This window comes from Hymenobacter negativus, assembly GCF_017571495.1.
Classification (GTDB): Bacteria; Bacteroidota; Bacteroidia; order Cytophagales; family Hymenobacteraceae; genus Hymenobacter; species Hymenobacter negativus.
This window is the reverse complement of record NZ_JAGETZ010000006.1, coordinates 171,568-286,910: the sequence shown is the minus strand read 5'-3', so window position 1 is coordinate 286,910 and position 115,343 is coordinate 171,568. Positions and strand designations below refer to the sequence as shown.

The 115,343-nt window shown below is 59.8% G+C and carries 89 protein-coding genes, 1 tRNA gene and 1 pseudogene (1 of these 91 running past the window's edge); 51 read left to right on the top strand and 40 right to left on the bottom strand.

Going from position 1 to position 115,343, the window contains the following annotated elements; all coding sequences use genetic code 11:
• The first annotated feature begins 188 nt into the window (after window positions 1-188).
• Window positions 189-1,118 (top strand): hydrogen peroxide-inducible genes activator, encoded by a 930-nt coding sequence (locus J4E00_RS15240; RefSeq protein WP_208176031.1) that lies wholly within the window; start codon window positions 189-191, stop codon window positions 1,116-1,118.
• Window positions 1,119-1,184: 66 nt separating this feature from the next.
• Here J4E00_RS15240 and prmC read toward each other — a convergent pair whose 3' ends face one another.
• Window positions 1,185-2,099 carry a peptide chain release factor N(5)-glutamine methyltransferase gene (prmC, locus tag J4E00_RS15235; RefSeq protein ID WP_208176030.1) on the bottom strand — a complete coding sequence of 305 codons (915 nt, stop codon included), beginning with the start codon at window positions 2,097-2,099 and terminating at the stop codon, window positions 1,185-1,187.
• A gap of 55 nt (window positions 2,100-2,154) precedes the next feature.
• On the opposite strand from prmC, the gene ribD reads away from it, so the two are divergent.
• The 7 genes from ribD to J4E00_RS15200 all read left to right on the top strand — a co-directional run bounded on the left by ribD (window position 2,155) and on the right by J4E00_RS15200 (window position 8,769).
• Window positions 2,155-3,189, top strand: coding sequence for a bifunctional diaminohydroxyphosphoribosylaminopyrimidine deaminase/5-amino-6-(5-phosphoribosylamino)uracil reductase RibD (ribD, locus tag J4E00_RS15230; RefSeq protein ID WP_208176029.1), 1,035 nt, complete (start codon window positions 2,155-2,157; stop codon window positions 3,187-3,189).
• 50 nt (window positions 3,190-3,239) lie between these two features.
• On the top strand, window positions 3,240-4,118 hold the full coding sequence (locus J4E00_RS15225; protein ID WP_208176028.1) for a hypothetical protein: 879 nt from the start codon (window positions 3,240-3,242) through the stop codon (window positions 4,116-4,118).
• 4 nt (window positions 4,119-4,122) lie between these two features.
• The gene (locus J4E00_RS15220) at window positions 4,123-5,061 is read left to right on the top strand and encodes a hypothetical protein (RefSeq protein ID WP_208176027.1); all 939 of its coding nucleotides are present in this window, start codon (window positions 4,123-4,125) and stop codon (window positions 5,059-5,061) included.
• 2 nt (window positions 5,062-5,063) lie between these two features.
• Window positions 5,064-6,278 carry an adenylosuccinate synthetase gene (locus tag J4E00_RS15215; RefSeq protein ID WP_208176026.1) on the top strand — a complete coding sequence of 405 codons (1,215 nt, stop codon included), beginning with the start codon at window positions 5,064-5,066 and terminating at the stop codon, window positions 6,276-6,278.
• 68 nt (window positions 6,279-6,346) lie between these two features.
• Window positions 6,347-6,829 (top strand): GAF domain-containing protein, encoded by a 483-nt coding sequence (locus J4E00_RS15210; RefSeq protein WP_208176025.1) that lies wholly within the window; start codon window positions 6,347-6,349, stop codon window positions 6,827-6,829.
• A 35-nt stretch (window positions 6,830-6,864) separates the two neighbouring features.
• Complete coding sequence (locus J4E00_RS15205) at window positions 6,865-7,545, top strand: hypothetical protein (RefSeq protein WP_208176024.1); 681 nt, start codon at window positions 6,865-6,867, stop codon at window positions 7,543-7,545.
• Between the two features lie 45 nt (window positions 7,546-7,590).
• Window positions 7,591-8,769: a glutathionylspermidine synthase family protein gene (locus tag J4E00_RS15200; protein WP_208176023.1), complete on the top strand. Its 1,179-nt coding sequence runs from the start codon at window positions 7,591-7,593 to the stop codon at window positions 8,767-8,769.
• 167 nt (window positions 8,770-8,936) lie between these two features.
• Here the strand turns inward: J4E00_RS15200 and J4E00_RS15195 are convergent, their stop codons facing one another.
• From J4E00_RS15195 to J4E00_RS15180, 4 genes are all read right to left on the bottom strand, one after another.
• Window positions 8,937-9,599 carry a phosphatidylserine decarboxylase family protein gene (locus J4E00_RS15195; RefSeq protein ID WP_201982683.1) on the bottom strand — a complete coding sequence of 221 codons (663 nt, stop codon included), beginning with the start codon at window positions 9,597-9,599 and terminating at the stop codon, window positions 8,937-8,939.
• A gap of 235 nt (window positions 9,600-9,834) precedes the next feature.
• Window positions 9,835-11,124: a Glu/Leu/Phe/Val family dehydrogenase gene (locus J4E00_RS15190; RefSeq protein ID WP_208176022.1), complete on the bottom strand. Its 1,290-nt coding sequence runs from the start codon at window positions 11,122-11,124 to the stop codon at window positions 9,835-9,837.
• Window positions 11,125-11,533: 409 nt separating this feature from the next.
• On the bottom strand, window positions 11,534-12,511 hold the full coding sequence (locus tag J4E00_RS15185; protein WP_208176021.1) for a phosphatidate cytidylyltransferase: 978 nt from the start codon (window positions 12,509-12,511) through the stop codon (window positions 11,534-11,536).
• A 113-nt stretch (window positions 12,512-12,624) separates the two neighbouring features.
• Window positions 12,625-13,596, bottom strand: coding sequence for a CPBP family intramembrane glutamic endopeptidase (locus tag J4E00_RS15180; RefSeq protein WP_208176020.1), 972 nt, complete (start codon window positions 13,594-13,596; stop codon window positions 12,625-12,627).
• A gap of 135 nt (window positions 13,597-13,731) precedes the next feature.
• Between J4E00_RS15180 and dusB the strand changes: the two genes are divergently transcribed.
• Together dusB and J4E00_RS15170 are read left to right on the top strand one after the other, a co-directional pair.
• A complete protein-coding gene (gene dusB / locus J4E00_RS15175) occupies window positions 13,732-14,724 on the top strand; it encodes a tRNA dihydrouridine synthase DusB (RefSeq protein ID WP_208176019.1) in 993 nt (330 codons plus the stop codon).
• A gap of 111 nt (window positions 14,725-14,835) precedes the next feature.
• Window positions 14,836-16,041: an ATP-binding protein gene (locus J4E00_RS15170; RefSeq protein ID WP_208176018.1), complete on the top strand. Its 1,206-nt coding sequence runs from the start codon at window positions 14,836-14,838 to the stop codon at window positions 16,039-16,041.
• A 91-nt stretch (window positions 16,042-16,132) separates the two neighbouring features.
• On the opposite strand, the gene J4E00_RS15165 is transcribed toward J4E00_RS15170, so the two are convergent.
• From J4E00_RS15165 to J4E00_RS15145, 5 genes are read right to left on the bottom strand one after another with little or no spacing between them, the layout of a single operon-like run.
• Window positions 16,133-17,194 (bottom strand): lipocalin family protein, encoded by a 1,062-nt coding sequence (locus J4E00_RS15165; RefSeq protein ID WP_208176017.1) that lies wholly within the window; start codon window positions 17,192-17,194, stop codon window positions 16,133-16,135.
• A gap of 54 nt (window positions 17,195-17,248) precedes the next feature.
• Window positions 17,249-17,953: a carboxypeptidase-like regulatory domain-containing protein gene (locus J4E00_RS15160; protein ID WP_208176016.1), complete on the bottom strand. Its 705-nt coding sequence runs from the start codon at window positions 17,951-17,953 to the stop codon at window positions 17,249-17,251.
• A gap of 25 nt (window positions 17,954-17,978) precedes the next feature.
• Window positions 17,979-18,863 carry a carboxypeptidase-like regulatory domain-containing protein gene (locus J4E00_RS15155; RefSeq protein ID WP_208176015.1) on the bottom strand — a complete coding sequence of 295 codons (885 nt, stop codon included), beginning with the start codon at window positions 18,861-18,863 and terminating at the stop codon, window positions 17,979-17,981.
• Between the two features lie 45 nt (window positions 18,864-18,908).
• On the bottom strand, window positions 18,909-19,775 hold the full coding sequence (locus tag J4E00_RS15150; protein ID WP_208176014.1) for a carboxypeptidase-like regulatory domain-containing protein: 867 nt from the start codon (window positions 19,773-19,775) through the stop codon (window positions 18,909-18,911).
• A 10-nt stretch (window positions 19,776-19,785) separates the two neighbouring features.
• Complete coding sequence (locus tag J4E00_RS15145; RefSeq protein WP_208176013.1) at window positions 19,786-20,604, bottom strand: carboxypeptidase-like regulatory domain-containing protein; 819 nt, start codon at window positions 20,602-20,604, stop codon at window positions 19,786-19,788.
• Window positions 20,605-20,710: 106 nt separating this feature from the next.
• Here J4E00_RS15145 and J4E00_RS15140 point away from each other — a divergent pair, with 106 nt between their 5' ends.
• The 5 genes from J4E00_RS15140 (at window position 20,711) to J4E00_RS15120 (ending at window position 26,046) form a co-directional block, all read left to right on the top strand.
• On the top strand, window positions 20,711-21,229 hold the full coding sequence (locus J4E00_RS15140; protein WP_208176012.1) for a hypothetical protein: 519 nt from the start codon (window positions 20,711-20,713) through the stop codon (window positions 21,227-21,229).
• Window positions 21,230-21,308: 79 nt separating this feature from the next.
• Entirely contained in the window at window positions 21,309-23,078 is a 1,770-nt protein-coding gene (locus J4E00_RS15135; protein WP_208176011.1) for an amino acid permease, read from the top strand.
• A 52-nt stretch (window positions 23,079-23,130) separates the two neighbouring features.
• Window positions 23,131-24,252, top strand: coding sequence for a sensor histidine kinase (locus tag J4E00_RS15130; RefSeq protein ID WP_208176010.1), 1,122 nt, complete (start codon window positions 23,131-23,133; stop codon window positions 24,250-24,252).
• 62 nt (window positions 24,253-24,314) lie between these two features.
• On the top strand, window positions 24,315-24,857 hold the full coding sequence (locus tag J4E00_RS15125; protein ID WP_208176009.1) for a transposase: 543 nt from the start codon (window positions 24,315-24,317) through the stop codon (window positions 24,855-24,857).
• 226 nt (window positions 24,858-25,083) lie between these two features.
• Window positions 25,084-26,046 (top strand): lipid A deacylase LpxR family protein, encoded by a 963-nt coding sequence (locus tag J4E00_RS15120; RefSeq protein WP_208176008.1) that lies wholly within the window; start codon window positions 25,084-25,086, stop codon window positions 26,044-26,046.
• Between the two features lie 72 nt (window positions 26,047-26,118).
• On the opposite strand, the gene J4E00_RS15115 is transcribed toward J4E00_RS15120, so the two are convergent.
• Complete coding sequence (locus J4E00_RS15115) at window positions 26,119-27,165, bottom strand: DMT family transporter (protein ID WP_236049811.1); 1,047 nt, start codon at window positions 27,163-27,165, stop codon at window positions 26,119-26,121.
• Window positions 27,166-27,407: 242 nt separating this feature from the next.
• Between J4E00_RS15115 and hemA the strand changes: the two genes are divergently transcribed.
• A complete protein-coding gene (gene hemA, locus J4E00_RS15110) occupies window positions 27,408-28,682 on the top strand; it encodes a glutamyl-tRNA reductase (protein WP_208176007.1) in 1,275 nt (424 codons plus the stop codon).
• A gap of 165 nt (window positions 28,683-28,847) precedes the next feature.
• On the opposite strand, the gene J4E00_RS15105 is transcribed toward hemA, so the two are convergent.
• Complete coding sequence (locus tag J4E00_RS15105; protein ID WP_213017954.1) at window positions 28,848-29,270, bottom strand: molybdenum cofactor biosynthesis protein MoaE; 423 nt, start codon at window positions 29,268-29,270, stop codon at window positions 28,848-28,850.
• Between the two features lie 89 nt (window positions 29,271-29,359).
• The gene (locus tag J4E00_RS15100) at window positions 29,360-29,602 is read right to left on the bottom strand and encodes a MoaD/ThiS family protein (RefSeq protein ID WP_208176006.1); all 243 of its coding nucleotides are present in this window, start codon (window positions 29,600-29,602) and stop codon (window positions 29,360-29,362) included.
• Window positions 29,603-29,746: 144 nt separating this feature from the next.
• On the opposite strand from J4E00_RS15100, the gene moaA reads away from it, so the two are divergent.
• From moaA to J4E00_RS15080, 4 genes are all read left to right on the top strand, one after another.
• Window positions 29,747-30,787, top strand: a complete 1,041-nt coding sequence (gene moaA, locus J4E00_RS15095) for a GTP 3',8-cyclase MoaA (protein WP_317196632.1) — start codon at window positions 29,747-29,749, stop codon at window positions 30,785-30,787.
• A 77-nt stretch (window positions 30,788-30,864) separates the two neighbouring features.
• Window positions 30,865-31,656, top strand: coding sequence for an alpha/beta hydrolase (locus J4E00_RS15090; protein WP_208176004.1), 792 nt, complete (start codon window positions 30,865-30,867; stop codon window positions 31,654-31,656).
• A gap of 418 nt (window positions 31,657-32,074) precedes the next feature.
• Window positions 32,075-34,864: a response regulator gene (locus J4E00_RS15085; protein ID WP_208176003.1), complete on the top strand. Its 2,790-nt coding sequence runs from the start codon at window positions 32,075-32,077 to the stop codon at window positions 34,862-34,864.
• A 262-nt stretch (window positions 34,865-35,126) separates the two neighbouring features.
• Window positions 35,127-36,287, top strand: a complete 1,161-nt coding sequence (locus J4E00_RS15080) for an MFS transporter (protein ID WP_208176002.1) — start codon at window positions 35,127-35,129, stop codon at window positions 36,285-36,287.
• A gap of 91 nt (window positions 36,288-36,378) precedes the next feature.
• Here J4E00_RS15080 and J4E00_RS15075 read toward each other — a convergent pair whose 3' ends face one another.
• Window positions 36,379-37,494, bottom strand: coding sequence for a glycosyltransferase family 4 protein (locus tag J4E00_RS15075; protein WP_208176001.1), 1,116 nt, complete (start codon window positions 37,492-37,494; stop codon window positions 36,379-36,381).
• 176 nt (window positions 37,495-37,670) lie between these two features.
• On the opposite strand from J4E00_RS15075, the gene J4E00_RS15070 reads away from it, so the two are divergent.
• From J4E00_RS15070 to J4E00_RS15060, 3 genes are all read left to right on the top strand, one after another.
• Window positions 37,671-37,958, top strand: coding sequence for a c-type cytochrome (locus tag J4E00_RS15070; protein ID WP_208176000.1), 288 nt, complete (start codon window positions 37,671-37,673; stop codon window positions 37,956-37,958).
• A gap of 133 nt (window positions 37,959-38,091) precedes the next feature.
• Entirely contained in the window at window positions 38,092-39,432 is a 1,341-nt protein-coding gene (gene hflX, locus J4E00_RS15065; RefSeq protein WP_208175999.1) for a GTPase HflX, read from the top strand.
• A gap of 170 nt (window positions 39,433-39,602) precedes the next feature.
• A complete protein-coding gene (locus J4E00_RS15060; RefSeq protein ID WP_208175998.1) occupies window positions 39,603-40,727 on the top strand; it encodes a DUF6268 family outer membrane beta-barrel protein in 1,125 nt (374 codons plus the stop codon).
• A gap of 92 nt (window positions 40,728-40,819) precedes the next feature.
• Here J4E00_RS15060 and ppk1 read toward each other — a convergent pair whose 3' ends face one another.
• Both ppk1 and J4E00_RS15050 read right to left on the bottom strand, forming a co-directional pair.
• The gene (gene ppk1 / locus J4E00_RS15055) at window positions 40,820-42,883 is read right to left on the bottom strand and encodes a polyphosphate kinase 1 (protein WP_208175997.1); all 2,064 of its coding nucleotides are present in this window, start codon (window positions 42,881-42,883) and stop codon (window positions 40,820-40,822) included.
• A gap of 105 nt (window positions 42,884-42,988) precedes the next feature.
• On the bottom strand, window positions 42,989-43,483 hold the full coding sequence (locus tag J4E00_RS15050) for a SixA phosphatase family protein (RefSeq protein WP_208175996.1): 495 nt from the start codon (window positions 43,481-43,483) through the stop codon (window positions 42,989-42,991).
• A 162-nt stretch (window positions 43,484-43,645) separates the two neighbouring features.
• Between J4E00_RS15050 and tssD the strand changes: the two genes are divergently transcribed.
• The 4 genes from tssD to J4E00_RS15030 all read left to right on the top strand — a co-directional run bounded on the left by tssD (window position 43,646) and on the right by J4E00_RS15030 (window position 46,195).
• Entirely contained in the window at window positions 43,646-44,245 is a 600-nt protein-coding gene (gene tssD / locus J4E00_RS15045) for a type VI secretion system tube protein TssD (protein ID WP_208175995.1), read from the top strand.
• Window positions 44,246-44,560: 315 nt separating this feature from the next.
• Entirely contained in the window at window positions 44,561-44,935 is a 375-nt protein-coding gene (locus tag J4E00_RS15040; protein ID WP_208175994.1) for a HEAT repeat domain-containing protein, read from the top strand.
• Between the two features lie 79 nt (window positions 44,936-45,014).
• Entirely contained in the window at window positions 45,015-45,581 is a 567-nt protein-coding gene (locus J4E00_RS15035) for a hypothetical protein (protein ID WP_208175993.1), read from the top strand.
• Between the two features lie 41 nt (window positions 45,582-45,622).
• A complete protein-coding gene (locus J4E00_RS15030) occupies window positions 45,623-46,195 on the top strand; it encodes a hypothetical protein (RefSeq protein WP_208175992.1) in 573 nt (190 codons plus the stop codon).
• A 94-nt stretch (window positions 46,196-46,289) separates the two neighbouring features.
• Here the strand turns inward: J4E00_RS15030 and J4E00_RS15025 are convergent, their stop codons facing one another.
• Complete coding sequence (locus J4E00_RS15025; RefSeq protein ID WP_208175991.1) at window positions 46,290-46,808, bottom strand: hypothetical protein; 519 nt, start codon at window positions 46,806-46,808, stop codon at window positions 46,290-46,292.
• 305 nt (window positions 46,809-47,113) lie between these two features.
• Between J4E00_RS15025 and J4E00_RS30035 the strand changes: the two genes are divergently transcribed.
• From J4E00_RS30035 to J4E00_RS15005, 4 genes are all read left to right on the top strand, one after another.
• Window positions 47,114-48,028 carry an HNH endonuclease gene (locus J4E00_RS30035; RefSeq protein WP_208175990.1) on the top strand — a complete coding sequence of 305 codons (915 nt, stop codon included), beginning with the start codon at window positions 47,114-47,116 and terminating at the stop codon, window positions 48,026-48,028.
• A gap of 124 nt (window positions 48,029-48,152) precedes the next feature.
• A complete protein-coding gene (locus tag J4E00_RS15015; RefSeq protein WP_208175989.1) occupies window positions 48,153-48,998 on the top strand; it encodes an alpha/beta hydrolase family protein in 846 nt (281 codons plus the stop codon).
• A 614-nt stretch (window positions 48,999-49,612) separates the two neighbouring features.
• Window positions 49,613-50,212 carry a hypothetical protein gene (locus J4E00_RS15010; RefSeq protein ID WP_208175988.1) on the top strand — a complete coding sequence of 200 codons (600 nt, stop codon included), beginning with the start codon at window positions 49,613-49,615 and terminating at the stop codon, window positions 50,210-50,212.
• A gap of 83 nt (window positions 50,213-50,295) precedes the next feature.
• A complete protein-coding gene (locus tag J4E00_RS15005; RefSeq protein WP_208175987.1) occupies window positions 50,296-50,709 on the top strand; it encodes a hypothetical protein in 414 nt (137 codons plus the stop codon).
• Between the two features lie 323 nt (window positions 50,710-51,032).
• Here J4E00_RS15005 and J4E00_RS15000 read toward each other — a convergent pair whose 3' ends face one another.
• The 4 genes from J4E00_RS15000 to J4E00_RS29525 form a co-directional block, all read right to left on the bottom strand.
• The gene (locus tag J4E00_RS15000) at window positions 51,033-53,537 is read right to left on the bottom strand and encodes a T9SS type A sorting domain-containing protein (protein ID WP_208175986.1); all 2,505 of its coding nucleotides are present in this window, start codon (window positions 53,535-53,537) and stop codon (window positions 51,033-51,035) included.
• A 618-nt stretch (window positions 53,538-54,155) separates the two neighbouring features.
• A complete protein-coding gene (locus J4E00_RS14995; protein WP_208175985.1) occupies window positions 54,156-55,931 on the bottom strand; it encodes a GEVED domain-containing protein in 1,776 nt (591 codons plus the stop codon).
• A gap of 286 nt (window positions 55,932-56,217) precedes the next feature.
• Window positions 56,218-57,516, bottom strand: a complete 1,299-nt coding sequence (locus J4E00_RS14990) for a M43 family zinc metalloprotease (protein ID WP_208175984.1) — start codon at window positions 57,514-57,516, stop codon at window positions 56,218-56,220.
• Window positions 57,517-57,766: 250 nt separating this feature from the next.
• Window positions 57,767-61,879 (bottom strand): metallophosphoesterase, encoded by a 4,113-nt coding sequence (locus J4E00_RS29525; protein WP_236049810.1) that lies wholly within the window; start codon window positions 61,877-61,879, stop codon window positions 57,767-57,769.
• 198 nt (window positions 61,880-62,077) lie between these two features.
• On the opposite strand from J4E00_RS29525, the gene J4E00_RS14980 reads away from it, so the two are divergent.
• The 4 genes and pseudogenes from J4E00_RS14980 to J4E00_RS14965 form a co-directional block, all read left to right on the top strand.
• On the top strand, window positions 62,078-63,433 hold the full coding sequence (locus J4E00_RS14980; protein WP_208175983.1) for a Pycsar system effector family protein: 1,356 nt from the start codon (window positions 62,078-62,080) through the stop codon (window positions 63,431-63,433).
• Window positions 63,434-63,474: 41 nt separating this feature from the next.
• Window positions 63,475-63,546 (top strand) — tRNA-Arg (locus J4E00_RS14975).
• Window positions 63,547-63,837: 291 nt separating this feature from the next.
• Window positions 63,838-66,081, top strand: coding sequence for a hypothetical protein (locus tag J4E00_RS14970; RefSeq protein ID WP_208175982.1), 2,244 nt, complete (start codon window positions 63,838-63,840; stop codon window positions 66,079-66,081).
• Between the two features lie 123 nt (window positions 66,082-66,204).
• Window positions 66,205-68,517: pseudogene (locus J4E00_RS14965) on the top strand (GH92 family glycosyl hydrolase); the annotation flags it as partial.
• An 18-nt stretch (window positions 68,518-68,535) separates the two neighbouring features.
• Here the strand turns inward: J4E00_RS14965 and J4E00_RS14960 are convergent.
• Window positions 68,536-70,779, bottom strand: a complete 2,244-nt coding sequence (locus J4E00_RS14960; RefSeq protein ID WP_208175980.1) for an AAA family ATPase — start codon at window positions 70,777-70,779, stop codon at window positions 68,536-68,538.
• 83 nt (window positions 70,780-70,862) lie between these two features.
• Entirely contained in the window at window positions 70,863-71,546 is a 684-nt protein-coding gene (locus tag J4E00_RS14955; RefSeq protein ID WP_208175979.1) for a hypothetical protein, read from the bottom strand.
• A 494-nt stretch (window positions 71,547-72,040) separates the two neighbouring features.
• Here J4E00_RS14955 and J4E00_RS14950 point away from each other — a divergent pair, with 494 nt between their 5' ends.
• Window positions 72,041-72,484: a hypothetical protein gene (locus J4E00_RS14950; RefSeq protein WP_208175978.1), complete on the top strand. Its 444-nt coding sequence runs from the start codon at window positions 72,041-72,043 to the stop codon at window positions 72,482-72,484.
• A 135-nt stretch (window positions 72,485-72,619) separates the two neighbouring features.
• On the opposite strand, the gene J4E00_RS14945 is transcribed toward J4E00_RS14950, so the two are convergent.
• Complete coding sequence (locus J4E00_RS14945; RefSeq protein ID WP_208175977.1) at window positions 72,620-76,414, bottom strand: FG-GAP-like repeat-containing protein; 3,795 nt, start codon at window positions 76,412-76,414, stop codon at window positions 72,620-72,622.
• 54 nt (window positions 76,415-76,468) lie between these two features.
• Window positions 76,469-76,855: a hypothetical protein gene (locus tag J4E00_RS14940; protein ID WP_208175976.1), complete on the bottom strand. Its 387-nt coding sequence runs from the start codon at window positions 76,853-76,855 to the stop codon at window positions 76,469-76,471.
• A gap of 109 nt (window positions 76,856-76,964) precedes the next feature.
• Between J4E00_RS14940 and J4E00_RS29325 the strand changes: the two genes are divergently transcribed.
• On the top strand, window positions 76,965-77,657 hold the full coding sequence (locus J4E00_RS29325; protein ID WP_213017952.1) for a hypothetical protein: 693 nt from the start codon (window positions 76,965-76,967) through the stop codon (window positions 77,655-77,657).
• A gap of 127 nt (window positions 77,658-77,784) precedes the next feature.
• On the opposite strand, the gene J4E00_RS14930 is transcribed toward J4E00_RS29325, so the two are convergent.
• Window positions 77,785-78,222 carry an SRPBCC domain-containing protein gene (locus J4E00_RS14930; protein WP_208175975.1) on the bottom strand — a complete coding sequence of 146 codons (438 nt, stop codon included), beginning with the start codon at window positions 78,220-78,222 and terminating at the stop codon, window positions 77,785-77,787.
• A gap of 246 nt (window positions 78,223-78,468) precedes the next feature.
• On the opposite strand from J4E00_RS14930, the gene J4E00_RS14925 reads away from it, so the two are divergent.
• From J4E00_RS14925 to J4E00_RS14910, 4 genes are all read left to right on the top strand, one after another.
• Window positions 78,469-79,164, top strand: coding sequence for a CPBP family intramembrane glutamic endopeptidase (locus J4E00_RS14925; protein ID WP_208175974.1), 696 nt, complete (start codon window positions 78,469-78,471; stop codon window positions 79,162-79,164).
• 76 nt (window positions 79,165-79,240) lie between these two features.
• On the top strand, window positions 79,241-79,552 hold the full coding sequence (locus J4E00_RS14920) for a hypothetical protein (RefSeq protein ID WP_208175973.1): 312 nt from the start codon (window positions 79,241-79,243) through the stop codon (window positions 79,550-79,552).
• Window positions 79,553-79,951: 399 nt separating this feature from the next.
• Complete coding sequence (locus J4E00_RS14915) at window positions 79,952-80,758, top strand: PhzF family phenazine biosynthesis protein (protein ID WP_208175972.1); 807 nt, start codon at window positions 79,952-79,954, stop codon at window positions 80,756-80,758.
• A 22-nt stretch (window positions 80,759-80,780) separates the two neighbouring features.
• Complete coding sequence (locus J4E00_RS14910) at window positions 80,781-81,227, top strand: DinB family protein (protein ID WP_208175971.1); 447 nt, start codon at window positions 80,781-80,783, stop codon at window positions 81,225-81,227.
• 18 nt (window positions 81,228-81,245) lie between these two features.
• Here the strand turns inward: J4E00_RS14910 and J4E00_RS14905 are convergent, their stop codons facing one another.
• Complete coding sequence (locus J4E00_RS14905) at window positions 81,246-82,472, bottom strand: T9SS type A sorting domain-containing protein (protein WP_208175970.1); 1,227 nt, start codon at window positions 82,470-82,472, stop codon at window positions 81,246-81,248.
• A gap of 259 nt (window positions 82,473-82,731) precedes the next feature.
• On the opposite strand from J4E00_RS14905, the gene J4E00_RS14900 reads away from it, so the two are divergent.
• The 6 genes from J4E00_RS14900 (at window position 82,732) to J4E00_RS14875 (ending at window position 90,991) form a co-directional block, all read left to right on the top strand.
• Window positions 82,732-83,601, top strand: coding sequence for a helix-turn-helix transcriptional regulator (locus J4E00_RS14900; RefSeq protein WP_208175969.1), 870 nt, complete (start codon window positions 82,732-82,734; stop codon window positions 83,599-83,601).
• A gap of 165 nt (window positions 83,602-83,766) precedes the next feature.
• Window positions 83,767-84,183 carry an ester cyclase gene (locus J4E00_RS14895; RefSeq protein WP_208175968.1) on the top strand — a complete coding sequence of 139 codons (417 nt, stop codon included), beginning with the start codon at window positions 83,767-83,769 and terminating at the stop codon, window positions 84,181-84,183.
• A 138-nt stretch (window positions 84,184-84,321) separates the two neighbouring features.
• Complete coding sequence (locus J4E00_RS14890; RefSeq protein ID WP_208175967.1) at window positions 84,322-85,533, top strand: helix-turn-helix domain-containing protein; 1,212 nt, start codon at window positions 84,322-84,324, stop codon at window positions 85,531-85,533.
• A gap of 129 nt (window positions 85,534-85,662) precedes the next feature.
• Entirely contained in the window at window positions 85,663-86,805 is a 1,143-nt protein-coding gene (locus tag J4E00_RS14885; protein WP_208175966.1) for an acyltransferase family protein, read from the top strand.
• A gap of 194 nt (window positions 86,806-86,999) precedes the next feature.
• Window positions 87,000-88,931: a T9SS-dependent choice-of-anchor J family protein gene (locus J4E00_RS14880; RefSeq protein WP_208175965.1), complete on the top strand. Its 1,932-nt coding sequence runs from the start codon at window positions 87,000-87,002 to the stop codon at window positions 88,929-88,931.
• Window positions 88,932-89,443: 512 nt separating this feature from the next.
• Window positions 89,444-90,991 carry a family 43 glycosylhydrolase gene (locus J4E00_RS14875; RefSeq protein WP_317196631.1) on the top strand — a complete coding sequence of 516 codons (1,548 nt, stop codon included), beginning with the start codon at window positions 89,444-89,446 and terminating at the stop codon, window positions 90,989-90,991.
• Between the two features lie 555 nt (window positions 90,992-91,546).
• Here the strand turns inward: J4E00_RS14875 and J4E00_RS14870 are convergent.
• Together J4E00_RS14870 and J4E00_RS14865 are read right to left on the bottom strand one after the other, a co-directional pair.
• Window positions 91,547-92,194, bottom strand: a complete 648-nt coding sequence (locus J4E00_RS14870) for a hypothetical protein (RefSeq protein ID WP_208175964.1) — start codon at window positions 92,192-92,194, stop codon at window positions 91,547-91,549.
• 129 nt (window positions 92,195-92,323) lie between these two features.
• The gene (locus tag J4E00_RS14865) at window positions 92,324-98,578 is read right to left on the bottom strand and encodes an alpha-2-macroglobulin family protein (protein WP_208175963.1); all 6,255 of its coding nucleotides are present in this window, start codon (window positions 98,576-98,578) and stop codon (window positions 92,324-92,326) included.
• Between the two features lie 232 nt (window positions 98,579-98,810).
• Between J4E00_RS14865 and J4E00_RS14860 the strand changes: the two genes are divergently transcribed.
• On the top strand, window positions 98,811-99,605 hold the full coding sequence (locus J4E00_RS14860; RefSeq protein ID WP_208175962.1) for a porin family protein: 795 nt from the start codon (window positions 98,811-98,813) through the stop codon (window positions 99,603-99,605).
• 106 nt (window positions 99,606-99,711) lie between these two features.
• Here the strand turns inward: J4E00_RS14860 and J4E00_RS14855 are convergent, their stop codons facing one another.
• Window positions 99,712-100,308: a DinB family protein gene (locus tag J4E00_RS14855; RefSeq protein ID WP_208175961.1), complete on the bottom strand. Its 597-nt coding sequence runs from the start codon at window positions 100,306-100,308 to the stop codon at window positions 99,712-99,714.
• 157 nt (window positions 100,309-100,465) lie between these two features.
• Here J4E00_RS14855 and J4E00_RS14850 point away from each other — a divergent pair, with 157 nt between their 5' ends.
• Window positions 100,466-101,401, top strand: a complete 936-nt coding sequence (locus J4E00_RS14850; protein WP_208175960.1) for a hypothetical protein — start codon at window positions 100,466-100,468, stop codon at window positions 101,399-101,401.
• 49 nt (window positions 101,402-101,450) lie between these two features.
• Here J4E00_RS14850 and J4E00_RS14845 read toward each other — a convergent pair whose 3' ends face one another.
• Window positions 101,451-102,644 carry a hypothetical protein gene (locus J4E00_RS14845; RefSeq protein WP_208175959.1) on the bottom strand — a complete coding sequence of 398 codons (1,194 nt, stop codon included), beginning with the start codon at window positions 102,642-102,644 and terminating at the stop codon, window positions 101,451-101,453.
• 252 nt (window positions 102,645-102,896) lie between these two features.
• Between J4E00_RS14845 and J4E00_RS14840 the strand changes: the two genes are divergently transcribed.
• Window positions 102,897-103,091, top strand: coding sequence for a cold-shock protein (locus tag J4E00_RS14840; protein ID WP_208175958.1), 195 nt, complete (start codon window positions 102,897-102,899; stop codon window positions 103,089-103,091).
• A gap of 159 nt (window positions 103,092-103,250) precedes the next feature.
• Here the strand turns inward: J4E00_RS14840 and J4E00_RS14835 are convergent, their stop codons facing one another.
• Together J4E00_RS14835 and ricT are read right to left on the bottom strand one after the other, a co-directional pair.
• Window positions 103,251-103,742, bottom strand: coding sequence for a gliding motility lipoprotein GldH (locus tag J4E00_RS14835; RefSeq protein ID WP_208175957.1), 492 nt, complete (start codon window positions 103,740-103,742; stop codon window positions 103,251-103,253).
• A gap of 113 nt (window positions 103,743-103,855) precedes the next feature.
• Window positions 103,856-105,547, bottom strand: a complete 1,692-nt coding sequence (gene ricT / locus J4E00_RS14830) for a regulatory iron-sulfur-containing complex subunit RicT (RefSeq protein ID WP_236049808.1) — start codon at window positions 105,545-105,547, stop codon at window positions 103,856-103,858.
• 729 nt (window positions 105,548-106,276) lie between these two features.
• Here ricT and J4E00_RS14825 point away from each other — a divergent pair.
• Window positions 106,277-107,086, top strand: a complete 810-nt coding sequence (locus J4E00_RS14825; protein ID WP_208175955.1) for a M57 family metalloprotease — start codon at window positions 106,277-106,279, stop codon at window positions 107,084-107,086.
• A 237-nt stretch (window positions 107,087-107,323) separates the two neighbouring features.
• On the opposite strand, the gene J4E00_RS14820 is transcribed toward J4E00_RS14825, so the two are convergent.
• From J4E00_RS14820 to J4E00_RS14790, 7 genes are all read right to left on the bottom strand, one after another.
• Complete coding sequence (locus J4E00_RS14820) at window positions 107,324-109,951, bottom strand: S8 family peptidase (RefSeq protein WP_208175954.1); 2,628 nt, start codon at window positions 109,949-109,951, stop codon at window positions 107,324-107,326.
• Window positions 109,952-110,028: 77 nt separating this feature from the next.
• Entirely contained in the window at window positions 110,029-111,102 is a 1,074-nt protein-coding gene (locus J4E00_RS14815) for an NHL repeat-containing protein (RefSeq protein WP_208175953.1), read from the bottom strand.
• Window positions 111,103-111,235: 133 nt separating this feature from the next.
• Entirely contained in the window at window positions 111,236-111,613 is a 378-nt protein-coding gene (locus J4E00_RS14810; protein ID WP_208175952.1) for a hypothetical protein, read from the bottom strand.
• A gap of 347 nt (window positions 111,614-111,960) precedes the next feature.
• Window positions 111,961-113,127 carry a zinc-dependent alcohol dehydrogenase gene (locus J4E00_RS14805; protein ID WP_208175951.1) on the bottom strand — a complete coding sequence of 389 codons (1,167 nt, stop codon included), beginning with the start codon at window positions 113,125-113,127 and terminating at the stop codon, window positions 111,961-111,963.
• A gap of 113 nt (window positions 113,128-113,240) precedes the next feature.
• A complete protein-coding gene (locus J4E00_RS14800; RefSeq protein WP_208175950.1) occupies window positions 113,241-114,146 on the bottom strand; it encodes a hypothetical protein in 906 nt (301 codons plus the stop codon).
• Window positions 114,147-114,204: 58 nt separating this feature from the next.
• On the bottom strand, window positions 114,205-114,969 hold the full coding sequence (locus tag J4E00_RS14795) for a UDP-2,3-diacylglucosamine diphosphatase (RefSeq protein ID WP_208176055.1): 765 nt from the start codon (window positions 114,967-114,969) through the stop codon (window positions 114,205-114,207).
• A 106-nt stretch (window positions 114,970-115,075) separates the two neighbouring features.
• Window positions 115,076-115,343, bottom strand: partial view of a lactate utilization protein C gene (locus J4E00_RS14790; protein ID WP_208175949.1) — the final stretch only. Its footprint extends 392 nt past the window's final position; the window shows 268 of its 660 coding nt (coding positions 393-660); the start codon falls outside the window, past its right edge; it ends in the stop codon at window positions 115,076-115,078.

The following is a 115,343-nucleotide window of genomic DNA, read 5'->3' as shown; positions in this document are numbered from 1 at the left end:
CGAACCACTTGTCATCCTAGTTAGAGCGAAGGCCCTTACCAGCAATGAACAGTAGTAAATAATTTGAGTAATGCACATTGCTCAAACCTGATAAGGTCCTTCGCTCCAACCAAGATGACAAAAGGCACGCGGGGTGCCCTAGCAACGCTTGGCACGACCGTTTCCATTCCCCTTCGAATGCTTCCCCCATGAACTTCCAACAGCTCGAATACCTCGTCGCCCTCGACACGCACCGTCAGTTTGTGGGAGCGGCGGCTAGCTGCTGCGTCACGCAGCCGGCCCTCAGCATGCAGCTCCAAAAGCTGGAAGATGAGTTGGGTGTGCTCTTATTCGACCGCAAAAAGAAGCGCCTCGAACCTACCGCTGTGGGCGTGAAAGTGGTAGCCCATGCCCGGCAGGTACTGCGGGAGGTGCAGCTGCTGCGCGAAGCCGTGCAGGTGGAGAAGGACGAGCTGGTGGGCGAAGTGCGGCTGGGCATCATCCCCACGCTGGCGCCTTATTTAGTGCCGCTGTTCCTAGTAGCGCTGGCTGGGCGCAACCCGCAGCTGCGGGTGCGGGTAGAGGAGCTGCAATCGGAAGAGCTGGTGCGCCGCCTAAAGGCCCACCAGCTGGATGTAGGCTTGCTCAGTACGCCGCTCGACGACCCGCAGCTGCGCGAAGTGCCGCTACTGGACGAGCCCTTCCTGGGCTACGTGTCGGAATCGCATCCGCTCTACCAGCGCGCCACCCTGAAGCCTGCCGACATTTCGGGCGAAGGCCTGTGGCTGTTGCAGCAGGGCCACTGCTTCCGCAACCAGGTGCTAAATATTTGCGCTCCCCCACCCGACAATCCCAGCAGCTACACCTATGAAAGCGGCTCCATCGAAACTTTGAAGGAGCTGGTGCGCCGCAACCACGGCTACACGCTGGTACCCGAGCTCTCGGTACTCAACGAAATTGAAAACAACCCCATGATAAAGCGCTTCGAAGGCCCCGAGCCGGTGCGCGAGGTGAGCTTGGTGGTACACCACGGCTTCGTGCGCACCCAGCTACTCAACCAGCTGCGGCACCTGATTCTGGAGCAGGTGCCCGCCCGCCTGCACGCGGGCCAGGCCGGTCAGAAGATTAACTGGAAATAACCAACCGTCTGGTAGAGCCGTCCGACCGATTGTCGTTGCCCGGTACCGTTAAGGCAGCGCGTCCAACTAGCTGGAATGCTCTGCCATCGGACCAGTCAAAGGACCTACCCCTACAGATTCGCTAGCCTGACGGGTGCCACGCACCATGCGCGTTTTTCCAAACATATCGGGCAGTATTTTGACATCTTTAAAGCCTTGCGCTACCAGCAGCGCCGCCGTTTCCGGACCCAGCGCTTCATTGATTTCGAGGTAGATATTACCGCTTTCCTTCAACAATTCCCGCCCTACTTCCGCCAGCCGGCGATAGAACAGCAGCGGGTCCTCATCGGGGACGAATAGCGCGGTAGCAGGCTCCCAGGCCAGCACGTTATCGCGCATTTCGGGACGCTCGCTTTCGCGTACGTAAGGAGGGTTGCTCACCAACACATCGAGGGTGCCGGGCGGAATGCCGGCCGGCAAGCCATGCAGAATATCAACTTGCTCGAAGGCCACTGCCGGCGCAAACCGCGCTGCGTTTCGTCGCGCTACGGCCAATGCCTCGGCCGAGATGTCTACCGCCAGCACCTGGGCCTCCGGCAGCAGGTTGGCCAGTGCCAGCGCCAGGCAGCCCGAGCCGGTACCCACATCCAGCACCGACAGCCCAGTGTGGCCGGCCTGCTCCTGCTTAATAAGGTGAACCAACTCCTCGGTTTCGGGGCGCGGAATGAGGGTAGCTGGAGTTACTTCCAGCTCCATGTCGGCAAAATAGGCGGTGCCCAGCACATATTGTACCGGTTCGTGGGCCAGCAGCCGCACCAGCAACGGCTCAAAAGCGGCTTCGGTGCCTTCGGCAATGGGCTGCTGGGCTTCCATCATTCGCTCCATTGCATCCATTTGCAACAGATGCTCTACAACCAGAGCAGCAATGGCTTTCGCTTCCGCCTCGGGGTAGATTGGCCGCAGTGCCGTGGCAACTGCGGTGGTGAATTGGCGTACGTTCATCGGTACAAATGTAGGTCAGCGGCCCAGCCGGAGCCGGTTAATTACCTTCGCGCCCATGAAAAACGATGATGCGCTGTTCATGCGCCGGGCACTCGACCTGGCCCTTCTTGGCACCGGCTACGCCCGTCCTAATCCACTGGTTGGCTGTGTGATAACGCACGAAGGCCGCATCATTGGCGAGGGCTGGCACCAGCAATATGGCGGCCCCCACGCCGAGGTGAACGCCATAGCGGCGGTAGAAGACAAGGCCCTCCTGAAAAAATCCCGCGTGTACGTGACGCTGGAGCCCTGTGCTCATCACGGCAAAACGCCGCCCTGCGCCGACCTGCTCATTGCCCACGGCGTGCCCGAAGTCGTCATCTGCAACGAAGACCCGTTTCCGCTGGTGGCCGGCCGGGGCATCGACAAGTTGAAAACAGCCGGGGTACAGGTCGAAACCGGCTTGCTGGCCGAAGAAGGCCGCTGGCTGAACCGGCGCTTTTTCACTTTCCACGAAAAGAAACGGCCCTACCTGGTGCTGAAATGGGCCGAAACGGCCGATGGCTTTCTGGCCGGGCGCTACTTCCAGCCGGTCCAAATCAGTGGGCCGCAGGCCAATATGCTTACTCACCGCTGGCGCACCGAGGAGCAAGCCATTCTAGTAGGTACCCGCACGGCCCTGCACGACAACCCCCGCCTGAGCGCCCGCGAGTGGCCCGGCCAGCAGCCCACTCGCTTGGTCATTGACAAAAACCTAAGCCTGCCGCCCACGCACAACCTCCTCGACGGCTCGCAGCCCACGCTCATCTACACCTACCGCCAGCCCTACCACAAGGCCAATCTCGACCTTGTGCACCTTTCGGAAGCCGATGACCTGTTGCCCCAGGTGTTGGCCGACCTGTACGGGCGTAACATTCAATCGGTACTGGTGGAGGGCGGTCCCACGGTGCTCAATGCGCTGATATCTGCCGGCCTGTGGGATGAAATCCGCATTTTCCGGTCGTCTAAAAAGCTGGGCCAGGGCATTGCCGCGCCCCGCCCGGGCTTTACGGGCTTGCATGAGCACACAACCGTAGGCCCCGACGAGCTGTTCTGGTATGTGAATGCGTAACTTGGCGGCCGGTCCGCCGCCCGGCTCGTCCCTTCCCTTTCTGTGTGCGTATGGATGCTCAATCGCTGCTTTCCAAAATCCTCGCTTCTCACAAGCCGGACGACGTTTTTAGCCGCGCTAATTTCCGAAAAGAGTACCTCGCCTACCTCAAGCTGCTGCACCCCGATGTGTGCAAGCTGCCGTATGCCACCGACGCCGTGGCCCGCCTCAACATTTACGTAGAGGAACTAGAAGCCGCCTTGCGCCTCACCGACGATGCCGGCCCGCTGCGCGTGCTCCCCAACAATCAGCTGCGCTTCGAAGGCGACCCGACCCTGCTGCGTCAGTCCCAACACAACTATGAGCGCCTGCTGGCCCTGCGCGACCCGGCGGCTCAGCACTTCCATAAATACCTGCCGGGCAGCCTTACCTGGGACGGTGCCAACCTGGTGGCTACTACGCCCGTCCGGGTGGTGCCGCTGGCCGGGCTGGTGCTGCCGCCGCACCACGTGGCCTGGGTGTTGAGCCGCCTGCTGGAGTTGGTGGCCTGGCTGCACCAAAGCGGCTTTTGCCACGCCGGCTTCAACCCGGAGTCGCTGGCGCTGGTGCCCGAAACGCACGGGCTGGTGTGCCTGTCGTTCTATCATATGGCCCGGCTGAATGGGACGCTAACCACCATTTCGGGCAAGTATCGGCTGTGGTACCCCGATGCCGTGTTTGCCGACAAGCGCGCCTTACCGGGCATCGACCTGGCCCTGGCGCAGCGCACGGCCGTGTGCCTGCTCGGCGACGCCTCGGGCAATGGTGTGCGCCTGCGCGCCACCGTGGACGAGCGGCTGGTGGACTTCCTGCTCACGCCCCGGCACAATGCCTACACGGCTTTCACCGATTACCGTAAGTTACTAAAGCAGCTTTACCCAAAACGCGAATTTCACCCTTTAAACCTTTAATCTCATGGGCTACACAAAATGGTCGGACGATGCGTATGACTTCCTCAAAGACACCCGGGTGGGTGCCAGCGCGGATGATATTTTCACCAACAACCGCACCGGCCGCGCCAGCGACCAGATGCTACCCAAGGGGGTGAAATTCCGGGAAAGCCGTGACTCCGATATTCACCCGGAGTCGCTATCTATTGCCGTATTCCTAGACGAAACCGGGAGCATGGGCCGCATCCCCGAGGTGCTAGTGCGCGAAAAGCTGGGCCCGCTGATGAACACGCTCATCGACCACGGCGTACCGCATCCCCAGATTCTGTTCGGCGGCATCGGCGACCATCATTCTGATAACTATCCGCTGCAGGTGGGCCAGTTTGAGAGCGGCACCGCCGAGCTGGACCAATGGCTGACCGACATCTATTTGGAAGGCAACGGCGGGGGCCAGAACCGCGAATCTTACACGCTAGCCTGGCTGTTTGCGGCCCGGCACACGTCGTGCGACTGCTTCGAGAAGCGCGGCCAGAAAGGTTTTCTTTTCACCATCGGCGACGAGGCAGCCTGGGATGTGCTGCAAGCCAGCGCCCTCAAGGCCATCATGGGCTACGCCGAGGCCGAGGACGTGACCGACCAGCAGCTGCTCGAAGAAGTGCAGCGCACCTACCACGTTTTCCACATCCACGTGAACGAGGGCAGCTACCGCGACGACCCCAAAGTACTGGGCTACTGGAAGAAGATGCTGACCGAGCGGCTCATTGTACTTAATGACTACAATGCCATTGCCGAAACCATTGCCACCGCCGTCGCCCTGGTGCATGGCGTAGAGCTGCAAGACATTCTGGCCTCGTTCGACAAAGGCATTGCTGGCACCGTGGAAAATGCACTGGTGCACGTCACCAAAGGTCTCACCACTACGGATAAGAAGAGCAGCTTTTTGGGCGGCATCTTCAAGCTATAAGGTTGATAACAAAAGAAGCACACATTGTCGTCGGGCTGGGATTTGGCGATGAAGGCAAGGGCTTGGCTACGGATTGGCTCTGTGGTCGGGCCCTTGCCCAAGGCCGCCAACCGCTGGTGGTGCGCTTCAACGGTGGCCACCAGGCCGGCCACACTGTGACCACAGCGGCCGGTCAGCGCCACGTGTTTTCCAATTTCGGGGCCGGCACCTTGCGCGGGGTGCCTACCTACTGGTCGGAATACTGCACGTTCTCGCCGGGCTCGGTGCTCAAGGAATACGCCGCCCTGCAAGCTGCAGGCGTGCAGCCACGCCTGTTGGTGGATGCCCGCTGCCCTGTGACTACGCACTACGATGTGCTCTACAACCGCGCCCTCGAAACCACGCGCGGCGCGGCCCGTCACGGCAGTTGCGGCCTGGGATTCGGAGCCACCATCGAGCGGCATGAGCAAACCCCGCTGCGCCTTTATGCGCAGGATTTGCGGTTTCCCACCGTGTATGGCCACAAGCTGCGCCAAATTCGGGCCCACTACCGAACCCGGATTCAGACCGAAACCACCGTCGATTTCGACCAATTCGACCACGACGCCGAGGACCAGCGTTTTGGAGCATATGCCGAAGCGCTGGTGCGACTGCATGGGGAACAAGTCATTCAGCTCGTCAACGAAGCAGATGTCTTCGGCCCAGCTTCTACCTGGCAGGCGTTCATTTTTGAAGGGGCACAGGGCGTGTTGCTCGACATGGATTTTGGCCTGTTTCCGCACGTTACACGCAGCCACACCACCACGACCAATGCGCTGGCGCTGCTGCAACGCAACCAGCCTGACCTCGCTGCAAAGGCAGAGGTCCACTACATCACCCGCGCCTACCATACCCGACACGGAGCCGGTCCCTTCCCCCACGAGGCAGAAGTTTCCCTCATCAATAACAGGGACGAAACCAACCAGCTCAACGATTATCAGGGGCATTTCCGCACTGGGCCGCTGTCGGTAGAGCTGCTTAATTATGCGCTGGCGTGTGATGCTACTATATCAACCGGCCTGCGTAAGCATTTGCTCGTTACCTGTCTCGACCAACTGCCCGATGGGCTGCTGCCCTGCTGGCATGACAACCAGCTACGGGCAATTGTGCCCACCGCTTTATCCGAGCTTCTCGAAACTGAGTTTGCCAGCTGCCAGTTTAGCACTAGCAGCTCCGGTGCTGGGCTGCCGGAGCTGTAATGTTTCGGCAAACTCGCCGATTCTACTACTGCAGTTTCTCCGCCCCATTCTCTTCCAACTACTTTCTCATGGCCGAAACCCTCGCCCTCGACACCACGCTCACCAAAGCCGGACAGTACCAACAGCTCCTGCCCCAAATAGAGGCCCTCACCACCGGCGAGCCCGACCTTACCGCCAATCTGGCCAATACGGCTGCCGCGTTGCGCCAGGCGTTCGGCTTTTTCTGGGTGGGATTTTATTTGGTGAAGGGCGATGAACTGGTGCTTGGCCCATTCCAAGGTCCGATTGCCTGCACCCGCATCCGACACGGCAAGGGCGTATGCGGCGCCAGTTGGGCTCAGGCGCAAACCATTCTTGTGCCCGATGTGGAGGAATTTCCCGGTCATATTGCCTGCAGCTCTGACTCGAAATCAGAAATTGTGGTTCCCATCTTCAAAAATGGTCAGGTCGTGGCTGTACTCGATGTAGACAGTGACCAGCTCAACGACTTCGACCTGGACGACCAAACGGCGCTAGAGCAGTTGATGCAGCTGGCAGCCACATGGTTTTAATAGGTTTTCAATCGCGCCTCTTCTTCAATCTTGCTATGAAACGACACTTTCACCCGCTCGGCAACTGGCGCCGCAACGTGCTGCTGCTGGCCGCCGCTGGCAGCCTCGGCCTCACCTTGCCCGCCTGCTCCTCCAACGACGAAAGCAGTACGGATGAAAACGGCGCCGAAGCCAGCTGGGATGGCCAAACCTACAGCCAGGGCGTCATCACGGAGATGACCGAAGTGCAGCCCGGCGAATGGAAAATCACCGCCGAGCGCCCGGCGGGCAAGGAGGAAGTGGCCGCCATCCTGCACCACGCCGATGGCAAAACCGACACCCTTCAGGGCCAGGCCTTGCAACGCCAGATGCAGGATTACAGCCGCCAAAACCCCGAAAACCGCGCCCAGGGCAATGGCATGATGAACGTGCTGATGTGGAGCGGCATTGGCTTCATGGCCGGCCGCTACATGACGCCCAACCCCGGCTACTATGCCAACCCCGCCCTGGTCCAGCAGAACCAAGGCTGGCGCACGACCGTGGCCGACGAACGCCAGCGTGGCCGGGGCTTCTTCGGGCGCGGCTTCAGCGGGGGCCGCACTTCGCCCACGGCGGGCGTGCAGGAAAGCCGCTCGACGCTGCGCTCGTCGCCGCGCCCCAGCTTTCGGAGCAGTGCGCCCGCCGGCCGCAGCAGTGGCTTTGGCAGCCGTGGCGGTTTCCGGGGTTTTGGCGGATAGGTTAAAGAACGTCATGGTAATATCCCTGTATCCTGCGCTTCAACAATGAACATCAACCTCCTCCCCCTCACCGGCGATGTGGCGCCTGCTGTGCGGGCCTTGGACTGGGACTGGGCCATTGAAGATGCCTGCCAGCACTACGTAGCCCGCGAGGCAGTGCAGCTATCAGAAAGCGACGCCGAAACCCTGCTGCAAGCCGCCGACACGCTTTACGACATGCTGGTGCAAGCCATTCCAGACCCGATTCCGGATGACCTGCTCCAACAACTGGCAATTGCGCCCAACTTGTGGGCTGCCGTGCGCCACTCCTGGAACGACGAGCGGCACTGGCATCTCTACGGCCGCTTCGACCTAGCCCTGACTGCGGAGGGTCCCAAACTACTGGAATTCAATGCCGACACGGCTACCAGCCTGCCCGAAACCAGTGTGGTGCAATGGGCCAGTCTGATAGCGGCTGGCCAGGCCGACGATGACCGTCAGGCCAACGGCCTGTTTGAATGCCTCGAAGACCAATTCCGCCACTGGCGCGGGCTTAACAACGAGCTTCGGGCCACGCTTCTGCTCGTGCACCTGCCCGACAGCGCCGAAGACGCCGCCAACTGCGCCGTACTAGCTGAAGCGGCCCGCGTAGCGGGCTTTGCCGATACCTACATTTGCTCTGTAGACGATATACGGGTGTCTGTGGATGGCGAGGACCGGGGCGTGTGGGCCGAAACCGTGCCGGGCCAATGGCAGCGGTTCGATTTTTTGTTCAAACTGGTGCCGTGGGAGATTCTGGCGGAAGAAGAGCCGGCCCTAACCGCCGACCTGACTGACCTACTGCTCACCCGCAACGTAATAATAGCCAACCCGGCCTACAGTCTCATTTTCCAGAGCAAGGGCCTGCTGGCGCACTTGTGGAAGGTATTTCCGCACCACCCACTGTTACTCGAAGCCAGCTTGCAACCGCTGGCAGGCCACCAGGTGCGCAAGCCCATATTAGGCCGTGAGGGACAGAACGTGGCCGAAATCCAGCCCGATGGCCAGACCACGACCAAGATTCCCGGCGAGTTCGGCCAGCAGCCTCAGCTCTACCAACAATGGGCCGAGCTTCCCACCGACGCTCAAGGCCGCCGCTACCAGGCCGGCGTATTCTGGGCCGGAGAGGCCTGCGCCATTGGTTTCCGGCGCGACGCCAGCCTGATTACCAACCTATCGGAATTCGTGCCGCACATTCTCACCTGAACCACGGATTGACGCGGATTTTTTGGATTTCACGGATTTTGTCGACGATGAGCTTATCCATCTGAGATAAAAAAAGGCCACTCAATGAGTGGCCTTTCGCTTTGGAAGAGACTCTTCAGCCGTCCACAAAATCCGTGAAATCCGAAAAATCCGCGTCAATCCGTGGTTCAGACCTTAAGCTGGCAAATAACGGTCTCGCCGCCCTTCACCTTCTGGCCCAACTCCACCTTCACTTCGGTGTCGAGCGGCACAAAGACATCAACGCGGGAGCCGAACTTGATGAAACCGAATTCCTCGCCCTGGCTCACTTCGTCGCCCTCGTTCACGTACCACACAATGCGACGGGCCATGGCACCGGCAATCTGCCGGAAGAGCACCAGTGGGCCGGCATCAGACTCTACCACCACAGTGGTGCGCTCATTTTGCGTGCTGCTTTTGGGGTGCCAGGCCACGAGGTAGTTACCGGGGTGATACTTGAAGTATTTCACCAATCCCGAAATGGGGTTGCGGGTAACGTGCACGTTGATAGGCGACATGAAGATGCTGATTTGCTTGCGCTCATCCTCAAAATACTCGGGCTCGAACACATTCTCGATTACCACCACCTTGCCATCGGCGGGAGCCAGCAGCAGGTCCTCGTGGGTGAACATGTGCCGGAATGGGCTGCGAAAAAACTGTAGAATCAACAAAAAGATAATGACCGTGGCGCCGGCAAACAGCCGATTCACGAGGTCAGCGCCCTTGTTGAATTGAAATACCAGCAAGTTGAGCGCCAACAAAATCAGCAGCGTAACAAACAGGATGCGTCGTCCTTCTTTATGAATCTTCATATACGGCGAATCGAAGCAGATTTTATAAACTCTGTTTCAAATGAAAAAGCTATTTAGCAGCCTTAAAAGGGGGATTAACGAACCGAATGGCTACCTGCCCACGGCTTGCGTGAGCAAAGGTCGGCACAGAAATTAGAAAGGCACGAACCGAGCGGCCCGTGCCTTTTCAAAGAGCAATTACGGAAGAACGCACAAAAAAAATGCGAAGCCCCTAAAATCTGTCGAAAATCTGATTCTAGAAGCCGCCGCGGAACTTGTAGGTCTGGGCTACTTTATCGATGCTCACCACATAAGCCGCGATGCGCATCGGAATCTTATATTTCTGGCTGGTAGCGTACACCTTGTTGAATGCGTCGGTCATGATGCGGTCGGCGCGCTCGGTCACCATTTCCTCGGTCCACTTGAAGCCCTGCTTGTTTTGCACCCACTCGAAGTAAGACACCGTAACGCCGCCTGAGTTGGCCAGAATGTCCGGCACCACCATGATGCCCTTCTCGTTAATAATCGGGTCGGCCGAAGCCGACGTGGGGCCGTTAGCGCCTTCTACGATGAGCTTGGCCTTGATGTCGCCGGCGTTGTGTTCGGTGATGACATCTTCTACGGCGGCGGGCACCAGCACCTCTACATCGGTGGTCAGCAGGTCGTCGGCGTTGTCCATGAGGGTGGCACCGGTGTAGCCGTCGAGACGACCGTTGTGGGCATTTTTATAGGCAATGGCTTCGTCGATGTTGATGCCGTTGTCGTTCCAGTACGCGCCTGAAACGTCGCTCACCGCCTTGATTTTTACGCCTTTTTCGCTCAACAGCTTGGCAGCCCAGGAACCCACGTTGCCGAAACCCTGCACGGCAGCCGAAACATCCGTCGGCTTCAGGCCGAGCTTGCTCAGCGCGGCTAGCGTCGAAACCATGACGCCGCGGCCAGTGGCTTCGGTGCGGCCCAGCGAGCCACCCATTACCAGAGGCTTGCCCGTGACCACGGCAGGCGAAGTCATACCCACGGTTTTGGAGAATTCGTCCATCAACCAGGCCATTTCGCGGGGGCCGGTGCCCATGTCGGGGGCCGGAATGTCGCGGTCGGGGCCAAAAACGTCTTTCAGGGCCAGCGTGTAGGCGCGGGTTAGGCGCTCCAGCTCGCCGGGACTCATGGTGGTGGGGTCGCAAATGATGCCGCCCTTGGCACCGCCGTAAGGAATATCAACTACGGCACACTTCCAGGTCATCCAGGCCGCAAGCGCCTTCACCTCGTCGAGGTGCACGTGCTTGTCGTAGCGGATGCCGCCTTTCGAAGGGCCAAGAATAGTGTTGTGAATCACGCGGTACCCTTCGAACACGCGCAGCTTGCCGTCGTCCATCGTCACGGGCAGGTTCACGATGACCTGCTTATCGGGCGCTTTGAGAACGTTGTAGGTTTCGTCATCCAAGCCGAGGATTTCAGCTGCGATGTTGAAACGCGACATCATGGATTCCAGCGGGTTTTCGCGGTCGAGGAGCGGGGCTGGCTCTTTATAAACGGTGTGGGCTGCCATTCGGAATGGGGGTTAGTTGGGAAACGTTGGGTGGGATGATGGGTACGATTCAGGGCCGCAAAGGTATTGGTTTTGTCAGGATGCGGAAGGATTCGGCCGCAAACGTTTGGGGTATTTTTCCGGCATTAACTGGTACCTAAAGTCGCGCTGCTACGCAGTTGGCTGCGCTGGCCGCAAGAAATAACCCGGACAGCAGCATACAGTTTCAGTCCTCCGAATAACACTCGCTGAACAAGCGTGCCCGTCAGTACCCTCTGCATGCAATACGAAAGGCAGCAGCGCACCGCTTTAGCCCTTTGAGGAGCATACAGAAGGCAGCTGCACTGCTTCCGTACTCCGAAGAAAATACAGAGGGCCAAAGCATACTGCTTCGGCCCTCTGTATTTTTTGGGTTAGGCGCTGCCCTTCCCTACTCCGCCAGCAGCTGCAGCAGCGCCAGCACCGGCAGTACCAGCAGAAACGCATCGAATCGGTCGAGCAGTCCGCCGTGGCCCGGCATGATGCTGCCGGAATCCTTCACCCCCACACTGCGCTTGAGCATGGACTCGGCCAGGTCGCCCAACGGCGCAAACACGGCCACCACGCCAGCCGCCACGAGGCGGTGCATCAGCGGCATATCGGGCAGCATGAAGCCAATGGCCCAGCCCACCACCAAGGTTATTGCAAAGCCGCCGGCCCAGCCTTCCCAGGTTTTGCCGGGCGAGATTTTGGGGGCCAGCTTGTGCTTGCCGAAGGTGCGGCCCACGGCATAGGCCCCGATATCAGATGACCAAATGAGGAAGAGCAAAGCGAAGACGTGGCGGTAGTCGTAGTGATTATTTGATAAGGCTATCAGATTCAGCATACTCATCGGAATACTGACGTAGAGCAGGCCCCCTAGTGTAAGCGAGATATTCTGAAAAGGCTTGGTTTCTTGCGGCCAAACCTTGATTTGCAATAGAATCAAGAGTGGCACTACTGCCAGCAGTATTTCCAGACAAACCAGCGCATAGCGACCAGCAAATTGTATCAAGAAGAAGCGGGCAGGGTCTGGAGTACTGATAGAACCGAGGACATTTGTGCCCATATAAAGCTCCCACAAAATATCTTGGGGGGCAAATGCTAATGCGGTGCCTGTCATGGATAACAGTAAGCCGCTTACCGTACCAGCCCAAGCCATTGGTGCATAGCCTCCCGCCCGCATCATGCGGTAGAATTCCCACAACATCACAGCTTGCACGAAGGCGAAGAACAGCCCGAATGTCCAGGGGCTGAACCAGACGCTGCCCAGCAGCAGCGCGGCCCCGATGACGCCCCAGATAAGGCGCAGACGCAGGTCGCTGGGCGCGGCTTTGGCAGCAGGGACGTCAGGAGAAACAGGAGTAATCGGAGGCGTAGAATCGGCCAATGCAGATAGGATGTAGAGATGCGACACTTCGCGTCCCGGCGTTAGAATTGATGTTGGGCAGTTACGATTGTTCGGCGGCATCGTTCAACGCCGGGATGCAAAATGTCGCGTCTTTACACTGTTCGTTTCACGCCTTCGCTGCTGAGGGTGAGCATTTCGGTAGGCGGCGTGGGGGCAGTCATGCGTTGGTGCAAGAAGTAGAGCAGGCCGGCCGTGAGCAGCGCCGATGGCACCACCAGCGTCCAGGGCAGTGCCTCGTTACCATCGGGGTCGAAGCCCCAGCCGAACTGGCCACGTTGCGCAATGTAGAGGATGAGGAGTTGAAAGGCATTCTGGGTGAAGTGCGCAGCCATGCTCACCAGAATGTTGCCGCTCCAGAGGTACAGGTACCCCAGTATCAACCCCAGCACGAAGCGCGGCACAAACCCAAAAAACTGGAAGTGAATGGCCGAAAACAGCGCCGCCCCCAGCCACACCCCCACGTGCGGCGAAAACCAACGCACCAGGTTTTTCTGAATCACGCCCCGAAACACCAGTTCCTCGCTGATGGCCGGCACCAGCGCAATGACCACCACACCCACCAAAAACCGGCCCACCGAATTGAACCGCGTGAGAAACTTGGTAAGCACGGCGGCCTTGTCCTCGCTGGCCCGCGCCCACACCTCAAAGTCGTGCAGTGCCGCCGGAAAATGCGCCCCGGCATTCCAGGCAATGAGGGTGGACATGAACGGCAGGATAATGATAATCAGCAGGGCCGCCGCCAGCAGCCACCAGCCCGCCCCCAACCGGCGCGGACTAAAATACTCGGCCCAGCCGTAGCCCAGCGCCGATGCCAGCAGCACGGCCCCACCCGCAAAGGCACTGAATAATAACACCCCCTGGTAGGCCATTAGCAGGCTCCAGCCTTGCGGGTAAGCCGCCGGATTGGCCACAATGCCCCCCATCTCCAGCAGCGAAACGCCCGGCCCCAGCTGGGCGTAGACGCCGAAAATGGCCATCCCCACGCAGGCCCCTACCACCATCAGGGCCAGCAGCAACAGTATCTGAAGGCCAGGGTGCAGCGTACGGGGTAGGAAACCTTTCATGACGGGGTGCTAGTTGGGAAGGGCGTAAATTTACCGGAGTTTTTAACTTAGGCTTGTTGAAGTATCAAGAACGTACTGTTTCGGCTGCGCTCAGCCGGACGTTCTCGATACCTCCTTACATATTTCTTATTCCCCGTGGTCAACATAGGTCCCAACATCCAGCTGCCTGATTTCCCGCTCCTGCTCGCGCCCATGGAGGACGTAAGCGACCCGCCCTTCCGCGCCGTGTGCAAGGCCAATGGGGCCGACCTGATGTACACCGAGTTTATTTCCTCGGAAGGCCTGATTCGGGCCGCCGCCAAGAGCCGCAAGAAGCTCGATATTTTCGACTACGAGCGGCCCATCGGCATCCAGCTCTTCGGCTCCGATATCGAGACGATGGGCGAGTGCGCGGCCATCAGCACCGAGGCTGGGCCCGATTTGATTGACATCAACTACGGCTGCCCGGTAAAGCAGGTGGCCTGCCGGGGTGCCGGCGCGGCCCTGCTCCAGGACATCCCTAAAATGGTGGCCATGACCGCTGCCGTGGTGAAACACACCCACTTGCCCGTGACCGTGAAGACCCGCCTGGGCTGGGACGAAGGCACCAAGAATGTGGAAGAAGTGGCTGAGCGCCTGCAGGACGTGGGTATTGCTGCCCTCACCGTGCACGGCCGCACCCGCGCCCAGCTCTATAAGGGCGAGGCCGACTGGCGCCTCATTGCCAGCATCAAAAACAACCCGCGCATCAAAATCCCCATCTTCGGCAACGGCGACATCGACTCGCCCCAGAAGGCGGTGGAGTATAAAAACCGCTACGGCGTCGACGGTGTGATGATAGGCCGGGCTAGCATCGGCTACCCCTGGATTTTCCGGGAGGTGAAGCACTTCGTGGCCACCGGCGAATTGCTGGCGCCGCCCACGCTGGAGGAGCGGGTAGCTGCCTGCCAAATGCACTTCGACCGCAGCATTGAGTGGAAAGGGCCGAAAGTGGGCATTTTCGAGATGCGCCGGCACTACGCCCACTACTTCCGCGGCCTGGAGGGCGCTAAGACCTGGCGCACCAGCTTAGTGAATGCCGAAACCCCGGCCGACGTACTGGAAATCCTGGCCGAGATTGCTGCGAGCGACGCGGTGCTGGTGGGCTGAGCGTAGCAGCGCGAGCTTTGTAGTTCGCGTCCCCACGCCGTTTAGCTCCGGTACAATTACACTTTAACGATTGTCGTTCGGAGACGCGAACTACAAAGTTCGCGCTACTATATGATTCCGATTTACGAAAAGAAAACCCGCATCAAAGTGCTGGTGGCCGTGGTGGCGCTACTTATTGGAGCGGCCACGGTGGTATACACCAACCTGCTGGTGCAGCGCGTGTCGGAACGGGAGCAGCAGCAGATTCAGCTCTATGCCAAGGCCCAGGAGTACATCGTGAACTCGGAGTCGGAAACCAATCCGTTCGTACTCAACGAAATCATCAACGGCAACACCACTATTCCCGTCATCCTCAGCAGCGACGGCAAGGACATCATCGCAGCCAAAAACATCGACATGATGGCGCACCTGCCCGAAGCCGATTCCATTGCGCGGCTGCAAGTGGAGCTGGCCCTGATGAAGGAAAAGCATCCGCCCATTGTGGTGAAGTTTGGGGCGGGGCAGGTGAACTACATTTTCTACCGCGACTCGCAGCTACTACGGCAGCTGCGCACCTACCCGCTGGTGCAGCTCATCGTGATTGGCTGCCTGGCCGTGATTGCCTACTTCGCGTTTAGCTTCTCGCGCCGGGCCGAGCAAAACCGCGTGTGGGTGGGCTTGGCCAAAGAAACCGCCCACCAGCTGGGCACGCCGCTCAGCAGCCTAGTAGGCTGGCAGAGCTACCTTCGCGAGTCGGAACGTTTCAAGGACGAGCCCATTGTAGAGGAGCTGGGCAAGGATATCCGGCGGCTCGAAATTATTACGGAGCGCTTCTCCAACATCGGCTCGGTGCCGGTGCTGAAGGACGAGAACCTCTACCAGACTACCCGCAACGCCATCGAGTACCTGCAAAGCCGGGTGTCTAAAAAGGTGGTGTTCAAGATTGAAAGCGACCTGCCAATGGACACGCCGGCCCGCATCAACGTGCCGCTGTTCGACTGGGTGGTTGAAAACATCTGCAAGAATGCAGTTGATGCCATGGAAGGCCGCGGCTCCATCACGCTGCACCTGCGCCGCGTGCGCACCCGCCGCACCTGGTACCGCCGTGGCCAACCCGCCCGCCAAGTCGCCATCGACATTACTGATACCGGCAAAGGCATATCCAAAGCCAAGCTCGAAACCGTGTTTATGCCCGGCTTCACCACCAAAAAGCGCGGCTGGGGCCTGGGCCTGGCGCTGGCCAAGCGCATCATCGAGAACTATCACGAAGGCAAGCTTTTCGTGAAATGGAGCGAGCTGGGCCGGGGCACCACATTCCGGGTGGTGCTGAACCAGTAGAACGAGTACCCTGAATTTCCAATTCGGCGTGCGTTGAACAGTTGCTAGTAGCTCATTCAAGCGGCCGAATTGAAAATTCAGGGTACTCGTTCTATCGATTCGTAATCTCCACGTACGCCTTGCCGGTCACCGGCTGGCCGTTGTGTGTGCCCGTCACACGGCACATGCCTTCCCAGTAATACATGGTGAAGGCATGGAAAAACCGGAGCGCCAGTTCCTGTTGGGGCACCAGCGGCTCCACGGTGAGGTCGTAGCCCTGGCCAGGCACCTGCACCCGCCATTTGGCCGGGTACTTCTTCTTGGATTTGGGGCTGGTCCAGTACGTGAGAGGCGTGAGCTGGAAATCGGGGCCGGACAGGTGCAGGTCGGAGCCACCGGCGCGGCTGAAGGTGCCGTTGTTCAGGTTCAGGCCAGTGGCGGAGTTGCGTAGGGTATTGAGCATGAACTCCTCGCTGGGCTCATCGAGCTGGATGCTGAGCCAGTCCCAACCTACGTTCTTATCCACGATGCTGGTGCAGTTCCACTGCCGGTCGTACCACAGCTCGCCGGTCACGGCGTGGGCTTTGCCACCTACCGTGATGGTGCCCGTGGTGGCTAGGCGCGGGTAGGAATAGTAGCCGGCTGTGATGCCGTTGCCATAATTCTCGTAGCCGGTGCCGCTGTGCAGCACCACGGGCCGCGTGGGCCGCGTGGTGAGGTCGAGGGCATAGCCGGCGTTGGCCTTGCCGGTGAGGGCGGCCTGCAGGTGGTAGGCGCCCTCCTGCCCATCAAGCTTCCAGACTTGGCCGCGCTGTCGCTCGCGCAGGCGCACGGGTAGCGAGTCGGTGAGCAGGCGCGGCAGCGAACCCAGCTTGTAGTCGTAGTGAAACTGCTGGTCCTGCGGGTCGGTGAGGGCCACGTTCACCATCTGCCAGTCCTGCTTGCCATCCTTCAGGTTGAAGTGGAAGAAAACGTACTCCACGCCGTACTGGTGGCCGGTGGCCTGGTCGGTGAGGTGACCGGTGAGGTACCACCACTCCAGCGAGTTTTTGGGGTGCACGGCTTCCTCGTGGGGCAGTTCGGCGCGGGTAGCGGTAGGGTTGAAGCGGGTGGTGGGATGAGGCGCCGCACAAGCCGTGGCCAGCAGCAGAATTGCAAAACGTAACACTTTCATACCCTCCCACAAGGTTTTTGGGCAAGGAAAGGTTTGCGCGAGGCTTGGCAAGGCTTAGCCTTTCGGCGGCGCTACCGGCGCTTCCGGCATTCGGATTCTACCCATCACCTTGCCCCGGTCGGGAATAGAGGCCAGCCGCACCACCAGCGGCGCGGGTTTGGGCGTGGCGCGCACGTCCACCGTCAAGGTCTGCTCCTTGAAGTCAAAGGGGTTGCCGAGGAATTTCAGCGCCACCTTGCCGCCGGCGATGGGGGCCCAGGTGCGGGCCATCGTCAGCTCGAAGTTGCCTTTTTCATCGGTGGTGGTACCATACTGGGTGTCGTTGATGAGCACCCGAACGCCGGCGGCGGGTGTGCCATTGGCCTCGTCCATCACCTGGCCAAGGATGATGACTTGCTGGGCCTCGGGCGCGCTCGCATCAGTAGCGGCCGAAGCGGAGGCCTGCGTGGGCGGGGTTTGGGGTGGCTTAGTGGTGCACGAAGTGGCCGAGTGCCAGCCCAGCAGCGCCAGCCCGGCCACCAGCCAGCGCCGCCAGCGGCTGGCCGGCGCGGGGGCCAGCTGCGTGGCAAAGGCATTGGCACACACCGGCCGCCCATCCTGCCGCGCCAGAAACGCCAGAATCTCGGCTTCGCTCAGGCGAGTGAAATCCACCACTTCGGTAGCGCAGGTGGCGCAGTGTCGACCGGCTTCAGTGGGCGTCATGGCAGCCCAGTTCACGGAACAGGGCTGCGGAATGGAAATGCGGGAGAGAGTAGTCATGCAGCTAAAGTAGCTTTTTTGTGGTTTACCAGCGCCGGAACGGCCGCGTCACCCAGTACTTTCCCCAGCCGTAGAAACGGCGCGGATGCCACGGGGCCGGCGGCGTTTTGCGATAAAACGTAGTAATCACCACTTCGCCCAGCATTCTAGTATCGGCGTGCAGCTGAAAGTTCTGCGCGTTGGCTGCCTCATCTGCAATCAGTGTATGCTGCTGGGTATGGTAGCCGATGTAGACGATGCTTAGCGGGATTTCCTGCGCGCCCACCAATGCAGGTGGCAGCGGGAGCTCAAACGTGCCATCGGTCTTGGCACAGGTCCCAACAGTGGTACCGGTGATGAGCACCGTCGCTCCTGCCATTGCCTCTCCATTAGCAGCATCTGTAATCGCACCCCGTAGCATAGTTATCGGCGCCAGGAGTGGCAGGTGGGTCGGCACGGGGTTTATGCTTATCGGAAGCCCACCCATTATTACCTGCTCCGTAACGGTCGGGTGGGTTTCCGGAGCGGCAGCTGCTTGCGTAGTGGTAGCTTCTGTAGGCGCAGCCGGCATCGGACCGCCCCAGTACCGGGCGCGCCATTCGACGGGTGCTTGTGCCTTGGTCGTGACGCCCGTTGCCTCCCGCACGCCCCAAACGGCGGCAGCGGCCGCCAGCCAGGCCCGCCAACGAGCCGCCGGGGCCACGGGCACAACGGGCTGCAACGGCCGCTCCAGCTGCTTTGCAGTGAAGCGACCACAGGTGCGCTTGCCGGATGCGTTGGCCAGATCAGCCAGAATTTCAGCGTCGGTTTTCTGCGTAAAGTCGACGACCGTTTTTTGACAGGCCGCGCAGTGCCGACCGGCGGTATCGGGCGTCATGGCGTCCCAGCTTTCATGGCAGGGCTGCGGAATCGAAATCAGGTGCGGAAGCATATGCTGGTTGTTTGCTGATAAGTAGTTAAGGACTGGCCATCGGTTCTACTTGCGATGAAAGGGGCGCGTGAGCCAGTATTTGCTCCAGTAATAAAATTCTCTTGGGTGCCAGGGGAGCGGACGTAATGCAAGCTGCCCCATTATTTGAAGAGGCATGACAAAGCGCTGTGCGGCACCAATAGCATTGGCAGTCAATATCTTTTCCTGAGTCACGTAACCAACGGTTTGGACCACCACCACAAACTCCGCTTCGCGCTCAAACTGAGCTGGAATAGCTAGCTCAAATGCGCCGTCGGCGTTCGTACTAGTTCTGGTAGTAGTGCCCTTAAGTTGAATTGTAACGCCTGGTATTAATTCCTTGGTCGACGCGTCGGCAACGACGCCTCGCAATACCAGCGTGGGATGCGCCAGTGGCTCCGGATGAGCGGGAATATGAGCATTACTGACAGGAAGCCCACCCATAATTATCTGCCCGTCGATAGCAGGCGACACACTTGAAGCAGGCGCTTGCTGTGCTTCAGTAGTAGCCGCTGCTGGCAGAGCCGGCACCGGCCCGCCCCAGTAGCGGGCCCGCCACTCGCTTGGAATCTGAGCTTTGGCCTCAATGCTCACTCCTTCCCGCACACCCCACACGGCCACGGCAGCAGCCAGCCAGGCCCGCCAACGCGTCGTTGGAGCAGCCGAGGCGGCGCGCTGCAACGGCCGCTCCAGCTGCCCCGCCGCGAAACGGCCGCAGGTGCGGCCGCCCGCAGCCTTGGCCAGGTAGGCCAGGATTTCGGCGTCGGTTTTATGGGTAAAATCAACCACCGTTTTTTGGCAAGCCGCGCAGTGCCGGCCAGAGACATTGGGCGTCATGGCGTCCCAGCTTTCATGGCAGGGCTGCGGGATGTGAATGCTGGCGTGGCGAGGCATGGGGCGGAAACTAATTGGTGGCTTTGCGGCGGCGAAACGAACGGGTGAGCCAGTACCAGAAGCCGTGCTTAGCGTCGGGAGCTGCGGCAGGCAGCACTCCTGACGGGCCCAATTCTTTGGCGTCGATAATGGATATGGCCCCTCCGGTTATCTGACGGCGGGACTGCGTAGCATAGCCTGTCACCTCAGCTCCACTGGCCGCGCCATCCGTCCGCAATGCGATAGCCAGATTGCTCACGGCCTTTGCCGCAGGCGGCACAGCTACCTTCTTCGAATAGTAACCGAAAGCGTGCAGCACCAGGGCGTGATGCGTGCGCCCGGCTGGCACCCGCAGGCTAAACCGCCCGGCCGAATCGGTGGTAGCATGGCGGTTTTCATTCTTCAGAAATACCGCGACGCCCGGCACCGGCTCGTTGGTGCTGGCGTCGCGCACTACGCCCCGAATGCGCAAGGCAGGCCGCGAAGTGGCCCGTACCACTTTCTTCGGCGGAAGTTCAACCGTTGGAGAAGAGGCCGTAGCCTGCCAAGCGGTGGCTTCGCGCAGCCCCCACACAGTGGCTGCGGCAGCTAGCCAGGTGCGCCAGCGGCTGCCGGCCAGCGGCGCCACCGGAAGCCGTAGCGGGCGCGACAGCTGGTCGTCCCAAAACCGCCCGCAGGTATTAGAGCTAGGCTGGGCGAAATAAGCCAGCAGTTCGGCGTCGGTCTTCTGAGTAAAATCGACCACCGTTTTCTGGCAGGCGGCGCAGTGCCGACCGGCGGCAGTGGGCGTCATGGCGTCCCAGCTTTCGGAACAGGGCTGCGGGATGGAAAGAGCAAGAGACGGGCGCATTGGCAGGAGCTTTTGCAGAATAGATGTCCGGCTGCGGGAAACTGCACACGTCCTCCCGTGAAATTCTCGTAACTTGGTTATCATCCGCCCACCTTTCTCACGCGTTATGCCTGCCATCCTACGTCTTATGCCGTTGGCGCTGCTCGTTTTGCCCTTGCTCAGCCACGCCCAGGCGGGTGGCAGCGCCATCGGGCTGGAAATTCCGGCTCCGACACCACCCAGCAAAGGCCATTTTCTCACGGGGGCTTATATGGTGGGGGCCTACTCCCCGCTGCCCACTACCGGCGGCTACGGCTATGGCATGCAGCCTTTTCTGCGCTACCAGCTAGGCACTGGCGACAAGGGCCGCCTGCGCCCCTACGTGCAATACAGCTTTGCGCCCTACCGCATGCCCACCTACGGCGCGGGCCAGTTCTACGGGGCCGATATGGGCTCCCTACCGGCTAATCCCGGGTTTGCGCCGCTGGCGGTGCGCAATTCGCCTTACGGGGCCCTGCCCTATGGTGGCTATGGCGGATTGGGGAGCTTTTCGGTAGGAATTCCCATGCGAATCGGCAACGGCTCGGCCATGCTGAACGTGGGCGGCAGCATCGTCGGGAGCTTGCTGGGCGGCGGAATCCGGTAGCCCAACTAGCGGGGTGCAGGCTGATAACCCGCGCCGGGGCGCTATCTTTTGCCCTTCAAACCCGCCCCATCCACCTTACATGCGTTCCGATAAATCCCTTTTCCGCCGCAAAACCATTGCGGCCATTCTGCAAAATCCCCCGGCCGACCACGAGGGCCATTCCCCCGGCGGTCTGGAGCGCCACCTCACCGTGCGCGACCTCACGGCGCTAGGCATCGCGGCCATCATCGGGGCCGGCATTTTCAGCACCATTGGCAAAGCCAGCCTGGACGGCGGCCCGGCCGTGTCGCTGCTGTTTGTATTTACGGCTATTGCCTGCGCATTTTCGGCGTTGTGCTACGCCCAGTTTGCGGCCACCATCCCAGTCAGCGGCTCGGCTTACACGTACGCTTACGCCTCGTTTGGCGAGCTGGCAGCCTGGATTATTGGCTGGGCTCTGATAATGGAATACGCGGTGGGCAACATCGTGGTAGCCATTTCGTGGTCTGATTACTTCACGGGATTATTGGATGGAATAGGCGTCCACCTGCCCTTGTGGCTAACGATGGGCACCCAGACCGGCCACGCGGGCTATGAGGCAGTGATGACGCTCATGCAGGCCAGCCGCCCGCTCACGGAAGCCACACCAGCCCAAATGGAGGGCTACCAAGCCTGGACGCAGGCCCCGGAGCTGTTCAACGGCCTGCACCTGGTGGTTGATTTGCCGGCCTTTCTCATCACGGTGCTCATCACCTCGCTGGTATACGTGGGCATCAAGGAAAGCAAGAATGCCTCGAACCTGCTGGTGCTGCTCAAGCTGATTATCGTTTTCATTGTCATTGCAGTAGGTGCGTTTTATGTGCAACCGGCCAACTGGACGCCCTTTGCTCCCAATGGCGTGAGCGGCGTGCTCAAAGGCGTGTCGGCGGTGTTTTTTGCCTATATCGGCTTCGATGCCATCTCGACCACGGCCGAGGAATGCAAGAACCCGCAGCGCGACCTGCCCAAGGCTATGATGTATGCCCTCATCATTTGCACAGTGTTGTATGTACTCATCACACTGGTACTCACGGGCATGGTGAGCTACAAAGAGCTGGGCGTGGGCGACCCGCTGTCCTTCGTGTTTGCCAAGGTGGGCTTGTCGCGCCTATCGGGGCTGGTGGCAGTGAGTGCGGTGTTTGCGATGGCTTCGGTGCTGCTGGTGTTTCAGCTGGGGCAGCCGCGCATTTGGCTCACCATGAGCCGCGACGGGCTGCTGCCTTCGGTGTTTTCGCGCATTCACCCGCGCTTTCACACCCCGTCGTTCAGCACCATTGTCACGGGCTTTTTCGTGGCGGTACCAGCCCTTATTCTGAACATGGATTTGGTGGTCGACCTCACCAGCATCGGCACATTGTTCGCGTTTGCGCTGGTGTGCGGCGGTATCCTGATTATTGACCCCTATGGCAAGTCGGAAGCCCGGTTTAAGGTGCCGTACATCAACGGGCAGTGGCTGGTGCCGCTGATTCTGGCCATTGGGATTTTCCTGGTGGTGCGCTACAACGCGGCCAGCAACCATGAGTTTTGGCTCGACGTAACCGGTCAGCACGGCTGGCTGCAAACCGATGCGCTGAGCGGCAAGGTGACCGGCGGTTTTGCCCACCAGATTCCGACGGTGGTGTTTTTCCTGTTCTGCATCGCGCTGTGCGTGTTGTCGTTCCGTAAGAAGCTGTCGCTGCTGCCGGTGCTGGGCCTGCTCATCAACCTGTACCTGATGACCGAGCTGGGCATCAGCAACTGGACCTTGTTTTTTGCGTGGCTGCTGATTGGGCTGGCTGTCTATTTCGGCTACGGGTATAAGAACTCGAAGCTGAACCCACTGGTCCGCTAACCAGTTGTAGGTTGTCCCAGTATTTTGCCGCTGGCTTTTTCTTTCCTGCCTTATGCTTCCCACCACTGATTTTCTGCAACAGGCCCTCGACGTCAGCCCGCAAACCTTCTTTGTCTATGATGCTGATGCGGGCCGCATGTTGTTTGTGAGCGCCGCTTACGAGCAACTATTCCCCGACCTGCAGCGTGAAAACGCCACCACCGACCTCCCCCGCCTGCTGGCCTACCTGCCCCACGACGACCAGCAATACGCCCTGCACTGCCTGGCCGAACTGATTGCCGGCAACCACTGCGACGACCTCTTGCTACGCCTTCAGCCACATCCCAATGTGCCTTTGCGCTGGCTCTCGATGCAGGCCCAGCGCAGCCTAGGCCCGGAGGGCCAGGTATTGCTTTCGGGCACGCTGGAAGACGTGACGGTGGAGCAGGAATACCTGCGCAACGCCGACAAGTACATGGCCAAAAAAAACACCACGCTCGAAATCCTGTCGCACGACCTGGCCGGGCCGTTCAACATGCTCCAGCAGCTGGCCGAGTTTCTGGAAGAGCGAACCAAAACCCTGCAGGACGAACAGGTGCAGCGAATGCTCCGCATCATGCGCGACACCTGCCGCGACAGCGTGACGCTTATCCGCGATTTCGTGGATGGGGAGTTTATGGACTCGGCGAACGTCGATTTCAAGCCCCTGCGCGTGGATTTGGTGCAGAATATTGCCCAGATAGTGGACACGTATCAACAAGGTGAGCACTTGGTTGCCAAGCACTTCACCTTCCACCATTCGCAGCCCACGATATACGCAGAAATCGACAACAATAAGTTCTTGCAGGTCATCAACAACCTGGTATCCAATGCCATCAAGTTCACCCGCGAGGGTGGAAATATTGCCGTGGGCCTCACGCAACAGCCCGACCATGTGCTCGTGACCGTGGCCGACGACGGCATTGGCATCCCGGCTCATCTGCTGCCCGTGCTGTTCGACCGCTTCACCAAGGCCCGGCGGCCGGGCCTGCGTGGCGAGAAAACCACCGGCTTGGGCATGCACATCATCGAAACCATTGTGCGCCTGCACCACGGCCGTATTTGGGTTGAAAGTGAGGAAAACGTGGGCACCACGTTCTACATCCAGCTGCCCATCCCAACGCGGGCCCCGGGAGTAGACGCCTCAACCAGCTGATTCACCATCAAGCAGTTGGGCTAGGTCTGAAAATATGTATAACCGCTCCGCTACCTGAACCCATGACCTCGCTCCTGACCTTTCGCCTGCACGGCACCATTCCGGCTGCCACCGGCCGGGAGTTGAAAGCGGAGCTGCGGCAGGACCAGGAAGCGGGCACCGACCACCGCCGGGCCCAGAAGCAGTTCTTCGCCAGGTTTGATGCCGTGCTGGACCGGGCGCCTATCGGAGCCAGTTATTTTGAGAGCGAGAAAATGGCCGAGGTGCTGGCCGGCGAAATCATGATGCTGGAAGAAACCGGCTTCACCGTTCACGGCTTCGCCATCTTGCCCAACCACGCCCACATCGTGCTGGAGCTGCCCGATAACAGCGGGCTGTCCTTCGCCAAAGCCATCGACCTGCTGCACCTGCGTACCGGCACCAACTGTCGCCGCCTGGTGCGCCCCAAGCTCCCACCCGAAGCCGAGTTCTGGCAAGTCGGCTGGTTTGAATACGAGGTACAGGATGCCGCCGAGCTCAATCGCTTGCTGGCCTACGTGCGCGGCAACGCCTGCACCACCGGTCTGCCCGCCCGTTTCCAGGAGTGGCCCTATGTGAATGATTGAGCGCAGATGAAGTACCAAGCGTCTGCCATACTACGCCTGCGAAGGACCTTCTCAAACTCAAATTTGGACTGTTTGGATTGCTGCAAACTGTTCTGGCTTGAATAAGCGCTTGGGATGAAGGGCGGCGCTTGCAGTGACCGGTCAGATGGCAGCGCCGTCCGGCCGGTGTTCAACCTGAACTCGCCCTCAATCTCTACCGCTGGCCAGCTCGTACTTCTGGCCACTTATGCGCTTGCTGCTACTCTTGTTTCTACTGCTGCCCTGGCTGGGGCATGCCGCACCCGCCGATACGCTGCGCCCCCTCAGCGCCGCCCGCCTGCTACGCTACACTTACGCGAATGACCTGTTTTTTCGCACCGATTACTATTTCACGCAGGGCATGACGCTCACGCTGGTGCATCCGGCCCTGGCCCGCCTGCCCACGCGGCACCTGCTGGCAGCGGGTGCGAAAGGGAGTACCCAGGGTTATGGCATCACATTGCGCTACGATGGTTTTACGCCCCTGCGCATTCAGGACGCATTTATTCGGGTGGGCGACCGGCCGTACGCGACTTACCTCTACGCCTCGATTTTTCGGACCAGCAACCAACCCACCAGGCAGCAGCGCCTGACGACAGCACTAGAAATTGGCTTCATTGGTCCGGCTGCCGGAGGCAAGCAGCTGCAAACTGCCATTCACCGCATCACGGGCAATGCGGAGCCGCGCGGCTGGGATTACCAGATTCGCAACGCGCCGATTGTGGGCTACCGTGCAGCGTTCGAAAAGCTCCTGCTGGCCCGGGCCAGTCACGTTGAGCTGCTGGCTACCACCGAAGCTTCCTTGGGCACACTTTATACCTACGCCGCCACCGGCTTGCGGCTACGCGCCGGATATTTCCATCCCTATTTTGCCGATTCAGACGGCAAAAAAACCAGTACCTCAGAAGGCTGGCAGTTTTATGGCCAGGCTACTCTGGAAGGTCGTGCCATTGGCTACAACGCAACGCTGCAAGGCAGCCTGTTCCGCAACAACGACCCTTACATCTTAGCGCCCACCGCTGTGCGCCGCGGCGTACTGCGCAGTTCCGGTGGCGTGGTACTGGCCCACAATAAGCTCTGCTTTGAAGCGGCCGCAGCCTGGGTTTCTCCGGAATTTGCAGGTGCCCGCTCGCACCGCTGGGGCCAACTAGTCATAACAGCAGCGTTTTGACGCTCCGCTTAATGACGAATTAGTGGCCTCGTCATCCTGAGCTTCCCAATTCCTCATCAAGCCGAAGGCGACCTACTTTGCCCGGTGAATAATAAGAACCCCCGCCAGAATCACCACCATGCCCACGAAGTGCCACACGTTGAAGGCCTCGCCATCGAGCGCACCGAGGGCCAACGCCACGATGGGAATAAGGTAGGTACTCGACGAGGCAAACAGCGCCGTTGACTGCTGAATCAGCTTATTAAACAGCACCATGGCCACGGCCGTGCTCATGGTGGCCAGCAGCGCAATGTAACTAAATGCCGTCCAGGCCCCCGGCGCGGTGGTCAGCTTGTGCAGGAAATCAGTTCCGATAAGCAGATACGCCAACGCTGGCCCCCCAATGAGCAGAAGCAGCACCGAAGTAACCGTTACGGGCGTCAGCCCGCCCAGCTTGTACTTGATAACGTTCACGCTCAGGCCATAGCCAATGGTAGCCACCAGAATATAAATGCCGTACCACGCGTTGCCCTCGCCAGTGGGCGTGGCATCGCCGCCACTCCCGCCCAGCTGCAACATCACCACCGTGCCCGCCAGCCCCAGCCCGATGCCCAGCACCCGAAGCCACGTTAGCCGCTGCCCAAACAGCAGCGCCCCTACCAGCAGCGTGAATACCGCCGTGAGGGCATTGAGCACGCCCGCCAGCCCTGAGGCCAGCCGGGTTTCGGCGTAAGCAAATAGAAAGGCTGGAATCAGTGTACCCACCACCCCACTCAGCGCCAACCACTTAAAGCGACTGCGCTCTACCTTGCCTACATGGCGCAGGGCAAAGGGCAGCAGCAGCAATGCCGCCACACTCACGCGAATAGCTCCTAGCTCCAGCGCCGAAAACACCACCAGGCCCTTCTTCATCAGAATGAACGAGGTCCCCCAAATGCAGGCTAACACTAGCAGCAGGGCCCACGCCACGGGGGTGGTACCAGCCGGCGCGGGGGGCGTCAGCGCCTCGGCCGCTTCCAGCGAGGCACTTTCGTCGGCCGCACCCGGCATGGGACTTTCGTTGCGCCGGGAAGCCGAAGCAACCGGAGCGGGCGGCGTTCCGAGTGAAGAATCAGTAGCGCGGGGCGAGGTGGGAAGCATGGCACAAAGGTACGCGGCCCCGCCCAGCGCCTTTCTGCCGGTCTGCTTCGCGGCGCGGCGGACTACACCACCTGATTTTTATCAGTCAGAAATAGTCCGTCCCCTACAACAGGCCCTGGGCGCCCCTGGCGGCCTGATATTCGTCAACTTTCCCGTCGAACCCTGCTTATGAGTTGGCTGTTGTGATATCCTACCGAAATCCTGCCGTAATTTTGTCGTCCGATTTCGTGTCGTTTCTATCTATGTCGCATCCGTTCAAGGCCGTTAGCCTATCCTTTAAGAAAGCCCCGCTGGCCATCCGCGAGCTGCTTTCGCTGGACGAGGCCGCCTGCCGCCGCTTCCTGCACACGCTGCATAATGAGCTGGGTCTAAGCGACCTGCTCGTGCTAAGTACCTGTAACCGCACCGAAGTTTACTACGCCGCCGAGGATGAACGCAGCCGCGAAATCATCCTTGCCCTGGGCCATTTGAAGAACCGCGCCGATACTGGCCAGTTCCTCCCGTACTTCGACCTGCTGCCCACCGCCGACGCGGCCGTGCAGCACCTCTTCGAAGTAGCCATGGGCCTTGACGCGCAGGTAGTTGGCGACCTGCAAATCAGCAACCAGGTGAAGATGGCCTACCAGTGGGCGGCGGATGCCGACGCGGCCGGCCCCTTCCTGCACCGCTTGCTACACACCGTTTTTTTTACCAACAAGCGGGTGCAAACCGAAACCAGCTTCCGCGACGGGGCTGCTTCCATCAGCTACGCGGCTCTGGAACTGGTAGAAGAACTAACCGCCGATGTGGCCAATCCGAAAGTATTGGTGGTAGGACTGGGCGAAATCGGGGCCGATGTGTGCCGCCACTTGGCTGCTAGCAAGGCTTTTGGCGAAGTCGTGCTCTGCAACCGCACCCGCGCCAAGGCCGAAGCCCTCGCCGAAGAATGCGGCATGCGCATCGTGGATTTTGAAGAGCTGGTGCCCGCTTTGAAGGAGGCCGATGTCATCATTTCCTCCATCAATCGCGCCGAACCCTTCTTCACTAAAGAGATGGTGCAGCACCTTGATGTGCTCAGCTTCAAATTCTTCATCGACCTGAGCGTGCCCCGCAGCATTGCCGCCGATGTGGAGCAGGTACCCGGCGTGCTGGTGTATAACATAGACGCTATTCAAAGCAAGGCCTCGGCGGCCCTCGAAGTCCGCCTGGCCGCCGTACCGCAGGTACGCGCCATCATCACCGAAAGCATTGTAGGTCTTAATGGCTGGGCCAAGGAAATGATGGTGTCGCCCATCATTCAGAAAGTGAAAGCTAGCCTGGAGCAGCTGCGCCTCGAAGAACTGGACCGCTTCCAGAAAAAGGCTACCCCCGCCGAAAGCAAGCTCCTCGACGAAGCCACCCGCTCGCTCATGCAGAAGGTGCTTAAGCAACACGTGTTGCAGCTCAAAGCCGCCTGCAAGCGCGACGATGCCGGCCAGCTGGTAGAGCTGCTGGGCGAACTATTCGACCTGGAAAAGCATAACGAACCCGTGGCCTAACAGCCTTATAGGTTTCTTGTCAGACGCAGAAAGCCGCTCGATGAGCGGCTTTCTGCGTTTTCGGGCACGGGTGCTCTAAAAGCGGAGCGCCGGTTCGCGCCGAGCATTAAGCTTGCATGTTTCAATGAGGCCGTAACGCTTCGGGGTACTCGTTTTGTCACTCGTTTACGGGTGCGCGGCTACCCACTCGGTGCCATCTTCATACTCCTCGCGCTTCCAGATGGTGACTACCAGTTTCAGCGTATCGATGATGTACTGGCAGGCGGCGAAGCTTTCGGCGCGGTGCGGCGTGGCCACGGCCACCACTACCGCCACATCACCCAGCGCCAATGTTCCTTTACGGTGCACCACGGCCACAGCCTGCAACATGGGCCATTTTTCATAAGCTTGGCTTACTACGTGACCGAGCTGGGTAAGGGCCATGCTGTCATAAGACTCATAATGCAGGCGGCGCACCGGGCGTCCGCCCGACTGGTTGCGCACCGTGCCGATGAAAGCATTGACAGCACCAGCCGCTTCGGTTTGCACGGCTGCCAAGGCTGCAGCCACGTCAATAGGCTGGTCGGTAATGGAAAGGTGGGGAATCATTAAATCAATAAGCAGTTGGTAATGAACAGTTGCGCCGAGCTTGAGCCACAATAAATAGTCCTGAAAGCTGCTCACTGTTAACTGATTTTCTAGCCGCCAGCTACGGGCGGAATGAGGGCGATTTCATCAACGGTATGCAGCGGCTGGTCGTTGCTCGCATACTCGTTATTGACGGCTACGGCGCAGCTACGCAGCTCACCCAGAGCAGGGTATTGCTTGCGCATCTCGGCCAATAGTTCGCCCACAGTAGCTGGAGCTGGGGCGGGCAGCTCAATCACCGACGTGCCCACTATTTCGCGGGTGATGCCGTAGAGGGAGATTTTTAAAGACATATCTTTCGACATAAAAGTGGAAGGTAGCGGCTAACAACAGGCATGGGCACCGGCCCAGGCCCGCCGCCTGAACACCTTTCCTGCTTCCGGGGTTTACCGCAGACCGGCTGTCTTACGTACAGCCCCGTAAAATTGGTGATAAACGTGCTTCCATCTATACCTACTTCGGCTGCGCTGCCGGCCGTCACGCCCCTATATGACCAGCACGGCCGCCCCCTGGAATACCTGCGTCTGGCCGTGACGGACCGCTGCAACCTGCGCTGCTTCTACTGCATGCCCGAGGAAGGCATTAAATACATGCCCAAGCACGAGCTGTTGAGCTACGAGGAAATGCTCCGCTTGACTGGCCTGCTGGCTACGCTAGGCGTACGCAAAGTGCGCCTGACTGGCGGCGAGCCTTTCGTGCGGCGCGACCTGGTGCCTTTTATGGAGAGGCTGGCGCAGCTGCCGGGCATCGACGACATCAGCCTGACGACCAACGGGGTTCTCACTGCGCCACACGTGCCCGCACTGGCCCGTTTGGGCGTGAAGGCCGTCAACCTCAGCCTCGATACCCTGGACCGGGAGCGGTTCTTTCAAATAACGCGGCGCGATGAACTGCCCAAAGTGCTGAATACTTTCTACGCTCTGCTTGAGGTGGGTATTCAAGTAAAAATCAACGCCGTTGTAATGGACGGGCAGAACATTGACGACCTGATACCGCTGGCCGAACTCAGCCGCGAGCTGCCCGTGGATGTGCGCTTCATCGAAGAAATGCCTTTCAACGGCGGCAGCCACGAGGCGGGACCAGCCTCGCTGCCGTGGAACCACGTCCGCATTCGCCAGCACCTGGAAGCGCATTTTGGGTCCCTCACACCGGTGGCCATGGCAGCTGGCGCCACAGCTTCAGATTATCGTATTGCTGGCCACCAGGGCCGCGTGGGCATCATTGCGGCGTACTCGCGCACCTTCTGCGGCACCTGCAACCGCCTGCGGCTCACGGCCGAAGGCGGCATCAAAACCTGCCTCTACGACCAGGGCGTACTCGATACCCGTGCCTTGCTGCGCGGCGGCAAAACCGACGAGGAAATTGTGGCAGCCCTGGCGGCAGCCTTCCGCTTCCGGGCCGCCAATGGCTTCGAGGCTGAGCGGCAGCGGCCCCTGCATCAGCTCAGCTTCGAGAGCATGGCCACAATTGGGGGATAAGGCCGCTTTCGGGACACTAGAATAGGGAGCCGCTACCTTGCATTCAGCCAATAGCCAAACCCTTGCTCATCTATTGAATGAAAGTTGCTTTGATAATAGCCGCCGTCCTGGCGTCGCTCTACGTGCTGATATGCGCAGTGCTTTATTTCAAGCAGGAAAGGTTGCTTTTTGCTCCTACGCGGCTGCCAGCTAATTATCAGTTCCACTTTCCTGGCCAGTTTGAAGAACGGTGGACCACGGCTGCCGATGGCACCCGCCTGCATGGCCTGCTGTTCCGTGCGCCCAATTCCAAGGGCCTGCTGTTTTACCTGCACGGCAACGGGGGCGCGCTCGATAGCTGGGGCGACGTGGCCGCTACCTACACCGCGCTGCGCTACGATGTGTTTCTACTCGACTACCGCGGCTATGGCAAAAGCGGCAGTTACATCAGCAATCAGGCGCAGATGCTGAACGATGTAGATGCCGCCTACCGCCAGCTGCTGGCCGAATATCCAGAAAGCCAGACAGTAATTCTGGGCTACTCGTTGGGCACGGGGCCCGCCACCTGGCTGGCCGCCCGGCATCAGCCCCGGCTCCTGATTTTGCAGGCGCCCTACTACAGCATGCGCGACATGGCCAAGCAGCTTTATCCCTTTGTGCCGGGCTTCGTGCTGCGCTATCCCATGCCTACCAACGAATTTATTGGGCAGGTAAAAGCTCCCATCGTGCTCTTTCACGGCTACCGGGATGAGGTCATTACGCATACCTCTACCCTCCGTCTGAAAGCGCTTCTTAAGCCTAGCGACCAGCTTATTATTTTGCCCGGTGCCGGCCATAACGGCATGACCGACAACCTGCAATACCGACAGGAACTGGCTCGGCTACTTTAATCCGGCTACGCCAATGGCATCAACCTGATGCAGGAGTAATTATTTTTTTACTGGATTTCTACTTTCTACTGATTAAATGCACGGCAAAGAACCGGGTATAGCCTACTGAGAAGGATATGACGTAAATGAACTACTTGCAGATTCCCAAACAATTACACAACGACAGCTATTATTTATCCAAAAACATATACTAAAAACCAAATTCTAATTTCAATAATTTATTAATAAAACACAATTATTGAGAGGCATAATTGCAAGAAAACAAGCATTTTATCAGTAATAATTAAAGTATATTTGCTACAAGCTTGATATTGTTACGTGATATTATATGTCAGAATTTTACAATTTAAATCTTACATCTGTTCCTGAATCTGTTTCTCGCGAAGAGTGTAGTGTCTGCCTGCCCATCGAAAAGCAATTGGAGAACTTACAGCAACAACTTGCTACCGTGCAGGACGAGCTGAAAGCCCAACGAGCACGCTTTGCCGCGCTGGTTGATGCCCTGCCGGACGGTGTGATGTTTACGACCAGTGAGGGGCATGCACTAGCAACGAATCAGCTTTGCCGTGACTTATTCGGGCTGGGGACTACCGGCGTCGACGACCAGCTACAGGATATGGCCGAGGCCATTCAGCACCATTTCCGGGACCCGGCCGATTTTCTGACCCGTACACAAGCGCAGCGCGCAACCGGTGGCAACCTGCTTGGCGAAGAGTTTGTCCTGACCGATGGCCGGGTAGTAGAGCGGCGCTACGTGGTGCTGGCCGATAAAAGCCTCGGGCATATGGTGAGCTTCCGGGACGTAACGGCACAACGCCAGCAGGAGGCCCGGATTCAGGAGCTGGAGCAGCGCCTGACCGAGCAGCGGGAAATGTACACCACCGTACTCGACCAACTGAAAGTTGAAGTGGTGGTGTTTGATGCAGAACACCGCTACCAATATGCCAACGCGCAGTGCTTCAAGGATGCCGAGACGCGGGAATGGGTGATTGGCAAAAACGATTTTGAATACTTTGCTTACCGGCAGCGCCCGCTGGAGCTGGCTACTACCCGCTGGCAAAAATTTGATGAAGCGGTGCAAACCCGCACAGAGGTGGCATGGGAAGAGAGCATGCTTTCGCCCGATGGCATCCAGCAGATATGGCGGCACTTTATTCCAGTATTTGCCCCTGATGGCACCCTGCGCATGATGGTAGGCACGGGTTCCAACCTTACCCTGCGCCGCCAAGCTGAGCGGAAACTAGTTGAACAGCGCGAATTTTACGAATTCACCCTCAATCATATTCCCTGCGACATTGGCGTGTTTGATGTCGAGGGCCGCTACCTGTTCGTGAATGCCACGGGCATTAAGGACCCCGCTAAGCGGGAATGGGTTATAGGCAAAGACAATTTTGACTACTGCGAGCGGTACGGCTACCCTCGCGCCCTGGCCGAAGAGCGGCATGTGCGCCTGACGGAGGCTTTCCGCGAGCGCCGATTGGTGACGTTTGAGGAAACGTTTGACCGGCCCGAAGGCATCCGCCATCAGTTCCGCTGCCTGCAGCCGGTGTTTTACCCCGATGGCTCGCCGCGCATGATAGTGGCCTACGGCCTCGATATCACGGAGCGGGTGGGCACCGAGCGTGCCCTGCGCCACGCCAAGCTGGCGGCAGAGTCGGCGGTGCGGGCCCGCGAGATTTTCCTGGCCAACATGAGCCACGAAATCCGCACGCCCATGAACGCCATTCTGGGCATGAGCCAGCTGCTGGCCAAAACCGAGCTGGCCCCCGACCAAGATAGCTACCGCCAGGCCATCACTACTTCGGCCGAGCATCTGCTGGTGATTATCAACGACATCCTGGACCTGTCGAAGCTGGAGGCCGGCAAGATGGCGCTGGAACAAGTCGGCTTCACTCCTACCCACCTGCTGGCCGAAATCGAGCAGACCCTGCACTACAAGGCCGAGGAAAAGGGCCTACGCCTGCTGACCCGCGTGGCCCCGACCGTGCCCCGCGTGCTGCTCGGCGACCCCTATCGTATTCGGCAGGTACTGCTGAACCTGGCCGGTAATTCCATCAAGTTCACCGATTCCGGGTACGTGGCCATTACCTGCGACTTCGTGCCCAGCCCCGATGGCAGCACCGGGAACGTGATGTTCCGGGTGGCCGATACCGGCATTGGCATTGAGCCGGAGTTTGTGCAGCACATTTTCAACGAGTTCAGCCAACAGGACTCGTCGGTGACACGCAAGTTTGGCGGTACGGGCCTGGGCCTGAGCATCACGCGTAATTTGCTGAAGCTGATGGGCAGTGACATTCAGCTGGATAGCACGCTGAACAAGGGCACGGTGATGCAGTTTGCGCTCAGCCTGCCCGTGGGCAGCACCGAGGACCTCGCCCCTAAGGTGATACTGCCCGCCGACAGCCCCACTCGCCAGTTTCTGCGCGACAAACGGGTGCTGCTGGTGGAAGACAACCGCTTCAACCGTCAGATTGCCAAGACCTTCCTCAGCCACGCTCAAGTACAGGTAACTGAGGCCGAGCACGGCGCGATAGCCGTGGAGCTGGCCCAGCACACCCGCTTCGACCTGATTCTGATGGACATTCAGATGCCGGTGATGGATGGGTACGCAGCTACGGCGCTGCTGCGCCAGCAATTGGGCCTCTCTACCCCCATTGTGGCCCTCACGGCCAATGCGGTAAAAGGCGAGCGCGAAAAATGCCTCTCGGCGGGCATGAACGGCTACCTCGCCAAGCCCTTTAAGGAAGAAGAGCTACTGCGCGTGGTGGGCGACTGGACCCTGACCATGCCCCTCCCCACCCTACCGCCTGAGCCGGCAGCAACGTCCGATTTTCTGCTTCCTCCCGCCGAGCCTACCGAGGCCCCGACCGTGAAGCTATACGGCGTAGAAGACCTGCTGGCGGCTGGCCAGGGCGACCTGGAATTCGTGTCTTTCATGCTGGAAACCTTCGTGGAAAGTTGCGAGGAGGCAATGAAAAACCTGGCGCTGGGCATGCAGGAGCAAAATATCACCATTCTGAAAACAACGGCCCATACGCTTAAGCCTAACCTGGTGCATTTGCATGCCCTGAACCTGCTGCCCCCAGTGGAAGCACTGGACCAATGGCAAGGCTCTTTCGAAGCGGCGGCCTTGAAGCCGCTGGTCGACTCCATTCGCCTGCTTTTGCTTGATGTGGTGGCCCAGATACGGCTGGATATGGCCGCTTAGAGCAGTTTCGCGCTACGGCATGCCGTAGCGCGAAACTGCTCTAACGATGCGAAGTGCTGATAGAAGTACGTGAAAGCCAGCTACCGCTTCGCGGCTTTTTAGCTCCCTAAGAATAGCGGAAACGTTTGTTGAAGTCCTGGGCAAAATTTGAAATCCAAGGCAACTTCTGCGGGAATCCTACTGTTGCAGCGCCTTACTTTTGCCGCAATCCGGCGCCTCCTGTTGGGGCTGCAAAGACGAGGTGTAGAGACGCTAGCACACCATGATTCCATTGGCTCCTTCGCCCCAATATATTTCCCGTAAAGCCCATCGCATTGCGGTAGGCGCGCTGTTTTTTCTGCTAGGGCTGTGCTTTGCTACCTGGGCTTCCCGGATTCCGAGCATTCAGCAGCGCATGGGCATTTCGGAGGCGGGGCTGGGCGGCGTGCTGCTGGCCATTCCACTAGGCCAGCTACTCACGCTGCCGCTGGCCGGCTGGCTGGTGGCGAAAGAGGGCAGCCGCAAGGTGGTGCTGTACGGCGTGGTATTTTACGCCATGGCGCTGGTGGGCCTGGGCTGGGCCACCAGCCTATACCAGCTGCTGCCCTGCCTGGTGCTCTTTGGCGTGGGCGGCAACCTGACGAATATTTCGGTAAATACCCAGGCTGTGGGTGTGGAGCGGCTCTACCAGCATAAGCCCATTATGGCTTCATTTCACGGGCTGTGGAGCCTGGCGGGCTTTGTGGCAGCGGCAGTGGGCTCGTTTATGATTGGCCACGCCGTGACGCCGGGGCTGCATTTCATCTTCATCGCTTTGTTTATCATGGCTGGTCTGGCCGTGGCAGCCGGCTCCACAGTGCGCGAAGACAGCGGCACCGACCCCGACCAGCCCATCTTCGTGAAGCCCGACAAGGAACTGCTAGGCCTGGGCGCCATTGCTTTCTGCGCGCTGATTTGCGAAGGAGCCATGTTCGACTGGAGCGGGGTGTACTTCAAGAAAGTGATTCAGGCTGATAAAGACTGGGTGGGCGCGGGCTACACAGCCTTCATGAGCACTATGGCGCTGGGCCGCTTCGGGGCCGACTGGCTGGCACACCGACTGGGCCCGAAGCGAGTGATTCAGCTCTGCGGGCTGCTCACGGCCGTAGGCTTGACCATTGCGGTCCTGCTACCCACGCTGCCCACGGCGCTGCTGGGCTTCCTGCTGGTGGGCTTCGGCACCTCGGCGGTGGTGCCCCTGGTATACAGCGCGGCGGGCAAGTCCACGCACATGTCGGCGGGCATGGCGCTGGCTTCGGTGTCGACTATTGGCTTCTTCGGCTTTCTGCTGGGGCCGCCGGTAATTGGGGTAGTAGCCGGCGCCACGAGCCTGCGGATTTCGTTCGCCTTTATTGCCTTTATGGGCTTGTGCGTGTCGGCGGTAGCCAGCCGAGTTCGGGTGTAAGCACACGTATCCCGAATTTCTCATTCGGCCGCGTGAACGAGCTATTGAAACACCGTTCGCGCGGCCGAATGGGAAATTTGGGGTACTCGTGCTACTTGCGCTGCACGGCAGCTACGGCGGAGAGGTACTTCTCCAGCACCAGTCGCTCATCAAATTTTGTTTCGGCCAAATGGCGGCTGGCTTTGCCCATAGCTTCCAGTTCAGCTTCTGGCAACTGGAGAACTTTGAGCATTTTGGCCGCTAGGTCTTCGCCGCTGCGCACCTGGCACAGGTAACCATTGAGGCCGTCGACCACCGTTTCGCGGCAGCCGGGCACGTCGGTGGTCACCAGGGGCTTGCCCACGGCTGCGGCTTCGAGCAGGGTTTTGGGGGTACCTTCGCGGTAGCTGGGCAGCACCACACAATCGGCTTTATGCAAGTGGGCGGCCACATCGTCGGAGCGGCCCAGGTATTCAATGTCGCCGGCTTTCAGCCATTCTTCGAACGTGGCGCGGGGCACGCCCACGCCACCGGCCTCATCAAGGCCGCCCAGCAGCTGGATTCGCGTGCCCGGCAGCACAGAGCGGATAATTTTGGCCGCCTCAAAATACTCCACTACGCCTTTTTCATAGAGCACCCGCGCCACCATCAGGAACACGAAGGGAATTTGGCGCACAAACTGCCCGGCGGGCCGGAACTTGCGGGTATCGACGCCGGAGCCGGGCAGCAGGTCGGTAATTTCCTGACGCACCAAGCCGTTGTCGAGGAACAGCTGCCGGTCGTCGCCATTCTGAAAAAACACCTTGGCCGGGAAGCGGAACGCGAAGCGATAGAGGCCAAGCGCCACCTTGCTCACAAAGTTTTTGATGATGAACACCGTGCCCAATCCGCTCACGTTGTTGATGCTGGGGATGCCCGCCAGCTTGGCCGCGATGCTGCCGTAGATGTTCGGCTTGATGGTGTAGTGCAGCACCACATCGGGCCGCTCGCGCCGGTAAATCTGGTAGAAACGGCGCGTGAGGGCGGCATCTTTCACCGGATTAGTGCCCTTGTTCTCCATGAGGATGGGCACGAAACGGCAGCCTAACTCGGTTTCGAGACGCGCAGAATAGTCATCGGGCGGCGCAATGGCCAGCACTTCGTGGCCGGCCGCCTGTAGGGCCCGCACGAGACTGGCGCGGAAGTTCCAAATATTCCAACTGGTATTGATAACGAGGGCGACGCGCACTTTTCTGGGGTAAGAGGGTATGGGGGTAGCAGGGCAAGAGTTGGCAAAGGTCGGGACTATGGCGCGATGTATGGTAGGGCTACGGAATACGTCCCTCCGGTCCTCTTCCTCGCCTGCCTTCATTCCCTTATTTATTCTTCCGGTACTTTGCGGGCTCTTTGCGTGTTATTCCAGCTATGAACCTTCGCTTTTCGGCTTTTTTGCTCCTGCTGCCGCAGCTGGCCCTGGCCGGGCCGCCAGCGTTGCCGGGACAGGCCATTTTCCAAAAAAACTGCGCCCGCTGCCACGGCGCCAATGGCAAGCTGGGCCTCAACGGCGCCCACGACCTCACCAAGAGCAACCTCAACGCCTTCGGCCGTACTTACATGGTAACGAAGGGACTGGGCAAGATGCCGGCTTTTGAAAAAGTGCTCACCCCGGCACAGGTGCAACAGGTGGTGGCATATTCGCTCACTTTAAAATAGTTGCTAGTTGTCGGCTGCTGGTATTCCTGAATATTGATAATTGACAGTCGGACCCGCAAAAAATACGTTTAGTAACAGGCCGCAACTTCTGCCCGCATGCTAACAACTGACAACGAATAACTGACAACTACACATGGCAAACAACCAATCCGGCGGCCGCAAGCCAGGCAACAGCACCCGCCATATCGGAGCAACCGATAACGTGAAGGGCCGCGCCGGCCGCATCCTCGCCAAAGCCGCCGACAACGGCACCTACGAAACCGCCAAAGAGCAGGAAACGGCCGTACTCGTGTCGGTGCCCCCGCGCCGGCAGTCCGAAGCCCAAACCACCGAATACCTTGACGAGCTGGCGTTTCTGATTGAAACCGCTGGCGCCACCGCGACCAAACGCTTCGTGCAGCGGCTGGAAAAGCCCGACATCCGCACCTACGTGGGCGAGGGCAAGCTGGCCGAAATAAAGGCATACGTGCAACACGAAGGCACTAGCATGGTGGTGTTCGACGATGACCTGTCTCCTTCGCAGCTCCGCAACCTGGAAGCCGAGTTGCTGGTGAAAATTGTGGACCGCTCGCTGCTCATTCTCGATATTTTCGCCTTGCGGGCCAAGTCGGCCACCTCGCGTACGCAGGTGGAGTTGGCACAGTACCAGTACCTATTGCCTCGCCTCACCGGCCTCTGGACTCACTTGGACAAGCAGCGTGGGGGTGTGGGCATGAAAGGCCCGGGTGAAACGGAAATCGAAACCGACCGTCGCATTGTGCGCGACCGGATTGCCTTCCTCAAGGAAAAGCTCGAAGACCTCGACAAGCAGAGCCACACCCAGCGTAAGGCGCGGGGCGGCAGCATCCGGGTGGCGCTGGTAGGCTACACCAACGTGGGCAAAAGCACCCTGATGAACGTGCTGGGCAAGTCCGACGTATTCGCCGAAAACAAGCTCTTTGCGACCGTGGACGCCACTACGCGCAAGGTAGTGCTCGACAACACGCCGTTTTTGCTTTCCGACACGGTGGGATTTATTCGCAAGCTGCCTACCAAGCTGATTGAGAGCTTTAAGAGCACGCTGGATGAGATTCGGGAGGCCGACTTGCTGCTGCATGTCGTGGACATTTCGCACCCGGGCTTTGAAGAGCAGATTCAGGTGGTGAACGACACGCTGGCCGACATCGGCGCGGCCGACAAACCGGTGCTGCTGGTGTTCAACAAAATTGACCAGTACCAGCCCGACGATGCCGAGCAAGACCCCTTCGGTGAAGTGCTGGAGGCCGAGGACGATGGCACCGCGCCGCGCCCGCCGCTGGCGCAGTTGCAAGCCACCTACATGGCCAAGCTGCACGACCCCGTGGTGTTCATCTCGGCCCAGGAGCGCACCAACATGGAGGAGCTGCGTGAGCTGATAGCCAAGCGGGTGGCGGCCCTGCACCAACAGCGCTACCCCTACCAATCAAACGCTTACTCGGATTACACCGAACAGTAGGCAGTAGTTTATGTCGGCTAAAAGCGTCTGCCTGGCAAAAGGCAGGCGCTTTTTTGTGCGGATATCGCCGGTTTTCTTCATCATTTTCTCATTTGATAACTTCTGCAATCAGCCGTAGTGGGCATTTTCGCGTAAGGGAGCAAACTGGTCTATAAAGGGCTGTTTTGACTATGCGTTACTCGTTAATCGTTCGGATTGGACTGCTGGGGGCTGTGATTACTGGTGCCGCTGCTGAAGCGTCGGCGCAGGTGCAGGAGCGAGTATATCCGCCCGCCGCCCCTAACGCCGCCGATACCACTGCCCGCGATAAGCAGCAGTTTGCCAATCCCTCGGTGCTGGGCATGGGCCCAAGCAAGGGCCTGATTGTGCGCTACGAGCGGATGCCCCGGTTTGGGGTATCGTCGTCGGCGCAGGTGCAGGGGTTGAACGATTTCAACACCGATGCTACAAAGAATGCTCGTCTGTCCATCAAGGGCTACATCCCGGCCTGGAACCACCCGCACCTCAAGGTCATTGTGGGGCTGAGCTACGAGCGGGAGGAATTCCAGTTCGACAAGCTGCCGACTTCCTACGAGCTGTACGACAACATTGAAAACAAGGGCCTGAAAAGCACCGCGGCTCAGATTGCCATCATACGGCCCGTCGACGATGTGCACTGGTACCTGGCCCGCGTGAAAGGTGAGTTGAGCGGCGACTACACATCGAGCCAACTGAGCCGCTCCGACTATTCCCGCTTCTCGGCCGAAGCCATTTATGGGTGGAAGCGCAGCCCGAATTTCTCCTGGGGCGTGGGCTTTCAGTACGGCTACACGTTCGGGCGGCTGAGCATTTACCCGGCGGTGATTTACAACCGCACCTTCAATTCCCACTGGGGCATTGAGGCGCTGGCGCCGGCCCGCATCACCGCCCGCTACAACGTGAACGAGAGCTCCATCCTCTACGCGGGCTACACCGTGGACGGCTACAACTACATCGTGCACCTGAGCCGCGACCCGCTGGAGCGCCGCAACAGCGACGGTTCCGTCGACCGCAGCAAAGCCCCGCTCAATACCCTGGAGCTACGCGAAACCGAGGTAAAATTCCGCTTACGCTGGGAGCGCGAAATATTCAGCTTCCTATGGCTGGGTGCTGAAGGCGGCTACCGCTACAACTACGCCTTCGACGCCTTTGACCGGACCAATGCTGACCGCGAGAAAATCATCGACTCCAAGTTCAACGGCGCACCTTATGCCAGCTTGGAGCTATTCATCACGCCGCCCCGCAAGCTACTAGAGAAATCCGGCGTACGCCGGTAAGAATGAGTACCCCGAATGTTCAATCCGGCCGCTTGAACGATGGTTATGCATCTCGTTCAAGCGGCCGAATTGGAAATTCGGGGTACCCGTTCTTACGTCTTCACTTGGCGCCGCTTCAGGCCTTTGAGCCACTTGTAAGTGGCCTCCTGCGCTTGCAAGGGCTTCTCTCCCTCTGCGGCGGGGACGAACGTATTTCCGAAGTCACGAGCCTTCACGTTGTCCTGCCGCTGGAAGTCGAGCAGTTGGCGCACTTCGGCGCGGAGGGATTCGTCGAGGATGGGGAAGGCTACTTCCACGCGGCGGTCGAGGTTGCGGGTCATCCAGTCGGCGGAGGAAACGTAGACTTGCTCCGCGCCGCCGTGGGCGAAGACGTACACCCGGCTGTGCTCCAGAAACCGGTCAACGATGCCGCGCTGGTGGATGTTGTCGCTCAGGCCCGGCTCGCCTGGCACGAGGCGGCCGATGCCGCGCACGATGAGTTCGACGCGCACGCCGGCCCGGCTGGCGTCGTAGAGCTTGCAAATCATGCCCTCGTCCTCCACAGCATTTACCTTGAGGATGATGTAGGCCTGCTTGCCTTTTTTGGCTTGTTTGATTTCGTAGTCAATCAGGGCGTTGAGGCCGGGGCGCAGGCCAAAGGGTGCTACCAGCAGCTGCTTAAGCTCGGGCACTACGGTTTGGTCGCGCAGGTAGCCGAACACGGCGGCGGCTTCTTTGGTCAGTTCCTCATTGGCCGTAAATAAGCCGTGGTCGGTGTAGAGGTCAGCGGTGCTTTCGTTGAAGTTACCGGTGCTGAAGTAGGCGTACTGGCGGGTGGTTTCATCGACTTCGCGGCGAGCAATGAGCAGGAGCTTGCTGTGCACCTTCAGCTCGGGCGGAGTGAAAATGACATGGGCACCGGCGCGCTTCAGCTTGTCGGCCCAAAAGAGGTTGGACTCTTCGTCGAAACGCGCTTTCAGCTCCATCACCACCGTCACCTGCTTGCCGTGCTTGGCGGCTTTTATCAGGTTTTTCACCACAGCGCTTTTGCTGGCCACGCGGTAGAGCGTGATGCTGATGCTGGACACGCGGGCATCGGTGGCGGCCTCGCGCAACAGGCGGGTCACGTAGTCGAAGCTCTGGTACGGGAGGTGCAGCAGGTGGTCGCGTTGCCCGATGGCGGCCAGCAGGCTGCCCGTGCGCGGCAGCGTGGGGTGTGCCAGAGCCGGCCGGGGCGGATAGTGAAACGCGGGCTCATCGAAGCTTGGGAAGCCAAAGAAGTCGCGGAAGTTGTGGTAGCGGCTGCCTTCCACCAGTTCCTCGTCGGTGATGCCGGTTTTCTGCTTGATGGCCCGCAGCACCTCCTTGGGCATTTCGGGGTCATAGAGCAGGCGGGCAGGGAAGCCGGTGGCGCGCTTGGCCAGGCTGCTGCGAATTTTCTCCATCAGGTCACCGGACACTTCTTCTTCGATGTCTAGTTCGGCATCGCGCGAGAGCTTGATGGCGTTGACGGCAACCTGCTTATACGCCGGAAACAGCTCGGCCGCGCCCACCCGAATTACGTCGTCCAGAAACAGCACGTAGCGCTCCTCGCCCTCGTCGGGCAGGCGCACGAAGCGGCCGCCGTGGCGCTTGGTGGGCAGCTCCATCACCATCACGCGTTCGGCTTCCAGCTTGGGTTTTTGGGCTTTGGGCTTGGTGAGGAAGAAGGTGAGGTACACCGCCTGGTCCTTCAGGAAGAGGTGGTGCAGCGTCTCATCGAGCACTACGGGCGAGAGCAGGTTCAGGACCTTGTCGCGGAAGTACTGGGCGGTCCACTCGCGCTGCTTATGCGTCAGCTCGGCCTCGCTCAGCAGGTGAATGTGCTGCTCATTCAACGCGGGGAGTAATTGCTGCCGGAAGGTCTGGCCAAATTCCTCCTGCTGCCGGGCTACTTCGGCCAGCACCTCCTTCAGCAGGCGCTTGGGGCTTTCGCCGAGCTTGGCGCGGGTCTTTTTCTTGAGCTTCACCAGCCGCCGCAGCGTGGCCACCCGCACCTTGAAAAACTCGTCGAGGTTGCTGCTGAAAATAGCCAGGAACTTGAGGCGCTCCAGCAGCGGCACGGTGTCGCTCTGGGCCTCTTGCAGCACGCGGGCATTGAAACGCAGCCAGCTCAGGTCGCGGGAGAGGGTCTTCAAATGGAGTTGGGTTGGTGAAACGTGCCTTTAACGGAAACAGAAAGCAGAACGGTCGTGCTTCGCTGCGCTCTGCATGACCGTTCTGTTAAATCTAAAAAAAGGCTCTTAACTCACATTGCGCGGGTAGTCGTAGAAATAGAACTCGGCGTTTGCCTTGCTCACGTCGGCCCAGTGCTCGCACTCGAAGCGCAGGCAGACCACGGCGGCCGTGGGCATCTCGTTGATGCTAGACGGCGACAGCTCATTGGCCGTTTCGGTGATGGTGGGATTGTGGCCCACCAGCAGCACCGCATCGGCAGCGTCGGGCAGGTCCTTGATGATGGCGAGCAGGTCGTCGGCATCGGCGCCGTAAATGCCGGACTCAACCGCAATTTTATCGTGGGGATACTGCATTTCGCGGGCCACCAGCACAGCGGTGCTCATGGCGCGCACGGCGGGCGAGCTCACGATGAGGTCGGGGCAGATGCGGCGCTTGGCCAGGGCCTGGCCCATGGCGGGGGCATCGTCGCGGCCGCGGTCATTGAGCGGGCGCTCCTGGTCGCTGAGCTCGTCGAAGCTCCAGCTGGATTTGGCGTGGCGAAGGAGATAGAGCGTTTTCATAACGGCGAAGCTAACGGGGTTTTGCTTACCGGGGGCATTAGGAAAAGGTTATGGCAGCAGTGGCGGGCCGCCAAAAAGGCGGACGGGGCGATAGGAACTCATCTGTTTAGGGTCTATGACACTAGCTTTATTACGCCTTCTCATCCACTCTTCCAGTAACCAATGGCTTCCTTCTCGGCCGAACTGTGTATTGTCGGCTACGCTTTTCCCGTGCTGAACTGCACTTTTGGCCTCAAGCAGGCCACCTACCAGCGCGGGCTGGTCGACACCAAGGTGCGCTATGAGCTGGTGGAACTCATGCTGTCGGTTCCCGACAACGATGTCCTGCTTGCCTGGGCCAACGACCCGCACAAGCACCAAGCGGCCACCGTCGTGTTTCTTGACGCCAATGGTGGACAAGCCATCGAAACGCTGCAGTTGGCTGCTGCCATCGCCGTGGCCTACGCCGAAACATTCCACCACGGCGATGGCACCCACGGGGCCTATGTGTGCGCGCTAACCCTGTCCGACCCCATGGGCTGGACGATTCAGGCCGGGGGGCCGGTCACGGCCTTTGCGGCACCGGCGGCGCGGGAGCATGGGCTGCCGAGCGTTATCCTGCCAAAGGAATCAACGAGGGGGTTAGTGTCCCGACCGCTCATGAAGAATGAGGCTGACCCAATTCATGATTTGTTTGGACCGGGACGGTTGTCTCATTCAGCAGAATCGGCGGAGACTTTAGGCCAGCTGCAAAAAGTAAGGAGTAGAAATAATTCATCGTAAAGGGGTTATGGCGTATGGCCCTTCCCCAGCCAGTGGAAGCCCCGGCCAGTTACTATTGGATGAGAATGCCTCTATTGGAGCCCTGCGGCACGAAGCACGGCACTACGCCGATGACAAATCACTTGGTTTCCCAGGGGCGATGAAATATTTTCAAGACCCTGGCTTGAGGTGGCAACCGGAATACAATGCCTATATGGAAGAAGTAAAAATTGCACGACAGGTACGCCGGTTCGATATAGGCCATGATTTGGTGGATAATGCTCGGAACGAAAGACAGTACCTAATTGACAATTTTAACCTAGACCAGTAACTGTAATGGAAACGAACCAGCATATCTTCCCAGTGCTTCCTCAATATGAGCACCTCAACCTGGATGAATTAGTAGATTGCCTCAACCACAAGTCGCCGCAAGTACGCGCTGGTGCTCTGGCGGCCTTGGGAAACAGCCATTGGGAGCAGGGTTTGGCACCTATTGTAAAAGCCATCAAAGACGCTGAGAACAGAAATACTCCGTGGTTTGGATTCGTTACGGTTTCGTGGGTAGGCGTGGTTGCGCTGCTAAAAACCGGAGACCCGACCGCACAGAAGCTGGCGCGGGAAATAGTGCAGGAATGGGGTATTGAAGAGCGAGCGCACCTTATCAGTTGGTTGAAAGGTTTTCCTGCTTACGCGCAGGCGTTGGCTTCCTGAAACTGTTTTTCTCTCCACGAAGCTGTTCAGAAAGTCTAAAATGAGATTAAACTCTCTGAACAGCTTCACAATAAGATGCATGATTGCTCCGGCGCCAATTATCAGGACCGACTGCCTGCTGGTAGTCACGGTCACTCAGCTACCCGATGCACTGCAGCTGCGCTATGAGGTAACGAATACATCCGGCCAGCCGCTTTACCTGTTCAACAAGTTGGCACGGGCGGGCGGCGCGAGTGTGTTCGACACGGACCCCAATGCGGCCAATATTATTCTTAGCCCCGAGCGTGTGACGGTCAGCAAAACCCTGGTACCGGTCCCTGACGACAAGGAAGTAGAGCGGCCCTACGTGCCTTGCCTGAGCCGCCTGCTACCCAACGAAAAACTGGCGGAGCATATGCTGTTGGCTACCCCGCTTTCCCCGTTTACATGGTACGCAAGCCGCCCCATGCGGACGGCCCCAGTCCATCGCGCCCTCTTCTTTGAAATGGGCTATGTCGTAGCTTCGGCTGAAGTTGAGCGGTATATTCAGCCACTTAGCACGCCCTATGGGCAAGTATATACGGCGAGTTGGTTTCCGCTGGAGCTGCAGGAAACCATTCTCAGCGGGCCGCTGCTCCCGGAAGCCCTGGTATTCTCGGCCCGCTGATTTGTCTGCTGCAAGGCAAACCGGCTTTTCCTTCCCTTGCCATGCTGCCATCCTCCGAACAGTCAGCCTCCGCGCCCATCACCGTAGCGGTTCAGGTCCTGCCGGGCTCGTCGGCACGACTACGCCTGCGCTATCAGGTGCGCAATGATTCTGCTGACGTCCTGTTCCTCGTCAATCAGTTCTGGACGAATATCCTGGCGGACGGCCACTTCGAAACCATGCCGAACTTGGTGAACGTGCAGCTACTAGCCGACCGCGTCGTGGTGGGTAAGGCCGTGGTGCCCGTACCCGACGACACCGAGGTGGAGCGGCACTATACTCCGTGCCTGACCCGCGTGGCTCCGCACAATTACTACGAAGAGACGGTGGACCTGCCTCTCCCGCTTAGCCCTTTCACCTGGTACCGGGGCCGCCCCATGCGAAGCAGCCCCGTGGTGCTGCCGCTCTATTTCGAGCTGGGCTATGTGGCCGTTAGTTCCGAAAAGGACGCACTGGTGCCCCCCGTAGCCACTACGCACGGCCCGGCGCACCATTTGGATATAGAGCCCGAAAACCAGTCTTTGATTCGCGTGGGGCCCATATTGCCCGAAATAGCCGTTTTCTCGGCGCGTTAAGCCGCTGGTTATGCATGCCCCACGATGACTGTGCTGTCTGCGGAGGCCCTTTTTCTCCTACTCCTGACGGCCAAGGCTTGCTAATTAGCAGCGCTTACGCACGATGCGCGGTGAGCTGACGCATCGAATCCCGCGCAGCCTCGCGCTGCGGGCCCGGCGGAAAATGCCGGCGCAGCACCAGCCCGCCAGCCAGGAAAACGGCTGCGGCCGGCCCCAGCGTGACCCACCAAAAATAAGCCACCGGAAAAAGTCGGTAGGTGCTTTCCACTACCAACGCCGCGTAGAGGCCCGTTACCGACGCGCCCATGCCCAGATAGTGCCACTGCCGCCACGCGGCCAGCACCGGCCGGCACAGCACCGCCCCCGTGCCGACGCCCAGCGCCAGGGTGCTGCCCACCGCTCCCCAGTGCACCACTCCAAACCGGCCAAAGAGGAAATACATGCGAAAGGCCGTGAGCAGCACCATGGCCATGCTGCCCACATACACCCGGCCGAGGCGCCGGTGTTGCCCCGTGGCCTTGGGCCCCAATACAATGGCAGTACCGGCCATCAGGGCCAGCGCTACGGCCAACAAATGCACCATGCTGGTAGAAGAATGTAGAAAAACAGGCATAGCGTCGTTAGTGGGAGCCCCGGTCTACTTACACGCGACACTGTGCTGTGGCAAAGCGCTTGAAAGTAGTGGCTGGATGATGTGGAAACACTCATCTACGGCCCGTTTGGAGTACTGTTTGGGCAAATAGTGACTAATGCCCGCGGGTGGAAAGGCAAAAAGGCCGGCGTGCCTTTTCGCCTTTCCTTAGCCCAACACTGCCACCCCTACTTCAAAGCAATGCACTAGGAGCCGCTTTGGGAGGCGGGGCGGCGAGTTACCTTTCTATCCTCCCCACCTACCTCCGCCGCTTTCAGAAGCTCCGCGTGGCCAGCCGCCGCCAGCACGGGGAAGCGCCCTACAAGTCCGCCCTGCTGATGGCCGTGCTCGAAGGCATTGCCGACGGCTCCATTCAGGGCAACCGCATTGAAATCACGCCCGAGCTTATTGCGGCCTTCAAAGCTATTTGCACCGACTTGGGCACCTCGGCGCTGTTCACGGCGGCCAACTTCGCCCTGCCCTTCTACCACCTGCGCTCCGATGGCTTCTGGCACCTGCACACCTGGCCCGGCCTCGAAATCCTGCTCACCCGCTCGGGCTCCATCCGCAGCTTCCGCCACCTGCGCGACGTGGTGGCCTACGCCGCCCTCGATGCCGACCTCTGGCTGCTGCTGCAAGACTCCACCCAGCGGGCGGCCTTCACCCAGGCGCTACTCACGCGCTACTTTGCCCAGACGCAGGGCCGCTACCGGGCCCGGGCCGGCCAGGACGCCCTAGCCGGCATCCGCCGCCAGATGCTGGAAGAGCCCGCCGCCCTCTACCGCACCCATTTTGCCGCCACCGATGAGCTCGACCTTACGGTGCGCAGCGGCGTGTTTAAACGCGTGGTGCTCGAAGCCTACGACTACACCTGCGCCGTGTCGGGCCTCAAGCTGCTCAGCACCCGCAGCAGCCCCGTGCCCCTGCTCGACGCCTGCCACATCGTGCCCTGGGCCGTGAGCCACGACGACACCCTGCCCAACGGCCTCGCCCTGTGCCCCAACCTGCACCGCGCCTTCGACCGCCACCTGTTCTGGATTGATGCCGACTACCGCGTGCGCCTGGCCAACGACTTCGGCGAGTTCAGCGGCGGCGACTACGGCGTGCGCCGCTTCGAGGGACAGGAACTGCGGCTACCCCAGCGGCCGGAGTGGTGGCCGGGGCGGGAGAATCTGGCTACCCAGCAACAGCGAGCAACTTAGAGCGGTACTGAAATCAGTGGCTAGTAGCGCGGACTTTCAGTTCGCGTTTCTGCACCGCTTGGCAGTCTTTCTGAGACGCGAACTGAAAGTTCGCGCTACGGCCTCTTGTCCCGTTATTTACGCTATGCGAAACTACCGAAACCTCCGGGCAGCCTGCGCGGCGCTGGTTGCCCTACTCACCCTGGCCGGCTGCCAGCCCCAGGCCGAAACCACCGGCACTGCCGCTACCGCTACCGGCCCAGGCCAGTGGGTGGGCACTGGCGGGCAGCGCCTATGGGCCCAGGTATACCGCAGCCCGCAGCTCAGCGCCCATCCCACGCTGCTGCTCGTGCTGCACGGCGATGCCCCCTTCAACAAGCCCGACTACCAATACACCGTGGCCCGGCAGGTAGCCCAGGCCAACCCCGACGTAGTGGCCGTGGCCCTGCTGCGCCCCGGCTACACCGACCCCGCCGGACACCAGTCGGCCGGCGAGCGCGGCGAAACCACCGGCGACAACTACACCCCTGCCGTTATCGACGCCATCGCGGCGGCCCTCGACACGCTCAAGCGCCGCTACCATGCCGGGCGCGTGGTGGTGGCCGGGCACTCCGGTGGGGCCGCCATCACCGCCGACCTGCTCGGACGCCACCCCGGCGCGGCCGATGCGGCGCTGCTGGCTTCCTGCCCCTGCAACGTGGCCGCCTGGCGCATCCACATGAAGCGCCACACGGGCGGCGGGGCCATCTGGGACCAGCCCGTGGCCAGCGTATCGCCGGAGCAGGTGGTGGCCCGCATTCCGGCCCGCACGCGGGTGGCTTTGCTCGTGGGCACCGCCGATTCCATCGCCCCGCCCGCGCTAACCCAGGAGTACTACCGCCGGCTGCAGCAGCAAGGCATCCCGGCCACCCTGCACGAGCTGCCGGGGCTCGGCCACGAGATTTTCCTGGGTAAGACTGTTCAGCAGGAAATTAAAGTTCTGCTGCACTGAGGCAAGGGAAACCAAGTTCAGCGGCGGCCCGAATGATGGCAGGCGCGGGGAACCTAGCCGCCTAGCAACAGAAGTAGTCAACTTAAACTAGTTGCGAAACGACTGCCTGCCCAACTATTTCCAACACGCGAAACTACCGAAGCCCCGTGGCGGTCAGCGCCGCATTTCTGGCCCTGCTCGCTGGATATTTCAATTTTTGTGGGTGGCTCAAGCTTCGGTCGTGGCCAACCCTTAGCGCGCGGGTTTGGGAGCGGAAGGGCCGTCGGGGCTGAACGAGTCGCGGAATATCTTCCAGCCAGCCGGTATCTTTTTCAAGAGCACTAGGTATTTGCCGCTGCCCAGCAGGGTTTGGTGGCCGTTGCGCAATTCAAACCGCCCCTGCCAGTGGCATACTCGCCGCTGCCCCACACCCCTTCGGTGGTGAAGAGCCCCTCGCGAATGCCCATCTGCCGGTAGGCAGTGTCCCCCTCAAAAGGCAGGCCGTGCCCTAACCTGCACCGCGCCTTCGTCCGCCTCACCCCTACTCTGTTACCCGATTTCCAAAAAATAAAACTCATGTAACCGCCGTTGTTACAAGCCTCCGGATTTTCCCGAGCGATGTAACAACCAGACTTATGCCCCGCGCCTTGCCTTCTAACTCCCTGGCGGCGGCCGTGCGGGCGCATTTCGGTCTGACGCAGGCGGAGCTGGGGCGCTACCTGGGCGTGGCGCGCGAGCAGGTGGCCTTCGTGGAAGCGGGCAAACGCTCGTTTGCGCTGGGAGCGGAGCGGCGACTGCGGCAGCTGGTGCTGCTGTTGCCGCCCGAAGGGGAATCTGTGCCACCTGCTACCCCAGCGGCTGAAGTGACGAAGCCCCTGACTGCCACCGAGCTGCTGGCCCTGCGCAAGCGCCTGCGCCGCTGCCGGCATGAGGCCACCCAGCTGCGCTACCAGCTGGAAACCGAAGCTGACCGCACCCAGGCCCAGACGCGCCGCCAGCGCAGCCTGGCGCACTTGCGGGCGGGCCTGCTGCCGGCTACCGGCGCGCTCACGGCCGAGGAAGAGCGGGCCCGCGACTGGCTTGCACGGTTGGCTCCTACCCCGGTGCACCCGCCCCTGTTGGCTGGGGCGCAGGGCTTGCTGGTGGCCCGCCTGCAAGGGCTCACGGCCGAAGCCAATGCACTGGAAGAACAGCTAGCTGTCAACAGTGGAAAACTTACTGAAAATCAGAGATAAATAAGAGTAGTCATGCAATTTGCAGGGGTACTTACCGTTCAGCTGCTGAATCTCATTTTTTCACCTAAACCATTTAACCTACTATGGCTTACTCTGTGAATTTACTGACCACGCCGGCCGACTGCGACGCCGTCCTGACCATTGCGCAAGCGGAGCTCCGCAACCTGAACCACCGCGCCGATAACCTCGACTTCACCCGCGAGAACTCGACCGACGGCGCGACGGAAATGCAAGCCGAGCTGGCTAGCCTGACGGCCGAAATTGGGGCACTGAACACCATCATCCCCACGCTGGCGGCGGGCACCAAAGCCCGCAAAACCAACGAGGTGAACCTGCGCCGCGCCACCAATCGCCAGGCCGACCTCAACGACCGTCAGGAATCGCGGGGGCCAGCAGCCCTGCTCATCCGCGAGTTGGATTTGGCCCAGGTGCAGGTCCAGATTACCGAAACGAACGCCTTCATAGCGGCCGTCACAGCTCACAAGGCAACGCTGTAGCAGCAAAACCACGCAGCACGCGGGTGGAGGAGGCCTCCCCCTCATCCGCCTTCAGCCTGACGTTCTGAATTATTCCCAAAAAAGAAGCCCCAGCCAGTTGGCCGGGGCTTCTTTGCGTTGAAAGCATAGCTCAGAAAGGTGTAAGGCAGGAAAATTTATTGGCGCACCACTGCGCGAGCGGGTAGCCAACGGCTGCAAACCTACCACCGCTACGCGGCTACTCCACCTCCATGAGTGCCAAGCTGAACAAAAAAGAGGCCCCGGCCAAGGACCGAGGCTTCTCCACGATTGAAAGAAATAGCTCAGAAAGGCGGTAGGAAAGGTTATTGGAGCACGACTTTGCGGGTGAGCACTTCGCTGCCGGCCTGCACGCGCAGGGTGTAGAGGCCCGCGGCCAGCTTGCCGGTGCCCAGGGTCTGCTCGCCAGCGGCCAACGGCTGGCGCTGCACCACCTGCCCCAGCGCATTGACCAGTTCCACCGTGCCGGCGCCCAGCGGACGCGCCACTTGCAGCGTGAGTTGGCCCGTGGCGCTCGGGTTGGGGAACACGCTCAGGGCCGTGCTGTTGGCCTGGGCAGTGCGGCCCAGCACCAGACCAGTAGCCGCGATGGTGAAAGTGCCACCGGTATCGGAGCTGCCGTAACCGCTCACGGCCACGTAATAGCGCGTGCCCGCCGTCAGGCCCATTACGCTTACAGTGCCCACGGCGGTGTTATTGGCCCCGCTGCCGGCGCAGAACACCTGCGTAAACGGGCCGCTGGCGCAGTTCGGCGTGCTGAACACCCGCACCATGCCGGCCGCGTTGCCGGTCAGGGTGAGGCTGGTGCTGGGGCCGCTGGGCGTGAAAGTAAACCACACGTCTTTCGGCAGCGAGGCCGGCGAGCAGGCCGGCGTGATAATAGTGGGCTGCAATGTGGTGCTGGCCCCGCTGTTGGAGCCTGTGAGGGGTCCGCTGCTCAGAGCAATGGCCGTGCAGGGCTCGTCGTTGTCGGGTGTGGGCTGGGTGAAGGTCGTGGTCAGGGTGTTGTTGGTGGCGTTGCCATCGGGCTGCCCGTTGGGCAGGCTGGCTGTCACGCTCAGTGTATTGGAGCCGCTGGGTACCACCACGCCCTGCGCGAAGGTGAGTTGCTGGGTGGCACCGGCGGCCAGCGTGAGGCCCGCGAAGGTTTGCGGGGCCGTGGGGGTGCCGCCGTTCAGGGTGTAGCTAAGGGTTACGCTGGTGAGGGTGGCCGTGCCCCCGTTGCGGATAGTCACCCGCACGGGGTTCGCGCCGGGTACGGCGGGCGTAGCGGGCGCGTCGATGCTCACCAGGGCCACGTCGTTGGCCACGGGTGTAAACTCGTAGGCGCCCAGGTCGGGCGGGCTGACGCGCAACACGTTGTTGATGTCGCGCGGTACGCGTACGATGGTAGCCACGGTACCAGCGCCGTTGAGGGCTACGTTGCCGGGCTCCAGGTTGGTGACGCTCGCGAAGCGGGGGTCGGCCGCAATGCTGTTCTGGTCGAAGGCACTGGCATTGGCCCCGCGCCAGTCGGTGAGGGTAGCGTAGTTCGTGGTCCCGTAGCGGCCGGTGAAGAAGTTGGTGCCGGTGCTCACAGACAGGTCGTTGTAGTTCGAAGTAATGGTGGAAGTCGTCGTCACGAAGTACAGGGCAAAGCGGTTGCCTGTGCCGCCGCGCGTCACGCTCACCACGTTGTTGCGGAAATCGAGGCCCGCAGCCTGTGTGGTCTGGTAAAAGCCGTAGCTGAGGGTTGTGGCCGCGCTGGCCGTGTTGTCCAGCGACACCGTGTTATGATAATAGCGCGCAAAGTCTGAGCCCGTGTTGTAGATGCCATACTCAGTGCCCGCGCCGTTGAAGTTGTAGATAACGTTGTTCACCACATCGTTCTCGTTGCCGGCCGTAGCATCATCAGCCGAGAAGTAGATGCCGTAGGCAATGCTGGTGCTGGCCGGGTTGCCCGTAAAATTGTCGTGAATGCGGTTGCGCTCAATGGCGGTGCCCACGCTGCCAATCAGGTACACGCCGTAGAAAGTAGTTACCGTGCTGCGGTTGGTGCGATGGATGTTGTTGGCCACCAGACGGGCGCCTGCGGTGCTTTCCACGTCCAGCCCGTAGAGGTAGAAGTCCTTCAGTTCGTTGCCTGTTATGCGCACGCCGCTGGTACGGGCCGTGGTGCTGGTACCGGTCAGAATCAGGCCGTAGTAGCCGCCGCTGATGACGTTGTTCTCGATGCGCAGCGTGTTGGCATCGCCGGCCGTGGCGGCCGAGGTCACGCTGCCGCTGGCGGCAATGCCGGCATTGGCCGTGCTTGAGGTGGCCGTGGCGGGGCCCATCACCACGCAGTTGGCCACCCGGTTGTTGTTGGCCGAGCCAATGAAATGCACCCCGATGCCATAGGTAGCGCCGGCCGAGGCGTCAATGGTCAGGTTTTGCAGCGTCACGTAGTCCGTGCCATTTAGTTGCACGGCCGCCGGCTGGCTCACAATTCCGCTGTAGCTGAGCGTTTGCTTGCTGGCCCCGCCATCTACCACAATGGTATCGGTAGCACTGACACCCGCCACACTGTTCAGCACAAACTGCTCAGCGTATGGCCCGTTCAGCACATTGAAGCGCACCGAGGCCGAAATACCGGCAGTGTTCAGGGCCGTAGCAGCGGCCGAAAAGCTAGCGAAGTTGGTGCCCGCAGTCGGCAGGTTTTTGTTGATGGTATAAGTTCCGGCCAGTTGTGCGAAAGCGGCCGGGCCGGCGAGTAGCAACAGCAGCGTCAGCAGCCAGGAAGTGGTAATCTTTCTGTCAGAAAAGACTTTTGGAAGAGTACATGTATTCATAAGCAAAAAGGAGAAAAATGGATGTGCAAAGCGAGTAGCTAAGCAAGGAATTTTACAAAATCTCACCAAACCACCATTCCTATTTACTCATTATTTAACAAACAATTAATTAATAGTCATTTTAATGCCATTTTAATAATATCCCCACACTCCTATGCTTCCGCATCATTTTCAATTAACCCCACCGGTAAATTTAATTCTTGTGAGTTTTTGATGAATTTTATAATAGATAGGCAACGACTACAAAATTTGGTTGTTGCCGGAAAAAGCCGCTTTGCTTTCTTTTAGATACCGCTTCTATACCTCTTACCAATGGCGGAGTGCTAAAACGGTATTGCCCTATCCCCGGGGTTTGCATGTCGAACTGGCACGAGAGCTTTCCCACAGTGCGCGCAGTGGTAAAGCTCTGGCTCGCAGTGCTCATCAGACACTTTTCACACGGTAAGCGACGGCAATAGCGCCACGTTTCATCTCAGGCGCAAAGCCCCCCCGGCCAGCGGAACTCAACCTGCTACCGGCAAGGAAAGCACTCCGAACCAACCAGCATAACAATAAAAAGCCCTGACTGAGTAGTCAGGGCCTTTCTTAATCAACATACGCTCGAAAGCGCCTGTGGCTTTATTGCTTCACAAAGCGCTGGTGCGTGGTCGAAACGCCGTCTTTCACGGTCAGCACGTAGATGCCGGATTGCAGGCCCGATACATTCAACTGCCCATCGGTGAAGGACAGCCCTTTTACTTCGCTGCCGCGCAGGTCAAACACGCGCACGGTGAACGGCTGCTCGGGGTCGGCGCTCAGCGGACGGGCAATGCTTAGCACGTCGGTGGCCGGGTTCGGGTACAGGGTGTACTGGTCGAGGGCCCCGTTGGCATTGCTGGTGCGGGCGGTAGCAGCACTGGTACGGGCCGTGCCGCCGGTGATGTTGAGGGTGTAGTCCTCCGTTTCGCCGTAGCTGTAGGTGCCACAGCTGGCGGTGCTGCTGTTATCACTCAGCACCACGCGCGCACGGGTAATGCCGTTTTTGGCCGTGGCAGGCACCGTGAAAGTTGCAGTGCGAACGGCGGCGCTGGTGCTGCCAGCCGCCGATACCACCGTTTCACCGGCATCGGTGAACACGCCGTTCTGGTTGTAATCGATGTATACTTTCACGTACTCCGTGTAAGCCGAGCCGGTGAAGCCGGTCGAGAAGCTGATGGTCTGCGACGAGCCGGCAGCCACCGTGGTGCTCAGTGCCGTGCCATTGTAGTAGCCCCCGTCGGCGCCCGAAGTCCGGCTGATGCTGCCAAGCTGCACCAGGTCGAGGTACTCATACGCTACGCTGTTGCCCTTGCTGGCGCAGTAGGTGATGGTGGTGGGTGGCGTGGTGGTGCCGCCGGGAGCTACGCCACCCTGCGAGGTGAGCAGGCCCACGCGGGCACCGCCGGTAGCAAATAGCGCATTCATGCGCGAGCTTTGGCCGGTCGAGAACATGTACATGGCAGCATCGTCCACATAGTCCATGTAGTTCATGAACATGTCGCCATTCGGGCCGTTGGAGCAGGACACCTGCGGGAAGGTGGGCTTGCCGTAGTTTTCATCGGCTTGGTTGGGCGTATCGGCTACGTTATCGGTGCCGGTGCAAGCCGTACCATCATCGCCCCAGATGTGGTTCAGGTTTAGCCAGTGGCCTACTTCGTGGCTGGCAGTACGGCCCAGGTTGTAGGGCGACGTCACGGTGCCGGTGCGGCCGAAGTACACGGGCGAAATCACCACCCCATCGGTAGCCGTTGCGCCGCCGGGAAACTGGGCGTAGCCCAGAATTCCACCCCCGATGGTGCCTACCCACAGGTTGAGGTACTTGGTCGCGTCCCAGGCATCGAGGCCGCCGGTGCTCGCTTTCTTGATTTTGTCGGCAGTGCCCCAGGTAGTAGTGCTGCTGCTTTTGCGCTCAATGCCGGTGGTGGCTACGCCGGCCGGCGTGCGCTTGGCCAGCGTGAACTGAATGCCCACATCGGCCACCAGGCCAGCAAACACACTTGGCACCTTGCTCACATCGCTGTTTAGCTTGTGATAATCCTCGTTCAGCACGTCAATCTGCGACTGAATCTGGGCATCCGAAATGTTTTCGGACGTCGTGCTGTAGAGCACGTGCACCACTACCGGAATGGTAACAGTAATGGCCGAAGTGCGCTGCGCCGTACCAGCTTGCTGCGCCACCTGCTTGGCAGCAAACTGCATGGCCTGACTATTGATGGCTGCCATGCGCTGAGCCATGCCGGGGTCGGCGACCAGTTGCTGCTTGAGTACTTCAACCGAGGCGCAGGTACGCCGGGCGGGTGCCTGGGCGTGGGTAGAGAAAGAGGTGAGCGCCAACCCTGCAAAGCCGAGCGCTGCTACGTAAACATTTGTCTTCATGTAAAACGGTTTTTGTTGGAAAAATGGGACTTGGATTAGCAATCTATTAAAAATATTGCTGAATTATCAACACAATTATGGCATTGCATTCAAAATCCATGTCGCTTATTGCAATTCATATAACCTTTTGACACAAACCCAGAAAAATCATCTGTTCTTCATTGACAGGCAACTTGTTCCGCATCAAAAAGGGCTGCCCAATCGGACAGCCCTTATTTGGTAATAACTAACCACAACGCCCTGCTCGGTAGGGCAAGGCGTTGACTGGTCAGGCAAGCTGGTTGAGCTATTGTTTTTCGAAGTGCTGCCGAGTTGTTTCGGTGCCGTTACCGATGGAGATGTAGTACAAGCCTTTGGGCAGGCTACCTACCTGCACCTGGCCGGTGCCGTCGTAGCGCACGCTGTTCATTTCGTGGCCGGTCAGGTCATACACGTGCACATTGTACTGGGCTGCTTTCGCGTTGGCGGGCAGGTCCAGGGTGAGCACGTCGGTGGCGGGGTTCGGATAAAACGAAGCCGAAGAGGTAACAACAGCGCGCGGCGCAGTGCCACCCAGCGATGTGGTGATGGCTGCCCGGGGGCCACCGGCGGCAAATACGGCATTCATGCGGGTGCTCTGACCGGCCGAGAACATGTACATGCACCGGTCGTCGGTGTAGTCCATATAGTTCATGCTCATGTCGCCGGAGTTGGAGCACGACACGTGCGGGAAGGCGGGGCAGCCGTAGTTCTCAGCGCCCTGGTTAGGCGTATCGGCCACCAGGTCCGAGCCGGTGCAGGCGCCGTTGTCGTCGCCCCAGATGTGGCGCAGGTTCAGCCAGTGGCCCACTTCGTGGGTGGCGGTGCGGCCCAGGTCGTAGGTAGTGGTGTAGGTGCCGGCAGCGTACTTGGCGCGGCTACCAAAAGCCGAGTACAGAATCACGACGCCATCGGTAGCCGTGGGGCCACCGGGAAATTGGGCGTAGCCCAGCAGGCCCTGGCCCAGGTTGCAGGCCCACAGATTGAGGTATTTGGTGGCATCCCACGGGTCGTCGCCGCCACGCTTGGACTTCTTCACGGCGTCGTCGGTGCGCCAGGAAGTCGTTTTGGTAGCCTTGTGGATGATGCCGATGGTAGCGGCCCCGCTGGGGTCGCGCTTGGCCAGCACAAACTGCACGTTGACGTCGGCAGCCAGGCCAGCGTAGATGCTGGGCGTGTTGCCGGCGTCGGCGTTCAGCTTGCGGTAGTCCTCATTCAGCACGGCAATCTGCGACTGCACCTGGGCATCTGAAATGTTCTGGGCGGCCGTGCTGTAGAGCACGTGCACCACCACCGGAATGATGATGGTGCCGGCCGTGGTACGCTGCAAGCCCGGGTTGGCCAGCATGCGCTGGGTATGGGCTTCGATGGCCGCCATGCGCTGGGCCTGAGCAGGGTCGGCAGCCAACTGGGCACTCAATACCTCCATCGTGCCGCAAGCCCGGCGCGTGATAACGGGCGTGGTTTCAGCCTTTGCATCCAGCGAAGCGCGGCTCTGAAAATCCTGCGCTAAAACAGGCGCGGCACTAGCAAGTAGCGCCAGCGCGGAAAAGTAAAATTTGTTCATGTAGCCGTTTGGTAATAGAGTGGGGATTGATAAAACAAAGCATTAACAGACACAATGTATTGATATTATTCGCTAACACATGCCATTTTTGTTACAAAATATTCAATAAAAACAATGTACAACAAGAAAAAACCTCAATAAAAGCAGCCAGGAGCTGATTTTATTGAGGTTATAAAATTTTGGCTAAAACCGAATGCTTGCTATGCTTGCTATGCGGATGGCTAGCTAGCCTTTTTACTTCAGGTATCCCCTAGAAGAGGAAATCGAACCCGACGAACACCAGCTTCTCCTCCCCTACCGAATACGTGGCGTTGATTACGGCCTGCTTGAGGATATCGACGTAGATGCCGCCGCCAAAGCCACTGTGGAAGGCATTGAGGCCTGTGTAGGTGCCGGTATCATTGTCGGAATACACGCGGCCGATGTCGGCCAGGCCCATAATGCCGAGTTTGCCGGGGAAGAGGTAGGCATTGAAAGAAAACAGCTCCAGGCGCGGCTCAAAGTTGGCATAGATGGCGGTGCGACCGGCAAAGCGGGTGCGGCGGTAGCCGCGCAGGTTGGTGGTGCCGCCCAGCGTATTGGCCTGGTAGAAGCGGTAGTCGCCGTAGTTGTGCTGGTAGCCAATGCGGCCGGCATAGGTGAGGTGAAAAGGAAAGTTGGGCGTGAGGTAGGCCCGGAATTCCGACGAAATGCGGCCAAAGCTCAGGCTTTCCTGGTTGAGCTGCCAGTTGTACTGGAACTCGTTGTACCAACGCAGGCCAATACGGGGGTTCTTGGCCGATGAGCTGGCATCGAGGTTCAGGTACATCAGTCCGCCGAGGTACTGGTTGGTCTGGAAATCGGAGGAGCGCACGCCGAACCGACGGTTTTCGTAGGTGGTCATGCCTGCTTTGTTGGTCAGGCTGTCCTTGAGCACCGAGCCGATGGGGTCCTTCTCAACCCGGAACTGGTCGTACTGCGGACCAATTCCGAACTTGAGAAAGCTGAACAGCTTGCGCTCGAAGGTGGGCGCAATGGTGAAGCGCTGAAAGCGCACGCGGTAGGCGCTGTTCACGGTGCGATTCGTCACCCGGTCCCGGTTTTCATCTTCGGTGGCTAGGTTGGCCGTGTTGTTGCCGATGCCGAAGAAGTTGTACAGCAGCTGCGGGCCGTAGTACTGGGCCGCAATGTGCAGGTCGGTATTCTTGAAAATGCGGGTAAACTGGCCCGTGTAGCGGATGTTGTAGGCCTCACGGGCCGGCGCGAAGTTGGCCGTGATGGACTGCTCCCAGGAGAAGGGCTCGCGGCGGAAGCCGTAGTGCCGGTAGGTCACGCCGCCGCCAATGAGCACACCGTCGTCAATGTTGTAGCCAAAATACAGGGCCGGGCCCACGTAGTCGAGGCGGTAGTCCTTCAGGTCGAAGCGGTGCGGGTAGTCGTAGCGACTCACCTCGTAGCCGGGCTCCAGACGCAGGCGAGCCTCGGCACTGGTGTTGATGACGTTGCCGGTGTCGGCGTCATAAATCTGGGTTTTGTGGAGCAGGCCGCCCACCCGGTCGCGGGTGCTGATGGAGTCGCGGCCGGTGCCAGCAATGATGCGCAGCTTCACGCCGCTGCTCACGTTGCCACGCACATCGTACACGTCCTGCCCGCTGATGCCGTAGAGGCGCACCTCATCCGTCACCTTGCTGTCGAAAGTGCGGTCGTAGAGGGTTTTGGTGAGCTTGCCATCCTTGTTGATTTTGCGCATCACGACGTGCGTTTTGTTACCCGACAGGCGCTCTACGATGAACTTCTCGTCCTTCTTTGAGCCGCGCACTTCCACTATTTCAGCCAGTACGTCGGCATAGTCGGCGGCCAGCTTGGGCAACAGGTCACGGCGGCTTTTCAGCTTGGCGATGATTTCCTTGCCGTGCAGGTCGTAGATTTCCTTGGGCCACTTCTCGCGGAAGGCCTTCTCAATCACCTCGTCGGTGAGGTGGGTTTTCATGTAGTCGGCCTCCTTCACCCAATCCTCCTTGGTCACGGCGCTCATGAATACCCGGTCGTTGCTCATGCCGGTCTGGTTCAGGCCGCGGAAGTCGGCGTAGTCGTAGCCGAAATTCTGGAAGTTGCGGATGGCAAACTTGCGCGAAATCAGGTAAGGCAGCACGCCATCGCCCTTGAAGAAGGCAATGTCGCGGTCCTCGGGCACGGCCGTGAAGGTGCGGTCGCCGTCCTTGTCCTTCTTCTCGCTCCAGCGCCACTGGTCTTCGTGCCGGTCCCAGTCGCCAATCCACATATCAAAGAGGCGCGAGCGGGCAAAAGCTTTCTGGTCGACTTTGTTGTCGTTGTCATCGAGCAAGCGGCTGAGCATTTTCTCGGTACCCACCAGGTTTTTGGCGTAGCCGAGGCTTTCCACATTATCCTGGCTGTCCTTGGCGTCTTCTTCCAAGGCAGCGGGCAGGTTGGCAAACTGGGCGTAGTACTGGCCCAGCAGCGGGTCCTGCGGAACGTAGACCGGGACGGGGTTGGTGTGCAGAATGCCGGCTGCGGTGCCCAGCGGCGGCAGCACAAACGACGCGTACGGGTGCTGGGCCGAAATCTGGTCCTGCAACACGGCTTTGGCCAGGCCGGTGCGCAGTTGCTCGGGCAGCACGGCGGCGGGGTCTTTGTCGATGCCGCGCAGGGTAAAGTTGTAGCCGGCCTCGTTGCGCACTTTCAGCGAAGCGGTTTGCTTGCCGCCGCCGGTTTTGTAGGCCATCAGGCCGCCTTTGTCGTTGGCCAGGTCCAGGGTGCGGAACTTCACGGGCGTGGCCCACTCCTTGCGGTAGTGCTCGCCCAGCAGCCAGTTGTGGAAGCCGCCGTGCTTGTCGTAGTTCGGGTTAATGGCCACCGTCACGGAGCTGTCGCGGTAGTCAGGGCGCTTGGTGGGGATGGGCGCCAGGGCAATGGCCTCGGCTTCCTTCTTCTTTTTCTTATCCTTGTCTCTTTTCTTGTTCTTGATGGCGTCCTCCGTCTGGGGCAGTTTTTTGCCGTTGGCCTGGCCGTTGGTAGAAGTCAGGGCTGTTTCGGAGATGGGCTGGGCCGGCGTGGTGGCAATGGCGCCGGTGGTTTTAGCGTACATGGGCGTGCGGAACACGCGGCGGGCAGTCTTGCCATCGCCCTCCGGAATGAAGTATTCCACCCACACCTGGCCATCGTCGTAGTAATTCACCTCGGCAAAGCCCTTTTCCTTATCCGAGAAAATGGCCCCGCCGCCGTCGCCGGGCTTCACGTGCTGGGTTTTGCAGCCCGAGCCGCTGGTGATGAAGTGCGTGCTGCCTTCCTTATAGTATTGCAGGTTGTGCTCGTGGCCGGCCGAGTACACCACGTTCGGGTACTTAGCGAAAATATCGAGCAGGCCCTTACGATAGGCCTGGTACAGAGGGTGCGGAATGTCCTGGCTGATTCCGCCGTATTTGCGCGCAAACGGATAAATCGACCCAATGACCGGCAACGGGATAAAGGCGTATTTAACCACGATGCTGAGCGGGAAGATGTGGTCGGCCAGCGTGAAGTAGCCCCCGTGGATGCCGTCGGAGAACAGCGGATGGTGGGCAAACACCATGATGTGCTTCTCCTTGTTGCGGGCAATGATTTCTTCGAGCGCCGCGAATACGTCGTCGTTGTTATCGGCTCCGCAAGCGCCATTGAGGCCAAACGGGCGGTTGCTGGCCGGAGTCAGGAACCACTGCGAGTTCAGGGCAATGAGTACGAGGTCGTCCTGCACGCGCACTTCAAACGGGCCGGGGCAGCCGTCGCGGGGCAGGAAAAAGTCGCCGGTGTAACTGAACGCCGTCGAGTCCTTGCGCATGTACTGCTCCACGAAGGCCTGCTCGCGGTTCACCTGGGCCAGGCCGCCGGGTGCCCCCTGAATCCAGTCGTGATTGCCGGGCGTCATGTACTTCTCACCCGCGTAGCCTTTAAAAACGTCGAGCTGGGTGGCCAGGCGCTTTTCGGCAATCTTGCGGTCGTAGGCCCCTTCGGGCGGCATGCCGTAGTTGTAGATGTTGTCGCCGAGGTAGATGGTAGTGCTGTTTTTGCCCGCCTTCAGCATTTCCTGCCGCATGAAATTGAGGCTGGGCTCGCCGCCTTTTTCGGGCAGGATGGGGTTGCCCACGTCGCCAATCAAGAACACGCGGTAGCGAATGCGGGTCGAATCGGGCGGAATGTTTTTCTGCCAGTTCACGCCCGCTTTGCGGTAGTTGGGCCGCGACACGTGCGGGTTCTGGTCCGATTCGCCGGGTTCGGGCATCTCCTTCTGGGTTTCCTTCGGCGGTTTGGGAGGCTTCGGCGATTGGGCGGCAACGGCCACGGGAAGCCAGCAGGCAAGCAGAAAAGTAAGGCGTTGAAGTAGGGTCATGTAATAGGGTACGAAGCCCGGCCGCAGGGCAGCGGTCGGGCATTAAGGTAAATTTACGGGCCGCTTGTAAGCGGCCGGCTAGCGCCCGTTACGCAAAGCGCGGCGGTGCGGTTAGGACCGCGGGTTTAACTTACGTCCGGCGCTTCGCGTTGAAAGCCGGCGGGCCCGCCGGATGCGTGGGTCGTAGCTTCGCTTATCATGAAAGAAACCCCTCCCGAAACCGTCGAAACTCCTGCGGCGCCGGCGCCATCGGCGCAGTTGGAAAAGCCGGTGGTTGATGCCCCTACAGCGGCGGCAGACACCGAGCTTCCCCCCGATTCTGACGGCGAAAAAACGCCCAAAGCCAAAGCCTCCGCGTTGGTAAAAGAGGCGCAGGCTTACGTCACCGACCTGTTTGCCCGGGAGCTGCCGGCCAAGCTCACCTACCACACCCTCGGCCACACCGAAGTGGTGGTGAAAGAGTGCCGCACGCTGGCGCCCGCCGCCGAGCTTAGCCCCTCTGATACCGAGGCGTTGTTGCTGGCAGCCTGGTTTCACGATGTCGGCTACATTGAGGTGTACGATGGCCACGAGTTCCGCAGCATGGAGCGCGCCGGAGCTTGGCTGGCCGAGCACAACGCGCCCAAAAGCCAGATTGAGCTGGTGCAAAGCCTTATCAAGAGCACGCACCGCGACTCGCCCCCCGAAACCGAGCTGCAAAAAATCCTCGTCGATGCCGATATGAGCAACCTGGCGCGCGACGATTTCCGCTCCCGCGCCGAGTTGCTGCGCACCGAATGGGAAGTGGTGCTCGACAAAACCTACACCACCCCGGAGTGGACCGAGCTGCAGCTCAACTTCATGCTGGCCCACAAGTACCTTTCGGAAGTGGGTAAGGACCGGTACAAGAAGGCCCTTAAGGAGAATATTGAGGACCAGCGCGACCACCTCAAAAAGAAGCAGAAAAAGGACAAGAAGAAGAGCAAGGAGAAGACCGATACCTTTGCCGAGCCCAAGCGGGGCATCGAAACCATGTTCCGCACCATGTATTCCAACCACATGAAGCTGAGTGACATGGCCGACAAGAAGGCCAGCATGATGATTCAGCTCAACGCCGTGCTCATGTCGGTCATTATTACCTACCTCGGGGCCAAGATGGGCAAGGCTGGTACGCTGGGGCCGGTGCTCACCAACAACCCGGTGCTGGGCATTCCGGTGGCCATTCTGCTGGTTACGGCGCTGGGCTCGGTCATCACGGCCATCCTCTCGGCCCAGCCCGACGTGACGAGCTTTGCCTGGCTGAAGAAGAGTCCCGAAATTGCCACAAACCGCCGCGTCAACCTGTTGTTTTTCGGGCAGTTTACCAAGCTCAACCTCGACAACTTTCAGAATGGTATGCGCGAGCTGATGCGCACGAAGGACATGCTCTACAACAACATGGTAACGGATATTTATTACCTCGGCGAGGTGCTCACGCGTAAGTACCGCCTGCTGCGTACCAGCTACACCATTTTCATGGTAGGCCTGATTCTGACGGCGCTGTCGTTTGGCATCGCGCTGCTCTATAAGTCGTAGGCAATGGGCCGGCGCGGCGCTCGTTCTTATCTTTGCGCTACGGCTGCGTAGTTCAACGGATAGAATAGGCGTTTCCTAAACGCTTGATATGAGTTCGATTCTCGTCGCGGCTACTTTTTTGGCTTCACGCCATTTGTCCGCCTGACTCCTAACGGGGTCAGGCGGCTTTGTTTTTAAGGCTTGGCGGGCTTGTACCTCAAATTAGGTACAAGCTACGCTTGCGGTCCGAAAGCGCAGGGCGGACGTTTGCATCCTCAAGGAAGTCCATCCGCCGCCTGAAAGCCACCCGTGGTTTTTGCCCGCCACTCCACATTCACTGGCAAAAACGCCAACTGGCTTCGCACGTCCAGATTCATCCTTGCTTGTCCGCGTTAATCACCCTTAACCCTTTCATAAAAAGCAAGATGACAAGAACAAGTATGCTGTCCTTCGAGGGGCAGTGGGTCGCCGTTGCGGCCGAGCCCAACCGTCCCGTTCAGTTCTTCGACGGCCGAGGCACGCTGGCGCGCTGCGCTTTCGAGCAGGTGCCCTTGGCTGGCGGCGGGGTAGCCCTGCACTGGTTTGCCGGCAACCAGTACCTCACGGCCTTCCCCGACGGCCGCCTCTACGGCTGGGCCGTGCCAGCCGGCGAGCTGCAGGACGCCGGACATAACGGGCCCTACGCCTTTTTGCTGGACCAGGGCCCCGACGGCTCCTATCAGCTCCGTAGCCGGGATGGCCGGGTGTTGGGAAACCCCGACGGCCTGCGGCTCGACGGCCGGCAATGGAATGAGCCCCTGAAACTGAAGCTGAACGACGGTGCCCCGGATTTTTCGCGGCTACAAAACGCCTGCGGCTCGGACCACGGCAGCCACGACCCGCACACCCGCCGGGTGCAGTGGGAGAAAGAAGTGCATGCCAATATGGTGGGCCGGGCATTTAACGTGTTTGGCCTCCTGCGTGAGCACGAGGAGGCCCGGCGGCTCCACGACTTGTTTGGTAATTTCAGTGAAGCCAAAAAAGAACCGGGGCACCAGAACACCCGACAAGAGGACCTGATGGAGCAATTGCAGGACGGGTTGCTCAAGGCCGACGTTGAGTCGTTGTATTCCGGCGTAATTGCAGGGAAGAATGCCTTTTACAAGCATTTCTTCGACCCCCGCGTGCGGCAGAACTACCTAGGGGATTTTGACTATCTGCTTAATCTATTCAGCGGCACGCCAGAGAACAACTTCACAGACAATGCTTACACCGAGGCGTTGCGCTACGCCCAGCAGGCCGCCGACTACTTCGGTATGGCGGATGACCACGAGATGCACAAAAAAGGGGCGTTTGCACTGGGGCTGGCCCTGCACTACGTGTCGGACCTGAGCCAGCCCATGCACGCTACCAACACCATCAATTTTCCCCTCTTCGGCGAAGATTCGAACTTTGGCGATTGGCGGCACCACAACCTGGAAACCTACGCCGACGAGCACCGCAACAGCTATTTGCTGCCCGCCGAGGCGTTCAACTGGGACGACATCCGGCCGGATAACGCCGAGTTTGAGTCGGAAACCATGCCGGCACTGCTGGATAAAATCGCCTGGAAATCGGTCGATATTTACAACAACACGCTCGAGCCCGTGATGAACAAAGCGTTGTGGAACATGTACAAGGGCAACTTGTTCAGCGACGAGCAGGTGGGGCCGGCGCTGCGGCAGGCCATTCCACACGGCCAGCGGGCCAGCGCGGCCTTCCTGCTGCTGTGGAGCCGGCTGGGGCTGGGCCACGTCTGGTCAACCAGCAAGCTGAACATGGGCGACCAAAGCGCCTGGGCCCCCAACTTCTTCCGGCACGGCAACCGCAATTGGGTGGTGCTGGCTGACTCAAACGCCCACGACACCCGTTTCCATTCAATGAACGGCAACTTCGAGCCCGACAACGTGCAGAACTTCGTGCACGGCTCCTCCAATTGCTTCGAGGTACCTTCGGTAGTTAGCGACGGCGGGCAGCAGCTCGTGTCGGCTTGGCACGCCCACGGCAGCATGAGCCTCTGGACCGGTTTCGCCACCTGCACCGACCTAACCCGGTACACCGAATGGCACCACGTGAACCTGCCCGATGCCCGCATCAAGGATTACACTTCGCCCACGGTGTTTCACATTCAGGGCCGGATTTGGATGATATGGGTGGACTATGGCCACTGCCTGCCGGGCGGCGAAGGCATCTACATTTCTCTGGCCGATACCAACTCGCGCAGTTGGAGCACCCCGCGCAAGATTCCTGGCGTAGGCACCACGCACTCGCCGGCCGTGCTGGTACGTGGCAACCAGCTCTGGCTAGCCTGGACGGGCACGCAAAGCCACGAAGGGATTTTCTGGACCACCAGCACCGACTGCGAAAACTGGGATGCGCAGCAACAAACGCGGTTCGTGTCGCGCAGCGGCCCGGGCCTGGGCGTGCTTCGCGGCATGCCCTACTTGTTCTGGCGCGCGCCCGACGACGCAATTCATTATTCCATCTTCAGCAACAATCAGTGGTCCTTCCCGCCGCGGCCGGTGCTCACGCCCGATGTATGGTCGCACCAGGATGTGCGGGCCGTCACGCTCGAAGACCAGATTGTGGTGGGCTGGAGCAATTCTTGGTGGCCCCATCGCCTCGTGCTGAAGGACGGTTACAAGGCTTAGCCGGCACAAACTTGATTTATAGAAAAAGCCCTGGCCTTGTGGTCGGGGCTTTTTTATTACCCAGTCTCCGGAAGCAGAACCAGGGTTTGATGCTTCCTTGCGGCTCCAACGCCGCGCCTTGCCCCAATGAAGAAACTCCTGCCCCTGCTCCTGCTCCTTGCTGCCCCTGCACTTGCTCAAAAACCCGTCACCACTTCGCCTGAAAACCTCGTCCAGTACGCGCACCCCATCGTCGGCACGCAGAAGATGGGCCACACCTACCCCGGTGCCACCGTGCCCTTCGGCATGGTGCAGCTCTCGCCCGATACCGACACGCTGAGCTACGAGCAGAACGGCAAGTACAACCCCGACATCTACAAGTACTGCGCGGGGTATAACTACGACGACAAAACCATCGTGGGCTTCAGCCACACGCACTTCAGCGGCACGGGGCACTCCGATTTGGGCGACTTTCTGCTCATGCCTACTACCGGCCCGCTGCAGCTCAACCCCGGCACCGCCGACCGGCCCCAGAGCGGCTACCGCTCCGCCTTCTCGCACCAGAACGAGGTGGCCGAGCCGGCCTACTACCGCGTGAAGCTCGACGACCACAACATCGTGGCCGAGCTCACGGCCACCACCCGCGTGGGCTTTCACCAGTACACGTTTCCGGGCACCGAGCCGGCCCACGTCATTCTGGATATGATGGCCGGCATCTACAACTACCCCGATAAGAACGTGTGGAGCTACGTGCGCATCGAGAATGACTCGCTCGTGACCGGTTACCGCCAAACCACCGGCTGGGGCCGCACTCGCACCGAGTACTTCGCCATGCAGTTCTCGAAGCCGTTCAAGAGCTACGGCGCCCGCAAGTACGACGCCAAGGAAGCTTACCGCGGCTTCTGGGGCCGCTTCGACCAGACGAAGAACTGGCCCGAGCAGGCCGGCCGCCAGCTGCGCCTCTACTTCGATTTCGCCACCGTGACGGGCGAGAAAATCAAGGTCAAGCTTGCCCTTTCGCCCGTGAGCATGGCCGGCGCCTTGGCCAACATGCGCGCCGAGCTGCCCGGCTGGAACTTCGACCAGACCCGCCGCGCGGGCCAGCAGCTCTGGCAGCAGGAGCTAAGTAAAGTCACCATCCAGACGCCCAACCGGGCCGACAAGGAGAACTTCTACACGGCCCTCTACCACGCCTACCTCAGCCCCACCGTGTACCAGGACGCCGACGGCCAGTACCGCGGCCTCGACCAGCAAACCCACCGCGCCGAGGGCTTCGTGAACTACACCACCTTCTCGCTCTGGGATACCTTCCGGGCCCTGCACCCGCTTTTCAATCTCATCCAGCCCGCGCGCAATGCCGACATGGTGCAGTCCATGCTGGCTCACTACGACCAGAGCCCCGAGCACATGCTGCCCGTCTGGAGCCACCACGCCAACGAAAACTGGTGCATGAGCGGCTACCACAGCACCTCCGTGGTGGCCGATGCCGTGCTGAACGGCACCGTGCCGCCCGCCCAGGCCGAGCGCGCCCTGGCCGCCTGCGTGGCCACCGCCCGCCACGGCTGGTACGACGGCCTCGACGCCTACATGGCCCGCGGCTACGTGCCCAGCGAGCGCAGCGGCACGTCCGTATCGGCCACCCTGGAGTTTGCCTTCGATGACTGGTGCATTGCCCAGCTCGCCCAGAAGCTCGGCCACCAAGACATTTACCAGGAGTTCAGCAAGCGCGCTGCCAACTGGCAAAACGTGTTCGACCCGCGCGTGAACGCCATGCGCCCGCGCCTGGCCGACGGCAGCTTCCGCCCCAAATTCGACGTGCTGAGCACCAACGGCCAGGGCTTCATCGAGGGCAACGCCTGGAACTACACCCTCGCCGTGCCCCACGACCCTGCCGGCCTGATTGCCAAAATGGGCGGCAACCGCCGCTTCGTGCCTCACCTCGATTCGCTCTTCACCATGCACCTGCCCGACTCGTTCTTCGCCGAAACCGAGGACATTACCCGCGAGGGCATCATCGGGGGCTACGTGCACGGCAACGAGCCCGCCCACCACGCCGCCTACCTCTACAACTACACCGACCAGCCCTGGAAAACCCAGGCCCAGGTCCGCAACATCCTCGCCCGCCAGTACCACCCCACCCCCGACGGCCTCGGCGGCAACGACGACTGCGGCCAGATGAGCGCCTGGTACATCTTCTCGGCCCTAGGCTTCTACCCGGTGGCCCCGTCGTCGGGCCAGTACGCGCTGGGCAGCCCGCTGGTGCACGGCGCCATCCTGCACCTCGAAAACGGCAAGGATTTCACCATCCAGGTCAAAAACCAAAGCCCCAAAAATGTCTACGTGCAGTCGGCTACGCTCAACGGGCAGCGGCTGGCGCAGCCGTTTCTGGCGCAAGCAGATGTGGTGAAGGGCGGCACGTTGGTGTTTGTGATGGGAGCGCGGCCAGCACGGAAGTAAGTAGCTTTTCAATTTTCTTCATGCGACAGATTGGCAAAGAGCATCATAATGAGCTTTATCAGTTGCTTCAATAGCATCTAGTAATGTCTTGGCTACACTAGTGCATTCTGCTAAATCAGGAAATTGAATCATGCGTGTAGTGTCAAGGCCATGAGAATTATAATGCACGAATTTTCTTATCTGTTCACATTCAATAGGATTTTTAATAATCTTATCTAAGTGTTGGTCTATATTTAAAGTGCTTAAGAATTTGAAAGCGCTAAACGTCTCGATAAAACGCCTCATTATATTAGGAAGGTTGTACAAGTGTTCAAACTCCGTGCTTGGACTGTCTTTAAATGAATGTATTATAGAAAATAAGTAAGCATACTCAGACTTAAATTTAAGGACGGTATTAGGCATTTTAATAATCTTGCTATTATTACCCTGCCCCCTTTCAACAGTATAATAAGACGAATCATTTTTAGCCATCTTACCAAACCAATCTTTTATAAGATTGAGCAATTCAAAATTATGCGTTGAGATAAAAAGCTGTTTACACAAACATTTGTGCTTATCAGGCCCATTCTCTCCCATTTTATAAAAATGCGTTCTTATAAATGCATATGTATTAAAAAGATGATTAGCATCTAAACTTGAAATAGGGTCATCTAAATAAACTATGGTATCAGCCAACTTATTTCCATTATGCTCCAGGCTCGCTATAAAATACGCAAAAGCAATAGCGCTTTTTTCTCCTTCGCTCAAATTTTTAGCGGGCAAACCCTCTCGCATGAGCATAAACTGGCTTTTTTTATTAGCTTCGATTACAATATCGCTCTTATTAAAATATTCAGCCAAATAAGCATTAATTTGCTCTGCACCCTTAACAGTATCGGACAATCTTGCTTCCGTGCTTTTTATTACAATTTTTTGGGCTGCAATGACATCATTGAATTTTGATATCGCTTGCTCATCTGCAACAAGCTTTGCAAGCCGCAAGCTATAATTATATTTATCTTCAAAGTCAGCTGTATAAGCTTGAATCACTCTTTTTTCAGCTTCTGTTTTTTCGCCACTGAACTTATCAGTCCTTTCATTATTCTTCTTGACTAAGTTTTGCAGATTTCCTAGAGCAAGTTCTATATCATCTTGGTTATTGGTGAAATCACAAGTTGTTAGCTTGTCAAAGGGCTGGTTTCTCTTCCTTTCAATATCAGCCAGCAGTAAGTTCAAAGAACTATTATATTCTATAACTGCCTTTTCCAAGCTGATTTTGCATTGCTCATATTCCTCCTGAAAATCCTTATAAAAGTCAGACTCAGAAGGCAAATGACTAATCAAATTAATAGTTGAGCCACTTATTCTTATCCGACTTTCCTCAAGAGCCTGTTTCAGTTGTTCATAGTCCTCCGAAAAGTGGCTATTCAATTTAGCTAAGAAGCCATTAGGCAATATACCACCACAGAATTCACACTCCTCTTTATTTTCGTGCAGACTCCTGCCTGACTCTACCCACTGACTCAATTTAATATCCTCTAATAATCTTTCAATTTTAGATTCTGATATACACTGCCTTTCTAGAATACCACTAACCTCAGTGTGTATAATCTTCAACTTAAGCAAAACAGGATATGTGAAATTTATCTTCTTCTTTTGCTCTGTCGATGTCGCTTTTGCGTGATAATTAGACAATTCTTCTTCTCCAAGTAAGAAAGAACGATAATCTGGTTTTATCTGGTCAATTATTTTAGTCAAATGCGTCCTGTTGAATGTTGTCAATCTTAACATTCTTGCTATTTCCTTCGCTTTACTAGTGGCAACACTTCCCAACTGCTCAGTTTCCAATTCTCTTTCAGTGATTCGCTTTTGCAATACTTCCTCCATCTTGACCAAGCTGGATTTCTCCATTTCTAACCTAGATTGAAGCTCAATATTTTCTTCACCAAGAAGCACGATTGGATGTATTCTATCATCTAAATCCCATTTTAGATTTTCTCTAATAAAGTCGGTATTAAATACTCTTACTATAGGCTTCGATACTGAACTCTGATTATACCTATCAGCATTAGCATTCTCAAATTCTATTTCTAATCCATCTATTGGCTCAATATTATGTATTGCACCTATCTCTAGACATCTAAAAGCGCGTGACAACGTGGTTTTACCTGAGTAATTCCACCCATAAATCACGTTGAATTTGCAGAAATTCGGAGATTCAGTAGGCCAGGTAAAAGCTCTATAGATGCCGAAGTTTTTAAGCTTTGTAACTTTTGCTATCATTACTGACTGAGTAAAATATGTTGAGAAAACCCGCCCGCTCCCCAACCGGAAGCGGGCGGCTTTATTTTCAACCCGGCCGAAACTTACGCCTCGGCTGGTTTCTCCTTGCTGCTGCCGCCGCCGGAGTTGATGATTTTGCGGGCCTGCAAGTACCCGGCGTACAGCTCCCGGTTCAGGAGCTTGAAGGCTTTCATGTCCTCGTCCAGTTCGCGCAGCTCGTCCATCAGGTCGGTGTGCAGGTCTTCGAGGGCCGCGCCGGAGCGGGCGCGCTCGTTGATGGTTTTGCGCACGGCCGGCTGGGCGGTGCGGAAGGTGGCTAAGGCATCGGAGAGGGGCTTCAGGGCCTTCGGGGTGAGTCCCTGCTTGGTGAGCTCAGGGGCTACGTCGGGGCGGGCGGCGCTGGCCAGCACCGCGCCCACCACCGACAGGAATGGCACCGGGCGCAGCTTGCGAAGCTGCTTGCTGCCGAGTGTCACGGCGGCTTGCAGGTCAGCGTCGCCGAGGCGCTTGGCTACCCGGCTCAGGGGCCCGAGCAGGGCGGGCAGCAGGTCGAGCAGCGTTTTCTGGGCCTCCTGGGCGGCGGCCGTCAGCTCCTCGGTGCGGCGGGCGGTGCCGCCGTGGGCCTGGGCCACTTGCGCATACAGGGTTTGCACGTCGGCGGCCTGCTGGGCTGCTACTTCGCTGGCGGCTAAGTCCGCCTCGTGTTCGGCCACGTAGGCCGCTACCCGCCCGCACATGGCAAGCTGGTCTTCTTTGTACTGTTCCATCGAAACATTGGGTAGAAATGTAATGGAGGCGCTCCATCGGGCGGGGCAAGCGGTTCTTGCCACCACCAAGGTAGCGGGAATTTTCGGTGCGGCCATACGCCTTCGGAATCAGGAAATTCACTCACCGTAGCCGGTCCCGCCGCCACGGTTCCCGGCAGCGGTTCGACGGCCTCCGGCAACGGTTCAACCCTTCCCGGCAACGACTTCCCCCTACCCGGCATCGGTCCGCCGACCTTCAGCAGCGCCTTCACCCCATCCGGCAGCGCTTCAACCGTTCCCGGCAGCGCCCAAACCTCTCCCGGCATCGGTTCAACGGCATTCGGCAACGCCCCGACGCACCCCGGCAGCGGTGCAACACCCGCCGGCAACGGCTGGCACCCCGCCGGGGCCAGTTGCGCCTGGCCAGAGTGCGCGTCAGAGTACCCCCACTACCAGTGCGCTTTCACTAAAATGTCCTTAATTACCAGCAACAAACTACTGATATAAACAGCCTGATGAAACCCGCCAAGAACCCGCCGCGACTTCCCGAATCAGAAATTGTAGCCAGGGTAATCCGGAATTTCGTGGTGAAGCCGCGGCGACAACGCTACCTGACGATGCTGGCGAAGCCCAATGCGCATGGTGGCTACGGATTCGGCGAGCTGGCGCACTTTGTCGATAAGTTAGACCTACGCTTTTGCAAGCTAATTCCGGGTGGAGAACAGTACGTCAGCGCTGTTCTCGAAAAAATCAGGTCGCTGACCGAAACGACGGAATGCTACATCATGCACGAAAACCGGGAGCTAGACGGCCAATGGATGGACCTGCAAGATGCCTTATACCAGATTCTAGGCAGGAATCTAGGCGCTTTCGTTATCGTCGATAATGGCGACATCATCTACCACGAAAGCGAAACCATGAAACACCGTTACCTCGGCGTCCGACGAGGACTTGCGTAACTGCCGCGCTAACCAAAAAGCCGCCCGTTCCCCTCACGGGAACAGGCGGCTTCACTTTCGACCTTTACTAGCCGAGCCTCTAATGGCCCGGCCGCCCCTGCCAAAACGGAGTAGCGGCTGGGCGTTAGCTCCGGGTTATTCTACCACGAGGCGGATGGTTTGCTTATCGGCGCGCACCAGGTAGATGCCCCCAGGCAGCCGGGCGGGTAGTACTAGCGCCGCCGTGCCAGTAGCATCGGCCGTGGCAGTGGCCACCACCCGGCCCAAACCATCGAACACCTGCACGGCCGCGCCAGGGGCGGCACCGTTCAGGGTGGTAGCACGGGCGGGGTTGGGGAAGAGCGCGAGAACCGAACGGCTGGTGGCATTGAACGCCACCACCCGCACCGGCGAGTAGCTGGCCGTACCATCACGGTCTACTTGCCGCAGGCGGTAATAATTGGCGGCGCGGGGTACCTGGCTATCCAAATAAGCATAGGTGGTGGGGCTGGTTTTGGTGCCCTGAGCTGCCACCTCACCAATCGGGCTAAATTGCTGCCCATCGGCACTGCGTTCGATTTCGAAGCGCGCGCTGTTTTTCTCCGAGGCCGTGGTCCAGGTTAGCCGCACGGCCGGGCCCGATACGGCTTCCGCCGCGAAGGCCGTCAGCTCTACCGGCAGGGGCGTGGCCTGGTTGCTGCCGGCCACAAAGCTGGCCCCCACATACTGCCAGGGGCCATATCGCACCCGCACACCCGCGCCGCCGGTGCCATTGGTCGGACTAAGGCTACTGAGCGGCGAGCCGGCGTATTCGAGGCGGGCCCGCACCCGGGTAACATGCCGCACCTTCGTGACCAAGGCTTTGAGTTCGGTGGCAGTGGTGGCAGGCTGGCTGGTCCAGGCGCCCCGGCCGGTATAAGCCGTGGAGTTGGCCAGGGGCGAGTTGTGCGAGAAGTTGGTGCCGTTGCCCACGGCCTCCCATACCACCCGCACCTTGGAACGCCCGCCCACGGGCCGGGCCACCAGCCCAATGCCGAACTGGGTTGATGCGTAGTTGGCGGCGGGCTGTAGGGGGGTACTGAGGTCGGTGTTTAGCAGGCGCAGGCGGGCGGTGCGGCCCAGGGCATCGTTGCCGTAGTAGAGGTAGCTGCGGCCGGTGTTGGTGGTGTTGGCGTAAGCCCCCACCAGCACATCAGCGTAGCCGTCGCCATTCACGTCGCCGGCCCCGGCCACGCTGGCCCCGAAGTAGTTGTTGCTGGCCTCGCCCGAGCGCACGTCGGGCGAGGCGGTGCTCAGGCCGGTTTCGCTGCCGTAGTAGAGGTAGCTGCGGCCGGTGTTGGTGGTGTTGCCATAGGCCCCGATAACGACATCACCGTATCCGTCACCGTCTACATCGCCGGCCCCTGCCACACTAGCGGCGAAGAAGTTGCTGGTGGCCTCGCCCAGGCGCGTAGCCGGACTGGCCGTGTTCAGGCCCGTGGCACTGCCATAGTACACGTAAGCCTTGCCGGTGTTCGTCGCGTTGCCGGAGGCTCCAATGACCACATCGGTAAACCCGTCGCCGTTCACGTCGCCTGCCCCGGCCACGCTGGTGCCGAAAAAATTGTTGGTAGCCTCGCCCGAACAGGTAGCAGGCGTCGCTGTGCGCAGGCCTGCAGGCCCCCCGTAGTACACGTAGGCGCGGCCGGTGTTGGTGGCATTGCCCCGGGCTCCTACCACGATGTCGGCAAAGCCATCGCCGTTTACGTCGCTGGTCCCGGCCACACTATAGCCAAAGGCATCATTGGTCGCCTCGCCCAAACGAGTGTCCGGGCTGGCCGTACTCAGGCCCGCACTGCTGCCGTAGTATACGTACACTTTGCCGGTGCTCGTAGCGTTACCATAAGCCCCCACCACAAGGTCGGCGTAGCCGTCGCTGTTCACGTCGCCGGCTCCGGCCACGCTGTAGCCGAAGTTATCGCCGTTGACCTCGCCCGAGCGGATAGCTGGCCCGGTGGCACTTAGGCCCGTGCTGCTGCCGTAGTACACGTAGGCCCGGCCCTTGTTGCTGTTGCCGTAGGCTCCTATCACGATGTCGGCGTAGCCGTCGCCATTCACGTCGCCGGTGCCGGCCACGCTATAGCCGAAATAGTTATTGCCGGCCTCGCCCGAGCGTATGTCGGGGCTGGCCGCGCTCAGGCCGGTGGCGCTGCCGTAGTACACGTAGGCGCGGCCCTTGTTGCCGTTGTTATAAGCCCCAATGACCACATCAGCAAAGCCGTCGCCGTTTACATCGCCGGCCCCGGCCACACTGCATGCGAAGTAGTCGTTGGTTGATTCCCCCGAACGGTTGGTGGGGGCACTAGCGGCCAGTTGGCCGGGGCTGCCGTAGTAGGTATAGCTGCGGCCCGTGCTGCTGCTGTAGCCCGCGGCGCCCACCAGCAAGTCGCCGTAGCCGTCGCCGTTGGCATCGCCGCCGCTGATGCTGCCGCCAAACCTGTCTCCCGCTGCTCCGCCGTTCAGGGTCTGCGTCAGGACGAAGGTGGCGGCCGTGGCGGTGCCGCCGTAGTAGTACACGCGGCCGGTGTTGCTGCTCACGCCGGGCGCACCCACGGCAAAGTCGGCGTAGCCGTCGCCATTCACATCGCTGGCCCCGCTCAGGCTTTGCCCAAAGGCATCGCCGGCAGTGGTGCCCGTGAGCATGGTAGTAGGGTTGGTAGCAGCGGTGATGCTGGTACTGCTGCCAAGGTAGTAATGGGCTGCCCCCGCGCCGCTGCTTACGCCTGGCGCCCCAATCAGGAAGTCGGCGTAGCCGTCGCCGTTGGTGTCGCCCGCGCTGGTCAGGCTGGCTCCAAACCGGTCGGAAGCCGTGCCGCGCGTGAGGGAAACGAACGACAAGGTGCTGCCGCCGGAGTAGAAGCGCACGGTTCCGCTGGCCGTGCCGCTGCCCGGTGCGCCAATCATGAAGTCGGCGTAGCCATCACCATTCACATCGCCCGCCCCGGCAATGGCCGAGCCGAGGGCCTCGGTGCCACTCCCCCCAAGGCTCAGCGCCGCCCCGCCGGTAAAGCCCAGCGTCGTCCGGCCGAGGTAAACGTAAAAGCCCCCCGCATTGCTAAAGAGCAGGGGCATGCCAAAGCCGATATCATCGTAGCCATCCCCGTTCACGTCGCCCAGGCCCGCCACCGATGTCCCCATCTGGCCATCGGCGTTGCCGCTACCGAGCGCATACACGGAGCTAAAGCCACCGGCTGACCCGTAAAAAAGGAGCACCCGTCCTTTGTTGCCACTAAACCCGGGCTCGCCCACCAGCATATCGCCGTAGCCGTCGCCGTTGTAGTCGCCGGCCCCGGCTACGCTGGTCCCAAAGTGCCCATTGCCCTCGCCATATTCGAAGGTGTACAAAGGCGAAGTCGCGTGGCCCGTGCTGGAGCCCAGGTAGACGTAGGCTTTGCCAGCCCCGAGTCCACCGGGGCCAGTCGCATTGGGCGCTCCCACGGCCACGTCGCCATAGCCGTCGTTGTTGATGTCGCCGATGTGCGCCACTGCGGTGGCGTAGCTGTCGCCGGCCGTGACGCCGGTAATGGTGGTGCCAGCCGTGCTGGCCAGCGGGTCGATGGTGAGTGGGTAGCGGGCCCCGGCATCGTCGACGACCAGCGCCAGGGCTTGGCCGGCCGGGTCGAGGCGCAGGTGCGCCGCCAGCGGCGAGCCGTCAGCATCCCAGGCTTTGAGGCTGTTGTAGGTAAGCACGGCGGCCCCGGCCGAATCCGGTGCAAACGCCACCTCGCCGGGGCTAGTCTGGCGGGCGCGCAGGGCCGTGTGCACGGCCAGCTGTACCTCTACCGGGCCCGTGCCGGCGGGACGCCGGGCCAGCCGATACGTCTGGCGCACACCCTCGGTGGTGTTGTCGAAGTCGACGGCAAAATGGGGGTACTGGTACGTTGCGTGGGCTTCTGTTGCGGCGGGCTGCACGGCTGCATTGGGCTGCCACAGTTCCTGGCCGCGCCGGCCAATGCCGCGCAGCTGCTACCGCACCTCCCAGGCCGAAGCCGTGGCACCGCTGTCGGGCGCGGCGCCTACGGTGTAGGCGGTGGGCTCGAAACGCGCCACCAGCCGCTGGGCGTAGTTGTCGGCCAGCAGGCGGGGTGTACCGGGCGTGGGCACCAGAAAAAAGGAGCGTCGGCGCACATCGGCCAGCACATCGGCCATGCCGGTGGGAGCGCTCGTAGGCAAGCTGCTGAAGCGAGCTTTCGCCTTCTGAGCCAATGCAGCCTTGGGCTGGGGAAGCCGAAGAGCCTGCGGAACTGATTGGTGCGAGCAGCCCGCCAGGAGCGGCAGCACGCCCAACAGCCCCCCTGTCAGCATTCGGTTGAAGAAATGACCAGGTTGCAGAGCGTAAAGGTTTATTATCATAGCTCAAATAAAAGCACTAGACCAAACAGTCCCGAATTAAATGCATTTAATAGTAAAGCTTTTATACTTTTAGAGCTATTCAGGAAGTCAATGAAATGCCATGTAGCGCATGCTCGTTGATACCCAGCAGGTGCTACATGACATTCTAGTCGATTTACCTATCCCAGCAGCTTCACTACTTTCACCCATTTCTACCCGCCATAATCACCGCTGTTCCCCAAACCCTCTTCGCCCGCAACCTGCACAAGCTAAACTAAGAAGTCGAAGCCTACCACCCCGGCCAAATCAACTATTACCGCCGGCTGCTGGATGGGGCCGATTGAACCAACCAACTGCTACCAGCAATAAAAACAGCCTCATGGATACTAACATATCGTCATCCTTCCTAAAGCTGGAAGTCATCTGGAAGGACGACCATATGTTTGAATTGAGAGTGACAGCCTCCAACGGACGTTATTCAGGTACTACTGAAGTTTATGACACCACAGAATCATTAGCTGCTTTTGCTACCTCATTACATGGCTTTCCACAAAACGACAAGGCTTTAGCACACGAGGCAGGGGAAAGAGATGGTTATGCTTACTTCCAAATGAAATACTATCCCTATAGTCATGCAGGATACATTGGAGTAGAAGTAAGTCTGGAAGAAAATGTGTCTCCACCGTATCGAGAAATAGAAAAGGTCAAGCTAAAGCTGGAAATAGTTGTTGAGCCGCCTGCTCTTGATGTCTTTCTAAAAGCGCTGTCACAGCTTGCCAGGAAACAGGAAGGAATGGTGACTCTTTATGGTCGAGACAACTAATGAAATTGTCAGTTGCGCTCAACGAGCAGCATGTTCCGGGCCTCCTGCGCGGCGGCCGTCAACTCCTCGGTGCGGCAGGCGATTGCTGGGCCGCTGTAGACATCCGCTCCGTCGTAGCCGGCAAGAATCAACTATTCCGTTCCAGGTAATCGTTTAAGTTACTCCGCAGAATCTGGGCCCAGCCATTCTCAAATCGATGCCTTGCAAAGTGGGGGTCATGCGGGAAGCTTTCCAAGCCTGTATGTGTGAGGTGGAGCTGTGTTTTGTCTCCTTGCTCAACCAATTCAAAGCTCACTTCCGAACTACCGGGATAGTTCTTATAAGCCCAGGTATGCGCCAATTTGCGCCCGGCTACCACTTCCGTTACCACCCACTCTTTCGCATAGGGCGACCCATCAGTGGCAAACTCAAAATTGAACCCGACCAGAGGGGCGAATTTCTGTACTTGCGGGAAATACCACGCTTTCAGCTTGTCCTTATCGGTTAGTGCCTGCCACACTTTTTCAATTGGAGCAGCATAAACACACTCCATGTTAAACGGAGTGCCGTCTGTTTTAACGTTCATAATCGGCGGTTGAAGAAAACACTTTCTAAACAGCTGTCCTGAGCAATAGTTGGATTGCCGCTGAATTTAAGCCGCCTTCTCCCCACCCAGCAGCGGGTAGCTTCATTTCTAAAGTGAAGGAGACTGTAAGCCTCCGCGCAAGGGCCGCATTTGCAACCTGCCTGTAATTCCCCGACACTCCAACTCGATAAACCTCCCATTAGCCAAGTCCGCAACTCCCCACCGCCGCCCCTATAGCCCACACAGATGATTGGAATCCTCGTTGAACTCGTCATTTCGTGGTTGCTCCTGTGGCTGGTTGCCAAAAGCAGCCTGACGGTACTCGGCTTCGCGCCCCGAAAAAGCCGGCTTATGGACTTGGCAACCGGCCTGCTGTTGGCCGGATTGGTTTGCGCCCTCTATCACCTGTCGACCACTTATTTTGCCGGCAACGGCTGGGCGCTGAATCCGGGCTATTCCGCTGCTACTTTCTTCAAAAGTAGCCTTTGGGTTCTGAAATCGGTGCTTTTTGAAACCCTGATTTTCCAGGGCGCGCTGCTTCACCTAGCCATTCGGAAGGTTGGCAGCACCAGGGCCTGCGTGCTGTCGGCCGCCTGCTTCGGGGTATACCACTGGTTTTCTTACGGGGCATTTGGCAACCCCGTCTCCATGGCCCTCATCTTTTTCATGACCGGCATTACCGGCCTCATGTATGCTTTTGCGTTTGCCAAAACCGGCGCGCTTTACCTCACCATTGCCCTCCACTTCGGCTGGAACCTGTGCAGCACCGTCTTCTTTTCCAATGGGCCATTAGGCAAGCAGCTCCTCCTTCCCGAAAACCACCACAAGCTGCAAGGCGTTTTATCGCTGGTTGTCTTCCTGTTTCAAATCTTTGCCCTACCCGCCATTACCTACTGGTACCTAAAGAAGCGTGGCACCGCCCCGCTGCAAACCACTCCCTAAGCCAGCTTCGGGCTCAAAATCCAATCCGCGAGCACGAAGGCAGGTAGCAACTCCACCTTCCATTTCGCCTATAAGAATGATGAGCATGACTGCCGGCTACACCGTCTACCTGAATGGGTACTACTTCAGCTCCCTGGCCAGCGCCGACGTCTTTGGCGACCGGCCCGAACCTTACCGCCAGCAGGAAAAATCCCTCTGGACCATCTACCAGCTCCTGCAGCTCGGGGCGCACGAAGTCACCATCACCGACACGGCCAAGCAACCGGTCCTTCGCACACGCACAGCCGCCGATTTTAGTGCCTGGCTCCAACAGACGTATCCCGATTTTGCCGCCCAGCTCGACCAACCCGTCTACACCAAGTTTCCCCATTCGCAAGACTACTTATAGCCAGCGGTGCGGAGTAGCCGCGTCGCGGCAGCGACAACGCCTGGTAATCCGTCTCCACTACCCAGTTACGCTGCAACTTAGGACAGCTTCGGCATCAGTGCTAGTAGCGCGGACTTTCAGTTCGCGGCCCTGCACGTCTTGAAACGACTGTCAAGCGGCGCAGGGACGCGAACTAAAAGTTCGCGCTACGGCTCCGGCCGGTTCATCGGTAGCCCAAGCTCCTGTTTTCTTCGATGATTCAGAAAACCTTTCCAGCATTTAGCTACGGCGGAACTGGTGGATGAGTGCTGGCACATCGAAAGCCCGAAACGCAACGTTTCGTCATGGCTTCCTGCTTGCGGTATCTACCTTCGCTTCCTGAAAAAAGCACTGCTGCTTTTGCACCCCCAGAAACCACCGATGGAAACGTATATCGTAGATTCCTTCACGAAAGAGCCTTTTAAGGGCAACCCGGCCGGGGTGTGCTTTCCCAAGCAGGAACTAACTGAGGCGACCATGCTGAAAATAGCCCAGGAGTTCGGGCTTTCGGAAACGGCTTTCGTGCGGGAAACGAGCGCAGAAGGCGTTTATGCAATACGTTACTTCTCGCCGAAACAGGAAATTCCCTTGTGCGGCCACGCCACTCTGGCTGCCGCCAAGGTACTGTTTACCCAAACGCCGCAAACCGAAATTCACTTCCTCACCCACCAGCAGGTGGATTTGTTTATTAGCTGCCGGGGCGAGGAAATAACCATGCAGTTTCCGGTATATGACACCGAGCCAGCTGCTGCTCCACCGGCCATGCTGGCAGCCCTAGGGTTGCCGGCCGTTCTCAACACCGCTTTTAGCCCGAAGAATAAGATACTGCTCCTGGAAATTGCCGATGACCAGCTGCTGGCCGCGCTCCGGCCCGACTTCAACGCGCTGCTGCAATCCCATACCGGCATCAACGGCGTGCTGGTGACGGCCCCGGCTAGCCACGCCCCCTACGACTACCACTACCGGTACTTCTGGCCCTGGGCCGGCACCACCGAAGACCCCGTCACGGGCGGCGTGCAAACATTTCTGGCCAAGTATTGGTCCACCCGCCTCCACAAGTCGGTGATGCAGGCATTCCAATCATCCAGCCGCACCGGCTCCATGCAGGTCGAGCTGCAAGCCGACAAGGTATTGCTCACCAGCCACGCCGTCATCATCCTCGAAGGCAAGCTGGTGGCCTTCGAATAATCACCTCCACCCCACGCCTGCCATGCTAGTAGCCATTCTCCAAACCCTTTTCGAGCGCGACCTGAACAAGCTGAAGCTTGAAATTGAATCTTACCGCAGCGAAGACACTATTTGGCGGGTCGAAAAAAGCATCAGCAACTCGGCCGGCAACCTCTGCCTGCACCTGATTGGCAACCTGAACACCTACATCGGGGCCGAACTGGGCGGCAGCGGCTACGTCCGGCACCGGGAGCTGGAATTCTCACGGAAAGACGTTCCCCGCGCCGAGCTGGTGGCCGGCATCGAAGCCACGCGCCTGGTTGTGGGCGCCGCGCTCGCCCAGCTGCCCGATGAGCAGCTGAGCCAGGAATACCCCGTTCAGGTATTCGAAAGCGAGACTTCCACGGCCCATATGCTACTCCACCTAGCCACCCACCTGACCTACCACCTGGGTCAAATCAACTACCACCGCCGGTTATTGGACGCGTAAAACCCACGCCAGCACCCGTTACTGCACCTGCACCCGCACAGTACCGCGCTGGCCATCGCGGGTAGTCGCCTCCACCGAGTACAGCCCCGGCTGCAGGCCGCTCAGCACCGCTGTGGGCTCGCCGGATACGGTGGCCGCGCTGGCTACTTGCCGGCCCACCAGGTCACGCACGATGAGCTGCACCGGCTGCCGGTCACCGGCGAGCGTCAGCGTGAAGCGGCCGGTCGTCACCGGGTTGGGGTAGGCCTGCAACGCCCCCGCTGGCAATTGGCCGGCGCGGGTGCTGGTTACCGTTCCGAGGTTGGCCTCACCCGAATACCAGATGCTGAACCACGGCCGTAGGGTTTGAAAACCGGCATTGCTGTAGAACAGCTGCAAGGCCGGCTGAGCCGAGTTTTCGCGGAAGAAAGCGGTCCGAAACGTGTTGTACTGCCGGCCTTGCTGCATGTTCAGGGTTTCCAGCAGCTGCGCCGGGGCAGGCTGGCTGCCGAGGTACAGGCTATCCGTTTCCTGCATCACGGTGCGCTGCATCAGCACCGGAAACGCGGCTGATGGCCCCATTGCCGTAGGCAGCCGCATGGTACCGTAGCCCACCACGGTATCGGTCTGGGCCACGCGGTGTACCAGGCGCACCGGCGCGGCATTCAGGCCCGAGCCCGGCTCCGTCACGCGCAGCTGCGTCACGGTCCGGTAAGTCATCGCACTGGCCGAGCTGGCCGTCAACGGAAACTGCACCTGGTAAGCCGGGCCCTCGTAGGCCACCTGCTGCGCGGGCACTTCCCAGGTATATGCGGCCGTCGTGTTGGGGCTAGCCAGCTGCCACTGGTCGGCGGCCAGCGTGAAGCCCAGGCGTTGCAGGCCGCTGGGCGTCAGGGCCTCATAGTTTTCTCTGTTGTAAGGGAAGTTGCTGGCTCCCGTAACGTAGTAGCTGATGCCAATAAAGGTATTCTCCGCGTAGCGCCGCGTGGCAGCGCCAAAAGTTGGGCCGCTAGCAGCACCCGGCACCTGGTAGTGTTGCTCCGCTACTGCCGAGTCGGCAACCAAGCTGCTGTAGTCCCACGCCTGGTTTGCCCCTGGCTGCGGCAGTGCAAAGGATGAGGGCACCCGCGTCACTGGCATGTACCGCTCAACGCCACTGGCCGAAGCCGGGAAATTGGCCTGAGTAAGCGTAATCGACTGCGCGCCAGCCGGCGAAGAAAACATCAGCAAAGCCGCAGCCGAGCCCAGTAGCAAGAGGTTTTTCATGGGAAGGAAGAAATGAGATTCTGGCCTCCAAGCGCACCCGCGCCGCCAGTTCCCCCCTGACCGGCCCCTGTCCGCAAACGTTGCATCAATCCTGGCAGCATCGCATATCTCGCAGCAGGTGGCCGTCACAAATCGGCTGCTTCGCCCTATTTGGGCAGATGTAGTAACCCGTGCCCCGTGCCCAAATACCCCAAGCTCCGCATCATCACGCTCCGCCTCGCCCAAACCGAATAATATTGCGCTACCCATCGCCCCCCGCATGACCGTCTTCAATCTTCCCCACGACCTGCTCCCGCCCGGCAGCCCTGCCCCGGGCGACGTTCTCATCCGCAGCTACGCCTCGCAGCAGCCCTCCGTCAAGAACAAGCTGATACTGCACTACCACCTGCTCAACCTGCTCATTGCCGGCCGCAAAACCATTGTGCAGGCCGCCGGCACCGTCACCATCTACCACGACGAAATCCTGCTCATGGCCGCCGGCAACACCCTCACCAGTGAGCTCCTCTCCGACGCCGGCCAGTTTCGCAGCATCCTTATCTACTTCAGCAATCAGGTGCTCGAAGAGTTTCACGTCCGGCACGCCGCCCAACTGCGCCAACCCGGCACCGGGCTCCATTCGCCCCTGGTCACCTTCGCTAAGGATGACTTTATCCGCAACTACATTGAGTCCCTGCGCCTCCTGCTGGCCGGCCCCACGCCTCCCAGCCCCGAAATCCAGCACCTGAAGCTGCAAGAACTGCTCCTCTACCTGCTCCACACCAACCCCGACGCCCTGCGCACCTTCCCACTCCACCCCCACCCCACGCCTTCCGAGCTCACCCTGCGTCAGGTCGTCGAAACCCACCTCACTCAGCCCATCACCGTCGAGGAGCTGGCTTTCCTCAGCCACATGAGCGTGTCCACCTTCCAACGGAAATTCGCTGCCATTTACAGCCTCCCGCCCCAAAAATGGCTCCTGCATCAACGCATGCAGCACGCCGCCGCTCTCCTGCGCCACCAGCACCAGCCCCCCAGCACCGTGTACCAACAGGTAGGCTACGAAAGCCACTCCAGCTTCTCCGAAGCCTTTAAAAAGACCTTCGGCGTGTCCCCCAGCGAGTTCAAGCAGCAAAAGCTGGCGGTAGGATGAGCAAGTTTGTCCCGAAACAAAGCACGCTGTGCTCGTCTGACGTGCTTTCCCTGCCCGACACATTGACCATCCGGCCACACTTTTTGACCAACTTCCGCTAACCCGCCCCCTCCCCCGCCGCCCAATTTTGCAGCATACTTTTTCACCCTCAAAAAAGCTGCTGCCATGAGCACCAACCTCGAAGAAAATAAGGCCATCATTCGCCGCTACAACCACGAAGGCATTGCCCAGGGCAATGTCGATACCCTCGAAGAACTGCTGGCGCCTGACTTCATCAACCACTCGGCCCCTGCCGGCATGGACGCCGGCCGCGGTGGCATGTTCTACTTCTTCCTCCGCATCCTGCAATCCGCCCTCTCCAACCTAGAAGTCGAAATCCTCGACCAAGTAGCCGAAGGCGACAAAGTCACCACCCGCAAAGCCATCACAGGCATCCACACCGGCGAGCTCCTGGGCCTTGCTCCTACCCAAAAGCCCGTCGTCATCAACGTCATCGACATCTACCGCCTGCGCGAAGGCAAATTGACAGCGCACTGGGGCCTCACCACCCTCTCCGATGTAATGGCCCAATTAGCCAGCTAACTACCCCAGGTTATCTACGTCGTAAAAGCCGCCCGCTCCCCCAACCGGAAGCGGGCGGCTTCATTTCTACCCCTCAAGTACATTTACCCCACGCTTAACATCCCATTCCTGGCTCCGGCAAACTCTCTTCGCTTCCGCATGCAGCCCTTTCTCAACCTCTGGTCGGTACTGATTCTGCTGGGCGCCGCCCAGGGGCTGTTCCTGAGCTGGACGTTCTTTTTCTCGCCTCAGGGGGCCCGCCTCTCCAACCGCCTACTGGGCCTGCTGGTGTTCAGCCTAGCTCTGCTCGTCGTCGAGATTCTACTCTGTTACTCCGGCTACATCCAGTTGGCGCCCTTCTTCGTGGGCCTCACCGAGCCGCTCAATTTTGTGGCTTCGCCGCTGTTCTACCTCTACGCGCGCAGCCTCACCGAGCCCGCGTTTCGCTGGCGGCCGCGCTACTTGCTGCTATTCCTGCCCGCCGCCGCGCACGCCGTCTACATGGTTCCCTTCTTCGCCCAGAGCAACGCCTGGAAGCTGCGCACCGTGGCCGAGTCGTTCCACCAGCCGCACCCCGCCGCTCCAGAAGCCATGCACAACTTCTGGTGGTTCGCCACCTACACCCGGTTCTACAGCGTGTTCTACCTGCTGCTGGGCGGCTACCTGCTGTTGTACCTGGGGCTGCAGCTGCGCGTGCTGCTCCGCTACCAACGCCAGCAGGCGGCCCGCCCCGCCGCCCACCAGGTCCCGGTGCTGGGCTGGCTGAAGCGCTTGGGCCTGGGCTTTGGCCTGCTGCTGCTCGTGTATCTGGGTGCCACCACTTACTTCCACCACACTACCGCCGACGTCAACGACGCCGGCGACGTTTGGGTGGCCACTTGCATTGCCGTGCTCTTCTATGGCATGAGTGGCCGGGCCATCAGCCGCTCCACCCTTCTGGCCCTGCAGACTCCGCCCGAAGCACCCGCCACCGAACCTGACGCCCCGCGCCGAAAATATGAAAAAACCGCGCTAAGCTCCGAGACCAGCGCCGAAATCCTCGCCCGCCTCCGCACCCTCATGACCACCGACCAACCCCACCAAAATCCCGACCTTTCCCTCGCCGACCTGGCTGCCCAGTTGCGCCTGCCGCCCCACCACCTCTCCCAGGTCATCAACGAGCAGTGCCAGCAGAACTTCTTCGACTTCATCAACACCTACCGCATCGAAGAAGTAAAACGCCAGCTTCAGCGCCCCGAAACCGCCCACCTCAAGCTGGAAGAAATTGGGTTTGCCGCCGGCTTCAACTCGAAATCGGCCTTCAATGCCGCCTTTAAAAAGAACACCGATACCACTCCCTCACAATTTCGCAAAAACGCATTAGCGCAATAATGCCAACATGTTAACACATTCACAACGTCCCAATTCGCAAGGTAGTACGCCGGGTTTGTGAGGCGTGTCGTGGTTCGGGAAGCCCTCCGGTAGGTTTGAGCATCGATTCACCTACTCCCCTCACCGGCCATGAGCCCAACCACCGTTCTCCCGCTTCCTTCCACCCGCCGCTACGACCTCGACTGGCTCCGAGTTCTCGCCTTTGGGCTGCTCATCCTCTACCATACCGGCCTGGTATTCGTGGGCTGGAACTTTCACATCATGAGCAAGACCACCAGCCCCGCCCTGGAGCTGCCTATGGAATTTCTTAACCAGTGGCGCATGCCCCTGCTGTTTGTAATATCCGGGGTCGGTGTCACCTTCGCCCTGGGCCGCCGCACCGCTGGCCAGTTTGCCGCTGAGCGAGTGCAGCGCCTGCTACTCCCGCTGGTTTTCGGCATGGTCGTCGTCGTGGTGCCGCAGGTCTACTACCAGCGCCTGTCCGAGGGTGCCCACTACACCTCCTTGCTCGATTTCTACCCTCACTACTTCAACGGCGCCGCGCCGAAGGGCAATTTCACTTGGAACCACCTCTGGTTTATTGCCTATCTGCTCCCCTTCTCGCTACTCAGCCTGCCCCTCTTCCTTAAGCTGCGCAGGCCCGCCGGACAGGCCCTCCTCGCCAAGCTCAGCCAGTGGCTGAGCCGGCCCGGAACCGTGCTGGTTTTTGCCTTACCGCTCATCCTCATCCAACTTACGCTCCGCCCCTACTGGCCCGATACCCGCAACCTGGTTTCCGATTGGTTCAACTTCGCTTTCTACCTCACGCTGTTCATCTACGGCTACATCCTCGGCCCCCTGGCCGGCTTCTGGCAAGCTGCCGAGCGGCAACGCTACCTGTTCCTTGCGCTGGGCCTGGCCGCCTTCAGCTTCTACTACTGGGGCGATGACTACTACTATGCCCTCATCGGCAATGCCATCAAGCGCGCCGTACAAGGCCTAAACTGCTGGTGCTGGATACTGGTGTGTGTGGGTTTCGGCCGCCGCTACCTCAACCGCAACTCCCCCCTCCTCCAGCGCGCCAACGAAGCCGTGTTCCCTTTCTACATTCTGCACCAAACCGTCCTCATCGCCCTGGCCTACTACGTGCTACGCTGGCCCGCCACCAACGCAGCCAAATTCCTGCTTATCGCCCTCGGCACCTTCGGCTTCACGCTGCTCCTGTATACTGTGATTCAGCGGTTTTCACTGCTCAGAGTATTGTTTGGCCTCAAATCCAATAGGGCAACCTGATGCACAAAGCAGGCAGGTTTAGTTCTATAGGAAGCCGGCTCTTTGTTCATTTCTCCCGGGTTGCCGGCCTTGTTACTGATAGCCAATGTATGATGCCTTAAAAAAAATTTAACTAATGAGTACACTTCACGCAAAGCATTGGTAATAGCACTTAACTTAGGCGTCATAATCAATTCATTCTCCTCACCACCTGTATGAGAAAACTAGTACTTGTTACCGCCATTGCAGCGCTTGGGACCACGGCCGTCCACGCCCAAAACCGCCTCGCACTGTACGAAGAGTTTTCGGGCGAGAATTGCGCACCCTGCGCTGCCTCCAACCCCGGCCTCAACACCCTGCTCGCCGCTGGCACCAACCCCTCAAAGGTGCTGCTGATTAAGTACCAGAGCCCCATCCCATCGGCTGGCCCCATCTACAACGCTTACACCACCGTCACCAACGCCCGCCTGTCGTATTACAGCGTGCCCTTCGCCCCCTACGGCCGCCTCGACGGCACCATACAGGGCGTGGGCACTACCAGCCCCGGTCACGTCAACTACCTTACCCAAGCGGACATTGATAACGCGTCGAATCTCGCGGCCCCGTTCAGTGCCACCGTAGCGCACCAGTGGACTGCCAACGGCGACTCGGTACGGGCTACTATCAACCTCTCTGCGTTGCAAGCCTACGCTCCAGCCGGTGCCAACCTCAAGTTGCGCGTGGCCCTTATTGAGCACCTGCGCTATGCCACTGCCCCCGGCACCAACGGCGAAACCGAGTTTCACAACGTGGTGCGCGAAATGTACCCCAACGCCGCTGGTACTCAGCTTTCCAACGCCTGGACGGCCGGCCAGACCCAAACCATCACCCTCAAAGGCCGCGTACCATCTTACGTAGACAAAGCTGCGGCCAATGAAACCCGTCTGGTCGTTTGGATTCAGAACGACACTGATAAGTCGATTGCTTTTGCCATGCCCTCTACCTATGTAGCCGTGCCCCTTGACATGGGTGCTACACAGGTAAGCCTGCCCTCGGCTCTCACCTGCGCCGCTGGCTCAGCCTCCGTTACGCCCTCGCTGACACTGAAGAATACGGGTACTACCACCGTTACCTCGGCCCGGATTTACTACAAGGTCGACGCCACCGCCTGGCTCACTTACAACTGGACGGGCTCGCTGGCCGCTAATGCTACTGCGGCCGTCGCCATGCCTGCACTGACCGTAACCCCCGGCTCGCACGTCATCGCCGACTCCGTGGCCCTGCCCAATGGCACTGTAGATGTGAACGGCGGCAACAATAAAATTACTGCCAGCATTGTGGTGTATAACAACGCTGGTACCGCGCTGCCCCTGTCCACCGGCTTTGAGAATGGCGGTGCCCTGCCCACCAACTGGATTCTGTTCGACGCCAACGCCAATAACAGCAACTGGCTCCTGACCCGCAGCAACACTGCAAACATTGGCCACAACAACAGCACTTACCTGCTCTATCACAACAACTTCGACTACCCTTCGGGCGAAGCTAACTACGCCATTCTACCCGCCGCCGTGCTACCTACCAGCGGCACCAAAACCCTGGAATTCTGGCAGGCTTATGCTCAGTACGCCACCGAGCAGGACCGCCTCGAAGTAGTATACTCCACTAACTGCGGCACTACCTGGACTTCGATATGGAACCTGGCCGGGGCCAATCTGGCCACTGCCCCCGCTACCATCACCCGCTTTTTGCCCACCCAGTCGCAGTGGCTCCTGCGCACCGTCGACGTAACGGCCGTGCCGGCCGGTGCTATGCTTGCCCTGCGCGCCACCAGCAACTATGGCAATAGCCTCTTCGTTGATGATATCACCTTGCGTGCCACCAACACCACGGCCGTGACCAACGTGGTGGCTGCTACCGGCACTACCCTAGCTCCCAACCCCGCCGCCGACCGCACCGACCTATCGTTCGAGTTGCTCAAGTCCTCAGCTGTGCGTGTTGATGTAATCGACGCCATCGGCCGCATTGTTGCCACGCCGGCCAACGCGAATATGGCAGCCGGCGTGCAGCACGTTGCCATCAACACCGCTGCCCTCAGCGGCGGTGTATATAGCGTAACCATCCGGACCGCCGAAGGCAGTGTTACCAAACACCTCTCCGTAGTGCACTAACCATTTAAGAATATTTAGGAAAAGAGCCTCCTTTTGGGAGGCTCTTTTTATTTCCAGTTCTAGCAATAAACCACAGACATGTGCCTTATGAGGGGTGGTCTCTCAATATTCAAGGTATTGGCGGGCAAAAGCCCTTTGCAAGGGCAATTCACGTTGCCGTCAACTCAAATTAATAAACAATCTACTTTCTTGCCATAGTCAAATTTTACCTGACTCTAGCACTCCTCACAAAGGAAGGTTGGCCTGAATTCTGCATTGCTACCTACGTGGACACACTACACCCAAATATGGCTTTCAGCACATATTAGAAGCTTGTTTTACCAGCAGCCACCTTACACTCCCTCGGCAAGCCTGGGCCGGTGCAATGGTTTATTCACCGATTATTTCTGCACGTTCATCTGAAAAAATCACATTTCACCCCCAATAGTTATTCCAAACCCCTACCTTTAACATAGAAAGCTTTTCACCAGTCAGCTGGCTTTCTTTTTCTATCCTCCTTGTACCCTCCCACCGTGTCCATCGAACTAGAACATTTGGCCCATTTGGCCATTTCGCATGTTTCGCCTGCCGAAACTGCTCCCGCCCGCACTTCCTACGACCATGTCGTACTGCCTGGCGATTTCCCTGACCCCACCATCACGAAAATAGGTGATACCTATTGGGCCAGTGCCACTTCCGCCGAGTGGGGTGCTGTGTTTCCCATCTTCTCCTCCAAAAACCTGCTTGATTGGGAGCTGGTCGGCCACATCTTCCCCGAGAAGCTGCCCGACTGGGCCAGCTCCAACTTCTGGGCGCCGGAGTTTCATTACGAAAATGGCCGCACCTACCTGTATTATACTGCCCGTAGCAAGCAGGGCGGCATGCTGTGCGTAGCCGTAGCCAGCGCCGACCACCCCGCCGGCCCCTACCATGACCACGGTCCCTTGGTAGGCCAGGAAGCCGGCTCCATCGACGGCTTTGCCATGCCCGATGAAAACGGCGACCTCTTCCTCATCTGGAAAGAGGACGGCAATTCCTGCCAGCAGGAAACCCCCATCTGGGCTCAGCGCCTGAACGACGAGCGCACTGCCCTCATCGGCGAGGCCACCGAGCTGTTTACCAACGACGTGCGTTGGGAAGGGCCGCTGGTGGAAGGCTCGGCGCTGGTGCGCCACGGCGGCTGGTACTACATGTTCTACGCTGGTAACAGCTGCTGCGGCAAGGGCTGTAACTATGCCACTGGCGTAGCCCGCTCCCGCAACCTGCTGGGTCCTTGGGAAAAGCATCAGCAGAATCCCATCCTCGACCGCAACGATGTGTGGAAGTGCCCCGGCCACGGCACCGTGACCGAAATGGATGGCCGCTGGTTCCTGCTGCATCATGCCTACGCGGCCGAAAGCCACGAATTCGTAGGCCGCCAGGGCCTCCTCAGCGAGTTCACCTGGAATGCACAGGAGTGGCCTGAGTTCGTGAACCGCAGCCCCCAGGCCCCGGCGCTCGCCGACATGACTCAGTTCAACATCACGGATGAGTTTGAGGGCGAAGCCCTTGGCCTGGCTTGGCAGTGGCCCATCACGGCACCCAAGCCTACTACTACCGTGCGCCACGGCCAGTTGCACCTCACCGCCGGGGCCTCGCGCCTCGGCACCATCATTGCCCGCCGCACCCACGCCGCCACCTATAAAGCCGCTACCACCCTCGACTTCACCAACCTGCCCGTTGACACTTTCGCCGGCCTTGCTGCCGTGGGTGACCCTTACAACGCTCTGGCGCTCATGGCAGGCAATGGTCAGGTGCAAATCTGGCACGTGAAGAGTGGCAAGCAGCAGTGCCTCGCTCAAGCCTACGTTGAGCCCTGTGACACCCTTACGCTCCGTCTCGAAGTGTGGGGCGGCCAGCGCTACCGCTTCGCCTACAGCACCGACGGCGCCACCTGGCAGCCCCTGCCCACCGAGAGCTTCACCCTCAACGGTACTTACCTCCCGCCATGGGACCGCGGCGTGCGCGTAGCCCTCATCGCCCAAGGTGCCGAACACACAACGGCCACATTCAACAACTTCATCGTCCTCAACAAGCGGTAGTTTGAATGCGCGCTGTTGACAGGTTGCCTCTCCTTCTGTCATACTGAGCGCAGTAAAGAATCTTGCCACCGATGACCCCGCTTTGAAGTAGCCGTGATGCGGCGACAGAGCTGTAGCGAATCACCATCTCACTTATTTAAAATCCGCGTAGCAGTGACAGAACCAGCTGGTAATCTGTCACTGCTACGCGGATTTTTTCCTCATGCAGGCAACTCTTGCCGCGAGGAGGCTGCGCCACACTTGCGCCCCACAATTTGGAGTAATCGGCGCAGCCTTGGTAGGGGCATTATTATCTGTACCGCACTTCGGTATGCAAGCTTAAAGCAGTTTCGCATTCAATGGTAGCGCGAACTTTCAGTTCGCGTCCCTGCGCCGCTTGGCAGTCATTCCAAGACGCGAACTGAAAGTTCGCGCTACTAGCTACTGATGCGAAACTGCTCTAGGATGATAGCTAGGGCACATGCTGCGTTACGACCAACAGCCCGCAGCCCCATAAACCAACAAGGCCCGACACAGTAGTGTCGGGCCTTGTTGGTTTATGCTTTAAAGCGTTGCTTAGCGGCGCTTCTTAGTTTTGCTCTTCGACTTCGAAGGGGTGCTTTTCTTAGTGGCTTTGTGGGTAGTGCTCTTCTTGCTGCTGCTTTTCTTAGCGCTGCTCTTGGCCTTGTTGGCCTTCACTTTGCTTTTGCTGGTATGCGAGGCCGATTTAGCTTTTGTTTTGGACTTGGTCGACTTCGATTTACTGCTGTGCGAAGTAGTCTTATGGGACTTGGACTTGCTGCTGTGGCTGCGAGCCGAGTGGTGGCGGGCGGCGCGGCGGGCTTCGGCACGAGCCTCGGCTCTGGCTTCGGCGCGGGCCTCTTCGCGACGGGCGGCGGCGCGGCGGGCAGCTAGTGCCTCGGCGTGGCGGGCTTCGTAGCTGCGGGCGGTGCGGGCCGTGAGGGCGGCCTCATCAGTGGCCTCGGAATAGTGAGCGGTAGCGTCCGTTTCAGGGGCTGCGGTGTTGTCATCGGCGGCTACTTTTGGCGCTTCGGTTACGATTTTCTTGCGACGCACCGGCATCAGAAAATCACGTTCGGCCCGCTCGCGGAGGCTAAGGTTTTCCTCGCCGGGAAGCTTGGTTACGGGGGTCTGTTTCTCAGTTTGGGCTTGAGCACCACCCCAGGTCAGGAGCAGTGTTAAAAGGACAAATAGATGCTTCATAGACGAATAATGTAATACCGACAGAAGACAAAGCTACATCCCACCCCGTTTAAATGCAAGGCAAAAGCGGTTTTAAACGCTATAGGGGCCATTCCTGGGGCTCAGAGGCCTGATTTTGCCTACGAGCGGCTACGGTGCTACCCGTAGCCGCACTCCAGCCGAGTGCGCTCCAAATTCGGGAGCGTACAAGCACTGTACTTGGCTAAGTCCCCCCGAAAAGTCGCCGGCTTGGCTGGCTCGTAAACGGTATTCGAAAACGTGGGTACCGCGCGGTACTTCGCCCAGGAAGAAGTTGGTGGCCGCGTCGCGGGGCGACTCGTAGTAGCCCAAGCCATTCTGGTAGCGGTAGCCGCTGGTTTGGGCAATGGGTTCCAGGCCGGCGGCGCGCTGGTCTTTGAGGTGCACATATTCCAGGGCGCGGTCGGTGCGGAGCACGAGGCGCACCACCAGCGCATCCCCGATTTTCAGGGGCGACGCGGAGGTGAGCTTTTCCAGCACCGGGCCGCTGGCGGTGCGGGTTTCGCGGTACAGCTCGCGCTCCAGGCTGAGCGAGGTGGTGGCCGACGTCACCTTGTCGATGTCTTCGAAATACTGCCAGTAGAGCGCCCCCCAGGCCACGCCCGCGTCGGGCTTGGTGAGGGTGACTTTGCCCTGCGCGGGCTGGATTTCGGCAGCGGCCCAGGCGGTTTTGAAGTAGCCGGTACCGGCCTGCGCCGCTTCGGGCTTGACAAGCTGACCGCCGACGGTGACTTGCAGGGGCTGGGTGGGGGCCAGCCAGTCGGAGCCGCGCAGCAGCAGGGCGTAGCAGGCATCGGCGGTGGCGCGGGTGCTTTCCCAGCTGTGGGTTTGCTTTTGCTTGAGCAGCCAGAGCTTCATCTCATCGACGGATTTCTGGTCCTGCTTCACTTCATCGAAGGCTTCGATGAGGGTGGCCTGGGTTTCGGTGGGGGCTTCGCGCCAGTAGTAGCCGCCGCGCACTTCCTTCCAGTACATGCCCAGCTCGGGCGAGTGCAGAGCGTTTTCGGCCAAGGCGCGCAGGACTTCGGCCGCGGCAGTAGCCTTGGCATCGTGGCGGAACAGGGCCAGGGCAACCTGGGCTTGCAGGTAGCGCGTCTGGGCGGGCCAGTACTTGGCGGCCTGCCCGCGGTAGTAGGCATACGCATCCTTCGCGGCCGATGCTTCGGGCTGCTGCGACCAGAAGCTGCGGGCGTAGAGGGCCTGGATGTGCTGGTCGCCGAGGTGGTTGTCGGTCAGCTTGATGCCTTTGATTTTGCGCAGCTCGCGGTAGTCGTCGGCCAGCTCGGCATCGAGGTAGCGCAGGGCTTGCTGCAAAATGGCCTGGGCGGTGGCATCCTGGCTGGCATCGAAGGCACCCAGCCGTTTCAGCTTGCCAAAACCGGCCACGATGAGCTGGGTAATGTACCGGTCCTCGGGCATCTTCTCGAACCACGGGAAAGCGCCGTTATCCAGCTGCATGCGCTGGAGCTTGAGCAGGGCGCGGCTGGTTTCGGCCTGCAGGCGGGGCTCGTCGAACAGCTCGGTGAGGCGGGCCAGGCGAGCGGCTTCGCCCTGGGCATCGCGCACCCAGGGCGTTTCCTGCAGCAGCAGGTTTTTCAGCTCCTGATTTTGGGCCAGCTTGCTTTCGAGGGCGTTTTTCTGGGCGGCGGTGCCGTTTTGGGCCTGGCGCGTCCACTCGGCCAGAATGGTTTTGAAGCGGGGATTGGACTTGAGAATCTGGGCGGCCAGCAGGTTGGCGTAGAGGCGGCTGAAGGTTTGCTCGGAGCACTCGTAGGGGTACTCCATGAGATAGGGCAGGCTCTGCACGGCGTACCAGGCGGGGTTGGCCGTCATTTCCAGCGTGAGGCTGTAGTTGCGCCGCGTGGGGCTGCTGGTACTGGTGAGCTTGCTCAGCTCAAAGGTTCGGCTGCCGGGCCCCACGATGGGCAGCGGCAGGCTCTCGGTGAGCAGAATGCGGTTGGGCAGCACGGGCAGGGTGTTTTCCTCGCCGTCGGAGTACGAAACCGACCCTCCGAGGTCCGGTTTCGACCCTTTGCCGGCCAAAACCGACCCTTCGAGGTCCGGTTTTGCTTCTCCGAGGTCCGCTTTCGAGCCTTTGTGCTTCAACTTAGACCCTTTGCGCTCCGATTTCGACCCTTCAAGGCCCGAAACCGTTCCTCCGAGGGCCGAAACCACCACCCGGTACGTCACCGCAGCCGGCGCAAAGTCACTGGGCAGGCTGATTTCCCAGCCTAAGGCGGCACTCTGGTGCGCGGCGGCGGATACGGGCTGCTGCGCCGGGCCCTTCAGCAATTGACTGGTGATATCCTGGCCGGTGGCGGCGTCGAGCAGCACAAGCTGGGCGGTGCCGCTGGTGGCGTGGTCGGTCAGGTTCGAGAACTTGGCGGGAAAGGTGAAGGTGTCGCCCTGCCGGAAGAAGCGCGGCGCATTGGGCGTAATCTGAACTTCCTTCTGCGTGACGAGCTGCCGGGCCAGCTGGCCGCTGTGCAGGCTTTTGTCGTGGGCCAGGGCCAGCAGCTGCCAGCGCGTCACGGCTTCGGGCATCTGAAATTCGAGCACCACGTCGCCGTTTTTGTCGGTGCGCAGGGCAGGCTGCCACAGGGCCGTTTCGCGGAAATCGGTGCGGGTGGGCACGGCAGTCAGGTCAGGCGCGGCGGGCTTTTTGGTGCTGACATCATCACTACGTCCAGACAAAACCTGCACTTCTCCATTGGTCCTAGCGTCCATTGCAGCCGAAGCCATTGGCGCCGCGGCCATTGGCGGAGCAGGCATGGCCAGGTTACCACCAATCGCCTGTTCATATAGCGCAGAGCCCTGCTTTGGACTGGCCATTCGACGCATGACCCGCCCCGGGCCACCGCCGTACCCGACCAAACCTCCCCTGCTCCCAATGCCCCAGGTGTTCAAGTCCGGGTATTCAATACCCGACAAGCCATCGGAATATTCCGGCGCAAGCAGCACCTCCGAATTCATCTCTCCAAACTGGCCCTGCCAGCCAAAATGCATCGGATGATACCCCCCGCCAAACGCCAGCCCCAGGAAGCTGTGCGGCCGGAATACGTCTAGGCTTTGGTCGTAGAGGGTGGCCAGCAGCTCGGCATCGGCGGGTTTGCCGTTGGCCTGATGAATGGTCACGCGCCAGGTTTCCTTCTGGCCGGGCTGGAGCTTGTCGCGGAAAGTGGCGATGGAGAGCTGGAGCGGCTGCGGCTGCTCGGCCACCTCCACGGTGGCATCGTGGCGGTAGAGGTGGTTGTCGCGCACCTGCGTGGTGTGGATGTAGAGCGGGCCCACGGCGGTGGCTTCGCCGCTTTCGATGCTGAGGCGGCGCTGCTCGTTGGCTTGCAGCGTCAGCCATTCGCGGCGCAGCAGCACGCCTTCGCGCTCCACTTCCAGCAGGATGTGCGCGCCGGCTTCGCTGCTGCCCAGCAATACGCTGGTGGGCTGGCCGGGGGCCACGGTGTCGGCCAGGGCCACAAACCAATCGGGCGTGGCGTAGGGCACTGTGGCAGCCTGCGAGTCGTAGAGGTCGAAATCGTGCGTGGCGCGGGCGGAGGTATCGGCCCCGGCAGCTTGCGCTTCGAGGCGGTAACGGCCCGTGGGCAGGGCGGCCAGCGCCGCTTTTAGGTCGAGCGCCGGACCATTTTTCGTATCGAAGGGCAGCGTTTTCAGCAGCTCGGCCGGCAGTTCGGTTTCGGCGGAAATGACCGGGGCACCGGCCACGCCGAGCGGATTGGGACGGTACTTGCGGGCCAGCAGGCGCAGGGTGCCAGCAGCCGTCAGGGGCTCGCCGGTGGCGTTGGTGCTCAGGAGCGTGAACGTGGGCAGGTGCTGCTTATCCACTTCGCCCGGCCCTACCAGGCGCAGGCTGAGCGGGTTGCGGCCAATGGGCACGCTGCGGGTGCCGGTGCGGGTTTCGCCGGCCGCATCGGTCACGTCGGCCGTGATTTCGAACAGATAGCCCGGCTCCCAGCCGCGTCGGCTCCCAGCCTTCGTGGGCACCAGTGGCGGCGTGAACGTGAGGCTGAACCGACCCTCGGCATCGGTGGTGGTGGTGCCGTGGGCAATTTCCTGGTTTCCCTGGCCGGGGTTGTAAGTGCGCCGGCTAAATCCATAGTCAAACATGGGCCACAGCTCGCGGCGCGTCATGCGGTAGCTCACCGTAGCACCGTCGGTGGCCTGGCCAGCGTAGGCACGGGCGTGGCCGTTGAGGGTGAGCGGCTGGCCCAGCTGCGGCCGGCCGGGCACCGAGTCGATGGTAACGAGGAAGGTGGGCCGCTTGTAGTCTTCCACCGCAAAGCTGAGGCTGCCGTGGTCGGTTTGCAGGCTCATTTGGCCGTTTAGCAAGCCCGTGGGCAGCACCAGCGAGCCGTTGAAGCTGCCAAACTCGGAAGTGGTGAACGGCAGCGTCTGCACAGTCTGGCCGTTCACGTCCACCAGCCGCACGCTCACCGATTGGCCGGTCAGGAGGCTGGATTTGGAACGCAGGGTTTCGGTCAGAATGCCTTTGAAATACAGGGTCTGGCCGGGGCGGTAAATGGCGCGGTCGGTGAAGAGGAAGGTGCGGCGTTGGGCCTGTTCTGCACCGTTGCGGCTGGGCTGGTAATAGCCGTTGATGTTGGTTAGCCGCAACGTGTCTTGTCCCCGCCAGATGTGCACGCTTGTCAGCTGCTCGTTGTTCCTCTGCCCGTTATTGGGCGCGGGCAGCTTCATTTCGCCTTCCGCGTTTGTTGTCACAGTTGCGCCTACCCGCGTTACTTGCTTGCGGGCTTTCTGGTCGTAATGACTGTAGATTGGCTGGCCTTGCACCTTGGCCAGCGCGGTGCCATTCTGACGATGCAGCACCAGCAGCTGGGTCGCCGGGTCATTGAATTCGTGTCGGTTCACGGCGCTCAGCTCGCTTGCGCCCACAAAGCCGTAGCTCGTCATCGCGCCAGTCTGCGGCGTCGTTGGCTTCTCGGCCTGGTTGCTGATGATGACCAAGTAGTAGCCGATGGGCAGCACCGCGCCCGCCACGGCAAACTTCTGCTCTTTATAATCCTGCGGATGCGTGGGCACCGGCACTGTCCAAGTTGCTGCCGGTGCAGCTTTTAAAGCACGGGCGTAACGCTGCACGACGGTGCGCTCTTTCTCATCATACTCACCCGATTGTTCCCACTCTTTCAGCGAAATGCGGTAGGCCCAGGCGTGCAGGCCCGTCACGTTGCGAGCCGTCATGTCTAGTCGCCAGGGTTGGTTGGGCACCACAATATCAGCCGCCGTAAACGCCACTTCGGGCTGCTCCAGCTGCTCACGCAGCTGCCGGGCCCGCGCCGCGCCGCGCGACTTCGGAAACCGGGCCTCGGCCTCCCGTGCCAGGCGCACGGCGGCCACGTTGTCGCCGGCCTCCCGCTCAACTTCGGCCCGCCGCACCATAAGCTCCGTGCTGATGGGCAGGGCCTTATATGTTTCGGCCAGGCGCGTCAGGGCCGGCTCGTACTGCGTGCCCAAATCAGTATGCTGCGTCAGGCTGTGCAGGTAGTCCATGCGCTGCAGGTCCACGTCGGCCAGCGCAGCCAGGTTGGGCGGCGTCTGCTGCTGGCGCGAGGCCGTGAGGCGCTGCAACAGGTGCAGTGCGTGCAGCTGGCCATTGAGCGAGTCGGCATCGGAGGCGAGCAGGCGCAACTCGGCAAACGTGGCAGCATCGCCAAACAGCTGGGGCTCCGTGAGCTGGAACTGCTGCTCGGGCTTAGTCACGTACAGTTCCTGGTTTTTCAGGCCTTCGATGGCGCGCTGGGCCAGCAGGTCATACAGGGTAGGCCGCAGGGCGCGGCCTTCGGCATTGCCTCCCACAGCTAGGTCGCCGAGGTCAGCCAGGGTGGTTTTCAGCTGCTTTTGGGGCTCATCTTCCACCGACTGGTAGTAGTGCCGCACAATGGCAGCGCCCAGCCGGCCCATGTCCCAGGTAGCGAGGCCGGTGCCGCCATCGGCCTCGGTGTTGCCGTCGGCCGGAGTAGGTTTGGCCCCGGCCGTGCGCTGGTAGAGGCGGTAGCGGTTTTGGTTGAGGTATTTAGTGTATTCCTCAGCCAGCAGCGAGTGTAGGATGGGCCGGGCCGGGAAACTGGCCGTTTTCACTTCAGTTTCCAGCAGGCCAATGGCTTTCTCGGTCTCGTCTTCCTCCTTGGCTTGCAGCAGGCGGATTTTGTAGAGTAGCGCCCGCACGTAGGCCGGGCTGTTGCCTTCCTTTTTGGCCTGCTGGTAGAGGCGCTCCACCAGCGGCGCGGCAGTGGCGGTCTGGTCCTTTTTGAGCAGCTCATCAATCTTCTTCCATTGGGCGGCGTAGGGGCCGGACGGCGGGGCGGGGGCAGCGGAGTCAGAAGTAAAAATCATAGTGAGCAGCAAGAAGGAAAGGAGGAACAAACGCATAGGCAGGACGGGCACAAGGCCGGGTTGGAGACCTAAAGATGCCCGGTGCAGTTTTATTGCACACGTCCACCCTGCTTTTCACACCGCTACCTGACTCGGGAAGGAAGGCAGCATCTTTATCTTTGTCTCTATTAGCCAGCCGGAAAAATCCGGCAGCCTACTCTTTGTCGCTTCTTTTACCTCTTTTTCTCTTTCCATGAAAAACCTGTTTACCGCTTTGTTTCTGACAGCGGCCACGGCTACCACCGTTCAGGCTCAGACCACCGTTTCCTTCGGCCCGCGCCTGGGGCTGAATATTTCAAATTTTTCGTACAAGTATGGCAACATACCGGCTGGACTTTCCAACGAAGCGAGTGCTATCGCAGGCGTTCAGGTTGGTGGAACGCTTAATGTGGGGTTTGGCAAATTCGCTTTCCAGCCTTCGCTGCTTTTCAGCCAGAAAGGTGCCGAGTTGAAATTTTCAGCCGTTGACAACACCAATGTTCCCTACGTTACCACCATTACCTATACTGCGACGCCCAAACTCAATTATTTAGAGGTACCTCTCAACTTTGTGTACACCTCCGATACCGATAATGGCTTTCAGGTATTTGCGGGACCTTACGTAGCTTTTGGTGTAGGAGGGAACGGCTCCAGCAAACTGGCCATTACCAGCAACGACCCCGACGTACTGATGAGTGGGGCCGTTAATTCTTTTCCCATCGCCCTGACCATAGAATACGGCAGCAAGCAAAATGCCAACACGCAACTGGACGACGCCTTGAACAACGGACTGGCCAGTTCTCCGGAGGTTATTGCCACGTTTCGTCGCTTTGATGCCGGGCTCAACGCTGGTCTTGGCTACCGCGTTGGCCCATTCCAGGCGCAGATAGGCTACAGCCTGGGCCTGCTGAATCTTACCCCAAATGACCCGGACGGCAACGACACCGACGGCAAAATATATAACCGCGGCTTCCAGCTAACGGCCAACTATTTCTTTGGCAACAAGTAAGTTATCCTCGCGACGCAGCTGCCACAAATAAAAACCCGCACTGATAACTCGGCGCGGTTTTTATTTGTGGCAGCTTTAGGCGAATGCTTTTAGCGTGGATACCAGCTTAGCCCACCGATGCTTTGGCGGCCACGCCATTGCCTGTTAGCACAGCTTCTGCCTGGGCAATGTGGCGCTGAATGTGCACAACCAGAAATTCGAGCTGGTCGGTAAGGCGAAACAACAGCAGCGGGAAAATGGCGTTGGGAATGCGAATAGCGTTGGCGTTGACCTGCCGGGCCAGCAGCACAAGGCGCAGCAATTCGTCAATCTGCCGGCTGAATACCTCCGCCACGGTGCGGGGCAGCCGGGTGCCGGTGGGCGCGTAGCGTTGCGGTGTAACGTAGGTTTTCTCACTAACCGGCGCGCGCATGGCCTCAATGAAACGCCGCCCGATATAGCCTGATTTAGCAATTTGGGCTGGTTTAGAGCCGCGCTCCTGGGCCTTCTTGATGCGGGCCGCGATGCTGGGCAAGTAGTAGCCGCCCACGATGTTGAGGTGTTCCAGGCACTGACCGGCGCTCCAGCGGCTGGGGCTGGGCCGCCGGTTCAGCTCTTCGGCGCTCAAGGGCCGGAAACGTTGCTGGGCCACTACCCGCAGCACCAGCAGGTCATTGGTCAGCTGGTCGAAAAAATCAGAAGTGGCGCGGACGGCAGCGGGCATAGTGCGAGGCTAACAAGTCGTAAACATACAATTTAGCAGCGGATTCCGAATAATTTCCGACAAATCCGTCCCGGCACAAGCCCAGCAATTGAATTGGCATGGGTAACTTGGCCACATGGTAAAACAATGCTTTTGGTATAGTGGTGCACTGGTAGCCTTGTGGACCTTACCGCTAACCAACGCGCACGCCCAGGCCGTGCCTAACGCTGGCGAGCGGGTAGAAAGCCTGGTCACGTTCGGCGCGCAGTCGGACAAAATGTGGGGCGACGACGACTTCACCCAGACCTTCTTTTTCCTCATCCCCGAGCAGCAGCGTACCCCCGTTTACATCCGGGTGTGGGACCCAGACTGCGGTGGCAAAAACGACGACCTCAAGGGGCCGGCTAATACCACTACCTCGTTCAACCTGTACGGCGGGCCCGGCACATTTAGTGGCCCGCAGGCCCGGGACCCGCGCCCAACCAACCCCACGCCGCCCGGCCGCCTGCTTAAGAGCATGACCTTCGGGGCCGACCCAAAGTACGACGGCAAGTGGTACACCTTCGGCCCACTCAACCCGCTGGAAGGCGAAATGGTGGACGAGTTCAAAGGCCACGTCTTCAAACTGGTAGCCCGCGGCTTGACCGGCAACGATGGCAACTTGTATCGCTACTTTTTCAGCACCAGCCCCACCGAAAACATATCAGTAGAAGGTGGCAATGCTTTTACCTACGAGTACTGCTTCCGGCTGCCGGCTACAGCCAGCAAAACCACCGTGCACCTCTACCCTTTCGTGAACGACAAGGTGGTGAGCATTAAGCAAAGCAACTTTGATGCGGACAACGCGGCTACGCTCAACGTATTCAGCATTGCCAAAAACGGCCAGCCTGGCACCATGAGCGGCGACGGTGAATGGACCAGCAGCGTCTTCCAGGTTTCACCTAAAGAGCACGGTCTCAGCCTCGATTTTCGCCTTACATCAACCAAGCCTGCCCCCAACGACATGGTGTTCTACGTGACCGACCAGTACAACACGGCCATGCCCTTTTTTGCCATTCCGCTGGGCGGCCCTCCCCGCTACCAATACGACATCAACGTGAAGGTGCACCGATAGAAAACGCCTGTCATCCTTCGCTGCGCTCAGGATGACAGGCGTTTTCTATTTATTCGTCTGCTTCGCCATCACGGCCGGCGTTGCGGCGGGGAGCACCGTGGTCGGCGGCGTTGTCGTCGCCTTCGGCTGAGCGGTTTTCGGTGCGGGCGCTGCTGCCGTAATTGTGGTTGCGGTCTTCGCTACGCTCCTCACCTCTGGCTGGTGAGCCGGTGCGGCTGTTGGGCTGGCTGTCATCATAGGCATCGTTGTAGGAACCGCCGCGAGAGCCGGTGCCCTGAGCCGCATCACCTTTGTTAGCATTGGGCTGCACATAGCCGTTGCGCTCGTTACCAGTGCCAAAGTCCGGGGCTTCGTTGGCTTGGTCGCGGCCGCGGTCGCCGTAGCCTTGGCTACCGGCAGCAGGGCGTTGGCCACCGGTTTCGGGGTTGGCCGTGCCAGCGGTGGTGTTGGAGGGGCTAGCGGGTGCAGGCATGTAGTCCTCGTTCTGGTTGCGGCGGTCTGTCCCGGTAGTATTGCTTTGGGGGCCGACGCCCTGCATGGCCCGGAGCGAGGTGTGGCCGTAATCCTGAGCGTAGCCGCTATCGGTGCCTTTCGGCGAGCCGTTGTCGTTGGTATCGGTGGTTTTGGAGGAGGGGTCGAGGGAAACGGTGGTCCCGGCTTCGAAGCCGTACTCGGTGCGGGCATCGGGGCGCTCGTCGCGGCCGTCGTATTCGCGGTAAGAATTGGTTTGCTCGCCAGGAGCACCCGGACCGCCATAATACCGGTCCTCGGCGGTGTTGTGGGGCTCGTAGTCAGCCAGCCGGTTTTGGTTGCCGAAGCCACCGTGGGTGGCTCCCTGCTGGCCGTGAGCCCCAAACTCACCCCGGCTGGGGTCACTGTCCTGGTTGTCGCGGCGGTCCTGGTCGCGGTAGCTGCCCTGGGTGCTGTTGCTGAAATTGCCCCCGTAAGTATCGGTAGGTTTCAGGTCGTCGGGGTTGGCTTCCTTGTTTTCCTGGGGTTCGGTCTCACCATCCACGGCACCCTGGCCTACACTGGTTTCGGAGGCCGCCAACGATTCGCTGGAGGTCGGAGCAGCTGGGTTTTCCACGTTGGGCGTGCCAGCCGGAGCCGCGGCATCGGTGCCGGGCTGGCCGATGCCAGGGCCGCCGTTGTGCTGGGCGGCGGTGTTGCCGACGGGCCCATCAATGCGGTTGCCCGCAATGTCATTGGATTCGGTGTTGAGGTTTTCTTCGGCGTTTTGCATGGCGGGTGCGAGCAGGATGAGAAGCGGCACCAGGGGAATTCCCAGGCCGGTTCTGCTTACATACGCGTGCCCGAATCCGTGGTTCTACAGCAACCGGTGTGGTAGGTGAGCAGGGCTACATTGACCGGTTTTGACGGCGCAATTTTACCTTTGCCAACCTTGCACGCATGCAGCTAATTTTTAAGTACCCAACCTGGCACTGGTCGGCTGCGTTAGTTCAGGGCTCAATTCATTATTTATTACCTCCCACACATGCTTACCGGCACCGTTAAGTTTTTCAACGACACCAAAGGCTTCGGCTTCATCATCGCCGACGATTCACAAGAAGAAATCTTCGTTCATCAAACTGGCCTCATCCACGAGATTCAGGAGGGTGACCGGGTTCAGTTTAACATCAAAGCCGGCAAAAAAGGCCCTAATGCCGTAGATGTCACTCGCCTGCAATAACGGCAAGGACCAAGCCATAAAAGACCCACCAAAAACGTCATGCCGGGCGATGTCGGGGCCTCTCTACCGCAATACTAAAGCGGTAAAGAGGCCCCGACATCGCCCGGCATGACGTTCTTTTTTGATGCTCTGCTATTCCAGCTAATTGCTTCGGACGAATTACTTCTTCACCTCGTGCTTAGCCACGCGCACGCCCACGGCCATAAGACCCGGCAACTGGTCCTGGCGCATGTATTGCTCCAAGGTGAGGGTGTAGCTGCCGGCTTTGGTGAAGTGCTGGTTGGGCAGGGCCAATACTTGTAGGTCGTAGATGTCGCCGGTACCGCTGCCCTTGGGCTCGCCGGTTTTAGGGTCCATCAGCAATATCTGGTGTAGCAGCGGCGGGCCTACCGGGCCGCCGGGGCCAGTCAGGGTATGCTTCATGTAGAGGTTGTAGAAGCCGTAGGCCGGCGCATAGCGCACGTTGAAAAACACGTCGTAGCGGGCCGTCGTGTCCTGAATAGCAAAGGTGAAAGCGGGTTTTTGCTGGACGTCCCAGGAGTAGTTAGCAAAGTCCGTGTTCTGCTCAAACACCTGATTGGGGTCGCAGGCAGTGAGCATACTGAGGCAACCAATGACGAGGGCCCAGCGAAAAGCAAAGCGTTGATTCATGCGGATAGTTGGCAATCGAAAGCGAAACGGCGTAAGTTGAGCAAGCACCCAGCCTGAAGCAGCAAATAGTAAGCAAGAAATCGTCTCACTACTTGCTGCTTCAGGCGGTGCGCTTAGGAGCCAGCGGGGGCGGGGGCGGCACCAGAAGCAGCCCCGCCCTCACCGGCCGAACCGCGGCCACCACGGCGGTTGCGACCACTGCGGCCTTCGCGCCGCTCACCACCTTCGCGGGGCGGGCGGGCCTCACCACCAGCCTCGCCCGTGGGACGGACTTTTTCGGGGTTGGCCTCGCCCCGACGGGCGTTCTGGCCAGCGCCATCCCGGGGTTCGGAGCGGCGGTTGCGGCCACTGCCTTCCGGGCGCACCGCACCAGCCTCACCTTCGGGACGGGGGGCATCACCGCGGCCCCGGCCGCCGCGGCGGTTGAGTGGCCGGGCAGCCGCGCCACGCCGACCGCGCTGCTCGGCGGTATCGCCAAGGGCGGGTGTAGGGTTTTCGGTATCGCCGGGGCCGGGGCTGGTCATTTGCTCGGGCGGGCGGGGGCCGCCGGGTGCGGCACCAGCCGGGCGGCGGCCATCGCGGCCAGGGCGGCCTTCCCGACCCTCGCGGGGCGGACGGCCTTCGCGGGGCTCACGGGCTTCGCGGGGTTGTTCGGTGCCGGGTTCCTCGGCCGCGCGGGGTTCGCGCTCGGGGCGAGGAGCACGCGGCTCGCGGGGCTCACGGCCTTCGCGGGGGGCGCGGGCTTCCGCAGTTGGGGCACCCTCTTTCTCGCCCTTGCCTTTTTTGCGTTTGCTGCGCTTGCTGCTCGATTTGATTTTATCGTCGAGGCGGTCGAGGGAGCCCTCCACGATGGCCGATACTTCGGGCTCGGGGGCTTCTTCACGCGGGGGCAGCAAGGTTTCGATGACTTCGCCGCGCTTGTTCATTTCCAGCAGCTCACGCACGCGGGCCGTGTCAAGCATCACCCAGTTATTATCGCCTTTGAAGGCAAACCACATGCGACGGCGGAATATGTCGGTTTTCTGCAGAAAGGCTTCGCCCTTGCTGGTTTTGAGGGGGCGCTGCACCTGCGGAATATCCTTCAGGGCGTCGAGATAGGCGTCGAGCTCGTAGTTGAGGCAGCATTTGAGGCGACCGCACTGGCCGGCCAGCTTCTGGGGGTTGAGGCTGAGATTCTGATAGCGGGCAGCAGTGGTGCTCACCGTTTTGAAATCCTGGAGCCAGGTGGAGCAGCAAAGCTCACGTCCGCACACGCCAATGCCGCCAATGCGACCGGCTTCCTGGCGTAGGGAAATCTGGCGCATCTCGACGCGCACACGGAACTCGTCGGCTAATCGGCGGATGAGTTCGCGGAAGTCAACCCGGTCTTCAGCCGAGTAATAGAATAGAGCGCGGGTGCGGTCGGCCTGGTACTCCACATCGCTCAGCTTCATGCGGAGGCGCAGCTCGCTGACCACCGCACGGGCCCGGAACATGGTACCGGTTTCGAGGTCGCGCACGGCCTGCCAGCGCTCCTCGTCGTCAGGCGTGGCAATGCGCAGGATGTTGCGGATTTCCTTCGAGTCGGTGGGTACCTTCTTCTTGCGCATCTGCAAGCGCACCAGCTCGCCCTTGAGCGAGACGTGGCCGAGGTGCCAACCCGAGCCGGCGGCATCTACTACTACGGCATCACCGGTCACGAGCGGCAGGCGCTGGTCGTTGCGCATGAATTCCTTGCGGCCGCCTTTGAAGCGGACTTCCACCATATCGAACCCGGCAAAAGAGTCGGGAATCTCCACATCTTGGAGCCAATCGAACACATTCATGCGGGTGCAGCCGCCGGAACTGCAGCCGCCTTTGGAGCCGCAGCCTCCTACTTTGGTGGTGCCGCAGCCCCCACCGGTTGAACAAGTTGAACAAGCCATCTGGCTGAATATCTATGTGTAAAGCGGCGCTTTGTCCGGGCCGCCGAAAAGTCGGAATCTAGCAAAGATAACCCGTTTGAGAGAGGGAAAGGTTTGGGCAGAATCACACGTTTTGCGCATGTGGTAAAGCCCCCATGAAGCGGCTATTTCCCCATGGCAAGCACAACGCAACTGCTTTGATTGGCGGAGTATAGCGGGCTCATGCGAGAAGGACAACAAACAGCGGCTCCGTTACGGCCGCAACGGCACTATCCGGCACAAAGCACGGCTTGTCTTGCGCACCAACCGCCGCAAAGGCGAAAGGGGGATGAATTACCAGCAAACTCCCATAGCATGGACGCGGCTGCTATGCCCATTTGCTGCCCTAACCAAGCCTGATTGGCCAACCTCAACGGTAGTCGATAATCCAGTCTCCGCTGATTTCACTATTCTAATAGTTTGTTAGACTGCCACTTATAAAATTTTGGCATTATTGTTAATCAAAACACCAATAACATGCCATTTTTAATATCATTAAGCCGCTTTTGTTGTTCTATTCTCAAATTATTCGCCATTTACCCCACTTGCTCGCAATTTATCTGCTGCTATATTCGCCCATCACTTACCAAACAACCACAACTAAACAGTTCTATGAAAAACCTCAAACTTCTCCCACTGCTTGCGCTGGCTGGCGCGACTCTATCACTCTCGTCGTGCAGCAAAAAAGAAGACGCTGCCGTTGCTCCCGCCGCTGTTTCGCAAGATACAATGGCTCAAATTACAGCCTTGGGTTTTAGCACGCAAGGCGTAAAAGCGGTCGAAGGCGGCTACGTCGTTGAAGGCGACATGCTGCTGACGCCGGAGCTGCTGGCCAGCGCCCCTGGCTACTCCACGCTGCGCGTGGGCCAAGACGAGCAGTATCGTACCACCAACCTGGTAACCGGCCTGCCGCGCGTGCTCACGGTAAGCATCAGCAGCTCGTTTCCTTCAGCCTACGTTTCGGCCATCGATGAAGCTATTCGGCGCTACAACGCGGCCGGCCTGCGCCTGACGTTCCGGCGCATCACCTCGGGCACGGCCAACCTGCCCATCAAGTACTCGTCCAACCTGGGCGCGGGAGTGCTGGGCCAGTCGGGCGGCTTCCCCAGCGGCGGTAATCCCGCGCCGGGCTTCACGCTGGTTCCCAACGTAATTAATAGTTCGAACGTCAACTACATCGCCACTATCATGGCCCACGAGATGGGGCACTGCATCGGCATGCGCCATACCGACTATTTCAACCGGGCGTATAGCTGCGGCGGCAGTGCTTCCAACGAAGGAGCCAGTAGCGTCGGCGCTATTCTCATTCCCGGCACCCCCTCGGGCGCCGACCCCAGCTCCTGGATGCTGGCTTGCGTGGGCAACGGCGTCAACCGTCCCTTCACCGCCAACGACCTGACGGCCCTGAACTACATCTACTAACCTCGGTTAGTACGGCAACAAAAAGCCCCGGCTCCTGCGAGCCGGGGCTTTTTGTTTGGGCTTTTGTGGCGGGTATCGGGCAATTTGGCTTTGTTATCCTAAGCGAAGGACTTAGCACGAGTGAGCCATTTAGATTACTGCCAGTTGTTCAGCTTTGAGAAGGTCCTTCGCTGGGCTTAGCATGATAGGCGGGTTGAATAACTAAATAGTCAGGACCAAGTCAGCAGCGGTAGCCTCTTACTGTATTACCACCCGAATTAGCTGAGCTGGCTGCCCCGCCACCTGCACCCGCAGCAGGTAGATGGCAGGACGAAGGCCGCTGGTATCAAGCTCGTTGATTATTCCATCGATGGTGGCTTCACGCTGAAAGCGACCCAGCAGGTCGTAGAGCTGCACGGTAGCTGGGCCGGCCGTGTTGGCGGCTAGTTGCAGGGGCTGGCCGGCAGCTACCGGGTTGGGGTAAGCCTGTACCAGACCGGCCCGCAACAGGAAGGCTTCTTCCGTATCGCTGTAGAATTGCTGGCCGGCCGCATTGTCGAGGCGTACGCGGTAGAGGTAGCGGCCGGCGGCCGGCGGCTGGTCTTTGAACGTGAACGAGGTGCTGGTGACCGGGCTAATCGTTTGGACGGCCTGAAAGCTGCCATCGTCCTGCTGGCGCTCCAGCGTGGCAGACCGTAGGTTATACACCGTGCCCAGCGCCACATCGAAGTGAATGACTTCATCGACCAGCTGCCGGGGCAGGAATGAGCGAAAGTAGCACGCCGTGCCCTGCGTGGTGTAGTTGGTGGTGGGACCCGACTGGGCCACGCGCCCGCTCACGATGGGTGCCACGGCGTAATAAAGCACTGGAAGCTGCGGGCGGCTGAGCACCGTAGCGGTATCGACTGTTTGCCGCAACGGTTCGAGTGAGGTAGCACCCAGCTGGTACACCTGGTAGCGGGCCACGCCCGGGATACGCTGCCATTGCAGCAGCACCTCCTCGGGGCAAGCGTAGCCGACCTGCACCGCCGGGGCCCGCACAATGGTAAAGGTGTCGGACACAAACTCGCTGCTGCCGCTCACCAGCCGCAGTTGAGCCAGGGTGGTGGTATCGGGCACGGACCAGGTGGTTTTGGCGCTGCTCAGCACCACCGCTGGGGCTAGTACGCGCCAGCCCGAGCCGCCCGCGGGGCGGTAGTCGAGGCGGGCGGTGGCGGTGGCCGGGCCGCTCCACTGCCACCGCAGGGTGGCGGTGGTGCCGGGCCGCAGGTTGTCGGGACGTAGGGGGTTGGTCCAGGTCAGGCCGGGGGGACTGAATTCGTAGGCCAGGCTGAAGGCTTGCGGGCCCTGCGGCACGGCGAAGCCGCGCACGTGCAGCTCGTAGGTGCCGGCAGCGGGGAGCATCAGGGTAATTTGCTCGGCGTTGTTGAGGTGGTCGGGGCGGCGGCGGGCGGGGCGGGCCAACGAGTCGGCATTGGGGTAGGGGCTGAGGGCCCAGGGCAGCCAGCGCTGGCCCGTGCTCACGGCTACCAGCTCCAGGTCGAGGTCATTCACGAGGGCCTTGGCGGCATTGGCGGCGGCGGCGGGGTCGCTCCAGACCAGCGTGGCTTTTAGCTGTTGCTGGCCGGCGGGCACAGTGATGCGGAAAACCTGGTCGGTGCCTTGCGTAGCGCTGCCGCCGAAGAAGTGGCCGGCGCGCATGGCGCCCACGGCCCCGAGCGCATCAAGCTGCCCAAAGCCACTGCGGTAGTCGACTTCGGCCGGACCCAGGTCGTCGGCGCTGTTCAGGAGCAGCGCTTTGACGAGGGCGGCGGGCGGCAGGGTGCCGGCGTGCTGGTCGCGGTACTGCTGCTGAAGCAGGATGCTGACGCCCGACACCAGCGCAGCCGCTTCGGAGGAACCCCCTTCGCCGTAGGCCACTAGTTCGGGTTTGAGGCGGCCGTCGTAGGCGGGGCCGCGCGAGCTAAGGGTAGCTACCTGACCGCTGGGGTCGGTAGCGCCAACGGTCAGCGTGTTCTTCGACATTTTGAACTGTCCACTGATGTTGGCGAACCCGGCAATGCCCTGATACGCCCCGCTGGGGCTGGCCGACGAGCCTACGTTGCCGGACGAAAACACGTGCAGCAGCTGCGGCAATTGCTGAGCCTGCTGGTCGTAAGCCTGCGATTCGAGGCCGTAGTAGTTTTCAATACCCACGCCATAGGAGTGGTTTTGGACCGACACGCCGGACTGGGTAAGCTGGCTGGCATCGTCGGGCAGCAGGCGCGCGAAGTCGGACGTGGCCAGCCGCACGGCGTGGGCACCGCCCCGGCCCAGCGGGTCGGAGCTGCCGGCCCCGCCGAGCAGGGTGGCCATGGCCGTAGCATGGTCGGAATAAGGAGCGGCAAAGGTGCCCGGAGCCACCACCCGGCCCTTCAGGTCGAGGTCGGTGGGGTCGAAAGGCAGCTCTTTCACCGAGGCGGTGAGGCCTTGCCCGGTGAGGTCGGGGAAGCGGGCATGCACCGCCGAAATGGCATTCACCGAGAGGTCGGAGTTGCTGAGGCGGCGCTCTTCATGCGCGCGGCGGTCGGCTACGTCCACAAACTCCACGCCCGGCGCGGCAGCCAGCTGCGCCACCGTGAAGCCCCTGACAGTGAGCGTGCGGCCATCGGGGCCGGGCTGGGTGAGCTGCGCGGTGGGCTGGTGCTGGCGCATCCACTGCCGGAAGGCCGGACCGTCGGCCACGCGGATGCGCAACGGGCGCGGCACGGTGGCAGCTTGTAGGCCGGGAGCCTGCTTGGCCGGGGGAGCAAGGCGAGCTACTGGGGCTTGGGCACTAAGCAGCCGCGGCAGCACCAGCAGCGCGAGCAGCCGGCATACTATTGCTACGCTTCTGGCTGGCCGCATGTGCTGGGTTGAAATAAAATCGAGTAGAAAAAGACCGTTCAGTCAAAGATAAAAGCCCCAGCATGAGCGGGCCCGCCCTACTGAATGACGCGTACCGTGTGGTTGCTTTGGTCGGTGACGTACACGGCGCCGGTGGGGCCCACGGCCACGCCCATCGGGCAGTTGAAGCGGGCGGCGCCCCCGGTGCCATTGCTGCTGCCGGCCCCAAGCGGGTTGCCGGCCAGCGTGGTTACGCTGCCCGAAGGGGCAATGACGCGGATGGCATGGTTGAACCGGTCGGCGACGTATAAAGTGCCGGTGGCGTCGATGGCGATGCCGGTGGGGAAGTTGAAGCGGGCGTAGAGCGCGGCCGTGGTATCGCGGCGGCCAGTGTACCCGTTCTGCCCCGCCAGCCGCGTGACGACGCCCGCCGGCGTGACCTTGCGAATCATCCGATTCTCCTGGTCGGCCACGTACACGTTGCCAGCAGCATCGACGGCAACACCGGCGGGCTGTTCAAATCGGGCATTGGCCCCCGTGCCATCCAAGGTATCGGCGATGAGGGCCCGGCCGGCCAGGGTACTTACCACGCCGGCTGGGGTGATTTTGCGGATGGTGTGGTTGCCTTGGTCGGCCACGTAGAGGTTGCCGGCCGCATCGAAGGCCAGGCCCGCGGGGTTGCGGAAACGGGCGGCGGGGCCGCTGCCATCGGTGCTGCCAAGCTGGCCGGGCTGGCCCGCAAAGGTGCTGACGACACCCGCCGGGGTGATTTTGCGGATGGTGTGGTTGTACTGGTCGCTCACGTAGACCATGCCCGCTGCATCAACGGCCACGCCGTAGGGATACTTAAAGCGGGCCGCCGCACCAGCTCCATCGGCCGAACCCACGCTGAGGGCGGTGCCGGCCAGCGTGGATACCACCCCGGCGGCAGTAATGCGCCGGATGACGTGGTTGCTTTGGTCGGCTACGTAGGCTGTACCACTGGCATCAACGGCCACGCCAATGGGGTGATGAAAGCGAGCGGCCGAGCCGCTACCATCGGTGCTGCCGGCGCTGGTGGCCGTGCCGGCTAGCGTGGTCACGGCGCCGGTATTGAGCTGGCGGCTGATGGCGGCACTGGCCAGGGCCAGCACGGCGCCCCCCAGCACGAGGCGGGTAAAGGTTGTTGGCATCGGTATCGGAAAGGTGAGGGAAGGACTGTTCAAATATAGCGACCTTTCGCATGGGCCCGGCGAGGGCCTGCCTTTCCACAAAAATGCCCCGGCCAAACCGGCCGGGGCATTTTTATTGCGTTGCAAACAGCAGCTACGGGTTCGTCGTCGAGCCGGTGCCGGGGGCCGGGGCCTCAATCACGTCGAAGCCGTAGTCGCCGAGGGCGGCGGGGTTGGCAGCGTGCTTGGCCAGCAGGATGTCGCGGGAGCGGCGGGCCAGGTCGGTGAAGGTTTCGAGGTTGGGGTCGCGCTGGCCGTAGAGGTTCTTTAGCTCCCGCTCCAACTCTTCGATGCGCACCTGGACGGCCGCCGTTTTCTGCACTTCGGGCCCTAGCTCGTCCCAAGTAGGCGAATCGAGAATGACAAGCGGCGACTTAGTTCCCAGCTTCTGGTGCTGGGCATAGACGAGGCCGGTGAGCTTCATCAGTTCGCCGGGATTTTCGGGGATAACAACGCGCGGTTTGCGGGCCATGGTAGAAGGACGCTCAAGGGGACGTGAAACTTAAGCAGCTAAATATAAGCAGTCTTTCAGAAAAACACGCTTCAGCTATTCGCCCCTATTTCCAGAAGCTAGATTTCCCAATCTGGGCTCAGGTTTGGCAAACTTGGTCCCAGATTGGGAAACCTGAACTCAAACTTGCCAATCCCAAACTCAAGTTTGCTAAACGTGGCTTCCGGAACACCAAACCTGAGCTCAGAAATGCCAAACCCGAACTCAGGTTTGCCAAACCTGAAGTCAGGAGAGGCAAACCTGAGCCCGGGTTTGACAACCGGGCGCTTTGAAAAGGTATTCCCGGGTTCGGGAGTGGCGGCCGGCGCTTACTCGCCGGGCTTCAGCACCACCTTCACGCAGCCGTCCTTCTTATGACGGAAGATGTCGTAGCCGTGCGGGGCCTGCGAGAGCGGCAAGCGGTGGGTGATGATGTCGTCGAGCTTCACGTCGCCGTCCGACACGTGCTTCAGCAGCTTGTCGATGTGCTTGTGGGCGGGCGCCTGGCCGGCCTGGATGATAATGCCCTTGTCGAAAATCTGACCCAGCGGGAAGTTGTCGAACGGCGTGGCATACACCCCCAGGATGGACACGAACCCGCCCCGCCGCACGGCGCTGATGCAGGCCAGCACCACCTTGTCGGAGCCTTTTTCGAGGTTCACCACCGACTTAGCGCGGTCCAGGATGTTGCGGTCGGGCTCGAAGCCCACGGCTTCCACGCACACGTCGGCGCCGCGGCCATTGCTCTTGCTCCGGATTTCGTCGACCACCTGCTGGTGGCTTTCCCACAGGATGCACTCGGCGTTGGCCGACTTCTTGGCCATGTCGAGGCGGTACTGCTGGGTATCGACGATGATAACGCGGCTGGCCCCGCGCAGCCAGGCCGATTTGGCAGCCATGATGCCCACCGGCCCGGCTCCGAAAATGGCAATGATTTCGCCACCCTTCACATTGGCCCAGTCGATACCGGAATAGCCCGTTGGGAAGATGTCGGTGAGGAAAAGGACTTGTTCGTCGGTTAGGTTGTCGGGCACTTTGCGGGGCCCTACGTTGGCATAGGGTACGCGCACGTATTCCGCCTGGCCGCCGTCGTAGCCGCCATACAGGCTGGTGTAGCCGAAGAGGGCGCCGCCTTTTTCGGTCAGCAGGCCGCCTTCAGGGCCGTAGTGGTCGGGGTTGGAGTTTTCGCAGTGGCCGGGCAGGTCGTGGTTGCAAAACAGGCAGTGGCCGCAGGCTACTGGGAAGGGCACTACCACGCGGTCGCCGCGCCGCAGGTTGGTCACGCCCTTGCCCACTTCCTCCACAATGCCCATGAACTCGTGGCCCAGGGTCTGGGGCGTGGGTTGGGGCAGGCTGCCGTTGTAAATGTGCAGGTCGGACCCGCATATGGCCGTGCTCGTGACGCGGATAATGGCATCGCGCGACTCGTGGATTTCGGGGTCGTCAACGGTGTCGACGCGCACATCGCGCATGCCGTGAATTCGGAGAGCTTTCATGAAAAAATGCTGAAAGTGGAAAGGAAGAACTATTGCTCCTAACGCCGCGCTTTTTTTCAGGTTGCTACGGTTCAGCCAATGTGCGCCGGTAACCTCCGCCCTACCCCACCCCCTTACATCTGATATACAGCCACGCCCGCCGCCGTGAAAATGTAAGCGAAAGTTTCGCCCACCAACACCTGCCGCACGGCCCCGGGGTCGAGGCCGGCAGGAAGGGCCACGCGCCGCTCGGTCTGGTTGTAGAGGTGGAAAAAGTGCAGCGCCCCGCCATCCAGGTAGTACAGCTCATCGCTCCGAAAGCCCACCATGCTCAGCCCTGTGAAGGGCAACTTTTTCTTGTAATTCCCAAGGTTGTCGAACACGTAGATGCCGGTGCTGCGGTCCACCAGATAGGTGTTGTTCTGGTACTGCCTGATAAACCGGAAGTCCGGCCGGGAGCGCCCGATGATGAGGTCCAGTGGGGTGTTTTGCACCTGACGTAGGGTATTGGGGTCGAATTCGCGCAGTGTCAGGGTGCTCTCATCGAGCAGCCAGATAAAGTTGTCGGGTGCCAGCGTAGCCACGCGCACCGTGCCATCGAGCACATCCCCCAGCCGCACCTCACTGATGAGTGAGAGGAACCTATCCAGCAATACCAGCTGCTGCCGGTCGTCGTTGAAAATCATGGTTGTGGTCACGTTCCAGGCTTCTACCTGAGCCGCGTGGCCCGGCTGGGCGGGCGCATAAGTGCTCAGCGGCAGGCCCTCGGGGCCGTATTGGCGCAGATTGTTGTCGGCATCGGCCACGTACAGCACCCCGCGCCGGTCCAGCGACGCAGCGCCCGGATTGGGCAGCTTAATAAGACGCAGCATCTTCCAGGCGGCCACGGTAGGCGCGGCGCTGGCATCATCTTTCGGAGCGGGTGCGGCCTGCACCGGGGCCACCGCCTGGGTAGCCGCCGGAGCGCTGGAAGCAGCGGAAGGCACGGTAACCTGGGCCTGGACAGCGTTTAGCGCTAAAAACCCAAAAGCCAGGGCCATAATTAGGGCAACACGGATGAGAGGCCGGTGGTGAGCCTCAGCGGTCGCGCCATCCCTTTTACTGCTCAAAATGCCGCAAGGCCAGTTCGTTGCCATCATACACGCCATAAGAACGATAATTGACCCATTCGCCGAGGTTTACGTAACGGCTGCCGGCCGCCACTTCTACGTCGAGGGGCAAATGACGGTGGCCAAATACGTAGTAGTCGTGGTGCAAACGCGTTTCCAGCTCGCGGCAGTATTGCAACAGCCACTCTTCATCGCCGAAATAGGTAGCATCGTCCTTGCCGGTCTGCATGCGGCTGCGTCGGCTCCACTTGTTGGCCATGCCAATACCGAAATTGGGATGCAGCCGCGCAAACAGCCACTGCGCCACCCCAGAGGTGAACACCTGCTTCAACGCCTTATAGCTGTAGTCTTTCGGCCCCAATCCGTCGCCGTGCCCGATGTGGAACATCTTATCCCCAATCCGCTGGCTCACTTCCTGCCGTAGCACCGGAATCCCCATTTCCTGAGTGAAGTAACCAAACATCCACATGTCGTGGTTGCCGGTAAAAATGGTGATGGGCATGCCCCCATCAGCCAGTTCCGCCAGCTTCCCCTGCAGCCGGATAAAGCCGCGCGGCACCGCGTGCCGGTACTCAAACCAGAAATCGAACAAGTCGCCCAGCAGGTAGATGGCTGCCGCATTGTGCGCTACCTCATCCAGCCAGCGCACAATGCGTTTCTCTCGCGCCAGCGAAGACGCCGCATCGGGCGCACCCAGGTGGAAATCGGAAGCAAAATAGACCTTCTTGCCAGGTGGCAACGCAAGGTCAGACAGCAAATGGGGAGACTTCAATGCTAATGACTAACGGTTAGTGGCTAATGAGTAAGGGGTGGGCTGACTGGTGGCCGGCTAAACGGCATTCATCACTAGCCGTTAATCATTAACCGTTATTTTCCTCTTCTTCCAGCAAAAACAGCGCGATGCGGCGCGGGCCGTGTGCGCCCAGCACCAGCGTCTTTTCAATATCGGCTGTGCGGCTGGGACCGGTGGTGAGCGATACCATCGACGGCAGCTGCTGGGCGCCGTAGCGCTCCTGCATTACCCGCAACGCATCACCAATTTCGGCCACCACTTGGCTGGGCCGCGCTAGCACCAAATGCTGGTCGGGGTAGATGCTGAGCCGCCGTCCGCTCTCCGTAGCCGCCGAT

What these genes read in the sequence shown, in the direction of transcription:
- J4E00_RS15240 (WP_208176031.1), top strand. Translation starts at nt 189, where the DNA reads ATGAACTTCCAACAGCTCGAATACCTCGTCGCCCTCGACACGCACCGT.
- prmC (WP_208176030.1), bottom strand. Translation starts at nt 2,099, where the DNA reads ATGAACGTACGCCAATTCACCACCGCAGTTGCCACGGCACTGCGGCCA.
- ribD (WP_208176029.1), top strand. Translation starts at nt 2,155, where the DNA reads ATGAAAAACGATGATGCGCTGTTCATGCGCCGGGCACTCGACCTGGCC.
- J4E00_RS15225 (WP_208176028.1), top strand. Translation starts at nt 3,240, where the DNA reads ATGGATGCTCAATCGCTGCTTTCCAAAATCCTCGCTTCTCACAAGCCG.
- J4E00_RS15220 (WP_208176027.1), top strand. Translation starts at nt 4,123, where the DNA reads ATGGGCTACACAAAATGGTCGGACGATGCGTATGACTTCCTCAAAGAC.
- J4E00_RS15210 (WP_208176025.1), top strand. Translation starts at nt 6,347, where the DNA reads ATGGCCGAAACCCTCGCCCTCGACACCACGCTCACCAAAGCCGGACAG.
- J4E00_RS15205 (WP_208176024.1), top strand. Translation starts at nt 6,865, where the DNA reads ATGAAACGACACTTTCACCCGCTCGGCAACTGGCGCCGCAACGTGCTG.
- J4E00_RS15200 (WP_208176023.1), top strand. Translation starts at nt 7,591, where the DNA reads ATGAACATCAACCTCCTCCCCCTCACCGGCGATGTGGCGCCTGCTGTG.
- J4E00_RS15195 (WP_201982683.1), bottom strand. Translation starts at nt 9,599, where the DNA reads ATGAAGATTCATAAAGAAGGACGACGCATCCTGTTTGTTACGCTGCTG.
- J4E00_RS15190 (WP_208176022.1), bottom strand. Translation starts at nt 11,124, where the DNA reads ATGGCAGCCCACACCGTTTATAAAGAGCCAGCCCCGCTCCTCGACCGC.
- J4E00_RS15180 (WP_208176020.1), bottom strand. Translation starts at nt 13,596, where the DNA reads ATGAAAGGTTTCCTACCCCGTACGCTGCACCCTGGCCTTCAGATACTG.
- J4E00_RS15170 (WP_208176018.1), top strand. Translation starts at nt 14,836, where the DNA reads ATGATTCCGATTTACGAAAAGAAAACCCGCATCAAAGTGCTGGTGGCC.
- J4E00_RS15165 (WP_208176017.1), bottom strand. Translation starts at nt 17,194, where the DNA reads ATGAAAGTGTTACGTTTTGCAATTCTGCTGCTGGCCACGGCTTGTGCG.
- J4E00_RS15160 (WP_208176016.1), bottom strand. Translation starts at nt 17,953, where the DNA reads ATGACTACTCTCTCCCGCATTTCCATTCCGCAGCCCTGTTCCGTGAAC.
- J4E00_RS15155 (WP_208176015.1), bottom strand. Translation starts at nt 18,863, where the DNA reads ATGCTTCCGCACCTGATTTCGATTCCGCAGCCCTGCCATGAAAGCTGG.
- J4E00_RS15150 (WP_208176014.1), bottom strand. Translation starts at nt 19,775, where the DNA reads ATGCCTCGCCACGCCAGCATTCACATCCCGCAGCCCTGCCATGAAAGC.
- J4E00_RS15145 (WP_208176013.1), bottom strand. Translation starts at nt 20,604, where the DNA reads ATGCGCCCGTCTCTTGCTCTTTCCATCCCGCAGCCCTGTTCCGAAAGC.
- J4E00_RS15140 (WP_208176012.1), top strand. Translation starts at nt 20,711, where the DNA reads ATGCCTGCCATCCTACGTCTTATGCCGTTGGCGCTGCTCGTTTTGCCC.
- J4E00_RS15135 (WP_208176011.1), top strand. Translation starts at nt 21,309, where the DNA reads ATGCGTTCCGATAAATCCCTTTTCCGCCGCAAAACCATTGCGGCCATT.
- J4E00_RS15130 (WP_208176010.1), top strand. Translation starts at nt 23,131, where the DNA reads ATGCTTCCCACCACTGATTTTCTGCAACAGGCCCTCGACGTCAGCCCG.
- J4E00_RS15125 (WP_208176009.1), top strand. Translation starts at nt 24,315, where the DNA reads ATGACCTCGCTCCTGACCTTTCGCCTGCACGGCACCATTCCGGCTGCC.
- J4E00_RS15120 (WP_208176008.1), top strand. Translation starts at nt 25,084, where the DNA reads ATGCGCTTGCTGCTACTCTTGTTTCTACTGCTGCCCTGGCTGGGGCAT.
- J4E00_RS15115 (WP_236049811.1), bottom strand. Translation starts at nt 27,165, where the DNA reads ATGCTTCCCACCTCGCCCCGCGCTACTGATTCTTCACTCGGAACGCCG.
- hemA (WP_208176007.1), top strand. Translation starts at nt 27,408, where the DNA reads ATGTCGCATCCGTTCAAGGCCGTTAGCCTATCCTTTAAGAAAGCCCCG.
- J4E00_RS15105 (WP_213017954.1), bottom strand. Translation starts at nt 29,270, where the DNA reads ATGATTCCCCACCTTTCCATTACCGACCAGCCTATTGACGTGGCTGCA.
- J4E00_RS15100 (WP_208176006.1), bottom strand. Translation starts at nt 29,602, where the DNA reads ATGTCTTTAAAAATCTCCCTCTACGGCATCACCCGCGAAATAGTGGGC.
- J4E00_RS15090 (WP_208176004.1), top strand. Translation starts at nt 30,865, where the DNA reads ATGAAAGTTGCTTTGATAATAGCCGCCGTCCTGGCGTCGCTCTACGTG.
- J4E00_RS15080 (WP_208176002.1), top strand. Translation starts at nt 35,127, where the DNA reads ATGATTCCATTGGCTCCTTCGCCCCAATATATTTCCCGTAAAGCCCAT.
- J4E00_RS15070 (WP_208176000.1), top strand. Translation starts at nt 37,671, where the DNA reads ATGAACCTTCGCTTTTCGGCTTTTTTGCTCCTGCTGCCGCAGCTGGCC.
- hflX (WP_208175999.1), top strand. Translation starts at nt 38,092, where the DNA reads ATGGCAAACAACCAATCCGGCGGCCGCAAGCCAGGCAACAGCACCCGC.
- J4E00_RS15060 (WP_208175998.1), top strand. Translation starts at nt 39,603, where the DNA reads ATGCGTTACTCGTTAATCGTTCGGATTGGACTGCTGGGGGCTGTGATT.
- J4E00_RS15050 (WP_208175996.1), bottom strand. Translation starts at nt 43,483, where the DNA reads ATGAAAACGCTCTATCTCCTTCGCCACGCCAAATCCAGCTGGAGCTTC.
- tssD (WP_208175995.1), top strand. Translation starts at nt 43,646, where the DNA reads ATGGCTTCCTTCTCGGCCGAACTGTGTATTGTCGGCTACGCTTTTCCC.
- J4E00_RS15040 (WP_208175994.1), top strand. Translation starts at nt 44,561, where the DNA reads ATGGAAACGAACCAGCATATCTTCCCAGTGCTTCCTCAATATGAGCAC.
- J4E00_RS15035 (WP_208175993.1), top strand. Translation starts at nt 45,015, where the DNA reads ATGATTGCTCCGGCGCCAATTATCAGGACCGACTGCCTGCTGGTAGTC.
- J4E00_RS15030 (WP_208175992.1), top strand. Translation starts at nt 45,623, where the DNA reads ATGCTGCCATCCTCCGAACAGTCAGCCTCCGCGCCCATCACCGTAGCG.
- J4E00_RS15025 (WP_208175991.1), bottom strand. Translation starts at nt 46,808, where the DNA reads ATGCCTGTTTTTCTACATTCTTCTACCAGCATGGTGCATTTGTTGGCC.
- J4E00_RS15015 (WP_208175989.1), top strand. Translation starts at nt 48,153, where the DNA reads ATGCGAAACTACCGAAACCTCCGGGCAGCCTGCGCGGCGCTGGTTGCC.
- J4E00_RS15010 (WP_208175988.1), top strand. Translation starts at nt 49,613, where the DNA reads ATGCCCCGCGCCTTGCCTTCTAACTCCCTGGCGGCGGCCGTGCGGGCG.
- J4E00_RS15005 (WP_208175987.1), top strand. Translation starts at nt 50,296, where the DNA reads ATGGCTTACTCTGTGAATTTACTGACCACGCCGGCCGACTGCGACGCC.
- J4E00_RS15000 (WP_208175986.1), bottom strand. Translation starts at nt 53,537, where the DNA reads ATGAATACATGTACTCTTCCAAAAGTCTTTTCTGACAGAAAGATTACC.
- J4E00_RS14995 (WP_208175985.1), bottom strand. Translation starts at nt 55,931, where the DNA reads ATGAAGACAAATGTTTACGTAGCAGCGCTCGGCTTTGCAGGGTTGGCG.
- J4E00_RS14990 (WP_208175984.1), bottom strand. Translation starts at nt 57,516, where the DNA reads ATGAACAAATTTTACTTTTCCGCGCTGGCGCTACTTGCTAGTGCCGCG.
- J4E00_RS29525 (WP_236049810.1), bottom strand. Translation starts at nt 61,879, where the DNA reads ATGACCCTACTTCAACGCCTTACTTTTCTGCTTGCCTGCTGGCTTCCC.
- J4E00_RS14980 (WP_208175983.1), top strand. Translation starts at nt 62,078, where the DNA reads ATGAAAGAAACCCCTCCCGAAACCGTCGAAACTCCTGCGGCGCCGGCG.
- J4E00_RS14970 (WP_208175982.1), top strand. Translation starts at nt 63,838, where the DNA reads ATGACAAGAACAAGTATGCTGTCCTTCGAGGGGCAGTGGGTCGCCGTT.
- J4E00_RS14960 (WP_208175980.1), bottom strand. Translation starts at nt 70,779, where the DNA reads ATGATAGCAAAAGTTACAAAGCTTAAAAACTTCGGCATCTATAGAGCT.
- J4E00_RS14955 (WP_208175979.1), bottom strand. Translation starts at nt 71,546, where the DNA reads ATGGAACAGTACAAAGAAGACCAGCTTGCCATGTGCGGGCGGGTAGCG.
- J4E00_RS14950 (WP_208175978.1), top strand. Translation starts at nt 72,041, where the DNA reads ATGAAACCCGCCAAGAACCCGCCGCGACTTCCCGAATCAGAAATTGTA.
- J4E00_RS14940 (WP_208175976.1), bottom strand. Translation starts at nt 76,855, where the DNA reads ATGATAATAAACCTTTACGCTCTGCAACCTGGTCATTTCTTCAACCGA.
- J4E00_RS29325 (WP_213017952.1), top strand. Translation starts at nt 76,965, where the DNA reads ATGCTCGTTGATACCCAGCAGGTGCTACATGACATTCTAGTCGATTTA.
- J4E00_RS14930 (WP_208175975.1), bottom strand. Translation starts at nt 78,222, where the DNA reads ATGAACGTTAAAACAGACGGCACTCCGTTTAACATGGAGTGTGTTTAT.
- J4E00_RS14925 (WP_208175974.1), top strand. Translation starts at nt 78,469, where the DNA reads ATGATTGGAATCCTCGTTGAACTCGTCATTTCGTGGTTGCTCCTGTGG.
- J4E00_RS14920 (WP_208175973.1), top strand. Translation starts at nt 79,241, where the DNA reads ATGATGAGCATGACTGCCGGCTACACCGTCTACCTGAATGGGTACTAC.
- J4E00_RS14915 (WP_208175972.1), top strand. Translation starts at nt 79,952, where the DNA reads ATGGAAACGTATATCGTAGATTCCTTCACGAAAGAGCCTTTTAAGGGC.
- J4E00_RS14910 (WP_208175971.1), top strand. Translation starts at nt 80,781, where the DNA reads ATGCTAGTAGCCATTCTCCAAACCCTTTTCGAGCGCGACCTGAACAAG.
- J4E00_RS14905 (WP_208175970.1), bottom strand. Translation starts at nt 82,472, where the DNA reads ATGAAAAACCTCTTGCTACTGGGCTCGGCTGCGGCTTTGCTGATGTTT.
- J4E00_RS14900 (WP_208175969.1), top strand. Translation starts at nt 82,732, where the DNA reads ATGACCGTCTTCAATCTTCCCCACGACCTGCTCCCGCCCGGCAGCCCT.
- J4E00_RS14895 (WP_208175968.1), top strand. Translation starts at nt 83,767, where the DNA reads ATGAGCACCAACCTCGAAGAAAATAAGGCCATCATTCGCCGCTACAAC.
- J4E00_RS14890 (WP_208175967.1), top strand. Translation starts at nt 84,322, where the DNA reads ATGCAGCCCTTTCTCAACCTCTGGTCGGTACTGATTCTGCTGGGCGCC.
- J4E00_RS14885 (WP_208175966.1), top strand. Translation starts at nt 85,663, where the DNA reads ATGAGCCCAACCACCGTTCTCCCGCTTCCTTCCACCCGCCGCTACGAC.
- J4E00_RS14880 (WP_208175965.1), top strand. Translation starts at nt 87,000, where the DNA reads ATGAGAAAACTAGTACTTGTTACCGCCATTGCAGCGCTTGGGACCACG.
- J4E00_RS14870 (WP_208175964.1), bottom strand. Translation starts at nt 92,194, where the DNA reads ATGAAGCATCTATTTGTCCTTTTAACACTGCTCCTGACCTGGGGTGGT.
- J4E00_RS14865 (WP_208175963.1), bottom strand. Translation starts at nt 98,578, where the DNA reads ATGATTTTTACTTCTGACTCCGCTGCCCCCGCCCCGCCGTCCGGCCCC.
- J4E00_RS14860 (WP_208175962.1), top strand. Translation starts at nt 98,811, where the DNA reads ATGAAAAACCTGTTTACCGCTTTGTTTCTGACAGCGGCCACGGCTACC.
- J4E00_RS14855 (WP_208175961.1), bottom strand. Translation starts at nt 100,308, where the DNA reads ATGCCCGCTGCCGTCCGCGCCACTTCTGATTTTTTCGACCAGCTGACC.
- J4E00_RS14845 (WP_208175959.1), bottom strand. Translation starts at nt 102,644, where the DNA reads ATGCAAAACGCCGAAGAAAACCTCAACACCGAATCCAATGACATTGCG.
- J4E00_RS14840 (WP_208175958.1), top strand. Translation starts at nt 102,897, where the DNA reads ATGCTTACCGGCACCGTTAAGTTTTTCAACGACACCAAAGGCTTCGGC.
- J4E00_RS14835 (WP_208175957.1), bottom strand. Translation starts at nt 103,742, where the DNA reads ATGAATCAACGCTTTGCTTTTCGCTGGGCCCTCGTCATTGGTTGCCTC.
- ricT (WP_236049808.1), bottom strand. Translation starts at nt 105,547, where the DNA reads ATGAATGTGTTCGATTGGCTCCAAGATGTGGAGATTCCCGACTCTTTT.
- J4E00_RS14825 (WP_208175955.1), top strand. Translation starts at nt 106,277, where the DNA reads ATGAAAAACCTCAAACTTCTCCCACTGCTTGCGCTGGCTGGCGCGACT.
- J4E00_RS14820 (WP_208175954.1), bottom strand. Translation starts at nt 109,951, where the DNA reads ATGCGGCCAGCCAGAAGCGTAGCAATAGTATGCCGGCTGCTCGCGCTG.
- J4E00_RS14815 (WP_208175953.1), bottom strand. Translation starts at nt 111,102, where the DNA reads ATGCCAACAACCTTTACCCGCCTCGTGCTGGGGGGCGCCGTGCTGGCC.
- J4E00_RS14810 (WP_208175952.1), bottom strand. Translation starts at nt 111,613, where the DNA reads ATGGCCCGCAAACCGCGCGTTGTTATCCCCGAAAATCCCGGCGAACTG.
- J4E00_RS14805 (WP_208175951.1), bottom strand. Translation starts at nt 113,127, where the DNA reads ATGAAAGCTCTCCGAATTCACGGCATGCGCGATGTGCGCGTCGACACC.
- J4E00_RS14800 (WP_208175950.1), bottom strand. Translation starts at nt 114,146, where the DNA reads ATGGCCCTGGCTTTTGGGTTTTTAGCGCTAAACGCTGTCCAGGCCCAG.